Below are 99758 nucleotides of genomic sequence, written 5' to 3'. Positions count from 1 at the left end.
CTAGAGAAGTTTTTATTATGTACTTTTATTTAAATGTTAAATTTATTTTATTTAAATATATTTCCATACTAAGCAAAAAGCAAATGAATTTTAAGTGCTCTTAGAGGGGCACTTATAAGCACGACCCACCTTACTAACACTGACTTCTACAGTTTGTATAGAATATCGGATAAAATGGATCTGGCCTTTTATAACTGCTAACGATATAAATTATTTCCGCATCTCAGAGCTATAAAAAATTAATGGTGAGCAGTAGTACTCACCATTTTTATTTTTACGTCCTTCTAACCTCTAAGAAGTTAAAGGAGCTAAAGGTTAGGCACGGGCATAAGCACGACTTGGCTTTTCTGCTTTGCGTTTTTTCTTCTCTTGCTCCTGCTTAAATTTAATATAGTTAGCCTGTTGCTCGCGTTCTGCGATAAATTGGTATATCGCTTCAGTAACTAATCTAAGATTCTCTTCCTCTTGAGTTTTACGACTTAGCCTCTCCTGAAGGGCCCTTAGGTCCTCAAGGGCCTCTTTCCACTTGTCGACATATTCATAGAGGTACGCAGGATCATTAGTATCATCATTCTTCCTTAGCTCCTCTAAGACCCACCGCACTAACTGGCATCCTTTACGGATATTCTCTGAATCACCTTTTGTAATGCTCCCATATAAGAAATCAGTTGCTAGTTCAAGAGGAGATAGTTTCTTACCCCTCCAATCCTTTGCGATAGAAGCGATGGAGTATCTCTGTGCTACTAAATATTGTGCACATTCAAGGTGGCCATTCATAACGGCAAAGTGTAAGCTATTGGCAGAACTGTCATTTTTCCCCTCTACCCAGCCAGAGGGAGCCTCCTTTTGACTCAAAATGTATTGGAGTGCTTTAAGTTGGCCGTTTTGAGCGGCAAGAGTCAGACAATTGTGATTCCAATTGCCGACCATATTACTATCTTGTTTATTTTTAAGCTGAGAATAGTAATCGACGAAGCTCTCATAATCTTTAGCTTCCAAGGCAGCGAAAGTATTCTTCAGTATAGTTTTTTGAAGTGCCCTTTCTAATAAATCATGAAATAATGACATTTGACTCCTGACGCTCATTTTAGAAATATAGCCAGCGAATGATAGAGAATCCTTGCTTTCAAACGCATCACGAGCTGCCCCCATCATAAAAGAGTAACCTTTGTCTGCCTTCTCAGCATCTCTTAGTCGTTGCTGCTCAATAGCGTATTTTTGCAACTGAAAGAGGAGATAATAGATAGGCTGCAGGCGTGACACATAAGCATCCATTTTTTGCTGACCGAGGCCTGTATCTAAAACGCTCTTATATGCTTGGCTGGCTTGGCGAAGAATCTGTTCTTGCTCCTCGCTTATGTGAGGGGGCAACTTATCAACTTCTTGATCGATTTTATTCTCTAAGTCTCTCATTAAATAATATTGATGAATAGGGCTAAGCACTTCAAACTTCTTTGCAACCTCAAAATAAGCACGATTATCAAACATCTGCAGTGCTTTTTCTCTTTCCTGCATCTGTGCTCGGTTTTCCTCCAAGGTAAGGCTAAAATCAGAATACTGTAGCTTTGCATTGGCTCCTTTAGCAGGAGTTTTTCCGATAGTTGGCTGACTTTTTTCAGCATTTTGAGGACCTGAGGCAAGGTTTGGTCTTGCCTGCTCGCCCGAAGAAGGCGTTGAGCCTGTATTTTGATTTGATTGTGGCCTATTTTGGTTAGGCAGCGACCAGAGCGGAGAAATCTTCGCTTGTGCCTCTTTTATATTAACGGATGGGCTTAAGCTAGGACTTTGAGAAGCCGGCAGCGGTGGTAAGGGCCTTTCTGGTTGCACATTTTGGTTAAACTTCGATACGAGAGAAGCCACCCGAGGTTGGATCTGTTCCTTATTAAGGGGTGAGCTTATCCCAGGACCTTGAGGAGCTGGCACCGGTGGCAAGGGCCTTTCTGGCTGCTCCTTTTGATTAAATCTCGGTAAGGCAGGAGCAATCCGCGGTTGAGTCTGTTCTCGATTAAAGGATGAACTTGAGCCATCACTTTGAGCAGTCGGCAGCGGCGGTAAGGGCCTTTCTGGCTGCTCCTTTTGGTTAAATCTTGATAGGACAGGCGCCACTCGCGCTTGGACCTGTTCCCTATTAACACATGGCCGAGGAGACTGACTTTGCTGGCGGCTTCGATTTTACCGGGGGAGGCGGATTGTTGTTATGCAGCTTGGTTCAACATTTTTATTCTATCCTGAACCGTAAGATTGGTAGCACTCTGATCTGGGGCTTGCATTGATTGGCTAGGGACTATTAGGAAAAGAGAGCAACTTAACAAAAGATATACTTTCATCTTTCAGACTCCTCAAGTTCTGTAGTGATATTTATCCCTTATTTATGGAGCTAAACATAACTTATTAGGAGTTACTAGTTAATTAAGATGATTTAAGAATTATTCAGAAATATGAAGATTTAATAAGTCTGCGCTAATAAAAAACCCGGCGTGAGTGCCGGGCTTTCCTATTCATTACACTGATAAAATTAATGCTTGTTCCATTTTTCGCCAACAAAATGTTCGCGCATAGGAGCTGTCGTCTTTTTACCAACATACTCATAATTTTCTTTAATCCATTTATCGGCAGCTAAGCGGCCCTTTTCAAATAAATGCATAAAGAATTCCCATTCTGTGTTTAGCTTACTAGACCAACCTAGCTCTGCAAAAACTTCTTCGTCTTCGATGACATGCATATGAACGCGTTTATGCTTTTTAGCATCAAGTTCGCCTTGATCAATTAAATCGGAGATCAAAGAAATAGCTCTCATTTCACGGACAACCGACGCATTATTGGTCACTTCATTCAACCGGTCAGCAATTTCACGCGCTGTTGTCGGTAGTTTGTCTCTGACCGTTGGATTCAGCTGAATTAAGATGATATCCGCTGTCTCGCAATCATAAATTAAGGGGAAGAAAACTGGGTTACCAATAAAACCGCCATCCCAGTAGTATTCACCGTCCACTTTTACGGCACTGTGAATGGTTGGCAAACATGCCGTTGCTTGTAAAGCTTCAACACTCATTTCTTGAGTATCAAAAATACGAAGCTTTCCTGTACGGACATGAGTCGCGCAGAGATAAAGCTTAACCAACTTACTTTTACGAATTGATTCAAAGTCAAAACTCTTAACGATTACATCCTTTAAAGGATCGATCTGAAGAGGATTTAACTCATAAGGCGAAAACATACGGCTTAGATAATCAAAAATAACAAATCCTGGAGAATGATACATTGTATACTTACCCAAGGCTTTGTCAATCGGTCCGCGTTGATTAAGAGGACTGTTTTTGCCAGACTCAGAAATTTTTTGCCAGAATGCTTTTAATTCTTCACGGGCTCCTTGATTGCCCCCTTTAATTAGTCCCTGGGCTACAGCGACGGCGTTCATACCACCCGCACTGGTGCCTGTTAAGCCTTCGATTTCAAAACGCCCATCTTCCAGCAGACGATCTAACACTCCCCAGGAAAAGGCGCCATGTGATCCGCCGCCTTGTAAAGCGATTGAAACTCTCTTCTTACCGTTTCCTTTTGCAGGATCGTTATGTCCAACCTTAGAGCTTTTCTTATCCATACCTTACTCCTCAATTAAAACTCATACTTAATGGTAGCTTTATTTTCTTAAAAAATCGTTAATTTATTAACTATTAACGCTGTTCTAGAGAAGAAAAGAAGGAAGAGGATAAGCTCAGCTCCTAAAAATCATCCAGGAAAGCTATCCTATTTAAAAGTTTTTGGGCAATATAATATATAGAAAGAAAGGGGTGAGGGATTAAACCCTCAACAAGCAAAGCATTCTTATTTAAGTCTCACTCAACGGCCGAATTCAATCTAGGGTTATAAATGCTGCTCTGACGTTTTAGGGTTCTCTGCCACTATTGACTATCGTCTACATAAGCAGACAGCCTCCCCCTTCCCGCTTCGTAGCTACGGCTCCTGTTTGGCTATTAAGAGGGATCCCTACTCCGCGAATCGCAATTGCTGGCTCCCTATTACTATTGATACTCTTATCGTCACCCCTAACTCTAAATTGAATGATATCCATTCTTTTACGAGGCGATGATTGCGGACCAGAATCATAGTGGAAAACAGTAAAGTTTGAATAGCTACCATTTAAATTCATAAAGAGCTTATCAAGAAAAGGAAAAACAAATGTTTCATAAAATGAATTACTTCTACTTTTATTAAATTGTGTTCCTAATAGGCAGGTTGTTGAAATTAATTCAGTTAAATCTCCCCATCCTAGAATCAGATAATAAATACGAATATAAGCGGCTAGATCTCTATGGTATGCTGTTTTAAGGATAGCCTTAATAAATTCTTCTTTTACAAGCTGTCTATAAACTTTGTTGCATTCTCGATTAAAAACTTCTCGATTTTTATGCTTATGAAAATCTATTTCACACTTAGCTATTCCAAGCATAATAGAGTCTAATTGTTCCCGATGAGTGTGATATATGTCTGCTAAATAGGCTAAAGGCGAAATAATTCTCTTTTTTTCATATTTCTGCAATTTTGCAAGCTTAGGAAGGTCTAAGTATTTCATGTAATCTTGGGTATTTAGAAGCTCTTTACAAACTCTCTCCTCGCAAACTTTAGTTATTGTTATATTTAAATCCTTAACAAAGTCCGCAACTAATGATTTTTCTGAATTTGATGTAGAAGAATCGACAAAAAATTCTTTAGTGAAAATCAAAAAAGGTCTTACATCGGCTGCTACAAAAAAAGAAACGTTAGCAGTAGGTGAATAAAGAAGAAGAGAGAGATCTTCCTCACCTTGCGACCGTTTGTATGACGGTTCCAAAGCGTTAAGTCCTCTGTGTGATAGAAGAAGATGCGTTTCATGATTTGAAAGTTCAAGCTTTTCACCAAATCTTTCATTTCTTAGAATTATTACTTTGTAGTTACTGTTCACTTCTTCGGTTAAAAGCTCAGCACGATCTTTTCCAATGATAGGCTGTGCGGATGATGATTCCTCAGTAAGAGAAGGAAAGGAAATAAACTCTTCCTCTTGCTCAGCTTCTGGATCTACATATTTATCTTTTTCTACTGTAGCTGCCTGTGCCTTACTGTCTTGCGATAAATCTGAATTAAAGTGGAGCTCCTCAGAAGCAGCAACTTCTGAGGAGTATCCTATTAAGAAAAAATATAGAGATAAAATAAAAGTTTTCATAATGTCCCAATTAAAGGTTATGTTTGTTTTGTTCTTGGCCAGACTTTATCTAAAAAGCCTTCAGGCTTGCCCTGACGAAGAAGACGATGCTTAATTGTCTGTTGCAGAAACTTCATCATTATCCTCTTCACTTACTACATTTACTAGGTCTTGGTTTCTATGCATTTGATGGTTACGGACTTGCGCACTAAACCCTGCAGGGATAAGTGATACTATATCTACATCATCTACATCTAAGATACTATCTTCTTGATTAGCGTCTAAGGAGCTAGCCCGCTCATCCGCAGTGTTTAAATCACTAGCTTGCAAGTTTGATTCTGGCTCACCTGATTCTGTCGAAGTGTTAGGCATATTTTTTCTAGGCTTCTTCTTGGAACCTTGCTTGGTAGACTGGGCTTCTTGGTTACTCTTCTGCTTCTCTGCTTCACTTTTTGAAGCTCGCTCTGCAGCCTGTTGTTTCTTTTGACGCTTCTCTATTTTCCGGGCTTTTCTTCTAGCTTTTATCTCCTCTTTATTCACAGATACATTTTCTCTCGTCTGTAGCTTTGAGGAGGATACCTCTTTTACGTCAGGGACTTGATTTTCTTTTACTTCTTGAGAATCTCCCTCTTCTTTTTCTTTGCCTTTGTCCGCGCTAGACGAAGTCTCTTCATGGGTTGGCCGTGTAGGGATAACACTGGAAGAAGCTGATACGGCATCTTGTTCAGTTGGACGCGGAGACCCTATATCTTCACCAGTGTGTTCCGTCGCTTTCTGACGTGCTTGTTCCTGCTGCTGATGGCGAGCTTTAGTTTGGCGTTGCTGAGCAGGGTCCTTAGGTGTTTTACCTTTTTTACCTTTGCGCACTGGAGAGGTTGGTTTTACCTCTGCCAGCTCAACAGGGGCTGCAGTTTCAGAAGTAGGAGGAGTTGTAGAGGTAGCTGTAGCAACTTCACTGGACGGAGTTTCTACTTCTTGAGCGTCTGTAGGAGCTGGAGTAACAGTGGGCTCGACTGTAACAATTTGTGGGGTAACTATAGTAACTGGCGCCGTTGGTGCTGCGGCTGGCTGTTCAGCGTTGATTGGAGCACCTTGCGCTTCAGCTGGCTCTTGAGGAGCTGCTACAACGGGTGCCTCTACCACAGCTTGCACTTCAGCTGGCTCTTGAGGAGCTACTACAACTGGGGCCTCTACCACAGCTTGCGCTTCAGCCCGCTCTTGAGGAGTTTCTATAGCGGGTACCTCTACCACAGCTTGCGCTTCAGCCCGCTCTTGAGGAGCTGCTACAACGGGTGCCTCTACCACAGCTTGCACTTCAGCTGGCTCTTGAGGAGCTACTACCACTGGTGCCTCTACCACCGCTTGCACTTCAGCGTGTTCTTGGCGGACTGCAACAACGGGTGCTTCTACTACAGCTTGTCTTTCAGCTGGCTCTTGAGGGGCGACTGCACCAGCTGCTTCTACCACAGCTTGTCTTTCAGCTGGCTCTTGAGGAGCTACTACAACTGGGGCCTCTACCACCGCTTGCACTTCAGCGTGTTCTTGGCGGACTGCAACAACGGGTGCTTCTACCACAGCTTGTCTTTCAGCTGGCTCTTGAGGAGCGACTGCACCAGCTGCTTCTACCACAGCTTGTCTTTCAGCTGGCTCTTGAGGAGCTACTACAACTGGGGCCTCTACCACAGCTTGTCTTTCAGCTGGCTCTTGAGGAGCTACTACAACTGGGGCCTCTACCATAGCTTGCGCTTCAGCGTGTTCTTGGCGGACTGCAACAACGGGTGCTTCTACTACAGCTTGTCTTTCAGCTGGCTCTTGAGGAGCTACTACAGCGGCTACCTCTACCACAGCTGGGCGGGCTGCCTCATCTCGAGCATTTACAGCCTCTCGTCGGTGTCTACGCCGTTCAAGAGGTTGATTATCTTCACCTCCGTGATCCTCATTCGCTTGCTCGTCTACGAGTGGAGGAAGATTAGCTGGAGCTCCTTGAGCTGCTGCATCAGGATTAGCTTCAAGAAGCTGTTGAATTTCACCCAACCCAGCTCGAGGTTGAACATTTACATCAAGCTGCATTCCAGGAATAAGTTGTTCTCCATCAAGTCTGGCAACGTTATTTGGAAGTTGCCGTACTACTGTTGCTATTATTTTTTCTTCTACAATCGGTGCATAGTTGGTTACGATGTCTACGTCACGTTGTGGTAATTCAACCATTCTTTCTTCTAGGCTGGTTAATTGCCGTGAGGGCTGGCTGCTACCGCCTAAAGGAATACGGAATTGGAACCCAGCAAAGACATTTCCTTTTCGAGCATTATCACGGCTTCCTTCCAAGAGGAGAGAGAAATTATCGGTAACTTTAAAATTACCTCTTAATCGGAAACCATTAATTGATTTTGCGCCTGCCGCCCCTTGGAAACGATAATAGGCTCCATATATTCTTAATCTTTTAAAGTTAGGAATAGCTGTACCAATTTCTAAATCCAAACCTTTTAATGGCACCTCTTTAATTCTGGTCACTTTTTCATGGGTATCGATATATAAGTAAGCGTTGTTAGCTGGGTAGTCACGGCGTTCCTGATTCCATCTTTCTTTGCTTTTTTCTCGTTGCTTGACTGTGCGTTGAGGATAATAGAAGTTAACTCGGTAATCCCAGTTATCACTCATCGCTTCCAAACCAACCGTTGCTTGACTGACTATGTTATGGAACTGAGTACGCCGGCGATCATAAAATCCGTAAACACCCAAAATAAATTGGTTATCACTCGTAATCCATCTTTTTCCAATTCCAAAGTTTCCTTCTCTCGATCTCTTAGTATCGCCGGTGAAGCGGAAATCAAGATAAAGCAATTCGTCTTCACTTTGTACTAAAGGCGTAAATAATGAAACCTGACCTAGATGTCTATGATTACCGAATTTTCCACCAAAATTCATTGTAGGTAGCCATTTTTTTACGTTTGGCTCAGATACAGGTTTTGGGGCTCTTCCTGCTGCCCTTTCTCCTTCATAAGGGCTTGCATGTGAAAATTGATGGCTACCTATCAGCAGCGATGCTGTAAGGAAGCAGATCTTCTTAAAATTTCTAAAAAACTGGGTCCTGGATTTTGTTTGGTTAGTTTTCACGGTCATGTCCTAATCATACTGTCTATTAAAGTAGTTATTAATTAGGACAATGTCACAGATCCTCTGATTATTGCTCAGTAATAAATAGGGAAATTTAACGTTTCTTGTATAAAACGATCTTCATATCTTGGTAATTTTGCGGAAAATCTTTAGGTTATTTAGAAATTTTTCACCTGTAGGTTAGTTTAATTTTATAACGTTATTGCTGGTTGTTTTTCTTTCCATATTATATCTAATTTAGCTGTCAATTTTTACCTATCTGGCATTTAAAAATTTTGTAGAAAGAGTTCTAGGAATTAAAAAAAATCTTGGTGCCCAATTCGCCACAGTGTTAGTGGCAATAAATCCCTGCTAAGTGGGCTCTGATCAAGACTCTCTTAGTAGTAGTTTGTAATTAGAGATATATATTTATCTATAAAAAGACAAAAGAGATTAGGAGAGCAATGTTAGCCAGTGATTTGTGGCAGCTTTTCCACTTTGCTTTTTTTATATTATATCCAGGCAGAGTAGTTTAAATTAAGGACGCCATTAAATTACATGCAAACTTTTAAAAAGGGTTCACCCTTCTCATGCTCATCCCTCCTTCCATTAAGGCTTGAGCAAGCACTTGCATAGCTTATGCAACAATTTTATCCCTAAAGTATCTTTAGAGAGAATATGTAAGCAACTCTTTTAAAGATGCATAGAGATATCCGCAAAGATAATGGAAAACACGGATGAAGGAGAATGAAATTTCACAGATACTGTGTGCTATTTAGCACTATTTTCTTTTTGGATTACCTTATCGATTAGGTTGTCAATATGCTGAGCCTGATCAAAAGCATCATCACTGTAAAATTTCAAAGCAGGAACATACTTGGTCGTCAGCTTCTTAGCGAGGGCAAAGCGTATTTCCCCTGCCATTTCATTGAGATTCGTCAAAGTTGAACTCACTTCACTTCCTCCTCCCAATGGCATTACATAGATCTTTGCATTACGTAGATCGGGCGAGACGTGAACATGAGTCAAAGTAACAGGCATAAGAGTGAGATCCCGCCGCGAGAAATCGCCTCGCAGCAAAATCTCTGCTAGGATATAGCGGATCTCTTCGGCAACCCGTTGTTGCCGCTGAGATGGAGCTTTAGCGGAAGGCTTTGTTCTCATTTTTACAACTGCCGCGCAATGGATTCAATTTCAAAGCATTCAATAATGTCACCTGCACGGATATCATTATAGTTCTCAAAGGCCATACCGCATTCATAAGATTCTTTAACTTCACGGACTTCTTCCTTAAAGCGCTTCAGCGTCTTAAGAGTGCCTTCATGGATAACCACATTATCTCGTAACAAGCGAACTTTGCCACCCCTCTTAACGATTCCATCCGTAACATAACAGCCCGCAACTTTACCAACTTTGGTAATATTGAAGACCTCTCGGATTTCAGCATTACCCAGATATTTTTCACGCAGGGTCGGCGCTAACAAGCCAGATAATATTGCTTTAGCATCATCAATTACATCATAAATAATTGAATAATAGCGGATGTCTACACCGTCTCTGCGAGCTAATTCTCGGGCTTGCGGATTAGCACGAACATTGAAGCCTACCACCAAAGCATTAGAAGCACGCGCTAAGGTAATATCGCTCTCATTAATTCCGCCCACACCTCCATGCAGCATTCGTACAGCAACCTCGTCTGTTGAAAGCTTTGCTAAGCTTTGGGCAATGGCTTCAAGGGAACCGTGAACATCAGTCTTTACCACTACTTGCAGCTCTTTAACATTGCCAGCAGCAATTTGCGACATCATCTGTTCCATGGTTGACTTTGCTGATGCTGCAGCTTTGGCTTCTTTCTCTTTATGTTCACGATACTCGGCTATTTCACGAGCTTTAGCTTCATCTTGAACTACAATAAACTCATCACCTGCTGTCGGCACACCATTAAAGCCTTGAATCTCTACTGGCATTGCCGGACCGGCTGACTCTAGCCTGCGCCCTAAATCGTTTAGTAAGGCGCGCACCCGTCCCCATTCGGTACCAGCAACAAAGATATCACCCACTTTAAGGGTGCCCTTCTGGATTAATACTGTTGCCAACGTTCCCCGTCCGCGATCAACCCGAGCCTCGATGACAACACCACCCGCATCACGGTTAGGATTTGACTTCAATTCCAGAACTTCAGCCTGCAGCAAAATAATCTCTTCGAGCTTATCAAGATTTATGCCCTGCTTTGCTGAAACTTCCACAGACATAATATCCCCACCAAATTCCTCACAAACAAGACCATGGTTTAACAATTCTCCACGGACACGCTCTGGGTTAGCTTCAGGCTTGTCAATCTTATTGATTGCTACAATGATAGGAACATTTGCTGCTTTAGCATGATTAATTGCTTCTATGGTTTGTTCCATAATTCCATCGTCCGCAGCTACGACCAAAACAACAATATCGGTAACATTGGCGCCGCGTGAACGCATTTCTGTAAATGCTGCGTGGCCAGGGGTATCAATAAAGGTGATCTTTTTAGAGGAAGGAAGAGTGACCTGATAAGCGCCGATATGCTGGGTAATTCCCCCTGCTTCACCTGCTGCCACGTCTGTCTTACGTAAAGCATCCAAAAGTGATGTCTTACCATGATCCACATGGCCCATAATGGTTACAACTGGCGCACGATAAACTAGATCTTCCGCTCTATCTTCTATTCCACGGATGCCCACTTCGACGTCGCTATCGGAAACCCGTTTTGGGGTGTGACCAAACTCGGTACAAATTAATTCCGCCGTATCCGCGTCTATTGATTGGTTGATTGTTACCATCATCCCCAATTTCATCAGAGACTTAATAACATCAGCACCGCGCACTGCCATCCTATTCGCCAGTTCGCCTACAGTAATGAATTCAGGAATAATCACCTCTCGAACAATTTTAGATTGATCTTGGCTTGAATTATTTCCCTTCTGTTTCTGACGGGCTCGTTTTAAGGATGCCATGGAACGACCACGGTTTATCTCTTCACCGTCAAGCGCCCGTGATAAAATATTGCGGTTTAGCTTACGTGGGCCCTCATTCACTTCTTTACGATTTACAGGGACAGCACGCTTTGGGACCTCGACCCCCCGCACTGAACGCCGTGCATTTGACTCTTCCTCTTCGTCATCAACTGGACGGACTTTAGGTCCGACTTTAACTACAGGGCGAGCTTCTTCAAAGGTTGGTTCAGCTATAACTACGGGTTGCTCCGGAGCAGGACGAGCTTCCTCTTGGCTTTCTGCTTTTTCAGCAACCTGTTTTATCCGTTCAGCTTCTTCACGCTCACGCTTTTCACCACCCAGGCGCCGCAACGCTTCTTTATCATCTAAGAGCTTCTGGTCTTCTTGACGACGCTTTAGCTCAATCTCATCACGCTTGGCTCTTTCTTCAGCCTCTTGAGTCTGATTTTTAATTGCTTCTTGCAAAGCACGCATCCGAGCCTCAAACTCTCCTTCTGTCAACTTTCCTGATGCGACAGCTTTAAGAGTATTCTGGGCTTGACGTGTGTCACTAGCCGAGGTTGTCCGTTTCTTTTTTACTTCAACAGCAACTGCTTTTGTGCGGCCGTGAGAGAAACTTTGACGCACTTGATCTGAATCTCCAGACTTTTTAGCGTCTGGCTTCAAATTAAGAGTCAGCGTTTTCTTTTCACCTTGCTTTTGATCCGTCATTATTCTTTTCCAATCGTAATTTATGCTTTTGGTTCTTCATCAAACCAATGGGCACGCGCTGCCATAATCATGGCATTTGCCTGTTCTAATGTTAATTGATCTTCCTGGGCTATTTCAAGGAATTCATCACCAGAAAGATCTGCAAAATCATCTAAGGACTTAATATTGTGCTCTGCTAACTTCAATAACATTTCTGCTGTCATGCCGTCAATCTCAAGGATTTCTTCACTGACGCCTAAATCTTTGGCTTTTTCAAGGGAAGCTTTAGCTCTTTGTTCCACAAAACTCAAAGCTCGTGATTGAATTTCTTGGGCAATTGCTTCATCAAATCCTTCTATTGCTGTCAGTTCTTCAAGCGGTGCAAAGGATAACTCTTCAACAGTGGTAAAGCCATCGGCAGCTAAAAGCTGAGCTATAACTTCGTCTACATCCAAAGCATTCATAAACAGTTGAGTGCGCGTATTATATTCTTCTGTACGCAATTTTGCTTCTTGCTCTTCTGTCATAATATCAATGTTCCAGCCTGTTAGCTGGCTTGCTAAACGTACATTCTGACCACGTCGACCAATGGCCAAGCTTAGTTGATCTTCGGCCACGACCATATCGACACGATGAGCCTCTTCATCAAGGACCACTTTAATGACTTCAGCCGGTGCTAAAGCATTTACTACAAAGGTAGCCGGATTTGATGACCAAGGCACAATATCAATTTTCTCCCCTTGCAGTTCAGTGACGACTGCTTGGACGCGAACCCCTCTTAATCCTACGCATGAACCCACCGGGTCGATGGAAGGATCAGCTGTATATACGGCTATTTTAGCACGGCTACCTGGATCACGGGCCACAGATTTAATTTCAATGACCCCATCGTAAATTTCCGGCACCTCAGATTCGAACAAACGCGCCATAAATTGCGGATGTGTACGAGATAAAGATACCATAGGCCCGCGAGCATCAGGACGAACATCAGATACATAAGCCCGCACTCGATCACCACTGCGAAAAACTTCACGTTGGATCAGATCTTCCCGACGTAAGATACCTTCTGCGCGACCTAAATCAACGATAACATTTCCAAACTCAACCCTTTTAACTACGCCGCTGATAATTTGATTAGCACGGTCTTTAAACTCAGCATATTGGTGAGCGCGTTCAGCATCCCGCACTTTTTGAATAATAACTTGCCTTGCACTTTGGGCGGCTACTCGGCCAAACTCAATCGGCGGCAAAGGCTCAACAAGTTCATCTCCTACATTGTAGGATTTATCAATTTGATGGGCATCTGTAAGTGAAATTTGCACCAATGGGTCTTCAACTTCTTCGACAACAGTCAACACTTTCCAAATATTGACATCACCTGTATGCTTATCCACTTTAGCTCGGACATCTTTTTCAAACCCGTACTTTGCCCGCGCTGCTTTTTGGATTGCTTGCTCCATGGCATAGAGAACTTCGTCCCGCTCAATTCCTTTTTCCCGAGCAACAGCTTCAGCAACGGCTAAAATTTCGTGACGGGGCTGGCTAATAGAATGGTCAACTGGGTTAATTCGTCGTGTTGTCACAGTCTTAAGTCCTCTGATCCAAAGGGTTAATTAAAAGCTACATGTAGTTTGGCCGACTTGATATCTGAGAAAGGAATGGTCACTTGCTCCGATTCGTTTGCGCTATTCTTTATTGTCAAGACTACTTCAGATTCACTAGCAAACTCAAGTTTACCATGAAAAGTTTTCCGATTACCAATCAACACATGGCTTTTTAAAACAATATCATGTCCTAAGAAACGTTGATAATCCTTTTGCTTGACAAGAGGGCGATCCAATCCGGGCGAGGAGACTTCCAACATATAAGCGCCACTGATAGGATCATGTTGATCCAAAAGAACTGATGCATACCGGCTAACTTGCTCACAGTCCTCGAGTTTAATTCCCGTTCCATCCAAACGATCAATCATAATCTGTAAGGTCTTTCTCTTAAGGCCCGACATTTGAACACGGACAATCTCATAGCCCATATGGCTTAATGAGGGCTCAAGAATTTCTTCAACTTTTTTAAGTATATCCACGGTTTAAATCCTGAAATATGCTCAGTGGCTCGAGTACGCAAGTAATAAAATATCTATATGCTTTGTTGCCAAAGCACAGATTGAATTTATGCTCTGTTTAAACAAAATTCAAGGAATTTATTTAATTCCGGCCAGTTTAGGGGTCACACGTCATATAAACCCTTAATCCTCCTCGGTGAATAAAAGAATTAAAATACTTGCCATTTAAATGTAAATCTAATAAAAAAGTCTTGTAAGGGAGTACCATATTTTAAAATAGTTTAAAAATGAATAATAAAGGCATAATTTTTAAAAAAATAATTTTTCTCTACTTGATAACTGCCAAGTTTGGTAGCTTTGCAGTGGAGAGGCAAGAGGCTGAAGTTTCTTCTCAGGAGCACTTATCTAAGGCGTTCCTTTATCAACTTGATATAGAACCCAGCACCTCTCAGCCTCGCCCTCCAGTTTATTTATTGGGTACTCATCATGATTTACCTCATACCTTTATCAGGAAGGAAATTAAAGATAAGCTTGAAAAGTCACCGATCTTAGTTCGGGAAAAAGGTCCCAATTCTAAATCTTTTGATTGTGACGAATTATTAGAATTTGATGGCATTTCTCTTAAAACCTTAAGAGAAGAAGGACTCGTGATGCCAGCTAACCAAGATTGGCTGGCTTTACACCTAACTTCTGAACAAAGACGGCTATTATCAGAAAAATTTAAAGCTGACGTCCAGCGCCGATGGAATTTATCTTTAGCTGAGGTAGCACCAGCCGTTTATTATTACTGTTTACAGAGAGTTATTAGTCAATGGAGCCCCACTCAGGCTACTACTTCAGCCCAAGAGAGAAGTGATAAACCTGCCTCAACAGCTTCCGATAATGCAGTTGCCCGTCCTACCGGCGGAGCATGCACTGTTGAAGATTACTTTATAAGTAACCATGATTCTTCCAGCTCAACCACATCTGAAGACCATTCTATTGGATTAGAGGATAACGTCATTCGATTAAAATGCATTTATAAGATGAATGAATTGGTGGAGCAAGGGGTTAAAGTCAGCGTTGAAAAACTTAAGCGATGCTTGGATTTTATACTTCTGGTTAACACTGCAGATAAGGCTGTCATTGAAGCCGCTTATGAAAAATTATGGCAAGATCATGTCCTCATCTTTTATAACACCCTGGCCAAACCTTTTGAATTTACGCCGGCTTCGTTGAAAGAGTTTTCTAAAAACGTGGAAACATTTAAAAAGAACTCATTTAAGGCATTTGTTGAGGAAAATATTCAAGAATTTTCCCTTGGCGCCAGTGAATCTGTAGTAAAACGCAACCGAGTATGGGTCCCCCGAATAAAGCAAATCCTAAAGGAGAATCCTGATAACTCCATCTTAATTATTGTTGGCGCAACCCACTTAGCAGGCCAAAATAGCCTTACTAGGTTATTACAAGCTGAAGGCTATAATTTTTCTCCTGTCGAAGAGAAAGTATTTAACATAGAACCATCCAATATAGAAATATTACGAGATGTGCTAAGCATCAAATCTCAATAAAGTTGAATCATTGGTATCGCGACGGAAAGCAGGTATCTCTGCTTTCCGCTAAGCATATCAGCTCACAACTCTTTAAAGAGGAGAAAATAGCCTAAAAATGAGTTAAAATTATCTACGTTAAGAGTTAAGCCATTGGTCGACATTGTCAACCAATGGCTAGCTTTAATATCACAAAATAGGGCCCTTAATAAGGTTTAATTAGATCCGGATCATTATTGACCACTAAGTTAAGGCGGGGGCTTACAGGATAATACTGAAACTCTTCTATGGATGAATGTTCTAGCAGTCTAAAAGAGGGGTCTTTAAGCCACGCTTCATAAGCTTCAGGTTTAAGAATGACGGGCATCCGATCATGAATCTCGCTGACACTGGATGAAGCAGGCCGAGTAATAATAGCAAAGCTATAAAAATCCTGACCATCCGTATCCTGTTTTTTATCCCATAACCCTGCAAAAGCAAATAAAGCCGTACCGGGAGTGGTAAAATAGTAAGGTTGTTTGGGTTTAATACGGCCATCCCATTCATAAAAACCGGTCGCGGGAACCAAGCACCGTCTTTGGTCAAACAGCCTTTTAAACATCGGCTTAAACGTTAGTGTTTCCAACCGCGCATTAATGGGCCGCACGGGGGGAACACCTGCCTCCCACCTTGGCAACAGCCCCCAACTCATGGGCGTTAAAGATAAGTTTCCGTCTTGCAGATGGATGATAGGGACCGATTGGCTGGGGGCAATATTATAACGCTTAAGACTAAAATCGAGTGTCGTTGAGATGGGAAACTGCTTTTTAAAAAGTGAAGTATCAGCTGCCAGTGTAAAGCGTCCACACATTATTATACCTCCTTATTATTATAACTTAGTTTGTCGTAGTTTAGCTTTATAGCCTTTCCTTTAAAGCTTGATAAATCGCTCAGAGTTTATGTTGCTTCTTAAAAATATTGATGATCGTCACATCTCTAAGGAGTTCTGAGGCTCTTAGAGCATTAAGTTTTTATTTTCATTTAGGCACACTAGCCTCCTAGAAGAGAGCAGCAATTGTTTGCAAGTATTTAAAAAATGAAATTCAGCTCCCTTTAACTGATCACTGCGCCAGCTTCCTCATTACTGCTGCGAGGCAGATTTACCTGACAATTTAGGCTGCGACAGGACGACATTAATACGCCAGGTTAAGTTATGCCAAAATATTACTCTAACTCTCATCGCATTCAGTCCTTTTTTTTAGAAGATAGTTGGCATAAACTAAAAAACAAGATTATGAAGAAGGTATATGAGCATGAGTTCGGAATCAAAACCATATATTATTGTACTAGGTAATGAAAAAGGTGGCACAGGTAAGTCAACGGTGACCATGCACGTTATTACGGCTTTACTTTGGAAAGGCTATCAGGTTGGTTCTATTGATGTGGATGCCCGTCAAGGAACCTTATCCCGCTATGTAGAAAATCGTCACCATAGAGTTAAGGAATCTAATCTTTCGATTCCGCTCCCGCAACATACAGCAATTTATAAGAGCACCCTTGACAATGTCACGGAAGCTGAACAGGAAGAAGAGGCAAATTTCACTCAGGCATTAACCCAGCATCAGAACTGTGACTTTATTGTCATTGATACACCCGGAAGCGACACTCACCTCTCTCGCTTAGCTCATTCTTATGCAGATACGCTTATCACGCCTTTAAACGACAGTTTTATTGATCTCGATATGCTGGTTCGTGTGGACCCGGATTCGCTTAATATCTTGCGGCCCAGTACCTACTCTGAAATGGTTTGGGATCAAAAAAAACACCGAGCGATGCGTGATGGGGGTAAAATTGACTGGATTGTTCTGCGCAATCGCTTAGCAAGCATCCATTCACGCAACCGTGAAGAAATGGAGCGTGTTTTAAGCGCTTTAGCTAAGAGAATTGGTTTCCGCCTTATGCCAGGGTTTGGTGAACGTGTTATTTTCCGTGAACTGTTTTTAACAGGTTTAACCTTATTAGATATGCGAGAAACAGGTACACCGATGACATTATCTCACCTCGCAGCCAAGCAAGAGTTAACAGCTTTATTGGAGGGCCTAAACTTGCCAAAAAGCTTGGATCGCAGTCAGGCAGCATAATAGCGAGCACCGCTTATGCCTAAACTTGCCAAGGTGAGGAATAATAAGATTTAGTCCTCGTTGCAGAAGGCGTGCATAGCTCACTTTTTTAGATAAGAGCAAATTTAATTTTGCTCTCTTGTCTCCGCGTAAACCCACCTCTTTTTTTTAAATGTTCACCTCCTATCAGATAGTGTTCTTTTAACTTATAGCATTTCCGAGTTAATCAAAGATGCGCTCTTCTAGAAATAACGCGAGAAGAGAGAAGTTAACAGGAAGGCGAATTGATGCTTAAGGTGCAAAAGAGTTTTCTCAGGGTAGTGTTAGCATTTTATAAGATAAGGATTCTTTATTTGCCCTACACCATAAAATGCCTCCGGCTTCTTTTAACGCGGATTAGTTTATTTATTGCAATATTTCGAATACCATAATAAAAACAGTAATAAACCTACTCCTAGTATCTCCGCCTAAAGGATAAAAAGAAAGAATGTCTATTAATGTTGACCGCCCCTTTCTTGGCTATGCCGAGACTCGGGAAGAAGCTATTCAAATTATCCAGGACACTGGCATACTATGCATTACTATAGGTATCGCCTATTTAATAGCGTTCTTATCGCTTACATTTCAGAGAAAATCCTTTCCCGCCAAAAGCTTAAATCATATCTTTACTATCTTAATATGGACGACAATAGGCGCCTATATGCTTATAGGTCCTAGCTATGATTTTTTCTCCTTTAAAGCTGTAACTTGGTTGGCAGGAGGCATGTTTGGTTTAAGCTTCAGTAATCTATGGATCTTGTGTAGGGTTAAACTGCCTCAATGTGATAATATTTTTATTCAGCACCTGCAGAAACCACCTACCTCTTCGCCTCCTGAGAATCAAAGATCACCTAAAATAACATTTCAAAATATTCTCGACGTTTCTTTTATTAATGAACGGATCTTATGGCTGCTGATATTATTCCGTATGACAGTGACCTTAAGAACCATAGCAATAATGAATGCATGGCATAGCCTCCCCTAGCCTTATTATTTAAATTCTTCCTGCAGGAGAGTTATATCTTAGTTGTCGGGAGAGTCAATAAACCCACCCATATCCTCATCTTCCACCACTTGGAAACTATTATTGGTCTGAGATTGTTGGGCAGCTGCCTGAGCCTGAAGCTTGTTAACATCGATCCCAGCTACGGCGGGCGGATTTAAGGTGGTAGAGGGCCCAGCTAAAGGAAGGTTTGCAGTCGCCCCTCCTGCAGGAGCAGGCTGACTCACAGATCTATTAAGGGCAGCTTGGGCCTGGGATTGTGAAGGGGGCATCATCAGGGATGCAATTGTCGGAGCCGGCTGTTGAATCTGCGTATTAACTCTAACTCCGGGAATTTGAGCCACATCCACCTTTTTGGGTAAAATAAACTCAGGGCTAATACCGACACAGCGATAGGTATCACAGAAATTGGTAGCTGTAGTTTTCTTGTCAAAGATATAGAGTCCTTGACGCGCCGGTGCCATTTCGAAACGTTCTTTTTGATCTAAGTACAGCAAGATAGCGGCCACACTTGTAAGTATGGCAAAAGCAAACACGAAAGAAGCTCTAACACTGGACATGCTTTCCCCCTTACCGGCCCGATGGGTGGCTACATACGGATTATAATAGTAGTCATCATGATCGTTCTTCATACCTTAAGGTAAGAGGATTCAAGTTAAATTTCGGTAAAATTAAGGAATTTTTTTAAAACATTTTAAGTTGCACTGGGTTTCCAGTAAGCGACTTAATGGGCTCAAAGGATTTACGATGATGAGGTGTAATTCCCTGGGTTTGAATTGCCTTAAGATGAAAGGCCGTTCCATAACCTGAATTTTCTCGCCAGCCATAAGCCGGATAATCGCTATCCAAGTCCTGCATAATCTGATCCCGCGTCACTTTTGCAATAATTGAAGCCGCCGCAATTGAATAGGAGGTCGCATCTCCTTTAACAACAGTCATCACCGGGCATGCAAAATTAGGTTTACGAATCCCATCGACTAAGGCAAAGTTAGGCGCCATACCTAAATTTTTCACGGCTCGTTCCATAGCTAAGCGTGTGGCCCGTCCAATATTGAGCTGATCAATCTCACTGACAGAAGCGCAGCCTACTCCAAAAGTTAGAAGATTTCCTGATTCTTCTGACAGGATTTTAAATGCTTGCGTACGTTTTTTTCCGTAAGTTTCTTGGAGTCATTAATAAGGGTAGTAAGGTGATCGGGCAATTTCCTAGATAAGAAAATGACGGCTGCTGCGACAACTGGACCGGCTAGGGGACCACATCCTGCCTCATCGACGCCGGCAATATAATGATAATTATCAGAAATAGAGTTTTCTAATTCGAAAGTAGGGCTAGCCGTCTTCATCGTCGACGATCACTTCCTTCAGCATAGATTTTTTACGCTGAATTCGACGCTGCACCCAACTAAACTCAGGGCCAAAGGCCATAGCCAGTATTTTTGTAAAGCTTAAAGCCCGTGAATCCACATGCGCCTTTAAACGCCGAGCAGAAGCCAACCATAACGGACTAAAGGCAAGCGACAAGACAGTTAAGGCGACAATAAGCTTTTGGCCATGATCATCAATAATGCCTGATTGATAGCCTACCGTTGCCAATAAGAAGGCAAACTCGCCTAGCTGAGACAAAATAACGCCAACGAGAAAGGATTGAGCGCGGGGCAACCTTAAAATGTGGAGAATGCCGATATTAATCGCCGTCTTACCAACAGTGATGACAAATAGAAGTACCGTTACCATTATCCAGTGTTCAGCAATAAAGCTTAAATCAAGTAACAGACCAATGGACAAAAAGAAAACCATCAGCAAGGTACTTTGGATCGGCTTTGTCGTTTCCAAGAGCACAATACGCTCATGCGTGTTTCCCAGCACGAGTCCCGCTAAAAATGCCCCATAAGCTGCCGATAAGCCAATCAACCCTGAAACAGCAGCGGCAGCAAAACAAAATCCTAAGCTGGCAAGAGGAGTTAAATCCTTTTCACCTGAAATGATCTGAGTTAAAGGGATACGCACCCGTTGTTTTTGCGAAAGATAAGAGATTAAAGCGACAATAATTGCAACAGACAGCGCCAGTTTAATGATTAAACCAGGATCAAAGATCGAGCCATTATTTAAATTGCGCAGAATTAAAATCATCGGAACAATTGCCAAGTCTTGAGCAATTAAAATACCAATAGCTAACTGTCCGGATTCACTGCGTACTTCACCAATGCGTTCGAGCAAGTTGACCACTACGGCGGTGGAAGATAATGCTAGAACGAATCCCAACAGTAAAGACATCCCCAAAGACCATCCGAAAAAAGGGGCTAGGCCTAGCGAAACGACCAAACTGATAAAAATCTGCAAAACTGTACATAAGGTAGTCTGCAACCAAGCATTTTTGAAAGTGCGAAGATTTAACTCCATCCCCACCACAAATAAAAGCAAGAGCACCCCTAACTCGGCCATTGTTTCCACAATGTCACGGCTTTCTACATAAGCAAAGCCAGAAGGACCTAAAATGATGCCTGCTAAAATGTAACCCAAAATGGGTGGTTGTTTAAGGCGCACAAATCCTAAGCCGCCAGCAAGTGCTGCGACCACAACGAGAGTAATTTCAATCAGTCGCATATCATGGTGCATGGATTTAGCCTAGCATACACAGACTAAAAAAGGCAAATATTACATGCATTTGCTCAGCCTGAGATATTTATCTCTTCTAACAAATAATATTAATATTTTAAATACTTTAGTTATTTATATCCCAAAATTTTTACAATTATGAATTACCTACGTTTACTATTCGCAACACTGCCAGCGCTGAAGACCGATTTAATCCATTTAATTCCTTCTAAATTTCCTCCCTTGAAATTTTTTACCAGAAGAAAATTAAATGTAATTAACGGCTTAGACCCTAAATCTCCTCTTTTTGAAGGAAAATTCTAGAGCCTCATCGCCTCAAAAAACTCATGACAATAAAATTAAGCATTTTTTAACGTGGAAAGGGACTCCCAAGAATAAAAGGAAATCCTTCCCTACTCTTTGTTTTTTATTGCTGTGAACAAATAAGGCTTAATCCTCAGCAAAATGCCTCTAAATTATGCCTGGCTGAGGATCACCTTATTGCTCTCTAAACCTTTAGGTTAAATTTTATTAACATTTTTACAAAATAGACAAGATTGATAGAAATTGAATACACTATAGGTATCTAACCTAATAATACGGGTGTATGTAATGTCAGCATTAAGTTTAGCATTCCAGCAGTTCTTATCAGAATTTCATACGCTACAAGCTCGACTCTTGAGCATGCCAGAAAATGAGGCTCTTTCCGAAACTTTTACCCAAGAGCAAGAAAAACTTTCTGGGTTACTAACTCAGTTGAGCCAGTTCACTACAGAAGAACAGGAATCAGCACGGCGAGAAATGCGCTTATTTGCCGACAAGTTATCTGATAAACTAACTGTTTTAAAGCAGCGCATGGAAGAGCTGTCAACAGATATGAGTATTATTGAGAATCGTAATCGAGGAATTCGCGCCTATAATCAAGGAAAAATCTTTTAAATGGATGCGCCCTCTATTTTTTACGCGACCTTATCCTTTATCGGCGTTCTCTTTTTTATGATTGGCTCCTTATATGGACTACGCTGGATATTAAATAAAGCAAACATAAAGCTTTATCCTATCCAGGCGACAGATTTTCACATTATTGATCGGCTACCCTTAGATAATAAGCATCAAATAATCCGCTTATGCGATAAAAACTTTATTTATGTCATCCTAATGGGAGAAACCAGTTTACTTTTAGATAAAAGTGACCGCTTAGACGGGAGTTGCCAGTGAAGTTTATTAAAAGGGATCACCGTAAATTCTACATTAGCCTTTTAACTATTCTGATCCTAACTTTAAGCCAGGCAGTTGCAGAAAGCTTAACACTTGATCTCGGGAATGCGGAAGGCTCATTTAGTGCTCGTCTAATTCAGCTATTTCTGGCAATCACGGTCCTCAGTGTGGCTCCTTCTCTGGTGATTATGGTCACATCCTTCACCCGTATGGTTGTCGTTTTATCTTTTTTGAGGACCTCCCTCGGTCTACAGCAATCACCGCCGAATATGGTGATGGTGAGCCTAGCAATGTTTCTAACTCTATTTGTAATGGCTCCGACTTTTGAGAAGGCTTATAATGATGGAATCGCCCCTTTAATTGCAGAGAAAATCTCTGAAGAACAAGCCCTTTATAAAGCTGCCGAGCCTTTTAAAGAGTTTATGCTGAAAAATGTCCGTGAGAAAGACCTCGGCCTTTTTCTAGATTTATCCCGGACCGGCACTTTAGAAAAACCATCAGATACGCCTTTAAAGGTTCTGGTGCCTGCCTTCATGATTAGTGAGCTGAAAAGATCTTTTGAAATTGGGTTTCTGATATTTATTCCGTTCCTTATTATAGACTTAGTGGTCGCAGCCATCTTAATGTCCATGGGAATGATGATGCTACCGCCGGTAATGATTTCTTTGCCTTTTAAGATTATCTTCTTTGTTCTTATTGATGGATGGCATTTGCTCTCAGGTAGCTTAGTAAATAGTTTTAGTTAAATACCGAAAAATTAAATGTAAAAACCTAGCTTTAAAAAAATTTAAATAGTTTCCAAAAAAAGCTTGAAAATATTTTTATCGTTGTTATTTATGTTTTAGGCGTCGGAAGAACAACAATAAAAACCGGCGCCATCTCACTATTTTACTAAGGCAATCCATAGGGTGTCATTTTTTCATTTCAAGGGCAGGATTCCCCCTTTTCCTACCATTTACTCAATAAATCTAGCCTATAACCTCACACCTCTATTAATTGGCATGCGTAACCCAAGGGTTAAGATTTCTATATCTTTCTTCAACGGAGTTATAACTGCCCACCAATTATTACATCTCAAAATAAAGGAAAAACTATGAAGAAACTAGCTTATCTTACTATTGCTATAATACTGCAAAAGTTTACTATCGAGAGTAGCTTTGCTAGCGATTGGGCTGTGACAACCGGAACGGTGCCTGCCAAGCAAGAAGGCGAAGAGCTTCTTCCCCCTAGCCGTCAAGAATTAACCATGACGGTTCAACGTTTCGAAGACTTAGAGAAAGGCCTTCAGAGGTTAAGTGAAGATGTCGCTAGCCTGAAAGCTATTGCTTCTAAGGATCAGAGAAAAGCCTATAATTTCTTACTTAAAGATATGCTAAATCTAACAATTGCCGGGGGTTTTCTTGTGACCTCGTATGCCCTATTAACATTCGACGGCTATTATAAATTTGACAAAAATAGTCCTTATATTCATGAAGTCAAAGCTATACGCCAAGAAAAAGCTGCGTTCATTAAAGAACAACTTACTTGGAATGACAAACTGAACCGATTTCCTTCTTCTCTCGCAGTACCGTCCGCAGCAATCGGTCTTTATTATTTGAGCAACATTTCAGCTGTAAATCACTTCTGCATCAAGCCGACCCAGCGGGCGTTTAACTGGCTCCGTCACGGGATCAGCCATACATGTGATCGGACATCCATGTGGTGGTATCAGTCATTTAGTGATCAACATTCTAAAGACAAAACAGACTAAAACTATCTTTTAGGAGGCACTCGTGCCTCCGTGCGTTAAGCATCTACTTAGAGGTTCTGCCTCTTTATTCGTTATATTTTCCCTTACTTTATAATAAGATATTTTGACATCTCCTCTGATTACTATAAAATTTGGGAGGGTCTCATTTGACCTCTGAAGGATATTCATTATCCTTTTTATAGATACCTACCCTTTATTACAGAGGACACAATGATACAGCAAGACGCTTTGAAGCAATTATTTCTTGATGCACGTACCCATAATGCTTGGCAGGATAAATCTATCCCCCAAGAAACCTTGCAGAAGATTTATGATCTAGCAAAAATGGCGCCGACCAGTGCCAACTGCTCACCTATGCGTATTGTCTTTGTCCAGTCGAAAGAAGCGAAGGAAAAATTACGCCCCTGTCTAGCGCCGGGTAATATTGACAAAACGTTATCAGCCCCAGTCACCGCAATAATAGGACATGATATGGAATTTTATGAGCAGCTTCCCAAATTATTTCCGCATGTTGACGCCCGCTCTTGGTTTGTTGGCAATCAGTCATTAATTGAACGCACTGCAGTGTTGAATGGATCCCTGCAAGCGGCTTATTTTATCTTGGCAGCCCGAGCTTGCGGTGTTGACTGTGGCCCAATGTCAGGGTTTGATAACAGTAAAGTTGATGAACTTTTCTTTAAAGGAACTTCCACAAAATCTAACATTTTGTGCAATTTGGGCTTTGGCGATGCTTCAGTTCTTCACCCACGCAGTCCACGATTCGACTTTTCTGAGGCTTGTCGTATTGATTAATCCTTGAAATACCATCACTTCCCCAGGTAAATTAGGGATAAGAGTTTCAAAGAAAAGAAGAAAAATGACAATTCGTGTTCGCTTTGCCCCGAGTCCCACTGGATTGCTGCATATTGGTAATGCCAGAGCAGCGTTAATTAATTGGCTTTTCATGCGTCAGCATCAACTTAATGGCCAAGAGGCGCACTTTCTACTGCGTCAAGATGACACCGATCTTGAACGGTCAAAAGAAGAGTTTGCCAGCGCTATTAAGCAAGATCTGGCTTGGTTAGGAGTGACTCACGATAGCTTTATAAAGCAATCGGATCGCTTTGCGCGCTATGATGAAATGAAACTAACGCTTATTGAAGAAGGTCGCTTGTATCCCTGTTATGAGACACCTGAAGAATTAGACTTTAAGCGCAAGCGCCAAATGGGCCGAGGAGAGCCTCCTATCTATGATCGGGGCGCCCTTAAGTTAACAGAGGCGGAAAAAGCGGCCTTTGAAGCAGAGGGCCGCCGTCCCCATTGGCGCTTCAAGCTCTTGCCCGAAGAAATCACCTGGCAAGATTTGATCCGGGGCGACACTACTTTTCACGGCGCTCACCTAAGTGATCCCGTATTAATAAGGGCAGATGGAGCTTATCTTTACACTTTAACCTCTGTTGTGGACGATATTGATACCCAGATTACTCATATTCTCCGCGGCGAAGATCATGTAACCAATACCGCAGTGCAGATCCAATTATTTGAAGCTTTAGGTCGGAGGGCAGAGACTATTCATTTTGGTCACACTTCACTGCTTTTGGATGTTGATGGCAGCCCGCTTTCAAAACGTTTGGGATCCTTAAGCTTACAGAGCTTACGTGCCCAAGGCATTGAACCCATGGCAATTAATTGCTTATTAGCTCGGTTGGGCACCTCTCAGCCTATTGAGCCACATTACAACTTAGATGACTTAGCGCGCGGCTTTGATTTGGGAACGTTTAGCCGCACCCCGCCTCGGTTTGACATGCAGGACTTAGAAGCCCTCAACCATAAAATCTATCAGGTTTGGCCATACGAAGCTTTAGTCTCCAGACTCAAAGATTTGGAAGCGGCGGACATTACGGAAACGATATGGCACCAGATCCGTGGCAACATTAAAAACCTAACAGAGCTGGCCCATTGGCAACAGGTATTCTTTAGTGAGATTGCTCCCCTAGCCAATGAGGCGCCTTACTTAGCGACCGCCTTAAAGCTACTTCCGCCCCTGCCTTGGACCACAGAAACCTGGAGCGAGTGGACCACAGCAATTAAAGCTGAAACAGGGCGGAAAGGCCGTGAACTTTTTATGCCACTGCGTCTAGCGCTTACGGGATATCCGCATGGGCCGGAGATGAAAGATCTCCTCCCTTTGATTGGCTACGAGCGGGTCGTTAAGCGCCTATCAGTCGAAGGATAGAGAAATACGATGCACTTAAAAGTTTACAATACCTACTCTCGTCAAAAAGAGGATTTTGTTCCCTTAGACCCCACCCATATAAAGATGTATGTGTGTGGACCCACCGTGTATGATTTTGCCCATATTGGCAATGCACGTCCTGTGGTGGTGTTTGACATTCTAAGCCGGCTTTTACGCCAACTTTATCCTAAGGTTACCTACGTTCGTAATATCACTGATGTAGATGACAAGATTAACGCGGCTGCGAAAGCGTCAGGCCAAACCATTCGCACTATTACCGAAAGAACCATCCAAGCTTATAATGAGGATATGGCAGCTCTAGCAGCCTTTGCTCCTGATGTTACGCCGCGAGCCACCGATCATATACCTGAGATGATTCACATGATTGAGGACTTGATTGCCAACGGTCATGCGTATGCGGCGGAGGGTCATGTTCTTTTTGCTGTCAAGACGTTTGGCGCTTATGGCAAACTTTCGCGCCGCAACCACGATGAATTGCTCGCAGGGGCCCGCGTTGAAATAGCCCCCTATAAAAGAGACCCAGGCGACTTTGTTTTGTGGAAGCCTTCGGATGCGGAAACACCTGGGTGGGATAGCCCCTGGGGTCGCGGTCGTCCCGGATGGCACATTGAATGTTCGGCCATGAGCGAGAAGTATTTAGGGAAAACCTTTGACATCCATGGCGGCGGCATTGATTTATCTTTTCCTCATCATGAGAATGAGTTAGCTCAGAGTTGCTGCGCTAATAAAACAGATTACTTTGCTAAATACTGGATGCATAATGGCCATTTGACCGTTAATGGGGAAAAAATGTCTAAATCCTTAGGCAATTTCTACACGGTACGTGAGCTATTAAGCGAGTTTACGGGGGAATCGCTCCGCTATATGCTGATGAGCGCTCATTATCGCCAGCCTTTAGATCTTTCCAAAGAGCTTATCCACCAATGCCAAGCGAGTCTAGATCGTCTCTACGGAGCCTTACGCGGCATTAAGGTTTATGAGGGGGGCATTGACGACCAGATGATGAGCGCGCTCCTCGATGATCTAAATGTCCCCTTAGCCCTAGCCCGTTTACATGAGCTAGCAACCGCTACTAACAAAGCAGAGGATCCTCAACAAAAATCACAGTTAGCGTCGACACTAAAAGCTTCAGGCTATCTCTTAGGTATTCTTCAACAAGACCCTGAGGCTTGGTTCAAAGGGGCAACACTTGCCAATGCGGACGAAGTGGAGGCTTTAATTGCGCAACGCAATCAAGCGCGGTCGGCGCGAGATTTTGCTAAAGCAGATAGCTTAAGACAGCAGTTAACTGATATGGGAATTGTTCTAGAAGATTCGCCCGCTGGCACCACCTGGCGCCGTCTATAAAGCAATGACGGCTTCGCCCATTTTTCTTTTACAAGCCCCCCAGCTCCCTGAGAACCTCGGAGCCGTGGCTCGAGCCATGGGAAATTTTGGCTTGAAGGAACTGCGAGTAATTGCGCCTCAGTGTGATGTTCTCGATCCTAAAGCCTTGGCCACGTCCGCGGGGGCGGAATTTATCCTGGAAACTGCCAAAATTTATGAAACCCTTGAGCAAGCGACCCACGACATCCATTGGCTTTATGGCACGTGCGCAGTGCAACGTCACCTCATTAAAGAATATGTTCCCATTCGCGCAGCAGCCAATCTTATCGCTGCGCAAACGCAAAGTGGACAGGTTGGTATTCTTTTTGGCCCTGAACGCACAGGACTTATTAACGAACACCTGGCCCGCTGTCACAGTATTATTCAAGTTCCTGTAAACCCAGAATTTTCCTCCATGAATTTAGCGCAGGCGAGTGTAATTATAGCCTACGAGCTTTCATCTTATGTCAGTACTGCCACTCCCACCATGGTCTATGGGGAAACTTGCCCGGCCCCACAAGCCCAGCTACAAGCCTTCCTTAACTTTCTTGAAGCCAAGCTCGATGCGATCAATTATTGGCGTGTTCCTGGCAAAAAACCGTTAATGAAGCAAAATCTGGAGAATGTCTTCACGCGTTTGCAACCGACCGAACAAGATTTAAGATCATTATGGGGCATGATTAACTTGCTCTCAAAATCACCGCGATCTTAAAGTAGGCTTCTGACGAGGGCCGATCCTAAGTATGGAATTCTTTTAAAAGCGAAGAATTCACTTCTACTTAAAACTAATTAAAAGCAATTGGCAGTAAACACCATCCATTTCCTCATAAATGTTTAGAGTGCCCCTGAAAAGCTCTTAACAAGACTCTGTTTGCCAGAGCTGAGCTGTTGACCAAGCAAAGGTATGAGCTTAAGATATTACTGCTTTGTAAGGAGAAGCTTATGAAAACTTATCTATACGTCCTATCAATCATAAATTTTATGTGGTCAGGTGATTTACTCGCTTCAGGACGAGATGAACACTCATTCTTAATTGTGGCCAATGGGCCGTTTGATTTAGAAGTCGTGGAGAAATATACGGAAATTTGTGAGACTGTCGCTTTGGACGGAGCCGCTAACAAGCTTCTTCAGCATGGTTTAACACCTCAGATTATTTTGGGAGATATGGATTCCATAAGTGAGGAAGCTTGTTCTGCCTTCAAGCAGGTGGAGTTTATTCCAGCATTAAATCAAGATTATACTGATCTAGAAAAGGGTATCGAATTCTGCAAGGATAGAGGAGCAAGGAGCATTATTATAACCTGTGCCCTTGGCGGCGATAGAATAGATCATACACTAGCAAACTTTTCAATTCTTAAGCGACAATATCAGCGTGGTATTTCAATAACTCTCCAAACTTCAAATAAAATTACTCAGTTTCTACAGGATGAAGAAGTAACTTTCGAAGCTCCGATAGGAGGGAAATTTGGACTATTTGGTTTTCCTGCAGCGGTTGGGAGTTCACGGGGAAAAGCAGGCGCAAAAGGACTAGAGTGGGAACTTAATAACTATTCTCTCAGATTGGGGGAACAGGAAAGTGCCTGCAATATTATCAAATCGTCACCTGTCACTATTTCAGTCAGTGGAGAAGCCCTTATGGTGCGACCAATTAAGTTATGAGACATAAGAGTATGTACCATAGACACAATAAAGAATAGCCACCATAAACACTTCTTCACTTTTAAAGATTGGCTTGTCTCTCCTTTAATTGTCCTCAGAGAATGAGTTAGCCCTTAAGACTGCCTGCTTTGTCCTTAAAGATATTGAGTGTGAAGACTTTTAGTTTTTTAGCCCAGACCTTTTATGAGATATTGTTTAAATTAAATATTCCTATTACTTTTTGAAATTATTTACTCAGGCTATACATCAAAGCCTCCATTTGCTTTAAAGCTGCGGCAATGTGCCCTATGAAAAATAATATGGTTAACTGTTATATATTTTATATAAACAATTTAAATAAATTTAAGAAAATGAAAGTTACCTTATTAAAAGTTACATTATTAATTGCAGGTTTTCTATCTGCTGCTGGGGCGATGGAAAGTGAGACCCCCTTTTCCAATAAAAATCATTTTTATACTTATTCGGAAGTTACCAAAGCATTTGAAGGAATTGTTCTCCCTGAGGTTAAAGAAGAATTTGAAGACTTCATAGCCCTGCTATTTAATCATACTTCATCCTCTAGTGATAAAACTAAGCCCTTTCCTCCCTCTGTCCATAAGGGGCCAGCCCTTGCTCAATGCTGGGAGTGCATTTTTGAGGGAATGAATCAAGCTCAACACGAGAAAGATCCGGTGCAAACCCAGCGGAATGTCTTTGGTATGTTCATAACTCACCATGTAAAAAGCCTTCGCAGACGCTTTCCTGAGAAGCATGAAGCCCTAGAACCTTATATAATAAAAGAGTTGATTTGTTCAGATTCTGATGCTGAAACTGAAAAAGCACTTACCTCCCCTCGTAGTAATCGTCCACTTCGCAATTCTGGGTCTGACGGTAAGAGCCGTAAGCAATGAAATTTAATATTAACAAATTCTGATATAGACTAATTTTATAACCGTCACAGTTATAAAAGGTGTCTATATGGAATGGTTCAAAAGCTTAGTGTATGGTACACAAGTTATCGCTTCAACTGCAATCGTTGAGGAAGTCTCCCCCACCAGCATCCTTCAGCCCCTCGCACTTCCCACTAAAGCCATAACCATTGATGGCGGCGGTATGCGAGGGCTTTATACTATAGAACTGATGAAAGCGGTAGAAGGCCGCCTCAATGGTAAAATTTCAGAGCATGCGCAAATTATTGCAGGTACCTCGACCGGTTCTATTCTTGGCTTTGGCCTGGCCATCGACAGACCCTTAGAGACTCTAGCAAACTTATATATAAACCACGGCCAAGATATCTTCTATCAGACCGATTGGGAATACTTTGAAAATGGTGATGGCTTAACAGGGCCCAAGTATGATCCCTCAAAATTTGAAAGCATTTTAAACGAAAATTTCGAGCAAATGAAATTAAGCGACCTAAAATGCCATCATGTTATGGCCTTTGCCACCAATATCACTCAACAACGCTTGCAAGTCTTCGATACCAAGGTAGCGAGAAACAGCCCTGAGGATGATGCGCCGATTTGGTTTACCATCCGTTCGTCCACGGCAGCCCCCACCTATTTTGCTCCCACACTGTGGAAGGGGGATGCTTTATGTGATGGTGGCTTATTAGTCAATAACCCCAGTACCGTCACCCTGACTCAGTTAATAGAAGTTTATGGCTGGGGGGTGCTGCCCACTTTGAAAATGGTATCTTTTGGCACGGGTACCTTTAACACCGGCATCAGCTATGAATATGCCTCAACCATGGGAACGTTAAAATGGGCCGCCCCTATTAGTGATATGATGATAAAGTCGGCTAGCACCATGTATTGCCAGCTCTCTGCCAAGCTCTTATCTGCAGATCAACTGGTGCGTTTAAATGGAAGTCTATCGCGCGACTTAACCTTAGACAATTATTGCCCCACTAATCTGAGAGCTATTCAAGAGGCAGCGCTAAGTTACATTAAAGACAATCCGGAATTAATCGACCGAGCCGCAAAAATGCTGCAGAATTAAAAAAGCCAAAACAAGACTCACCAGTCTTGCAAGGCTTGATCCCACTGGGGCTTAATCAACTGATGGTTGCGCTCTTTAACATGCCCATAGCCGCGAATCTTTTGCGGCAGCTCCATTAACGCGCAAGCCTGAGCCAGCGTCTCGGGCGTTACTTTTTCCAAGACTCGCTCAAGGGCAGCCTGGTAATCAGAAATCCATTGACGCTCTAGGCGACGCTCTGCGGTATAGCCAAAAACATCCAAGGCTGTGCCGCGTAAGAATCTAAGCTTAGCTAATATTTTGAAAGCTGTCATCATCCACGAGCCAAACGTCATTTTCTGCAGTTCTCCTTGAGCATTTCGTCGTGCCAATAACGGCGGGGCTAAATGGAATACCAATTTAGCTTTATCGTCAAACTGCTGCCTAAGCCGGCGGAGAAAATCGCCATTCGAATAAAGGCGCGCCACTTCATATTCATCCTTATAAGCCATTAACCGATATAAAGACTGAGCAATAATACGTGTTAATTGATCTGTCCCCAGTCTGGCTTCGCTTTGTTTGACACGCTCAAGAGTCCGCCTATAACGTGCGGCATAGGCCTTGTCTTGATAGTCCTCAAGAAAGCGTTCACGCCGGCTAATTATCTCGTCCGTGGTCTCGCTTAACTGATGATCGGTGTCTATAGGATGGTCGCGGTGAGCAAACTCTTGCACTTTCTTAGGGTCAACGGCCGCTAACCGTCCCCAGTTTAAGGCCCGCTTATTATCCTCCACCGCCACCCCATTCAAAGCAATCGCTTCCTCAATAGCATCCGGCGAGAGCGGCAAAAGTCCTTTCTGCAAGGCATAACCGACCATAAACAGGTTAGTCATGATAGAATCGCCCATCAAATTTGTGGCAATCTCTTGAGCATTAATAAAACTGACATAGTCTTGGCCAGCTCTTTGAAGAATATCGCTCTCCATGGAAGATTGCGGAAAAACATAATCCGGGTTTTTGGTAAAATGGCCCGTAATGGATTGATACGTATTAACAATAAGGTGGGTATGGCTCGCATTAATCTTCTGAATCCCTTCCGGACTGGCAGTAACTACCAAATCAAACCCGAGAATAAGATCGGCATGATTGTTTGCCACTCGGGTGGCATGGATGTCCTCAGGACGTGTCGCGATTCGTAAATGGCTAACAACTGCCCCACCTTTTTGCGCTAAACCGGCCATATCAACCACTGAACATCCTTTACCTTCCAGGTGGGCTGCCATTCCTAGTAAAGCACCAATGGTGGTCACGCCTGTGCCGCCTACCCCGGTAATAAAAATACTATAAGGTTGGTCCCTTAAGCTTACTTCTGGAGGTAGCGGAAGTTGAGCAAATAATTCTTCGGGAGCTTTGGCGGCGTCTGGCCGACGCACTTTACCATCAATCACCGAGACAAAGCTAGGACAGAAGCCATTAACACAGGAGAAATCCTTATTACAGCTTGATTGGTCGATTGCTCGTTTACGGCCCCACTCAGTTTCTAAAGGAACCACGGACAAGCAGTTTGATTTCTTGCTACAATCGCCACAACCTTCACAAACAGCTTCATTGATGAAGATCCGGCGATTAGGATCAACTAGAAGCCCTCTTTTACGACGACGGCGCTTTTCTGCAGCACAAGTTTGATCATAGATTAAGGCAGTAGTGCCCGGGGTGCTCTTTAATTCTTCTTGGACTTGAGGTAAATCGCGGCGATGGTGAATGGTGACACCGGGCGCAAATTGCGCCGTGCGCGGATATTTTTCTGGCTCATCCGTGACAATGGCAATCCGACGCACGCGCTCCGCATGCAACTGATAAGTAATATCACCAACGGTTAACGGGCCATCGACCGGCTGTCCGCCCGTCATGGCCACTGCATCATTATAAAGAATTTTATAAGTGATATTAACATTAGCCGCGACCGCGGCACGGATCGCCAATAGACCGGAATGGAAATAAGTGCCATCGCCCAAATTAGCAAAGATATGCTTTTCCTGGGTAAAGGGAGCGATGCCGATCCATGGCACTCCCTCACCACCCATCTGAGTAAAGGTAGTTGTCCGATGATCAATCCATGTCGCCATATAATGACAGCCAATACCGGCTAAAGCCCGGCTTCCTTCCGGGAGCTGAGTAGTTGAGGTGTTGTGAGGACAGCCCGAACAATAATAGGGAAGCCGTAATAACTTTGCCTCGGCGGCTGTTTTTTGCGTCTCTTCCTCAATAACCTGCTTAAAGATTGAACGCAGTGCTTCAAAACCATGCACATTTTGCCATAGCCGTGCTAAGGCCGCTGCAATCTTTTGGCTTGTTAACTCATAGGTTGAGGGTAGAAGCGGCTGCTGGTCCTGATCAAACTTACCTAGAATGGTTGGCCGCTGCTCAGGGGCCAGGCTATAAAGAATCTCTTTGAGCTGATTTTCTATCAGAGGACGCTTTTCTTCGACAACAATGACCTGCTCTAGCCCTCGACAAAATTCTCGAATCCCTTCACTTTCTAAAGGCCAAGAGACAACCACTTTATATAAATTGATTCCCAATGCTGTAGCTTTATTTTCATCGATTCCTAAATCCGCCAAAGCCTGCCTTAATTCAATATAGCCTTTGCCGACCGCAATTAGACCAATACGCGCGGGCTTAGATTTCCAGATGGGGCGGTCGAGGGCATTGGCCCTGACAAAAGCGCTTATAGCCTTCATTTTATAATCATGCATACGCCGTTCTAATTCTAAAGGCGCATCGGGCCAACGTAAATTGAGCCCCCCCACAGGCATCTCAAAATCTTCTGGCAGTTTAATCTGGAAACGATCTAGATCTACAGCTACAGACGCGGCTGTATCAACGGTATCGGATAACATCTTAAAGCCGACCCACACCCCGGCATAACGCGACAAAGCCCAACCATACAAACCTAAATCGAGCACATCTTGCACAGTTGCAGGATGGATAACCGGAATAAAGGCATCCATAAAAGCATACTCGCTTTGGTGGGGTAAGGTGGAAGATTTACAGGCATGGTCATCGCCTGCTAAAGCTAAGACACCACCAAATTTAGAAGAGCCCGCAAAGTTAGCATGCTTTAAAACATCGCCGGTACGATCGACCCCTGGACCTTTACCATACCACATGGCAAAAACACCTTCCACAGTTGCTTGGGGAGATAAATGCACTTGTTGGCTGCCCCATACGGCGGTGGCACCTAAGTCCTCATTAATACCCGGCTGGAAGCGAATATCATGATCAGATAAATATTGACGCGCTTTCCATAAAGCTTGGTCAAATCCCCCTAAAGGAGAGCCGCGGTAACCCGAGATAAACCCTGCCGTCTTCAAACCATTTTTCTTATCAAGACGGCTCTGCATTAAAGGCAATCGCACAAGAGCTTGCGTTCCGGTAATAAAAACGTGACCTGAATCAAGCTTGTACTTATCCTCTAGATCAACGTGACGAACGATCTGTGACATAAAGCTCCCCCACCTTAAGCATTTTTATCTTATTTTAATTAAATGTTATCAATACTGCTACCAGTTTTTATGGATAATTACCCCGCCTTGGGAGCTTTTAAATTTTTACTGCCTGATTCGGGACTAAATACGGTGCCGTGAAAACAATGACTAATTTATGGAAAGTTAATAAAATGTTGCTAAGCTAGCGTTCAAAACCTTAACGCAATGTTATCCCATCACGGCTTTTAAAATTCTTGCAACCTATAGGAAAACAACTAAAATAAAAAGATTAGTTCGATCTTTATAAAGACAAATATAAAATGAAAATACTCTCAGCATTTATTAAACTATTTCTAATTATCTTTGAGACTAGCGCCATGGGGGCAGAGAAAGTCCCGGCTCAAATAGCATGGGCCTCCTTAAATTCTTATCTTGACGCCATGACGCACCAAAATAAGAAAGCCATTTTAATCATTGGTTGTAGCCATGAAGACTCTGCAACCGCCACGGAAGATCATCGTCATTTAGATGCGTGGTGCGTCAATATCAAAGACCCTGAGCCTTATATCCCTCATTATTATAAACTCGGTACGACTTATACGCCGCTGGATAAACAGCAACAACAACAAAGGTGGGACTTCCTGAAAGCAAATGATGAGTTAGATATTACTCATAGTCACCTATATCCTCTTAGCAGCTATCGAGGTAAATTTGATATCGTGCTTCTGGAACGGAACTGGGAGACAACTTTAAGTAATGTCTGGACCTTATTTAATGCTGCTAGTTTTTTAAAGCCTGGCGGAGAGCTAGTAATTGATATCCATTCTTCCTACCGATTCAGCGCTTATGAGAATTATGATAACTCTTATCGTGCTGCTCTTGGCAAGCCGTATAATCTCCATTTAACAAGTGGACATAGTTATGCTGCGCGAAGAAAAGAAATCCCCCAAGAATTAGATAATCAGATCGCTCTTAATCGGGATTTTTTATTTAACTTTTATGGGAAGTCTTATCAAGAGTTCCGGGGCGAAGCTGATCAAATTCCCAGTGAGTGGGATCCCCAGCTCCTGCATGACTCAATTATTGAAAAATATAAGCAGTATAATAAAACTTATACTGCTTCAAACAATTCTAGGAGTATTGCCCCAGCGGTTCCTCAATTAAAGGGAGTGGCCGATTATCTTATTTGCTGGTTTTTTAAGGATCCTATCCTTATCAAAGGCGGTATTTTGAGTTATAATAGCCGGCAAACTGATTATTTAATTATAATAAAAACTCAAGCCACTCAAGATCATGAACGAGCATGGAAGAGTGAGATACAACGCTATCTTAAGGAGAATAAATCCTCTAAAGGTAATTAATAATAACTCTTAATTTTAAACTTTTCTAAATAAGCCTTTTCCTCTCGATAAACCCTCTTCAGGGCAGACAAAAACTGCCCTAATTATATTCTTCCCCAAAAAATCTTATAAGTTTCTTAAAGATCTCTTTGTCAGCAAACACGACTAAAACGTCAATAATGGGAGGGACTTCCGCGAATCGGCGGAATTTAGAGACGGTCCCCCCTTCAAGGGAGAAGGTATGACGCGACGCCAGCAGCTTAAAGCTTTATTAACCCAAGAGTTAAAACGGCGGTATCAAGAAAAGCAGCGCTATAATTGGCAACTTAATGCACGAGATAATCAAAAACCGCCCTCAGGGGAATGGCGAACCTGGCTAATTTTAGCGGGCCGCGGCTTTGGTAAAACGCGCACCGGCGCCGAAACTTTGCGTCAGTGGGTGCGCGAGGGAAAATGTCAACGGATTGCGCTCATTGGCGGCAGTTTGCATGAGGTTCGCAGCGTTATGGTTGAAGGCGAAAGTGGTCTTTTAAATGTGCATCCCCTGCACGAACGCCCCCTTTATATCCCCACCCAACGGATTATTAAGTGGCCGAATGGCGCTATTGCTCAGCTATTTGGGGCCGAAGCTTACGAGCAGCTGCGGGGACCACAATTTGATTGTGCTTGGGTCGACGAGCTCGCCAAATTCCGCAAAGCTGAAGATATTTGGCAACAGCTGCAATTATGTTTGAGGTTAGGCGAGAATCCGCGCTGCCTTGTCACCACCACCCCTCGCCCCAGTAAATTAATGAAAGACTTAATTGCCTCTCCCGAGGTGGTCCTCACGAAAGGCTCGACCTTTGATAATATTCGCAATCTTGCCCCCGCCTATATTGAACAGATCCGCAAACAATTTCTCAATACACGCCTCGGGGCCCAGGAACTATATGCCGAAATGTTGACGGAAACAGCCGGTGCTTTGTGGCAACGCAGCATGATTTCTTACCAGCAGCCCTTATATGATGCAGCCCATCGCCCAGAGTTAGAGCGGATTGTGATTGCCATTGATCCCGCCACCACCACCCATGATCATAGCGATGAGACCGGCATTATTGTTGCCGGCATTGATACCCACAAGCAGGCCTATGTACTTGAAGATCACAGTGGTAAATTTTCACCTCATGACTGGGGACGGCGTGTTGTTGACTGTTTTTATCGTTTGCGCGCAGATCGTATCATTGTTGAAATTAACAAAGGCGGCGATTTAGTAGAAAATGTCCTCAAAGCCTTTGATTCCACCATTCCTTTGAAATCAGTTAGAGCCACGCGCGGTAAGTATACCCGCGCCGAGCCCATTGCCGCTTTGTATGAGCAGAAAAGGGTTTTCCATGCTCAGCCTCTCTCTATTTTAGAGCAACAAATGTGTGATTACATCCCGGGCCTTACCCATAAATCCCCTGATCGCATGGATGCGCTTGTCTGGGCTTTGACTGAACTTCTTCTTGAGAGTGAAAAACAACCAAAACTAAAAATTTGGGGATAAAGAAGCGAGGGTATAAAAATATCTGAGATCCGCAATGCTTTAAACCTTCGTCATCCTAGCAAGGTGTTAATGATTCGATAGCAGGAACGCGAAAATCAGCCGAAAACTGTTTTTGCTCTTAGGCGATTGTTTGAAAGTCTTGGTGTATTTGTTTAATTCAATTTAACACATTCTTATTCGGACTGCTCCATCCTTAACGTCTAAATTCTTCAGAAGGCAAAATTGCAGCAAGCGAAGAGACTTTATCCATTGCCAGTATCATTAAACCTTTTGGTACTTTGTTCAGTTTCCTGCTGTTCGCTGTGTCGCTTACCAGTTCCACGTTTTCCTGAGTTGAGCTCCATACTGCTCACCGCAGTTATACCGGCTAACACAGCCCTTCTTATTTTAGTTGTTATTCTCATCTTGAATCCTTTTATTTTACTAACTTATCATTAAACTTGAGGGCTATTTAATTTTAGCTGCTCGTGCTAAACATTTAAGATATAAGAATTAGCATTTTATGTTTTAAGAAGAAACGCCCCTATTTATACCTTAAGTTAGCTAAGTTGAATACCAGGTCACAGGGAAAGTAATAAGCTTATTTTCCTAACCGATATATCAATTCATGCAAAATAAACTTGACGTTTAAGTGATTTAGCCTCAAATAGATAAGTGTACCAATTTAACTAGGATTTTTAATGTCAAAAGAAGATTTAATTGAATTCAACGGCACCGTTATTGAATTGCTTCCCAATGCGATGTTTCGGGTTAAGCTAGAAAACGAGCATATTGTCTTAGCACATACCTCAGGACGTATGCGTAAAAATCGTATTCGTGTGCTCGCTGGTGATAAAGTCGTCGTTGAGATGACCCCCTATGATCTAACAAAGGGCCGCATCATCTTCCGGCAGAAATAATGCCTCTCATCGGGATCCTTAGCCGCCATGAATCTGTTATTCGGGCGGCAATTTTGCGTGATTGTACGTTACTCCACCTTGATGCGGACACTCTTAATCGCCAACCTTTGTATACGCAAACTTATCAAGGAGTGGTGCGTCATAAAGAAGGACGCCATTATTGGGTTGAGTGCTCTTTTGGATCGGGCTTATTGCCCCAAGAAAAACACTTTCCCCCGTTAAATGTCGGCCAGAGTGTAACGGTGCAAATTAGTCGCGAGTCCTTTTTTGATACCGCAGAGAAAGGCTTTAAGTCCCCGATTTTGACCCGAAGGATAATTCAAGAGCTCTCGCTGTGGGAGCAACTTCTTCCCCTCTTCAACAACTTAGAGTTATTACTGGTTGATAATGCGGAAGTTATGATTAGTTTAAGGGCTTATTGCAAAACAGCACACCCAACCTTAGCCTTAAAGCTCGTTTCCCATAATTTATTTGAAGAATATGGGCTTGAAGACAGTTGGGCCCTCTTAGAATGTCCCATCGTTGATTTTCCCGGCGGGAATTTAATAATTGAGACTACCGCTGCGGCAACCATTATAGATATTAACGGGATCGGTAAAACTGAGTCGCTGAATTTACAAGCTGCAGAAATTTTAGGACAACAAATCACCTGGCGCACCCTATCAGGGAGTATTCTAATAGAATTTATTGATCATGGCCAAGGCCACCGTCCGCAACTTATTGAGAAATTAACTCAAGGCTTAACGTATTTTAATGATGGCATTACGATTCATGGCTTTTCAAAGTTAGGTTTCCTTGAACTAAGTCGCGTCAAACGTCGTAGCCCCTTGCATCACAGAAAGGTTTTTAATTTATGACTTGTCCTATCTGCCACCAGCCTACTAACACAGAATTTACTCCCTTTTGCTCGCGGCATTGTAAAAATATTGATTTACTCAAATGGCTTAATGAAGACTATCGCGTGCCTGTTAATAATCCCGAAGATGAAGAAAAAACTGAAATTCCTTTAAAAATTGTCTCTGACACTTGATTTTATATCTAAATTCATTAATATATCATCTAGTGTCGATCAATCGGATGGTCGCGGAAAAGTGTTTCCGAGGAAAGTCCGGGCTCCACAGGGCAAGATGGCGGATAACGTCCGCCGGGGTTGGCGTCAAGGCCAGCTTTAGGGAAAGTGCCACAGAAATTATACCGCCCGGCGTTATGCCAGGTAAGGGTGAAATGGTGCGGTAAGAGCGCACCGCGCTTCAGGTAACTGAAGTGGCAGGGTAAACCCCATCCGGAGCAAGACCAAATAGGAGTGAACTTCATCAGATGATGAACCATGCGCCCTGCATGTCACTCGGGTAGGTTGCTTGAGATGCTTGGTAACAAGTAATCCAGATGAATGACCATCCAGTAGCGACTGCTATGGACAGAACCCGGCTTATAGATTGGTCGACAATATTTAAATTCTCTTCAGATAGGCGTGAAGTATTTGCTAGCTTTCGAAGAAAGCTCAAATTGCCATTATTCTCCAGTAAATTTGCAGTTTTTGCAGCCAAATAGAAATAATTTTGCAAAAATAGTATCTCTAAAGATGTTTACTTACGTGTTGATAAGGCGCAGAAACGTTTCAACTCTTATAAGCGCCCTGTCAAGATTGACAAAAGCATAAGGTACGTAGCAAAGGCCGTTCCTCAGACCAGCTTCTCTACACTTACGGCTCTAAATCTGTAACTCTTTATATAATAAGCCTAAAAGTCTCATCATCTAGGCTTCGCCCAAAATTAACCTTCTCTTAATATTATTTAAAGTTTTAATGAAATCGTTTGTTTTTGGTCAGTTTTATGATTAGCATTAAATTGTGTATGAATTTTCCCTTAGGAGAAGATGGGTATGAAAAAATCTATGAAATTTGCACTTGTTGCTGCAGTTCTGGTCGCAGGCATCAGTGGGACTTTTGCTGGCAATGAACAGACAGCAGATGAAGCACGTGATCGGATGGATATGTTAAGCGAGCTATTCAAAGATAAAGGTTTAAATTCCTTCAACTTTTTGAATGGACATGACGGTGCTGGTTCCGGTAAAAACCGTGAAAACCAAGCTGGTCTACGTTGGGCTGAGCTCACAAAATCAGATGATCGCAGAGGTCAAATTATTTGTGTTGAGAATGGGCGTTATGCTGTTAACCAACTTGACCCTCGTAAAGTTGGTCGGGATACAATGTCAGGTGCCGATACATGGCGCGATGGCCAAGGCATGCCAATGACAGAAAAAATCCTTGCTGCTCTACGCAATTCAAGCAACGGTAAAGCAGTTGTTAACTATGTTGAAACAACTCCTGGCGTCGACAATGAGCGCCAAGGTAAAGCCAGCGAAGAAAAGTTTGAACTACTAGCTTACAGCTCTTCTGCAATTCTTGGCAAGAAGAATGACACCGGTTCAAAATTCTTCTGCGCTGTGCGTTATCAACAGTTTGAGCCAACTGATGAGTCAGAAGCTAACCGTTTAGCTAATCCAGACTATAAGCCTGGCGAGAAAAAGCACCACAAAAAAGCTAAAAAGCATGTAAAGAAAGCTGAGCCTAAGGCAGAAGCAAAAGAAGATGCAAAAGCTGCCTAACTTGTCAGCAAGCTTTATAAAAGATAAACCCCTGCTTTGCGCAGGGGTTTTTTCTTGCCATATCGGATTAGCTTTTTTAGGATATAAACAGCTCAATTTCTAACCTTAGATGGCTAATGCGCACTGAATTATATCCGGATATCACGCCCAACCACACCGGCTTTATTAAGCTTGATGAGCTTCATAACATGTACTGGGAAGAATGTGGCAACCCTCATGGAGTTCCGATCGTTTTTATTCACGGTGGCCCGGGCGCGGGCGCAGGAGCAGCAGCCCGGCGCTTCTTTGACCCTGAGTTTTATCGGATTATCGTTTATGACCAACGCGGTTCAGGCCGCTCAACGCCCCTGGGAGAAACGCGTCATAACACCACTCCGCATCTCATTAATGATCTCGAGGTCTTACGCGCTCATCTTAATATTGAAAGCTGGCTTGTTTTTGGCGGCTCTTGGGGATCCACGCTTGCGATTGCGTATGCAGAACACCATCCTCAACGCTGCCGCGGCTTAATCTTAAGAGGCTTATTCTTATGCCGCCAACAAGAAATTGATTGGTTTTTATATGGGATGAACACCATATTCCCCGAGCAGTGGCAAGAATTCGCTAGCCATATTCCGATGGCAGAGCGCCATGATTTGCTGACGGCTTATCATCAACGCCTCCTAGATCCCAACCCCGAGATCCACATGCCAGCAGCCTTAGCCTGGAGTAAGTACGAGGGAGCTTGTGCGACCTTAATGCCCTGTGAAAATACAGTCCAATCCTTCTTAGATCCTGTTTTGGCCCTGGGCCTGGCACGCATGGAAGCCCACTATTTTAGCAACAATATATTCTTGCCAGAGAATTTCTTATTAGAAAATCTGGATAAGATTCGCCATATCCCAACAATTATGGTTCAAGGTCGCTATGATATTGTTTGCCCTATTGTCACCGCCGATGAAATTGCAAAGAACTTACCCGAAGCAGAGTATATTGTGGTGCCCGATGCTGGCCATTCAGCCTTTGATCCGCCTTTGCGTCGGGAGCTCATGAAAGCGTGTGAGAAAATGAAAAGTGTTATGTCATGAACCCTACTACCATCGCTGAGATTTTTCGTCGATTTCAGGAACGCGAGCCCAGCCCGCAAACAGAGTTAGACTACACCAATCCCTATACGTTGCTGGTGGCGGTAACTCTGTCCGCCCAGGCCACGGATGTGGGGGTTAACAAAGCCACCAAGTCGCTTTTTAAAGTGGCCGATACCCCGCAAAAATTACTCGACCTGGGGGAAGAAAGCTTAAAGTCTTATATAAAAACCATAGGCCTTTTTAATTCAAAAGCAAAAAACCTTATTGCTGCCGCCAAGATGTTAGTGGAAGAGTTTAATGGTCAAGTCCCGCGCAATCGTGAAGAATTAGAACGTTTACCGGGGGTGGGGCGAAAAACTGCTAATGTTGTCCTGAATGTGGCTTTTGGTGACCCCCTGATTGCGGTGGATACCCATATTTTCCGCGTCAGCAATCGTATCGGGTTAACCCAGGGTAAGACGCCGCTAGACGTGGAACTGCAGCTCGAGAACGGTATCCCTGGAGATTATCGCCTTCATGCCCATCACTGGCTTATCTTACATGGACGTTATACCTGCAAAGCTCGTAAGCCTGAGTGTGCAAAATGCTTAATTGCTGACCTATGCGAATTTCCCAATAAGCAGTGGGATTAGAGGCTTAAAGGTGAAGAATGGTTATCTTTACAGAGGCTCCAGTCTCTATATTTTAACCAGCTTCGCTAATTATTATTCCTTCTAGAACAAGTGAAAGATTTTTATCTTTACTTATCTAGACAAATAGACTTTGATATAAAAAAATCTGAAAACTATAACAAATAAAATAAATTTAATATTACCTAAAAACTTAGAGAAAAATTATGCTCTCCAGCAACCCCTCTATAAAATTTCTGTTAAAAATAAACGCTTACTTTTTTATTCTGCTGCTTTTATCAGTAAGTGCAACTGAAGAGGAACTATCCCTTAAGGAAAGCACTCTTTTCCAACGAAAGGAGAAAGACACGACGGTAGCACCCTCCGCTCCACAGGATCAATATCATGAGGGAACCACTGACACAAGCAAGAGAAAAAGACCTCCAGAGGAGGAGATAAAAGCTGAAATCTTGGCTGACTTTTCCACCCAAGCAAGAGTGTTTACGCCACTCCCCGTCAATCCTCTTGGGGACATGTTTAAACGGATAAAAACAGAACCGAGAGACGATGAAACTGAGGACGTTCCTGGGTCTCCCCCTGTGAGTACAAGCAGCCATCAATTACTTGAAAGTGTAGAGACTTCTTTTAAAGACATTTTAGTGGAGGCAGGCAAATTAATCTTAGAAAACAATTCTTCTGCACAAGCTTTTGAACTGATGCTAAAAGCTAGCCAAGATTGCAGCCTAAGTATTCAGGAAAGAAGAGTCTATAAGTTCTCCATAGCATTGATGGCTTACCACCAGCCTAATCAATTTATGAGTGATGAAGAAGCTTTTGATCTTTTCCATCAAATTAGTCAAGAAGCACAAATTAGTAAGGCAGAGCAAAATCTGTGTAACCTTTATAAGGGATTGATGCGAGTTTTCAGGCGCACTCAAGAAATTGATGACGAGCAAGCTTTTCATCTGCTTGATCATGCAAGCGAGCCTAATATATTAGACCATAAATTTTGCATTATGGCGACCTATTATAAAGCTTTTATGCTTTATAAAAAACGTACTCAGAAAACTGATGATGTCCAAGCTTTTGCTCTTTTTAAGCTAGTTTCACAAACTGACTTACCTGATAGTGAATATTCTTCGTTAGCACTTTATCATAAGGCATGCATGCGTTATGGAAATCGCACTTTGCATCTCACAGATGAGCAAGCATTTCAAATCTTTAATCAATTAAGTGACAATCCGCAATTATCCCATCAGGATCATATTATATGTATTTATTATAAAGCTTTTATGGTTTACCAAAAACGCACCCAAGCTATTAGCGATTCGCAAGCTTTTTTTCTCTTTGATTTGATCAGCAGGGACTTGGAAGCTCCTGTTCAATATAGAGCTATCGCAAATCTTTGCCAAGCAGTCATGCATTGCGAGAACCGCATTTCAGAACTCTGTGATGCTGATGCGATTGAAATTTTGGAGCAAACAGTTCAGAATCCTTCTTTACCAATTAAATACTACGATTTAGCAGATTTCTTTAAAGCAGAGATGCGCTTCTTGAATCGTACGGCATGTATAAATGATGAAGAAGCTTTTGATATCTTTACACGGATTTATGCTAATCACTTTATAAGTTCCCCCTATCTAGCGAAGGTTAAATACTATCAAGCTCTAATGCGTTTTAATAATCGTAGTCTCAAGATAAGCGATGACCAATGTTTCAGATTATTTGATGAAGCAAGCAAAGATCCGTATCTAACTGCAAAGGACCATGCCATGTGCGATTATTATAAAGCCTTAATGCGGTATCATAAGCGTACAGCTAGCATCCTTGATGCTCAGGCTATTGCAATATTTATTAACATTAACCAGGATTTGCAGTTAGAGCATGAACTTCGAACAACTGCATTTTATTATATAGTCTTAATGCAATATGAAAATCGTGCTCAGTCTTGTGAAAATGTAGATCCTATTCCAGTACTTTCTGCTGTGTTGCCTGATCCTCAGTTAAGCAAGGAATTAAGAATTAATATTGGAGAGCTTATTTTAAAGTTCTTAAGACGTTAGCCCCATAGCTTTAGTGGTTGCACGATTAAGGAGAGAGGTGATTAAGGGTGCCTCCCTCATTGCTCTTTGAAAACTACTGCTAAAAGGCTGGTTCTTTCCAGCCTTAGCAAATATTTTTATGGAATGGAAATCCCCCTGCTCTCACTTTTTATCTTGATAGTGAGCTTGGAATTGTTCGAAAGCAGCTAAGGCATCAGCGGCATACATCAGGGAGGGTCCGCCGCCCATATAGACTGTCATCCCCAACATTTCTTCCACTTCTGCTTTGGTCGCTCCTAATTTCACTAAAGCTTCAGCATGAAACCCCAAACATCCATCACAACGAGCCGCAACCCCCAAAGCAAGGGCAATTAGCTCTTTAGTTTTCTTATCTAAAACACCATCTTTAGTTGCCGCTTGCGCCAGCGCTGAAAATCCCTGCAAGGTATCGGTAATGTCTTGACGTAAAGTTTTTAGATTATGGGAAATTCCTTGGGTGATGGCCAAATAATCTTTCTGCATAAAAAGCGCCCTTCTAATAAAATTTTGAGATCCTAATTTTACTGTAGTATAGCCAGGGGGGCAATACAACACTGTCCTCCTCGCTTACAGTTTACGTTGTTAAACTTATGAGGGATGCCCCACAGTCATCCGATAAGGGGTCTATTAAAACAGGCGGCATGGAAGAGGAAACCTAACCCGCCTCCTAAGAGAGCACAGTTATTTAAAGTCTATTGCCGACCTAGAATACTTTTGTATATTCTTAATAAAAGAATTGTAAACCCTAAAAGATACTCAACTTCCTTCCTTAGAGGCGTACACTTAATTATGAAAAATTTAACGTTAATTCTGGGATTGGCCATCGGCCTCTGCCAAGCTAAAGAAGTAGATTATTCTACCCTTTCCGTCCAAACGGCTATTGGCTTACAGAAAGAAATTGAAGCGGATGATCACTCTATCAGATATTGTGTACTCGGCAATCATGCTCTTAATAATCTGCGCTTAGATCATAAAAGCCAAAGCTTTTGCCTTAACTTTACCTTAGACGAACTTACTCTTTCTTCTCACAGCCCTTTGTATGAGCAGTTGTGTTCCTTTGCTCGTAAATATAATCTATCTTGCCTTTTTGGTAGCATAAAAATTCCTAGGAAGGCGCTTGCTGAGACATGTGTCCACGAAGCCTTGCTTATTATTGGCCGGCATATTCCCCTGTCCCCGTCAACCATTGAGGAGATTTGCCATTTTATGGGAGTCCCTCATCCTGAATCCTATAGAAGGAGATAGTGACAGGGGATAAAAGGGATTTCAGCGAATTTGATCACCCTATTATAGTTGTCGCGATATTTTAGCTCTCGAATAGGGTCCAGTGCTCATAAACTAGGTTAACCTTAAATAAGGATCAGCTTGCAAGAATACAAGAACCCCGCCGGAAGCTCTAAGTCTAGTTATATACTTGCTTGGTAAAGATGCATTAGTTTAATATATTCTGCATATTTTAACTTGTTGAGTTTTCGCACAATACCTATATACTCAAGGGTAAGTGCGGCGACCTTCCAGGGTCGCCCTTAAAACAATTTATGATTTTAGAGATTTTTTATGACTTCGATTCGAAATATTGCAATTATTGCTCACGTTGACCACGGAAAAACCACCCTCGTGGACAGTATGCTCAAGCAAAGTGGCACGTTCCGCCAAAACCAACAAGTAGCCGAGCGGATGATGGACTCTAATGACCTGGAACGGGAACGCGGCATTACTATTTTAGCTAAGTGTACTTCTTTAGAATGGAAAGGCGATCGTATTAATATCGTCGACACCCCAGGCCACGCTGACTTTGGCGGTGAGGTCGAACGTATTCTCAGCATGGTTGATGGAGTGGTTGTTCTCGTTGACGCCGCCGAGGGCCCGATGCCCCAAACGAAGTTCGTACTCAGTAAAGCTTTAAAGCTTGGTCTGCGCCCTATTGTTCTCATTAATAAAATTGATCGCCAAGATGCGCGCGCTGATGAAGTTCTTGATGAAGTATTTGACCTTTTCTTAGCGTTGGAAGCTACAGAAGAGCAACTTGACTTTCCTATTATGTACGCCTCAGGACGTAGCGGTTGGGCCGTTAAAGAATTGACGGATGAGCGCAAAGATATTTCACCTCTATTTGATTTGATTATTGACCATGTCCCCGAGGCCGAAGGCGATAAAGATGCCCCCTTCTCGATGTTGGTCACTACCCGCGAATATGATAATTTCTTAGGGCGCGTGTTAACCGGACGAGTTAAGAGCGGACGGGTTAAATTAAATACGGCAGTACGCGTTTTGAACCGCGAAGGTGAGGTCGTGGAAACTGGTCGTATCAATAAGCTGTTGTCATTTCGTGGCCTTGAACGTTTGCCGATTGAAGAAGCCGAAGCAGGCGATATTATTGCCATCGCTGGTTTAGAAAAAGCAACCGTTGCTGACACCGTTGCCGTTCCTGAAGTGAGTGATCCGATTGCAGCGCAACCGATTGACCCCCCAACCTTGGCAATGACATTCTCTGTTAATGATTCGCCTCTAGCAGGGCGTGAAGGCACCAAGCTAACCTCCCGGGTGATTCGCGATCGCTTGATGCGTGAAGCAGAAGGCAATGTGGCCATTCGTATTACAGAAACAGCAGAGAAAGATGCTTTTGAAGTCGCTGGCCGCGGCGAATTACAGCTGGGTGTTTTGATTGAAACCATGCGCCGTGAAGGGTTTGAATTATCGATCAGCCGCCCACGCGTTCTTTATAAGACGGATGAGGCAACAGGTGACCGATTAGAGCCCATTGAGGAAGTCCAAATCGATGTGGATGAAGAATATAGCGGTGCTGTCGTTGATGCCATGAATCAGCGCAAGTCAGAGATGGTTGATATGCGTCCCTCTGGCGGTGGTAAAGTGCGTATTACCTTCCATGCCCCGTCCCGTGGTCTGATTGGCTATCACGGCCAATTCTTAACCGACACACGCGGCACCGGAATCATGAGCCGGGTTTTCCACAGTTATGGTCCCTATCGCGGCCCTATTGAAGGCCGCCACACTGGAGTCTTGATCTCTAATGGAAATGGTGAAGCTGTATCCTATGCTCTCAATGCTCTGGAAGAAAGAGGTGTTATGTTTGTTGCGCCGGGAACCCAGGTTTATGAAGGCATGATCATTGGCGAAAACAGCCGCGATAATGATCTAGAAGTAAATCCTTTAAAAGCTAAACAATTAACCAACTTCCGGGCCTCGGGTAAAGATGATGCGATCCGCTTGACGCCGCCTAAAATCTTTACCTTGGAACAAGCGATCTCTTATATTCAAGATGATGAGCGGGTCGAAGTTACACCTAAAAATATTCGCCTGCGTAAAGCCCTTTTGGATCCTAATGATCGCAAGCGAGCGGAGCGTAAACGCGAGGTTTAAGTGGCTAAGAGATGTTGGATCATTTCTGATGGTAGTGCCGGCATGATCAATCAAGCTTGGGGTTTAGCAGAAACCCTGGGCTATGAGGTGGAAGTAAAAAAGATCAGCTTGCGCCAACCCTGGGAGAGTCTAAGTCCTTATTTACGCTTGGGATTAAGCTTTTGCCTGCGCGCAGATAGTGATCCCCTTTTACCTCCTTATCCTGATCTCATCTTAGCCTCAGGGCGTCGGGCAGTTTTACCGGCGCTGTACCTAAAACACTTGGCGGCGGGTCACAGTAAAGTGGTTTATGTGCAAGATCCACGTATCAATCCGACTCATTTTGATGCGGTTGTCTGTCCGGCGCATGATCGCCTCAGCGGTCCTAATGTCATCCAGACGATTGGCGCGACCCATCGCATTACCACTGAAAAGCTGCAGGAAGCCCGAGCTAAGTTTCACCCTTTGAACCCAAACAATCAGCCGGTTCTCTCTGTCATTATTGGCGGCTCGACTAAGAAATTTGAAATGGATGCAAGCCTGGCAGATCAATTAATCCCTGATCTAGTAAGACTTGATCAGCAAGGATGGCGCATCCTCGTGACGCTGTCGCGCCGAACGCCTTCTACTATTGTGCGCAGATTTAAAGAAGTTCCCGCTTCGATATACGTATGGGATGGCCGGGGAGAAAATCCTTACTTTGGGCTTTTAGGGCTGGCCGATGCAATTCTGGTGACCTGCGATAGTGTGAGCATGATCTCGGAAGCATGCGCCACGAAAGCTCCTGTCTATCTCTACAAACTGTCGCAGGTTTCTAAAAAACATACCCGCTTTCATCAATCACTTCTCCAGATTCAGCGTGTTCAGTGGTGGGACGGCAAGCCAAAAGCTGACCCGGTCACGCCCCTGAGGGTCAATGAAAAGGCGGCAGCTGAATTAAGATCACTTTTAAAGTTATGAGTAAAAACGCTGAACTAACCTGAAGGTTAGAATTAATAACGCCTATAAAGGTGAAAAGCCAGCCGTAAAAACGGATAATTTTTTAGCCACGGGTGCTATAATAGCCTTATGCGGGAGCCTATGATGAGTATAGAAATGCTACGCTTTTTATGGATAGTTATCCTAGTCATAACAGGCACCTGTTACGGCACCTCCTCCCCTCTTAAAAAGCTACCCACGTTTCAAGAGCCCTATTGCCCAGCCAATCTAAATAAGACCGAGCAAAGCAACCAACACTATCAATTAGCTATTAAAGTTTATAAAGCCTCCCAAGCAGATCCTTTTAGTCCCAACAGCTTATGGAACCATGGCTATTTAGAAAGTCATCCTAAAGTTAAGCGAGCTCTTACTGAGTTCCTTGAAGGCAAGCGGGGGCAAGCCTTAAAAGCTATTAACCTTACGAATAAGACCCCGCACTCGCTTCACCAAGACTTGATCGCTGCTGGTTTTACCTGGAAAGAAGTTGCGCTGTCAGCAGGACGAGCTAAATTCTGGCAATTGGATGGCAGCAAAACAAGCGATCCAAACAGCCCGACAGGCGTAAAAATGCAGATCTACATCCATAAGGACGGCAGCATGGTTCGCATAAAATCACGAGGAATCCCTGACGACAGCGGTCATTATCCGCAGCGGGCCCCTCAAGTCATTCAAGCGGTCCTAATTGAATTTGATCCTGATCAATGCACCCAGGACCATTGTCCTTATAATACGGATTATTTCAATGAGGCCTTTAAAGTTACCGCTGAAGGCAGTGCCGTTCCTAAATCGCCGTCCCCGCGTTTTGGCTTTAAGCCGCCGGTGGAAACTCTCCCCTCTTCCCGTCTTCAAAAGTTCGCCGGTGATGTATTAATGAGCCTAGTGCACACTGAGTTAAAGACAGACTGCCGTTAAAGTGGAGAGTATTAAATTCATAGCTATCTTAAAAGTCTATAAGAGAACTTTGCCTTTTAAAAAAACTAGGAAGATATCTTTGTTGCCAACAGAAATAAATTTTTCCTAGGTATCAAGACTAAAATAAGTATCCAACCTTAATAGACCTCTTAGCGTTACTAATACTCTTATAATCAGTTATCTATTAATGCTAATATGGGAAAAGAATTATATTAGAAGCAAATGGTAACGTATAATGCAGCTCTGTAAATTATTACCCCTTACATTACTCTTTCCTGCTTGTGCCATGGACCAAGAAAAAACACAGCTCTTTAGTAAAGCTGACGATAACAAAATAGAACTCGGTCTAATTTCATATAGTGCTGATAATATAAAAGGCGCTCCTATAAAAATAACCTCGCAAGAAGATGGAGAAACTTTCTATATTTTAGGAAATGTCTATTGGCAAGGCCACAGCTATGAAAAAGCCATTAAGTACTATTTTAAGAGTGCCAAACACGGACATGCTGCTGCACAATATGCATTAGGCTACGCCTATTGGAGGGGCATAGGTATTGAGCAGAATTATAAAGAAGCTGTTCAGTGGTGTTACAAATCTGCCCTGCAAGGGTATGCTAAAGCACAAAACTTTCTAGGAGATGCTTACTGTATAGGTGCAGGTGTTGAGAAGAGCTATGAAGAATCTGTAAAATGGTATCAACAAGCTGCTCTCCAGAACAATGCTGCTGCACAACATTCTCTAGGATATTGCTATCAGGAAGGGCAAGGAATTGAGCAGAATTTTGAAAAGGCGATGGAATGGTACAAACGAGCTGCGACCCAGGGATGTCCTATTGCACAATTTGAACTAGTTAAAGCATACTCTATTCCCCCAGAAGGTTCAAATCAAGATCCTATGCAAGCTTTTAACTGGTTGGTAATAGCGCTTACCAATAAGAGTATAGACTACTCATCAAGCAAGTTAATAACAAGAACTTTATTATCCAATTATTGTTCAACAAAAACTTCTGAATACGTAGAAACAGATTACTCTTTAAGTGAGGCGACTTCTCTTAAAGAGCAACTTTCAGAAAAATTAAATTCTTTACTAATTGAAACCCATCATTTAGAAGTATGGGCTAAAGGACAATTCGGTGACACAATTAGAAATAAGCCTCTTCAAAAAAAGGTTAGCTCGATTGCTCAAACATTCCAAAATTACGAGAAAATTATTGTCCAGCTGACCCAACCTTTCTGCTGGATCAATTGCTTAAAATTAGAACAAGTAATTGCTCCCTTGGCAGTTAAATTAAATGACAGAGTTTACACTGTCATCGAACCTACCCAAGTTTTCCAGCAGGATAATTGTATTGAGGAGCTAAAACAGGTTCAAGCGGCAGTATCTAAGCTTAATTCCTTAGTCATCGCTCTTGTAAAAGCAGGCACCCGCGAGACAATGCTCCAGGTCTTGCGTCATGAACAGCTCCACTCTTCAGAAATTCTCAGAGACTCCCTTAGCTTTTTAGAAGATATTGTTACTCAATCTGAGAATGAAGCCACTGTTCTATTACTGCTTAATCAGCAACAAAAAGCTATCCAAAACAAGATTAAGCTTTTAGAAGAGATGATGGAACCAGCTCTGTCTCTGAAAGCAGAGATTATTAAGGTTATCGAAGCCACGGTAGACGTCCGCAATCAATTGACGCTAGAAATAATAAGGACAGATTGCTCTTAATAGTGAAGATCTTCTTGCTCTTTGGTTCAGAGCTTAAGGGAGTTTAGCTCCCTAAAAGTGCTATCTTTTAAACCTTACGGACTCTTTGGTGGAGCTTAATATAATTAAGAGTCTCATAAAACTTCCTCACGGATAAAACCTTAAAAGTGATAAGTTTACGGCGGTGGGAAGGCTTTGATTAAATTTGGCAGAGGCTTTCTGTCCCGCATGAACGATCAATGCTTGAGCTATAGACAGGGAAATCATCACTATAATAAAGAAAAAACGGCTTCGAATAAAATCGCTCATATGCATCCTCCTGTTATAGGTTTAGGATGACGGATATATCGTAAACAAGCTGTTAATTTCGGCGTTAAGGAACTCTTAAGAAGTAAAGTCTTAGTCCCCTCGAAACGCCCAGCAGATTTTACGACTCTTGTTGGCGGTTAATTGCCCCATCACCAGCAACATTTGTGCTGGATAGCTGGTGTCAAGCTGCTCGATATGCATATCCCCACAGTTGCTAACAAATACCCAACGTTGAGCGTTGGGCATGTCAACGTAGATCTTTTTGCCATGATGGGTAACTCGCATTTCAGGATGAAAAACAAAACGTAGCGCAAACATTGCCGGAAGATGAGAGGACACCACTTCTTCCCCCCGAAAATCCAGTTCTTTATTATTTAAATATAAAGTTCTTGTCTGGGTAAAATTCCAGTTCGGATGGTGGCTTTGGTACTCGCCCTCAATTAATGCCCCCTCAATATGGGCCTTATTATGGACTTGCAAGTGGCCATGGGCAGACTTCAAAGCCTGAGCATAAAGACCGCGCTCAGATTGCAATATGAGATCCGCATAAGTGATGATGCGATGTTTGGAAGAACTCCATTCAAAATTGAAAATCCCGGTCCCTTCCTCAATATTATTACAAGGTGAGCGTAACAAAGTTGGCGTTTTATTGAAAAGAATTAAGCCGGACTTTGCTGTGGCCCGTTCATAGCCCATTTCGTTGGCTTGCTGAGGGGGTCTACCGCGAACATCGGATAAGGTTAAAACCATGTCCACGAGATTAGGGCTGATTTTTTGATAGGGGCCAAAACAGGCCATTCCACCATCCGTATGGCGGAATAAACGAACTAAAGGGGCCATCGTTTGAATGGCTTTGGGGATAGACGGCGGCAATGATAGCCCAGCTTGGCGCAAGAGAGCCTTTAAATCAATTAAGAGTCTTAATACCATCAGCTGTAATATGGGAGAGCGGCTACAATGTCCACCATCGGGTAAAATCTGATGGGTTACCAATTTATCGAGATGCTTCAGCAAACCCGGCAAACGGTGCTGCTCGTGATTTAAACAGATAATAGCATAGATAAGTCCATGTAAAGCATAAAGCTTTTGCGCAGGCGAGGGTGCATCCATCCAGCAACGACTTAAATGACGCGCTTGTCTATGTAAACTTTTGAAAAATTGATATCGGAAAGTATCATCGGCACTAGCACAAAAGAAATCATACAGGCCAATCCAATTACTGAGCCGATTGCCAACAATATCAGGGCGCCAAGCAAGAGTTTGCCAGCTTTGATTACGATCAATCCAATTTAGAATTAGCTGTCGAGCACTACGCCTGGCAATATTTTCTCCATGAGCGCGCAAGTTACGTAACCATTCAAAGCTATGAAGTTCTGCTAAAGCAGAGTTAGACAGATGCTTAGGATACCATAAATGCTGAATCAAAGTTGACTCACTGCCTAAAACAAACTTTCCTTCAATTATTTGTCGTCCTTCACTTATACTACCCGGCCAAGAATCAGAAGGAATGAGCTTTAAATTCTGTGTTCCTTTTCCTCTTAAACTTAAAGAGTATAACGGGTTTTTCTGCCACACCAAGCGAATTTTACGGTTCACACTCTGAAATACAGAGGATCTTTCCCTTTCAACCGGCCATTGCTGCAAATGTAAATATGCGCTCATTCTCATTTCCCTCGCAGTGCAGTGATTTTGGACTGGTAATCTTTATCCGCAGCCCCATAAATGGCGGCCCCCGCGACCAGAGCAGTTGCGCCAGCAGCGATCGCTGATGGGGCGGTCTCGAGGTTTATGCCACCGTCAACCTCTAATTCGATCTCTCGACCGCTATGGTTAATAAGGTGGCGAACCTGGCGAATTTTATTAGTCATTTCAGGAATATAAGCTTGGCCGCCAAAGCCAGGATTTACTGTCATAACCAAGATCAGGTCAATAAATGGCACCAAAGTCTCAATGGCTGTGATGGGCACACCGGGGTTAAGCGCAATCCCAGCCTTAATGCCATAACTTTTGATTTCACAAAGAACGCGGTGGATATGAGTATCAGCATCAGGATGAACTGTAATCAAGTTTGCCCCTGCTTCCGCGAAGGCTTTAATATGCGGTTGTGCTGGGGAAATCATCAGATGCACATCCAAGGGTAAATCTGTAAAGCGTCGTAAAGCTGCTACTAAATGGGGGCCATAGGTAATATTGGGGACATATCGCCCATCCATGACATCTACGTGAATCCAGTCAGCTCCCGCCGCCGCCACAGCCTGTACTTCTGCTCCCAAATTCAAAATGTCTGCAGATAGAATGGAAGGTGATATTTTGATATGAGATGTCATCCCCAAGGCCCCTTATGGCGAGTAATAGTGGTGCTGCCTAAATGTTCGGCAATTTGCTGCAAGCGGCGGACCCGGTTCGATGTACTGGGATGGGTGGCAAACAGATTATCGATCCCACCGTGCATCAACGGATTAATGATGAACATATGAGCCGTAGCTGGATTCTCCTCTGCCACCGGGTTATCAACTCCTTGGGCTAAGACTTCTATGCGTTGTAAAGCACTCGCTAAGGCTAAAGGATCACCACAAATTATAGCCCCGAGTTCATCGGCTGAGTATTCACGCGTGCGAGAAATGGCCAATTGGACTAACATTGCTGCTAACGGCGCCAACACCATGACAATTAAGTGGATAACTGTATTATGGGATCGTTGTTCTCCCTCACGGTTGCTATGGAATAAAAAGGGAAGGTGTGCCAGATGACCGATTGCTCCCGCCAGGGTGGCTGTCACTGTCATAGTTAAAGTATCACGATTGGCGATATGTGCTAGCTCATGGGCCATAACCCCAGCAAGCTGACGTAAATCTAGAGCCTTAAGGAGGCCGGTGGTTGCCGCCACCGCGGCGTTTTCAGGATTGCGTCCTGTGGCAAAGGCATTGGGCTGGTCAGAGCTGATAATATACACCCGCGGCATCGGCAGTTTTACTTTAGCGGCTAAATCTTGAACCAGACAATAGAAATCAGGTGCATTATGGGCAGTTACTTCATGGGCGTCATACATACGCAAAACAATTTTATCGGAATTCCAATAAGCATAAAAATTCATAGCGCCAGCAATAAAAAAGGCCATCATCGCGCCGCGAGGACCGCCTATTAAATGACCGACTGTGACGAATAACGCTACTATGATGGCAATCAGAATAAACGTTCGATTATGATTATGCATTTTGCGCCTGGATGTCTTCCACTGTTAAGGTTATACTTTAATTTGATAGTACCAAATATTTGCCAGAAAGTTAAGGATTCCATGACTAATCCTAAAGTTAATTCCCCGGAAAAAGAAACGCAGATATCAGAGTCGGATGAAACAGCTGTCCCCGCTGAAGTGGACAATTCTTCGCCGACCCGCTTTGGTGATTGGGAAAAAAATGGTCGTTGCATTGACTTCTAATTTGAATTCCTATTTAACAGCAGATAAACTTTATATTTTAAGGGATAATCAGCCCATCATTAAGAATTTTTCTATAGCCCTGGCCGCCGGTGAATGGCTTGTTATCCGGGGCGCAAATGGCTGCGGAAAGTCCACACTTTTAAAGACAATTGTCGGACTTTTATCTCCCTACAGTGGTTCGCTCTGGCGCACTGATTTTTGCTATCTTGGTCACGACAATGGTTTTCGCCCCCATACGACGGTTGCCGGTCATCTCGACTTTATTGCGCGCTACTTTAATGTCCCCCGACCAGCGACTCCAGTCGACCATCTCCGCCCTCTTCCCCTCAACCATCTCTCAGCGGGCCTAAAACGACAAGTTGCTTTATGTCAATTCTTGTTATCGCCCCACAAATTATGGATAATGGACGAACCATTTGAGCATTTGGATGCGCAAGCAAAAACACACTTTCTTGATCTTATACGGGCTCATATTGCCGAAGGCGGGGCAATTGTCCAAACTTCCCATGAATCTCTCAATTTTTCCCCAGTTAAGGAGATCTGGCTCAGCTGAGGAGCAGATCTTTGCCCTCTCCCCTTAAACCTCTTCTTGCTTTATTATTGCGCTAGAATTCAAGCAGCCTTACTTAATTTATAGTCGGCATAAACTCTCTGAAGAGCGGTGAGCAGCTGATCAATGTGGTCGCGCGTATGGGCAGGTGTAATGGTTATACGTAAACGTTCTTGGCCCACCGGCACAGTGGGATAATTAATCGGTTGAATGTAGATCTTATCTTCATACAACAAACGATCACAAATCTCTTTGCATAACGCAGCGTCCCCCACCACCACCGGCACAATATGGCCTTGACTTTCTCGATAAGGCAGGTCAGTTTTTGCAATCTGCTGCTTAAAATAGTTGACCTGTTGCCAAAATTGGGCCCGCAATTTCTGGCCGTTCTCAATTAACTCCATGGATTTTAAAATAGCCACCGCCGTTGCCGGGGGCATGGAAGTCGTAAAAATAAACCCTGATGCGGCACTGCGAACAAAATCGACTAAGTTCTTATTACCAGTTATATAGCCACCAATTACCCCAAATCCCTTGGCAAAGTTTCCTTGAATAATATCGACCTGATCTTGAATACCTAGCAATTCTGAAAGTCCGGCACCGCTAGCACCATACATGCCGACCGCATGAACTTCATCGATAAATGTCAAGGCATTATATTGTTTGGCCAGAGCACAAATCTCTGCCGCTGGGGCCCGATCCCCATCCATGGAATAAACAGCTGTAAATACGATTAACTTGGGCTGCGTTTGAGGCAGCTGTTTCAGCTTAGCTTCTAGATCGGCTAGATCATTGTGACGAAAAATATACTTTTCTGCGCGACTATTGCGAATGCCTTGAATCATGGAAGCATGATTTTTTTCATCACTTAAAACGATACAGCCTGGTAAATTACTTGCTAAGGTACTGATTGCAGCCTCATTGGCCACATAGCCAGAAGAGAATAATAAGCCTGCTTCTTTACGATGAAAGTTTGCTATAGCTTGTTCAAGCTTGACATGCGGATGCGAGGTTCCTGAAATATTACGGGTTCCCCCAGACCCAGAACCATAAGTCTGCGCTGCTGCAACCATAGCCTCAACGACTTCTGGATTTTGGCTGAGGGCCAGATAATCATTGCTGCACCAGACCACCACTTCCTCAACGATTTGGTCATGATGCCATAATGCTAGTGGAGCTTTTCCCACCATTCTTTCTAGGTTAACAAACACACGGTATCTACCCTCTGATTTCAGATGCTGAAGGTAGGTTGCGAAAAAATTATCGTAATGCATTTTTTTCTTGGGTAGCGGCCTATATACTGACACTATAAACCATAAATTTTAAAAAACATAACGCCAAGGTGACGCGGGTGACAGAAAACTTAACAAATTCTTTAAATCAGCCCCCTCTCATGCCTATCCTGAGTGTTAGTGATCTCTCATTAGCGCTGAAACGCTCGGTAGAGGACCAATTTAATTTTATCAGAATTAAAGGTGAAATTTCTGGCCTAAAACGCCATTCCTCAGGCCATATTTATTATGCTCTAAAAGATGAGAATGCGGTGATTGATGCCGTATCCTGGCGCGGCTCCTATTCGAGAAATCCTATTCAGTTGGAAGAAGGCTTAGAAATTATTGCCACAGGACGCATCACCACTTATCCAGCCCGCTCTAAATATCAGATGATTGTTGAAAGCTACGAGGCTTCAGGCCAAGGCGCCTTGTTAAAACTTTTAGAAGATCGTAAGCGAGCCTTAGCTGCTGAGGGCCTGTTTGCTGCAGAGCATAAGAAAAAAATCCCGCCCTTTCCTCAAACCATTGGGGTGATTACTTCCCCCACCGGAGCAGTAATAAGAGACATCTTGCATCGTATTCAGGACCGTTTCCCCTGTCATGTGATCGTGTGGCCCGTGCTGGTTCAAGGACCCGGCGCTGCCGAGCAAGTTGCCGCCGCTATCCAAGGATTTAATGCTGTCTCGCAGCGCCCTGATGTTTTAATTGTGGCTCGCGGCGGCGGTAGTCTTGAAGATTTGTGGGCATTTAACGAGGAAATTGTTGTTAGGGCGGCAGCTGCCAGCCAGATCCCCCTCATTTCTGCCATTGGTCATGAAACTGATACGACCTTAATCGATTATGCGGCTGACCTCCGTGCTCCCACCCCGACCGGGGCCGCTGAACTTGCTGTACCCGTGTTGATTGATCTCATTAACTATCTTCAAGACCGAGCCCGACGCCAACAAGATGTCATGCGCCAGATTATTGACAATCGTCAACTGCGACTAGCAGCTCTAAGCCGAGGCCTGGTTCACCCGCAGCGGCTTTTAGAAGAAAGAATGCAACGTGTCGATGATTGGTCAGAAAGGCTAGGTCGCTGTTTACCTCAGTTTTTTCAAAACTTAGAAGATCGCTTAAAGATGACTTTTAGCCGCTTGCGTCTGCCGACAAGTACGCTTGAAATCAGCGAGGAACGGTTAAAACAGCTAACGACGCGCTTGGAACAAGCTAGCTTCGAGAAAGTATTAGAAAGAGGTTTCCTTATGGCAACCACCGCTCAAGGTGAGCCTGTGACCTCAGCAAAAGATTTTCCGGAGGCCCCCGTCCAATTAACCTTTGCCGACGGCAAAGTATTAGTCACCAAAAGCCGACCCGGTGCACCTGCTTCGCGGTCCCGCTCTCCCAAACCTAACCCTGAGCAACCGCGTTTATTTTGACGCAGGTGTTATTGGAGTCAACGGTTTTAAGCTGGTTACACAGAACTTTACTTTGTGAGCCGGACAATTAAGCCGGCAGGCATGGCCTAGACCGGGATCAATCCGACAGCGGATAGGCAGGCAAGAATCTTTACAAATTTTACTCAGTAAAATATGAACGCTTCTCTTTTCTTCGTCCGATACTTCACTTGATTTCAGATCTTTAAAGCTCCGCACCTGATTGCCTAAACGGTATAATTCATTGATCAGCGGCAAGTTTTTCGGTTTCTTAGCATGGGCCAGAACCTGCTCGTAGCTATAAATCTCTAAAGCTTTATTGGTTTGATATTTATGATAAAGCAATGATACTGACAACGCTGTTACAATTAAAACTGCTAAGAGCAGAAAACATCGAGCTTTATTCATTAAGAGGACCTTTCGTGTCGATATAATCTATGATAATTTAATAAAAGGTAAATTTTTGTTGCACTCGCCGCTTAGTTTACCCACATTAAGTAAGAACAGCAATGTCACTTTTTGAGATTAGGAGATCACATATGGGAATGGAACTCAATTTTGCAATTAGTGCTGCCGCTACGCTTGCTGTTTATTTAATTATGGTGGCTGCTAATATGGAGCAAATGTAGAGACATTTTTATCACATCCCTATTCAAATTGCAGCATAATTTATTCTCTACACAGTACTTTATAAATTTATCTCTCTAGACCGCAATATTGCCGTCTTCTTGCTCCGATTAATTGTTATGCTTTTAAAACTTTCAGCCGATCAGTCTTTATATTTGAATAATTTCTCGTCTAGATTGATACCTATATTGACTTCTTCTAAATGAACTCGGGTGAGCAAGCCCTGAGGATCCATAACCGCCCAACCATTCAATTTAAAAATGGGAACGGTCGCAAATTTTAAGATTAAGGCGGCCCCCGACTCGTCACCCGCTCGGATAATCTTGAGGCCGATTTCATTGCCGTCGGTGGCTTTCTCAACAACTTTTAAATCATGGCGCAGATCAATTTTACGGCGAAGCAAGAAGGCGGCCGGTGTGGAGTCAATATCATACGTATTTTTTTCCTTTGCTTGGGCATCGTAAAAAATAAAGTCGCGGCCATCGACGACCATCAAATCTTTAACCGGCGCATCGTACTCAATTCGCATCTTACCGAACTGGCTTTTGCCACCACGCTCCATATAAAACCAACCTTTTTGCATACTACCGTTGGCATTGGTCTGCAGGATTCGTGCGCGATAGGTTTTAATCCCATTCAAATAATCTTCAACTTTTTTAACTAACGATGCCTCGACAGGATGGATAGAGACACCCGTCTTAGGGGCTGCTTGCGTAACAGCAACCATCACAGCCGTACCAATAATTGTTTTAAATAAACGCCTCATATTCCACCTATCTTGTTGAGTGTTTCTACTTTCTCGTTACTCTTGAAAGCCCTAGCTAGTCTAAAAGAGCCAGCAAGAAATCTACTATCCGATAACTTCGCGTTTGCCCACATGATTTGCCGGCGTAATTAGACCTTCTTTCTCCATTTGCTCAATCATCCGGGCAGCACGGTTGTAACCAATCTGCAAATGGCGCTGAACAAAGCTGGTCGACGCTTTACCTTCACGACGGACAAGGTCAACAGCTTGCTGATAGAGCGCATCGCCCCCTTCGGTTTCAGTGCCAGCCGCCCCTAATGCCTCGCCATCGTCTTCGGTAACACTATCAATATAAGTGGGTTCGCCTTGAGTTTTAAGGAACTGCACAATTCGTTCAACTTCGGTATCTTTGACAAAGGGACCATGCACCCGTAACAGACGCCCACCGCCGGCCATATACAGCATGTCACCTTGACCAAGCAATTGCTCAGCCCCTTGTTCTCCTAAAATTGTGCGGCTGTCAATCTTGCTGGTAACCATAAAGCTAATTCGTGTTGGAAAGTTAGCCTTAATCGTACCCGTGATCACATCAACTGAAGGCCGTTGGGTCGCCATAATAAGATGGATGCCCGCCGCACGCGCCATCTGGGCCAGACGTTGGACAGCGGTTTCAATTTCTTTACCGGCCACTAGCATCAAGTCAGCCATTTCATCGACCACCACCACAATGTAGGGCAAAGGATCAACATCTAATGATTGATTCTCAAAAATGGGCTTACCCGTATCAGGATCGAACCCTGTTTGAACGCGCCGCATTAAAACTTCACCGCTTTGGCGGGCCTCTTGAATGCGGGTATTATAGCCATCAATATTACGCACCCCTAACTTTGACATGGCGCGATAACGACTTTCCATTTCCCGTACTGCCCATTTTAAAGCTACCACTGCCTTCTTTGAATCCGTCACCACCGGGGTCAGGAGATGCGGGATACCATCATAAACCGATAGCTCTAACATCTTGGGGTCAATCATAATGAATTTACACTCATTAGGGGCCATACGGTACAGCAAGGACAGGATCATCGTGTTGACTGCCACTGATTTACCCGACCCTGTCGTACCGGCAACGAGTAAGTGGGGCATACGAGCCAGGTCAGCTATAATTGGATTACCGCCAATATCTTTGCCGAGGATCATTGCTAAACTTGCTGAATGCTTTTGATAGTCCTCTGACAACAGCAACTCTCGCAAATAAACTGTTTCTCGGACTGGATTAGGCAATTCAATACCAATAACGTTGCGGCCCGGAATAACAGCGATACGGGCTGAATGGGCACTCATTGAGCGGGCAATATCGTCGGCCAGACCAATAACGCGAGACGTTTTGATACCAGCTGCGGGCTTCAGTTCGTATAGGGTCACCACAGGGCCGGGACAAACCCCGACAATATCCCCGCGCACGCCAAATTCAGCAAGAACTTGCTCTAATTGGGCTGCATAGTCTTGCAGCTGCTCATCCGGGATAATCTTTGCATTCTTTTTAAGGCTGGCATCCAATAGTTCGATGGAGGGAAGCTGATAGTCATCAATTGTATAAGAGGTGCTTAATGTTGCCGCATCACCCAAAGATTTTCGCCGAGATTCCATACCCCCTTCATAGGTTTCTTCATAAGCATCGATGGCGGCATCAGAGTAATTATTTTCCTCATAAATGGAACTTTTAATAGGGACATAGTTAGCGACAGTTTCTGGGGCGACCTCTCGTTTAAGAGAAACTCGGTCCTCGAGATGAGCCCGCAGCATTGGTTTATCGCTAACAGATGGTACGGGAGAAAGCTTTTCTTCAGCAACGCTCTTCCTAAAAAACACGCCTTGCAAGCAATAGTTTAAGGCCGTATATATCTTGTAAACAGGATTATAGCTTGCTTTAAAACTCGCTAGGATCGCACCCCACTGATGCACATTTAAGCCCAAAGCCGCCACATACAGAACACCACAGCCTGCCGCACTCACCATTTGAATGCTATTTATAAACCGAAGTGGAACCAGAGCTGCTATCAATTTTAAAAGCAGCAAACCAAAAATCCCGCCCATCTGCGGCAGATCAAAGAACCAATGGGCTCGCGGTACGGCAGTTAATGCAATTGAGGCTAATGCCAGAGCGATCAACAGGAGCACCATCTTGGCCACAGGACGATTAAGCCTACCTTCTATAACTAAGGTTCCGCCCCAGATCAAGGCAGCAAAAGCAACCATAAAGCTGGCCAGTCCAAAAAACTGTAACAGGAGATCCGCCACTATTGCCCCCGGCAATTTAAGCCAATTTACGTAAGGGCCTGCACTTGCTGTATTAAGAGAAGCATCCATTGCACTGTATGTTAAGATACTAATCAGCGCAAAGGTACCTGCACTGGCAATTGTCACCCCTATTAATTGCTGTATTTTTCGACGGATCAAATTCCAAACTTCAGGAGGAAGCAGTTGGACAGATCTTGAGGATAATTTATTGCGTGCCATTTATAACTGTTTCTTCGTTATATCTTTGGCTCTATTATCACAGAAATTAGCTTGAGGGAAAAGGATTTAATGGTGCCGCTGGAGAGAATCGAACTCTCGACCCCACCCTTACCAAGGGTGTGCTCTACCTCTGAGCCACAGCGGCAAAGGATTAACGTTAGCAGCATCTCATACATTCAAGTCAAAATGCAAGATTTTTTCTTGCATGTGTTCAGTAAAAATTTTATATATTATACATGAGCCAAAAGATATCCCCCCAAGAGCGAGCACAACGGCTCGCCGAAGCGTTACGAGAAAACTTGCGTCGCCGCAAACAGCAGCAACGGGATCGCGACCAGTCTCATCCTCAACAAAAAGCAATAGACACTGAGCGCTAAATCCTGGTACCTTCAAGAATAAAACACTTGAAAATGTGGGATTTGTTATGACTAATGCGACAGCAAAACAAGCTTTAGAACAAATTCAAGTTAATGGCGGTATCTTGCCAGACACTTGGATTCGCGAACAATCGTTAAGACACGGAATGATTGAACCGTTTGTGGAGAAACAAGTCCGCGAAGGCGTGATCTCTTATGGAGTCTCTTCGTATGGCTATGACGCTCGAGTTGCCCCTGAATTCAAGATTTTCACTAATGTTAACAATGCCATCGTTGACCCAAAAAGCTTCTCAGAGACTAGCTTTGTTGAGAAAGAAACAGACATCTGTATTATTCCCCCCAATAGCTTTGTTTTGGCCAGAACGGTTGAATACTTCCGCATCCCCCGCGATGTCCTGGTTATTTGCTTAGGAAAGTCAACTTATGCTCGCTGTGGCATTATTGTCAACGTCACCCCGTTAGAACCTGAATGGGAAGGACATGTAACTTTAGAGTTTTCTAATACCACTCCTTTACCGGCTAAGATCTATGCCAATGAGGGTGTTTGCCAATTTCTATTCCTGAAAGGTACTAGCGACTGTGAAGTTTCTTATGCAGACCGGCAAGGTAAGTACATGGGTCAAAGAGGTGTGACACTTCCAAAACTATGATAGCAATTAGGCAGTTTTTTATATCTTCTTCTTTTTGGGTGTCTTGTAGTTGGGCCCAGGTCGATAGTATTGAAATTATAAAACATCGCCATGAGCTTAACACCATCAAAGATGACAAGGTTATTAAAACCTACAGGATTGCTTTAGGCCGTCAGCCCAAAGGCAAGAAAATGGAAAGGTCAGATAAACGCACTCCTGTGGGCCATTATCATATTCGTCGTAAGCTAGCCGCGAGTGATTACTATAAGAGTTTGATTCTTAATTATCCCACCGCTGAAGAAAAAGTGGATGCTGAAGCTCGCGGAGTAGACATTGGGGATCACCTCTGCCTTCATGGCATGCGCGATTACCTTTATTATTTACCGTCTTTCTTGCAACGGATGCATCGGTGGGTTGATTGGACAGCCGGATGCATCGCTTTAACAAATGATGAAATGGATGAATTATTTGAAGAAGTTGAAGAAGGAACACCGGTTGTGATATACGAATAAAGTAGACTCGATTCGTACTTTTGGCCTTTTTAATCTGGCTTACGAAAGTTGTCTAGATTATTATTTCATAAGTTACGTATAAGGCAACAGGGGCCAAAATGGATCAAATTCGCATCGTCGGTGGAACGCCACTTAAGGGAACAATAACAATTAGTGGCGCTAAAAATGCTGCTCTTCCTTTGTTAACAGCTGCTATTTTAAGCGATGAAGTTTTAGAGCTGACAAATATTCCGGAACTCGCTGATATCAAGTGTATGCTAGAACTTCTCGAACAGCATGGCATTCAAGCGACCCGGAATCTGGAGCAGAAAAAGGTCCTCTTACACGCCCAATCTATAGCCAATACCACTGCTCCTTATGATATTGTTCGCAAGATGCGCGCCTCTATTCTCGTTCTGGGCCCACTTTTAGCTCGCTGCGGAGAGGCCCGAGTTTCTTTGCCAGGTGGGTGCTCCATTGGCACGCGCCCGGTCGATATCCACCTTCAGGGGCTAGAAGAGATGGGAGCCGAGATCGAACTTAAAGAGGGCTATATCCATGCTAAAGCTCCCAAAGGATTAAAAGGGGCTACCATTACCATGCGCGTGGTATCCGTTACCGCCACTGAAAACTTAATGATGGCCGCAACCTTAGCAGACGGCACTACTAAGCTCGTCAATGCCGCCAGAGAACCAGAGATCGTCGATCTTGCCAATTGTTTAAGGGCCATGGGAGCCTCCATAGAAGGCGACGGCACGGACACGATTACGATCCACGGAGTCACCAAACTTCACCATGCCCAACACCGAGTCGTCGCTGACCGTATTGAGACCGGTACCTTTGCGATCGCTGCGGCAATTACTGGCGGAGAGCTTTATCTTAAAGATACCAGTATTGAGCTGCTCCCCAGCTTTATTAGCGTGCTTCAGAAAACCGGCGTCATTGTCGAGCCAACCAGTGACGGTTTTTGGGTGAAAGCCTCAGGCCATCCCATCACGGGCGTGGATGTAATGACCGAACCTTATCCAGGATTTGCCACCGATTTGCAAGCCCAAATGATGGCGTTAATGACAGTGTGCCAAGGGGCGTCCCTGATTACAGAGACTATCTTTGAGAACCGATTTATGCATGTGCCGGAACTGTGCCGCATGGGCGCCAATATCACAGTACACGGCTCCTCGGCTCTGGTTCGCGGCGTCAGTCAACTTCGAGGGGCTCCGGTAATGGCTACGGATTTAAGGGCGTCTGTTTCCTTGGTTTTAGCTGGGCTGGCTGCTGAAGGTGAGACCTGGGTCAATCGCGTTTATCACCTCGACCGCGGTTACGAACATATTGAGGATAAACTCCGGCACTGTGGCGCTCACATTGAACGGGTGAAAGAAGCCATTGCGGCTTAAAATCTCTAAACTTAGAAAGAGAATTCTATTTCTGGTGAAGCCTCCCCTTCACCAGAAGGAATGAGCTCAATCCTCATCAGTATCAATCTCAGTATATTGAATCTGAGGTGTTTTAAGATTGAATTGCGGAATTTTTAGCCGTATGTCTGCTTCATCTGTAAGACGATTAGGAAATCCAAGAAAAAACAAATCGATGGCAATTTTTTGAGAACCGTAACCAGCCAAGAAATTCTGCACGGTAAACTTTTGGCAGTTAGAATAGCGCCCTTTCCAGCCCTCGATATTAAAGGAATAAATAACAGTAAGGGGAAATACATCAAAGTTTTTAATTTCCAACGGGTAGCAGTGATTTTTAGGAGGTAAGATATTTCTCTCCAATTCGTCCAGCTGATCCGGCACCGATTCCAGATTTATCTGGTGCTTTACAGGACTTTCACCAGCCCGAGGCAAAGCGATAGCTGGAATATCCGCAGCATAAAGGTTTAAAAACTCTGTTAGTCTTTTCCTTTTATCTGCGCCCTCAAACCTACCTTTAACCAGCCGCACGCGTATATTGGAAGCCTCTTTATTACCAAAGACCCGTAACGACGAAGAACAGCAGTTAATGAGACTGACCTTAATCACTTGGCCTGAAGGCTGCAAACTTTCTTTGCAGGCTCCATCATAACACCCCGAACTATGTATGGGAGCGCTATCCAGCTCCATGGCAGCCAGCGGCATTACACTAATAAATCCCACGCTTAAAGACCACAATATTCTGCTTAACATAAAATTCCCCTAAAATTGACCTGCTTTATTAAAATTCTAAATTAGATTATCTTAACCAAGCAATATAACAAAAATGCCTAAAATTTTATACTTATAAAGAATTATCTACCCCCTTACCTTAGAGAATTAATGCTAAGGTAACTTCAAAATGTTATTCCTTTAAAGGTTCCTATTGTTGATCGTCTGGTCTTAAATGAAGAAAATTTACTCAGTTCAAGGATCGGCCTGAGCTAAAGCTCTAGTTAGGGCTTTATAAAGGATTAGCTTAGCACTGGCAAGAGGCCTTGAAAATTTGAAAATAATTATTACATCTCAAGTAGATGTAATGGAGACTGTTCTTGAATCTTTCAATTTTATCTAAAAAATCTTTAGTAGCGGCTTATATGCTATCTTTATCCCTTTCTAGCTACAGCTATGCTATGGAAATGAATGAAGCTACTATTAACAATGATCAAGCTGGCCCTTCTCAACGGTGGCGGGCTGACTTTACAACCTTGGAAAGAGCCAAAGACTTACCCTGGTTTCCATTTAATGTCGTCATTGAAGAAGGTAGCCGTATTCAAGGACTTGACCGCCATGCATCAGTAAGAAAGGCAGCAAAGCATTTATTGCGGTATGCGTCCACAACTCATACTCCAGAAAAAGAGGCTGGGTTTATTCTGGGATACTTTAAGATTACGGCAAAGCACACAGATATCTTATTAAGCCGACGTCTTTATGCCACCGCAGTTTGTCCATCTCTCGAGCTATACAGTCATATTGAGACCTTGTTTGCGCAGATCCTATCAGCAGATATTCAACAGAAATTTAAAAGTCATGCTGCCATATGGTTTGCTCGGATAATTATGAAAATCTCTTCTCACCTAGACGATCAAGATTTAACTCAAACCTATCTGCAATCCGCCCAACAATTATTAAAAGAAGCGCACGATCACAATGCTACTGATACAGCCTTATTGTGGATTGCCGAACTTTATCTACGCTATAACCTACGGTTAGACAATGATATCACAATAAGTGAAACCCAAGCCCTTGAACTTGCAGCTAATGCCTTAGATCGAGTCGGGATACGTGGACAGGAGAGTCAACGCCTACGCAGCCGTTTGAACAGACAACGGCGGACCTTACAACATGCACTAGAACCGCTTCCTGTTGTCTCCGATGAACCAGAGCCATTAGTAAGTAAGGCTCCTTACATGAGTAGGAAAGAGCAGCAGCAACTCTATGTGGATTTACTAGAGGATCTCTCAGATCAACGCGATCGTCTTCATGCTACACAAATAAGAGACTCCCAGACCATGAATGTTGTTCCTCCTTCTTCAAACACGGACGAGCGTGCTTTGCCAAAAGAAGCGAATACTTTCATGGGCGAGGTATCTATTTTCTCTGAACCTTCTCTAATTAATGAGCAAGAGGGGGAGGAAGGTTCTGAGGCAGAGAACGAAGAAGAACAGCCAGCGTTTACTATTATTCCGATAAGGGGTCCTAATACCCTATTTTCGCGCATCAATTATACTCTGAAACCTGTTAGTGCTTATCCAGGTCTTGAAGAAATTACTCACAATTTCAATGATGAAATTAGCACCATTAATCTAGGTGAGCCTATGGACATCTACAGTGATTTTCCAGGCTTAATCGCTCAAACCTTAGATCTTACGGCAATCAAATTAACTCTATTTACAGGAAATAACCACTACAGCTTTAATCATGTTTACGCGTTTCCCTATGACATGGCAGCAACCTCAGAATTCAGATTACATCACTTTAAAAATACTCAAGGGGGAGGTGAATGGTGGGTTGTAATTCCTCCTCATCCTGAAGAAGCAGAGATGCCGGAGCAAAGCGCCGAGGGACAGAAGCACCTTTCAAGAAAGCGACCGCATGCAGAGTTGGAAGACCTTGACAGTTCTATGGATGAAGCAGATCAATCTGCCTCAAAGCGTCTCTATTCTCGTTTTCTCACGGATGAAGATAAGGAACAAATTAAGCGGAATCTTGAAAGGCACATTCAGAAGCATCCCATTCGCACAGACCTTTCTATAAATCAATTATCGTCCTTCATTACCAAAGAAGTTAAGCGTCAAGCTGATAGATACTCAAGAACAACGATTAAGAAATATACACAAAAATTCTTAAAGGAGCTCACTGATCAAGCGCCTGCTCCCCAAAGGAGAAAGAGAATCGATCAGAGCACTAAAGAAAAGATTCTTAATGATTTTCTAAACTTCAAAGAAACCTCTGAGAACCAAATTAACTCTAAGAAGCTCTTCTCAGCGTTTTATAAAACTTATGGCGAGAATTATGGTGTTTCTAATGGAAGCGTTAGGGCCATTCTTAAAAAAGCGGGACATCTTACTTCCGAAGGAGCAAAGCCGACGCGCGATCATTCTGACTTAAGAAAAGAAGTAAATAAAGCAATACGTAAATGGTTTGACACTAAAGTAGGTCAAGATAAGCCTACAACAAATGAACTCCGCGAGTGGTTAAAAGAGAATTTTCCTCAGCTAAGCTCTTCACAAATCAACAATTTAGTGTCCCTGCGGATTAAGAGCGGTTCTTTGGTGGTCCCTAAAGAAAGGGTTAGAAGCAACCATTTATCTCTTGAAGTAAAATTAAACATTATTCGTGATTATAAAAATTTTATCACTAAAACTCTTAAGGGAGGAAACACTTTTAGCCTTGGGCAAAAAGCTCTACGTAAAAAGCATCTTGAGCATTTAGCTAAAAAATACAATTGTTCAGCAGAAATTGTAAAACGCTGGGTCTTAAGAATCGGGTCCTACGAGCAGCCAGAGCCCAGCCATGAGCGGAAACAATTATTTAGCGCTCTGATGGCAGCTAAGAAAGAATTATTAGCTCGTTATAAAGGAGAAGATGTGGCCAAAGAAAGAATGGCAAAGGATTTAGAGAGTTTCCCCAACTTACAGGAGTTTTGTCGAAATAATAAGGATATTAAGGGACGTCTAGGCTATCTTAATGCTGTAGAAGTTTATTTTAGCTGCGTTAAAAATGGGATTTTTTCTGAATAAATCCTGAGAACTTATAAATTATTAGCCTTAGCAGCGGCTAAGGTGCCAAGCGCACGAGGGTTTTTACCCTCAACTTTTTCTTTAAAATAGACCTTATAAAATAAGGAGGCCACATAACAAGAACTATCCTAAAACACTTACCCGCTTGACCTTATTCCCCTCTCTTATAAAGAGGGTTAGGATGGTTGCCCTGGCTGGAGCAACCCTACTGTTATCAGAAGTCAGCGATTCGGCATTGATGCATTCCTCTTTTTCTTGGACTAAGAATACGGCTAGGAACACTTGCCTCCAGTTCATTGGTATTTGCTCGATCCTCTGCTAACTGTGGCCAATTATTAACTATAATCCTCCCTTTGCCATTTATCCGTTGGACTGGGAAATTGATGACGTTATTGATCGCTATACTGCCTGTGTCTGTAATCGATAAACTTGCATTTGTTGCCTTACCATTAAAAGTAATTTCTCCAGCATCACAGATACGAGCACTTAAAATATGCTCAATGTCGCCGCGATGGATCACCATTTTACTCTCTTGATTAACGCTAAGATTTACCACTTGGGCGTCGATATTTTGGGCACACATCCGGGAGGCGCCAAGCATATGTACCAATAGGGTTTCACCAATAAGGGCGTTTACCGAGAGCTGGCTTTGCTCTGCTAACCTAATCGTCCCCCCTCCATAAAGGGTGTTAACTTTGAAGCGTGCACCTTTATTAAGAGAGAAATGCACTGGCTGATAACTATGAGTAATGGTCCATGCTCCCCCCCTAGCCCCTAAGACGCTCAACATACAATTCCTAGGCACGGTAATGGTTAAGTGGGGAAGCGCAGTCATAGGGACGGACAGATGAGAGGAATTAACTGTGTCTCCATTCCCGCTTATTTCTTCACCTTGAATCCCCTTTGTCCGCTGACGCCCCTTCTGGCTGATTGAGATGACAAAAGTAGTGTTGCGAATTTGCAAATCTACTTGATCAAGGACGCTTTCGCTCCCTTGAAGCTTAACTGTCGTTAGAGCGTCCTCCTCATTAAGAGTGGTAATTTCCACATCAGCTGCCAGATCTTGAATCTCTAAAGCGGAGATGCCTTCGACATCGACTTCTCGAGTTAGCGGCGGCTCGCTAGCGCTTGACAGTGTTGCTGTCAGCACCATCCCTAACATTAGTTTATGCATGCTTATTCCCTTTATTTAAAAATACATGCCAATATGATCGGGATCAGCAGCAAAGTCAAGGTGGTGGCAGTCAGTTGAATATACTTTCCGCTTGTTTCGCTTACGGTTGTGTGTCTTTAAAATCAGGAGCATATACAGAGTCATCGTCGCTTCTTCTAAGCCATGTTTGGACTGCGTTTCGAGGCCGCCTTGCTCATAAGCTTCCCAGGCTCCTTGGCAAGTGGTGATAATGTCATACAGCTTCATGGCTCCCACTACAACGGGCCACAAAACCATGAAGAAATTATTGTCAACCGCATTTCTGGCAGCCACCCGAGCTGCCTCATCATCAGCACCAAAGGCTTTGGCTGTTATAGTGGCGGCGAGCTCACCATAAGCACGGATCTTATTTAACTCTTGCTCTTTAAGAATGCTCCCAAGCTGGACTTTTTCAAGATCCTATTTACCTTCTCTCTATTTAGTAAATCGTTTGAGATTAATTTATCCCCACATACTCTAACGCTTTAGAATAAAGCAGAGATGATTAATCAATATATTTTGACTATTTTGTCTTAAACTAGTTAATTCAGCACCTGCCCACTCGGCAGTCATAAGATGCTCATGGCCGCCAAACTTTTTTAGCCTATTTAAGATGTCTATAAGCTTATCGAGACCTTCATCGTCCATATACACTTCTACTTCAGCTTTATCTAAACTATCATAATCTTTTAATTCTACAGTTAGTGTCATCCATTACATCCTATTTATAACCAATACTTCTTCTTTGGCAGTACCCCCTTATAATCCCTCAACCTATTAACATCTATATGAGGAGGTTCATTAAATCTATTATTGACATCAATATGATAAGAGCGATCTGTTTCTGGATTAACATATCCCCCTTTGCCATTCAATGGATCTGGCCCTCTCTTTTCAAACCCCTTGCTTTTAAACATCTTGTCTATCTCCTCAGGAGTTTTACCTTTAAACGGATTACCTAGACCTTTTTTCTTCTCTTCTTCAGGATCTTCATCCTGTGGAGAATTGCTATCACCCCCACTAGAGGAGGAAGGACTTGCTGCCTTTCCCTCCCCTTCTTCCTTATCTGAGATATTATTTGCAACCGTTGTCGCAATGTTAAGGGCTGCTTGCGCGGCCCTATATGCCCGGTAAGCCCGATAGAGATGCGCGCATCCGCTGATAACTTGAGGTGCATAAACGAGGCATACCCAGTTATTGTCAACCGCATTTCTTGCCGCTACTCGAGCTGCCTCATCATCGGCACCAAAAGCTTTGGCCGTTATAGTGGCGGCAAGCTCACCATAAGCCCGAACGCGAGCCTGCTCTTGTTCTTTGATAACATTCCATAAAGCCACTTTCTCAGCATTACTTTTTCCCTCGCTCTCATGCAGGTACCGTTCAGCATGCCGGTTCTGAACTTGCTCTCTTAAGCCTTCTCCGACAATTTCAGCGACCATGCCGCCAATGGCGCCCCCCAAAGCAGCGTCTTTGACCTCACCGCTATTGCCGCCCATCAGTTTTGTGGCCGTCCCACGGCTTGCCGCCCCCAGAATTCCATGCAGCAATTTATGGGTCACATAGTCACTGATTAAGCCGTTGTCGATATTAAGCTTGCGCCAGTCGCCAATCTGATTGGCCAAGGTTCCTGACGCCACATCAATGATATAGTTGGCACCAATGGATTTGATGACATTTTCTGGCTTCTCGCCAAAGGCAACCCGTGTCGCTGCCTGAGCGACCGCTTTAATGGCGTGACCTTGAAGTTGCTGTGTTATACCATTCAAGTTAGACGTTGAGATACCCGTTGCTTTGCTGATGCCCCCGGTCAAACCGGCGGCTAATCCAGCTGCCCCAATATTTTTCAAGGTTGACTTGGAAGTCATATCCCGCGCTACATTGCGCATATTAAGGCGATTATCAATCATAGAGAACATGAAGACATTGCTCGCCGCTGCCAGTCCTCCTTGCAAAGCGGCACTGGCAAAAGTTGACATGACATTAGCCATTGTCACTTGACTGACGGCCGCTGCCCCTACAGTTGCCCCACCGGCTGCGGCCCCACCTGTGACGCCTAAACCGGCTAAGCCGCCGCCGCCAGTCATTATCGTCAGGATCAACGATAAGACAATCTTTGCCGCAGCTGTCATGCCTTGGCTGGCAAAGCGGCCGGAGTCGTGGCGCTCAGTGACGTAGATGCGGACCACATCATCGCGGGCATCGAGGAGTTTCATCCATTCATAGCCTGGTTGAGTGCTGTAATCTTTAAAGCGTTGCCATTCGCGTGGCTTGCCTTTGTTCTTATTGCCGTCAGCGCGCGAGTGGACCTCATTGACGAACTCAACAACCAGGCCTTCCGGGGTAATGAACTCAATGCCGTCCTCGTCATTATAGAAGAACTGGCACGGACGCCGGCGCTCATTATAATCAAAGGTCTGAGACTGAGCTTGCCAGATCGCATCTTTGGAGCGCTTTTTGGTCTCAACACAGTCGATATCGAGAGCTGTGAGGAGCTTGATCACACCTTCCGCCGTTTCCAAGCGAATCTTACGGGCGCGGATCTCACTGGCCTGTAGAAGGATCCCGTCTTGGGCATAATAATTGACGTCGCCCTTTTGAGTACTGGTCTGGCAAGCTTGGCTGGTGGTACGAGAGATTTTGGTCTCAACGCGCTTGGTGCGGCCGGTCCAACGTTTCTTACGGCGAATATGTTGCTCACGGTACCAATCTTGCACCACCGTTTCCGTCAAGGTCCCGCCCGAACGCTTGGTGACGCCGTTCAAGGCTTGGGTGACAACGCCTTCATCCCAGGCGTCACCGCCTGAAGAAATGTGGATACCGCCCTCTGGGGCTTGACGCTGCATAAAGGACAAGAAGTCTTGCTGCTCGTCTTTAGGCAATAATAAGTTAAAGTGGTTCAGACGGGTTGCCCTAGTCGCTGCCTCAGCCGCAAAGCCACCCTGGGTGCCATAAACTGTGTGCAATACTGTTGTCGGTTCGCCATCAAAATCATCTTCATGCAGCAATTTAAATCGACCATCACGATCCTTAACCATGACCCGCAGCTGCATTCCTAACAGGCGCGCCAGCAGATCAAAGGCCGAGCTGGTGCGTTTCCAGATCCCGCGTACTGCATCATATTGATCGGTTTGATATTGCATCATCTTAACAGTATTAACATAGCTGTACAGGTAACGTTCATACACTTCAGGCTGCTGGGCGAAAGCGTCTAATTCAGCATCAAAACGGAGATAGCGCTGGGCTTCAGCCACAAACTCTGGATATTGTCTGTGCAGATTTTGCCGTTGAATATGATCATAGGCATCCTTCCAACTGTGGCCTGACCGTAAGTCAAAGCGTTGACGAAGTTGATTATCCATTATGGTGGTCAACCGTTGATGGCGCGCTTGTTGGTCTTGCAAGGCTTGGTACGCAGGCATCGCGGCAAATCCAGGCAGCTGTGCCAACTCCCCTGAGGTAAAGGCCAATTTGATTTCTGGAGCAACCACTCTGCGGGCCTCTGCATCGTCCTTTTTCGATAAGAGTAAGGCTATCGCTTCATCCCGAGAAATGCCGAGACAGTTGAAAGCACAATCATTGTCCGCGCCTGAGACTTGATTCTCATAAAAGGCCGTGAGCATGGTGCCGTTGCGGGACGGGCACATCAATGCCGTGCCTAGAGGTTGAGCCGAGGTTCTCGCTTGAGCCGGCGCTGGTGGAGTTGACGCGGCTGCGGGGGGTATAGCCCTGCGGGGCCCCGGTGGCGTCGGTAACGGCCGTGCGTCAGGACGAGGCCTGAGAGTACTGGTGCGGCCTTCAGCTTGAGGGGAGGTAGCAGCCGCTTGCCGCTCTGGCAAGGGACGCAGACGCAATGTCGGCGTTGCGCCAATGGTCGCTGTCCCGGTGGTCCTGTTAAGTTGCGCCCCTGGTTTAGCGGGAGACGCAGTGCGCGAAGCAGCTGGACTTGCTTGGGTCGGCGGCGGTGGGGGCGCTGGAACGGATGACGCTGTTGGTGGTGGGGTTGGATTGATGACCAAGCGGGTACGGTGATGGGTACAGGAGTCCTGAATCACTGTACTTTTCTTGCTATGAAACTCAAAGTGGGCATATTTCGGCACTGCCCCAAAATAACGCTGCCCGCCAGTGACGAAGTCAATGGAGGTGCCGTGGAATAAGGCCCCCATGGCTTTAGCATCTCCTTGCACTTGGACTGATAGGAAGGACTTATCACTGCCGAGGGTAGCGTCTGCCATGGCCCGTTGATAAAAGCCATAAGTCGTATAAATAGTCTCAATCAGAGTTTCCATTTCTAAGGTCCCGGCCCGCACCTGCGTTGGACCAGTGCCGCTGGTGATGCTGCTGGATTTAAGGGTCAAGTTTTCCCCGACCTTCACCTGGGTACTTTGGCCGGCACGTGCGGTAGTGTGCGTCATAGCCACATTGCCGCCAGCCTTAAAGTAGATATTGCCTTGCGGCGCCGACATATCGAGACCATCTAAGGTGGAACTTTGGTGCAGCGTTTTGTGAATGTCACCATGCTCATTAATCTCTTGGGCGCGCACAGTCCGACCGTTTGCCATTGTTGCGGCTCGAACGTTTTGGCGGCCAATATTCAGATTAAGGGTCGCGTCCCTTCCGGCCACGCCTTTGGTGCCGCCAATATTGGTTTCGGTCTTAGCCGTCACTCCCATCTGGCGCCCCTGCATTGCCCCTGACCGGTTCGTTTGGTCCGCTTCGGTGGTTTGCGGAATATGGGCGGTGGCCACGAGGAAGTCTTGGCCATTGATCTTTTGCAAGCGGTAAAATAACAAGCAGGTGCGGTTATCTTTCAGGGTTTGCTCGGTGATGGGTGCTCCTTGGCTCGCTAAAGCTTGCGCGCGACGCGTCGATTCCCGCAGCAGCTGCTCACCGCTGTGGCCGTTATCATCATAAATCCGACCGGTATTGACACGCATTTGTTCGGTAAAGGTGATCCGTTCCAATTCATTGTCGAGATAGAACGGTACATCGGCGGGATAAGTAGAGGTGAAGCGTTGGGCGGCCTCATCCCAAAACGGTGCGGTTTTTGTTTCACTGAGATTAGCTTCCAGCAACTCTTCTTGCGCTGTGAGAGGAGTTTGAGCTTCCGTTCCTCGCCTAATTGCTAGCTTTAAAGTTAGGCCACCTTTTACTGTTGGCCGAATAATTGGATTACTATTAGCCAGACATTCGGCTAGTTTATTAAGACAAACAGTCGTCAGAACTATCCGTGGTACTGCACTGTGCAAGGCTTCTAAATGGAGATTGTTAAGATGGGCATTGATTAATTGTGCAGAAATACCACCACCGACACAGATCAGATTATCATTCGTTAAAGAAAGCTGCTGGCCTATAGTTACGTATCCTCCTGAAGTGCCTCGAGGATAATGAGGCTCAGAATGATAGGCATATTCAGTAATGGAATATTGTCTGCTAAATGAAGGTGGGAAGCCTAACTCACTCTTATGCTCATAACTTTTAATAACAAGAGAGGTTTCTTCAGCTGCATTGGTTATGGTTATTGGCTTTCGATTAAAAAGAAAGTTATGAGAGATAAGAATATTATTGCCTAGAACATTGAAAGAGTCTGCCTCTACGCTTAAATTGCCAAACACAAACATGGAACATACTCTAGACGTCTGGCTAAGTGATCTATTACATGCAGGTCCTACTAAGCAGCCCATAATATTGAGATATATATATTCATTGGGGGTCCGGCTATAAGACAACGTTTTTGCCTTGAACATTGAACTGTTTAACGAGATCATATTTACATTCAGAAGGGATATACTAATAGCGCGGCTCTCTATTCCTCCGCCAGCAAATATACTTCCGAATTTACCTTTAATATCTTTATCAGCTTCAAGAATAATTTTTCCGTTCTTACATACGAGGGCCGCATCATTAGATAGAAAAAATTGGCAATAGTTTCCAGTAATTGGCGTGGGGTCGTAAAAAAAGTAATAAGTTAGTCGTCCCATTAGTTGTAATGGATCACTGGGTACTCTTTGCGCTACTTCATGAGGAGGTACCACTACCCGCTCACCAAAATGTATACTGCCTCGCTCAGCTTTAAGGTGGAGCTTCTCCTGGGCACGGACCTTAGCAAATCTCAGATCAATATCACCACCATTGGTGTGCAGAGTAATCTCACCTTGACGGGCTTGGAGCTCACCCATGTGGTCGTTATCTTGACCCACTAGGATGGTACTCACATTGGTCATCTTAATGTTGCCCTCTGTGGCCCGCAATTGCTTGTCAATGATAACCTCGGTGGGCTCGGTGGCACTGCCCTGAATCTCGAGACCACATACATTCATCTCTTCTTGAAAGCGGATCTTGCGGCCGGTAAGGGATAAAATGTCGGCAAAGTGCCAGTTATAACTTTGAGAGAAAGTCAGGCTACGACCGCTGCCGTCAATGTGCAAGCGACGAATATCATACAGCTTGCTTAAGAGGGGATAGGTGCGATCGAGCTGGCTGGCATCAAGCCAAAAGGTCCCTAAGACCTCAACCCGGCCTGGCAGAAGCGCCAACGTTAAGGTATTGCCCCTTTTCAGAGCTTCGGGGGCATAATCGCCACGGATAATCACTTGGCCGCTATTGCTGAGATTCTTACTCAGCAGGGTAGAGACAGAACGATGATCAGAGCTATCTTTTTTAGGTAAGGTCACGGCCCAGGTGCCACGGTTATCGATCTGCACCTCACCGGTCATGTCGACCACCTCTCCTTCCAGCTGATTATGGTTTTGCACAGTACCACTGGTCAGGGTCAGCTTTCCTAAATTGCTGGGCGTTTGGTTGACGAGACGCCCCTGCTGATCTAATAGGGTCGCACCAACGGAGGTCTGCGTACCGTCTAGGACCAGCAATCCGCCACTTTGGCTTAAGGTTTGGCACGACAAGCTGCCTTGATGAAGCACGCGCCGCCCTCTAATCGACACCTGGGTGCATTGCAGCGTACCGCGTAAGGTCAGCATCTCGGTGCCCGACTCTGGGGGCACAATATAAAGCTCTGTTACCAGCAGCTGGCTCTGATCGGTCATAAGTAGCTGCTTTAAATTTTTGCCCAGGATTAGCTGGCGGCCGGTAACTTTGCTCCCTTCTTGGTCTTGGTTGCGCATTTCAAAATGAGCAATGTCAATCTTCGTAACGCCCGTATTCTGCGCCGTTAACAGCTTGCCTTGGTTAATAAAACTGCCATTGCCGGCCAGACCACTGATCCAGAAATGCCCCTGATTGATCAGTTCACCTTGAATGGTCAGCATTAAATTGGTCAGATTCATTTGCCCAGAGTTGTGACCGGAGCACACGGTAAGATTACCATTACCCATCATGATCCCAGAATTGATCAGCGATGAGACGATAGAGGTTTCAACAATCGTTCCCAATTTTAAAGAATTGAGGGTGGTCAGATGCACATCTCGTAGTAGGCTGCGCTGAAATTCGACGTACTCTTGATTGACCAGTTGCAGGCTCTTAAGCTCCGCTTGAGCTGATTTAAGTAAGCCCGTATTGGTTAAGGTGCCTTGGGATATGCTCGAGGTGATCCGGGCCACGCCATCGCTGATAACTTTACCACTGTTAATGAATTTGCTGCCAAAGTGATAAATGCCCTCTTGGCGGGTGTGGATTTGCCCTTGGTTGATAATATTGTCGCGGGCTTGGATGTGCAGGTGCGCTAAGTCCATCATGCCCGAGTTAAGATAATGTTGGGTGATAATACTTAGCTGAACCCCTTGGATTTGCCCTAAGTTTGAGACCAAACCTGCTTGCTGAATGGTTTGCCCCCCGCCTTCTAGGATGAGTTTGCCTTGGTTGAGAAAAGCATTGCCCCGCAGATCCCAGGTTCCGCCCGCTTGCAGGGTTAAGGTAGAAGTATTATGAAAGCGGCCATGTTTCAGGATTAAATTCTGTAATTGTTCTTGGCGGTCTTTAAAAGCTGTTAAACCAAAGGCATGATTAGCCTTAAGATTAATGATGCGATTGTTACCTTCCAATAAGGCGGCATGGCTGCTGAGATGCAAATTGTGAACAGCACAATTGCGCAGAATAATAAGGTGGGAAGTCTTGATTTTTAGAATGGTGGTCCGTGATTGCTGCGTAACCCCCTGCAGGACCATATTACCATTTAAATCAACTTGAACGGTGCCAAGGTTAGGAATTTGCCATTCAAACCATTGGCTACCATTACTCTCGACCACCTTTATATTCGCTGTATGCTCGCTTTTCTGGAGATCAACATAAGCTTGAGAAAGCAAACTTTGCTTTTTCTTTCCCCCATTGCGATCTTGACGGATCAAGCGTAAACGCATGGCTTGGATATGGCCTTGAGGGCTCAGCGTTGGTTCCATCGACAGCTTGAAAGCTTGGTTGGCGCGGTGAAACTCGGCCTCCATGGCAAAGGAGGAAACCAGCACCATTTTAACATAGGCCACTAGCACGAAGATGTTAATAATTTTACGAAAACTGAACATAAACCGCCCTCATAATAAAGCCCCTATGATATGAAATCACAGAGGCCGGCAACCAAGCACATAACTAACTGAGAGAGGTTTTAACCATTTATTAATATTTTTTCAAGTACTTAAAATACCTTTTTAGTGTTTTTAGCAGTAAAAGCAAAAATAATATAATAAATTTCTTTGGTAAATATTTTACGTTAAGTATTTAATTATGAAGTTTATTTCAAATTTTAGTAAGCTTTAAATCAACTAAACTGTATAATAAGATTTCTGGTCTGTAAAGAGAAGAATAAAGAGAGAGGCATGAAGAAGCATCTTTGTGAGTTTATGCTCACAACCTGGGGTGCTGAAGGGGAAAGTGAAAAATATTGCTCTAAAAGATATACTTTAGTGATTCTAATCCTGGGCTTCTCAGTTAATATTATAAATCCATAATATTCTCCTTACTCTTTTTAAGAAATACAATATTAATTAAATACTATTAATACATAATTATATTTATTTTATACAAACAAATAAAAATACTTGAAATACTTTATACCGATTATTACTTCACAGGTATAAGTGATGGTGGTTCCTTCAAGCTTCCATTAAAAATTGACCCACAAAGGATTTTAGTTATGTTTTTAAAAAGCTTGTTAACTGGTACTGTCTTCTTATCTGCTGCCGCCACAGCCATGGACGCACCAAGCACTCACAGAGATAGAGGCGTCCTCGCTCCGCATATGCAGTCTAGCTCGCAGCTCGGCGAAGTCGCAATGGCTATGCTTAAAGAAAACGATATGGCAGAGTTCAAACACATAATGTGCCAAGCTAAAACAGATAAAGATTTAAATTATCGTGATGAGAATGGATATAGCCTCCTTCATGTGATAGCAGAGCTCAATTTAACTAGCGCCATTAGAAGCTTAGAGTGCTACCAACGCTCCTGGCTAATAAAAAATATTAATGCAACCACTCCTAATGGCATAACACCACTGCATCTTGCCGCCGGTCAAGGTAAACAAGATATGATAAGCGATCTATGTACATATGGTGCAGATATTTTTGCCTTAACTTCTTCAGGAGTATTTGTATTAGAACTAGCTTTGAACTATGTGGAAGGACAACTTCATGAGGATAATCAGGCAGGCATTTGCAATGGATTTGAATTAATGGAGTCTATCATATCCTTAGTAACAAAACGTGCCAGCGCTCCAGATCAATTGACCCGCCCAGCTCTTTCGTGTCTTGCTCTCGCTATCGGGAGGTATCTAGAGCAATTGCAGGTTCAGTCGAATTACGGACACTGGAAAGATTTTAGTACCAGATTGGATGGGCTTTTTACCTATCTGCATGACTTAGAATTTAGAGTAATCATTAAGGAAAAGGAAAACATGAATCGGCTTTCAAAAGCAGCGCAACAAGTACGTCAGCAAGAACAGCAGGAGTACATGGATGCTTATTTAAAGATGGTAAAAGGAGACTAACTTCAGCTTTTTTAAGGGAAAAAAGTTCTAGCGCAAGCTAGCAGATTAGTAAATCAGTCCCTCAATTCCTAATAGGCATCTTTTAGATCCTATTAGGACTTATCCTAAAAAAGAGAAAAAACCCCTCAGCTGCCCCCTTAGCAAATATTTCTTGCGGAGATTTAATACCTCTACTGCTTGGCAAGGCGATCAGCCAGCTCAATAGGCATATAGTTTTCGTCATGTTTTGCCAGTAGCTTTTCAGCTTGGAACACATGACCATCCCACCTTCCATCCGCGACAACCCCTTGGCCTTCTTTAAATAAGTCAGGGGCTAAACCGGTAAAACTCGCTGCTACGGTTGACTTAAAGTCTGTCACGCGAAAATGGATCGTCATGGTGGCAGGATCCTTTATAATTGAGCCTTTTTCAACCATTCCCCCTAAACGCACTGGTCGACTTGGATTCTCCGTTAAGATCTCAGTCGGTGCCATAAAATACATCATCGACTGCCGCAAAGCCGAGAAGATAAAGAGACTACCACCCATCAGGATAACAGTAATTAAGCTAATCCATTTAACACGCTGGCGTTGGTGTGAGGTCATGACTCAAGCTGATCCAATTGCTTCTCTAACCGCTGCATTTTTCGCAGTTGTTTGATGCCGAGAGCCATAAAAACGGTTATAGCGCAGCCATAAGCAAGGTAAACATAACTTAATTGGGTCATGGGTGAGTCTTTCTCAATAACAAAGCCAGAAATTTCTGCTGAAGCAAGTTTCCTCTTAAGGTTATCAGGAAAAAGCAGAAGCATAAAGCGGCCATGCCAAAAGCCATGGTCAACAACGGTACCAACATTTGCCAATGAATAGCCGGCTTAGCTAAGCGCAAAATACTCGCGGGTTGATGCAAGGTATGCCACCAATTGACTGACCATTTAATGATCGGCAGATTGATTGAGCCAATAATTGCAAGAATTGCGGCTACTTTTAAGGCGTGTTGTTCTGGTTTGACAAAGGCACAAACCAAGATATAGCCGGCGTAGAGAAACCCAAGAATGAGCATGGACGTGAGCCGAGCATCCCATACCCACCAAGCTCCCCACGTGGGCTTACCCCAAATTGCTCCCGTCAGCAAACTAATCATACATAAACATAAGCCAATAGGCGCCATGGAGCGCGTAAGAATATGAGCGGTCGGGTTCTGTTTAAGAAAAGCATACAGTGATAGGACAGCCATAGCAAAATAGGTCATCATTGCGCCCCAAGAAGCCGGAACATGAACATACATTATTCGTACAGTTTCGCCCTGAATATAATCTGCTGGCGACCAGATCAGGCTTAGCCAAAATCCAAGCAGCAATAAAACTCCTGCAACCCATGCGGAGGGGCGCAGCCAACTCTGGCTAATCCTTAATAAAAAAACAGGCGAAATAATCTGCCTCATAATATGTCCTACCACTCAAGATTACGGATGACCAGCGATGCTAAGCCCCCACACAAACCTAAGCTTACCAGCATTAGCCCCCCTTGCATGCCTATATAATAGACCGGGTCGCCGTGAACAGCAATCGTTGAAATTATCGCCTCAGCAATAAGAAGATTAGGAATAGCTAAAGGCGCCACCGCCATGGTGATGAAGGACTGACTTTGCTTTCCTTGGGATAGAGAGAGGATGATTCCCCAGCCAAGCATAGTCAGGCAAGTGAGGAAGAAAGAGAGAATGAGAAAGCCTAGAGATAAAGTTGAATAGACAAATAAATGGATCCCTGAAAAAGCCAGAGTCAGCGGTAAAACCAGCTGCCTTAGGCCTTGGCCCATTTGCTGCAAGAAGTAAGCTGACGGTAACGTGCCATGGCTCAACAGCCACGCCAAGTGCCCCTCTAAAAGATCAGGTTGAATGACGTCACTGATATGACTCAACAAGACAACAATCGCCAACCCATATAAGAGAAGCGTGATAATCTGAGAGAATTCCCCCTGTGTTAATGGCATTAAGACCACCAAACTTGCGCATAAATATGTAGCTAAAGGCGGAATCCATAAACTGGGAGAGGTCATTTGGTCTCTAATTTTTTTGCTCGTAAAATAATAATACTCAGTTTTGAAGAAAAGATAAACCATCCCCTTCAGGATCGTTTAGTGCATAGGATAATTTGTAATCCTTGATTATCCGCACCGAAACAGGGTATACCAATGTCAAGTTGCCTCCTGCAAAGGATTTCGGCAACAGTTTTTTTAAATTTTTTTCGATATTTTAAAAAGAATTATAAAGATGGTTGCCAAGATTCATACTGTTTCGTTTGCGGGCATTGACGTGCTTCCGGTCGATGTCCAGGTTCAATTTACTCATGGATTGCCCGGCATCACAATTGTCGGCCTTCCCGATAAAACGGTTGCCGAATCGAAGGAGCGTATTCGGTCTAGTTTCCAGTCTATCGGCTTGGATCTACCAGCTAAACGGGTTGTCGTCAATTTGGCCCCGGCTGACATCCAAAAAGAAGGATCCCATTATGATCTTCCGATCGCCATTGGCATGGTGACGCAAATGGGGATCCTGGATGGAATCGAGATGGCAGAATATGTCATCTTGGGGGAGCTAGGCCTGGACGGTAGTATTGCGCGGGTCGCAGGTTCACTTCCGGCTGCGATCCATGCCGCCTCCCAAGATTTAGGGTTAATTTGTCCTGCTTTATGTGGTTCAGAAGCGGCGTGGGCGGGTGATCTTAAAATTCTTGCCGCTCCCAATTTGATTAGCTTGGTTAACCACTTTAAGGGCATCCAAACTCTATCTCAGCCAGAAATTCCGGAGCTTTCCGCGACTCCGATTAAGCAGCCTAATTTAAAAGATGTTAAAGGACAAATGCTCGCCAAGCGCGCTCTTGAAGTTGCCGCCGCCGGGGGGCATAACCTATTAATGGTGGGGCCACCCGGTTCAGGTAAATCAATGTTATCCGTGCGGCTTCCCGGCATCTTGCCGCCGTTAACCCCGCAAGAAGCGCTCGAGATTACGATGATCCATAGCCTTAATGGCGAGTTGCCCGAAGAAGGCTTACTGCGGCAACGCCCTTATCGTGAACCGCATCATTCTGCCTCTCTGGCGGCTTTGGTTGGTGGTGGCATTCGCTGTAAACCCGGCGAAGTTTCCTTAGCTCATAAAGGCGTCTTATTTCTCGATGAACTCCCTGAATTTAATCGCAATGCACTCGAGGCGTTGCGTCAGCCTTTGGAAACCGGAAAGATCACGGTTGCCCGGGCCAACTCCCATATTACCTATCCGGCTCAAGTCCAGTTGGTGGCAGCCATGAACCCCTGTCGGTGCGGCTTTTTTGGCGATAAAGAGCGAGAATGTGCTCGGGCCCCTCGCTGTGCCGGCGATTATCAATCGCGAATTTCAGGCCCTTTAATGGATCGCTTTGACATCGTCATTGATGTGCCCGAAGTTAAAGCCACCGATTTACTGCGTGCCCCAGATGGTGAAGATTCCAGTGTGGTGGTGCAACGGGTCGCTGCAGCGCGGATCTATCAATATGCGCGCCTTGAAGCACTGGGTAAGCGTGAGGTCCAGTCCAACGCCACCGTAGATAGTGAAACGTTGGAAGAAATTATTGACCTTAGCCAAGCCTCAATTAACTTACTAAGTAAAGTCATGGAGAAATTTAAGCTCAGCGGCCGTGGCTATCATCGTATTTTACGGGTCGCGCGTACCATCGCTGATTTGGAACAATCAGCCACCATTGAAACGCAGCATCTTTCCGAAGCCGTCGGCTATCGACGTATTTCAGTATATGGTGAAGGAAGTAATAAAGCAGGTTAGGAAATAAAAGGACCTATTTTAGAGGAGGGACTTCCTCTATGGCTTTCTGCCTTAAAGAATAGGGAACAAAGAGAATTGAGTGTAATCTTTATGCCCTGATCAGATAACTCTTAATGTTTAATATGGCACCAGTTTGCGAACTATTAACGGCCAAGGGGGCTGCCCTAAAAATATTCCTTTATTACCCTCTTTTAATTCAAATGAGGAAATTGTCAAACAATCTCATCTTATCGCTTTATACGCTTTACTCCGTAATCAAAAAAATTGAATTGAAGAAAGATCATTGCCTCCTTCTTGTAATGGTATCTATTCCCCAACTATTTAAGACGTTCTGAAAAAGATGTTTAGCTTGTTTAGACAAGACTATTTTAAATTTAAAAATTAGTTTTAATTAAAATAATTAGTTATTATTCACTATTAAATATATTTTATTTATGGTATTTCTTCTTGTTTTCTCATTGCAAGTTGTATTTTTTTATGTTTAAACCATAGAGGATGTTTTCTACCTTAGAAATTCAAGTTAAGCATTATCATTAAGTGTTTTAATCTAAAATAACAAATAATAGGAAAAACAATGAAATTTACGAAATTAGCTAGTTTATTGCTTCTGGCAAATACTTTTGTAGCTAATAGTTACGGCGCTGAGCCTGCCCGCCCCCAAGAGCTAACTGAGTCGCGCTTAGCCGATGGGCGCGTTACATTGGAGGAACTTCAAAGAGCTAACCCCATGACCCAATATGTTGTTCTGCTGAAGAATGCGAAGGAGCAGGACATCATAAACATGTGTGAACACCAAATTAATGATTATGTTGAAGCGTGCTTAAATGCTAAAAAACGCCTTGAAACCGTTACATTGGGCGTCGTTAGAGAGTATGCCGCTACCATACGCAGCGGTTTTGATGCAAAAATTGCATTCTCAGATCCCCGGAACCTGTTCTTAACTAGATCTGGGTTTTCAAGAGGGCTCATTGGTATTGATGTCCCTAATCCAGACAGAGATAACAGGCGCCAAGAAGAGGCTGAGCAATACTCAGCAGCGGTCAACAGAGACTGGGCTGCTATAGTCAATGCGGATAATATGGCATTAAAAACAGCACGGGAGAACATTGTCCCAGGTTCAGAGGCAGAACATATTCTAGACTGGATCGAGGATGAATGGTCGGGACTTACTGCTGAGAAGAAATTACAAGTGATAAGGCTTATTAAACTTACCTACTTTAACAGCTATAATCTTTATAACCAATTTATTCTCAGACATCTGCCAGGCCGCACTCTTCTCAATAGACTGAATCTAGCGCGCTCCTAACTCGTCAGATAGGTAAGATAAATTGTGCGCGTAAGTCTTGCTGTAAATATCCTAAACTGAGAAGGTAGCTAATTATAGCTACCTTTTTTAATAACTTTAAACTTGAGCATCTTGATGGCTGCTGGCCATTTCTATAAATGATCACATTAGTTAGAAGAATAGCGACAACATTCAAAAGTCTCACTTTAACTCTCAAAGTTAACTGATACTCTTATCTTTTAAGAGCAAGAAACTCGAAAGGATTTCTGCATACAGGGCTTGCAAAAGATTTAAGTCGCTGACAGCGGCTTGTTCATTGTCTTGATGAGCCATAGCATTTAATAATCCCAGCTCCACCACCGGGGCAATATCCTTTATAAAGCGTGCATCTGACGTCCCGCCGCTGGTGGAAAGCACTGGCGGCTTGCCCGTTATCCGTTCAATACAATTAACAATTTGTTCAGTAAGATGAGGATTTGAGCAATAAAAGGCTTCGCCACTGGTGCGCGTAGTCAAGGTGATGCGCGAAGAGACCTGCGCTGCAACCTTCCTAAGGTAGGCCTGCAAAGATTCACCGTTATGTAAGTTATTAAAGCGGATATTGAAACGGGCTTCTGCTTTGGGGACGACCACATTGGTGGTGGGATTACCCACATCAATGGAAGTAATCTCTAAGTTTGAAGGCTGAAACAACTCATTTCCCTGATCCAAGGGGTGGCGCTTCAATTCATTCAGGTAATCCATGAGGATTGTTATGGGATTGATAAAGTTCTCAGGATACGCCACATGGCCTGCTTGACCTTGCACAGTAACCTGAACATTTAAGCTGCCGCGCCGGCCAATCTTGACCATATCTCCTACTTGCTTAACACTAGTTGGCTCACCCACAAGACACAAATCGACAACCTCGCCGCGATCTTTCAGCCATTGCACCACCTGCCGAGTGCCATCGACGGCGACACCTTCTTCATCACTTGTCAGCAAAAAGCTAATTGATCCGGTGGGTTGGGATCGGATCACGTCTTGAGCTGCCATCAAGAAAGCTGCAATTGCCCCTTTCATGTCCACGGCACCCCGCCCGTAAACTGTTTGCGGATCTTTCAAATCAGCAGAAAAAGGATTATGTTGCCAAGCTACCGGGTTCGCCACGGGAACCACGTCAATATGGCCAGCAAAGCATAAATGAGGACTATGCTTGCCCCAGCGGGCATAAAGATTATCCACAGCTCCAAACGGCAAACGCCAGCACTCAAAGTGTAACTCTTCTAGAAAAGATTGAATAAAATCTAAACACCCGGCTTGTTGGGGGGTCACACTGGCAAAGGAGATTAGCTTCTGAGCAAGGTCAGCGACTGACATCGCCTCAAGCCCTCAATAGCTCATTAATTCCCACCTTTGATCGGGTCTTAGCATCCACTTGCTTGACAATAACAGCACATGCTAACGCCGGCGCATCAGCAGTAGCCCCTGGTAAAGTACCAGGTACGACCACCGAATAGGCGGGTACACGCCCATAGGTAATTTCGCCGGTTTGGCGATTGACAATTTTAGTGGACGCTCCTAAGAAAACTCCCATGGAAATAACGGCACCTTCTTCGACAATAACGCCTTCCGCAATTTCACTGCGTGCCCCAATAAAGCAATTGTCCTCAATTATTACCGGATTGGCCTGAAGCGGCTCTAATACGCCACCGATGCCCACTCCGCCTGAAATATGACAATTCGCCCCAATTTGGGCACAGGAACCAATTGTTGACCACGTGTCGACCATGGTGCCAGCCCCCACCCGAGCGCCAACATTAATAAAGCTCGGCATCAATACCACATCTTTCTCAATAAAGGCTGATCTGCGGACAATTGTGCCCGGAACAGCTCTAAAGCCAGCGGCAGTAAAATCTGACGTCGTCCAACCTGTCATTTTCAAGGGGACCTTATCGTAATAAGGTGTATTACCTAGCCCCGCCATTAACTGATTAGGATTCAGCCTAAAAGACAACAAGATAGCCTTTTTAATCCATTGGTGCACCACCCACTCTTGTCCTAGCTTTTCTGCCACGCGCACCTGGCCAGAATCGAGCCGCGTCAAAACATGGTCGACAGCATTAACGACGTCTTTATTCTCTGAAGTCAGAGATTGACGGCTTTCCCAGGCGGCTTCAATGATATCTTGATAGGACATGTGTGGTTACCTTAGATTTTTGTATGCATTCTACCGTGATCTCAGGAAAGTTGCAATCGATTGAGCTTTAACAACCAAACTGGGCCATCTCAGCGCGCAGCTCTTCGATACCGGACCCCTTAGCAGAGCTGGTCGGCATTACCGTGGGATGGGCTGCGGGGTGGTTTTGAAGAAGGTCTTCAAGCTTCGAGATAATCTTTTTCAACTGAAGCGGGCCAACTTTATCACATTTAGTAAGAACAACCTGATAAGAAACAGCTGCTTTATCCAACTGCTCCATTATTTCGAGATCATGCTTCTTGATTTCAACCCGCGCGTCCAGTAACACATAAACACGCTGCAGTGTCGGCCGACCGCGCAAATAAAAATCGATAAGTTTACGCCATTCAGCGACTACGGATTTGGGGACTTCAGCATAACCATAGCCAGGCATATCCACCAGATAAAGCCGCCCTCCCAGATCAAAGAAATTCAACTGCTGGGTTCGCCCTGGCGTATTAGAGGTCCGTGCTAAGGTTTTGCGCCCTGTTAAAGCATTAATTAAGCTAGATTTGCCAACATTGGAGCGGCCGGCAAAGGCAATTTCTGGAACCTCAAAGTCGACTAAATCCGTTAGCTTTTGAACGCCGCGAATAAATTCACAGGACTGAGTAAACAACAAACGACCATACTCGAGGGCGCCAGTTGTATAAGTTCCATCCGGATTTTTGAGGGAAAAGTCCATGATCATGCTGATTTCGCTTGATTATTTTCCTCAAGACGCATAATCCACCATTGCTGAGCAATTGATAAGACGTTGTTCCAGGCCCAGTAAATAACCAGTCCCGCTGGAAAATTAGCTAAGAGCACCGTCATCATCACCGGCATAATCATCATTGCCTTTGCTTGCGCGGGATCGGCTGGCTGAGGGCTGAGCCTTTGCTGCAGAAGCATGGTTACCCCCATGATCAACGGCCAAGCGCCAATCATTAAAAAGCTAGGCGGTGTAAACGGTAATAAGCCAAATAGATTAAAAACGCTTGTAGGATCAGGCGCTGATAAGTCATGAATCCAGCCATAAAAAGGCGCATGACGCATCTCTAAAGTCACAAACAAGACTTTATACAAGCAGAAGAAAACAGGGGCTTGGATTAATATTGGCAAGCACCCAGCCATAGGATTAATTTTCTCCTTCTTATATAGCTCCATTAGCTCTTGGTTTAACTTCATTTTATCAGCACCATACCGCTGTTTAAGAACTTCCATTTTCGGCTGCAGTGCTTTCATGCGCGACATGGAGCGGTATGATTTATTGGCCAAGGGGAACATAGCGACCTTAAAGATGACTGTCAGCAATAAAATTGCCAAACCAATATTCCCCAATATTTTATTAAGATATTCGAGCACATAGAACAAAGGCTTAGTTAAGAAATAGAACCAGCCAAAATCAACCGCTAAATCAAATTTGTCGATCCCCACTTTCTGTTCATAGGCATCCAACATTCTAAGATTTTTTGCACCCGCAAAAAGATGTTGCGAAACTTCAACAGATTGCCCTGGCGCCACTTCATATTCAGGGGAAATCGTTTCCGTTAAATAACGGTCAACCCCTTGCACAGTTTGTGTCTTAAACTTGCTTTGATAAGCAACCTTTTGATCCGGAATTAAGCTGACTAGCCAGTACTTATCAGTTATACCGAGCCAACCCCCAGCACTATTAAATTCTTCTGAACCCTTATCTTTTAGTTTATCGTAATCAAGCTCAACCAGCTTGCCATTCAAAACCCCAATTGGACCCTCATGTAAAATGAAATAGCCCCCTGTTTGAGGCTTACCCACGCGGGTAATCTGGCCATAAGCATTCAGCTTGAGCGATGTTGCTGTTTTATTTTCAACCTTGTCAGTGACTGTGAACATATACTGATCATCAATCATAATTGTCCGAGTAAAGCGTAGCCCTTGTCCATTATCCCACGACAACACCAACGACTTATTTGTGGTTAACTCATTGCTTGAGGCCGACCAAACTGTTTCAGGGGTCGGTAGAGCCTGCGAAGAGGCACTTATCCATCCAAAATCGACAAAATACGCCTGCGTCGTTTTTTTAGGCGATAATAAGACGATTTCTGCACTTTGAAGATCTGGGGTTTCATGATAATCAGCTAAAGTTATATCGTCAAAGCGAGAGCCAACTAGATTAATTGATCCATGAATTTTGGCAGCATTAATAGGGATCCGTTGCCCCACGAGCGCTTGCTCCCGGCTCAAGAGTTCTTGAGAAGGAAGAGCTTCTGTAGGCACAGTAGCACTATTTTTGGCAGCGACCTCTGTCTGCTGTTTGACCTTAGGAGTGTCAACAAAGTAGTTGTAGCCAACCAAGACAAGCAGACTGAGAAGAAACGCAACGATTAAATTTTTTTGCTCATTCATGAACGCTCTCCGAAAGTTGAAGATTGAGGATGAGGTACCGGATCATAGCCATAGCTTCCCCCCAAAGATTTAAAAGGATGACAGCGCATCAAACGGCGCATTATAAAATAAAGTCCACGCTTTAATCCATGATGCTGCAAAGCATGCACCGCATAAGCAGAACAAGTGGGTTGAAAGCGACAACGCGGCTGTAAATAAGGTGAGATTAACCAGCGATAACTATGGACGAAAAAAATCAAAACTTTAACGATCATTTGGACGACACTTCTTTTAGGCATTTCCCAATCGCATACCTTAAATCTCTTAGCAGATGATCAAATGCAGAATCCACTGTTGCTACTTTTGCAATAACAACAATGTCACATGGTGGCAATTCTAAAGTAGGTAAGATACTGCGTATTGCTTCCCGTAAGCGTCTTTTGGCTCTGTTACGACGCACAGCACTTCCCACACGTCGGGTTGCCGTGTAACCGACACCAATGGTATTATCCCCTGAGACTGGATCGACAGGAATTAATTGGACGATAAGAGTCGAGGCCGGGCAGTAAACCCCCTGCTGGGCGACCCTTAAAAACTCGCGACGTTTCTTCAAACGTCGTTCCATTTGACTGAGGCTCTCTTAAGCAGAAAGACGCTTACGACCTCTTGCGCGGCGTGCCGCAATTACTTTACGACCTCCAACAGTTGCCATTCTCGCCCGAAATCCATGGCGACGCTTGCGAACCAGTTTACTTGGTTGATATGTTCTTTTCACGATCTTAATCCTTATTTTTGACGAACGCAATAATGCGAGCGTTTAAACACAGTTGTTTGTTTATAACCAATTTTCACCTCAAAAATCAAGATTCTTTATTCATAAAAATTTCTGTAATATTAATTAACCAATCCTATTTGCAGGTCTACTATGGTTAGTACAACAAAGATCAATTCATCTCTTCCTGTTAATAGCTTGAAGACAGCTTCCACAAAAGTTAAAAAAAACACTGATAAATTCAATGCTAAGCAATCTGGTCAAACTGCTCCGACGGGCGAGACTTATCAGACATTTTCCGTAAGCGGCTTATCAGCTTTATTCTTGGATGATGCTCCCAAACAGAACCACCATCAAGCCATAACCTATGGTAATGAGCTCTTAGATCAACTTGATAAAATTCATGCTGATTTAGTGCGTGGCACGCTTTCTAAAGAGGATCTTATCGAGTTAATGAAGTTGCTGCAAGATCGCCCTGCCCTTACGGTCGATCCAGAGCTGGAAAATCTTATTCGTGAGATTGAGACACGGGCAGCTGTGGAATTGGCAAAGCTGGGCGCCTAGTCTGCTCTTCCTTTTTAAAAGGTTGACGCTTTTTGAGTAGATCGATTTTAGCTTCACACTTTTGTTCTTCGTGGACACATGAGCTGGTCTTCGTCTGCTGGTTTGTTGATCGGTTAGCATCCTCTGCTACCCCTAAATTAAGAAAACAAATGCTTAATAAAATTTTATGCATAACCCAATCCTCTCAGGCTTATATCCTATCTCTAAAGCTTTTAAGGAAAACTTAATAAGGCAAAATATTCTTTCTATCCACGTTAAAGGGAAGGCCACGCTAAAGGAAGGCCGAGAGAATTCTTATACTAATTCCTATAAGTTCTATATAAGCTGTCAAGATAACCGAGATTACTCTTAGCGTTTTTATCTAGCACGAACCCTTTAGGAGGAGCACCAGTAAATAACACAGGACTAGACGCGAAAAGTGCTTGAGATGCGAGTGGAGAATGTTTACCTTATTAATCGAGCCGTAGAGTCTTCACAGCCTCCTTATTTAGTTCAGTTTTAAAGCATGCGTATTAGTTTTATTATTTCTTCTTTAGCAACTGGCGGGGCGGAAAGGGTATTATCCAATCTGGCTAACTATTGCTCTCAACAAGGCCATGATGTGACTATCATCACCTTCAGTACTCCAGAAAGCTTACCCTTCTATAGACTAGAACCAGACATCAGATTAATCCCGCTGGGAGAGAGTAATTTGACAGCATCTCCTCTTCAGCGGCTACGCAGTATTTTTAGACGCTTTAACAAATTAAATAAATCTCTTAACCTCATTAAGCCTGATATAGTGTTATCCTTTATAACTGTTAGTAATATTATGGCCATACTAGCGGCAGCAAGACACAACATTCCACTAATTGTCTCTGAGCGCACTCACCCTTTTTATCATTTTACGCCCAAATTCCATGTTTTATTACGCCGACTTCTTTACCCTCAGGCCGCCAAAGTTATCGTTCAAACCCAAAGCATAGCTGATTACTTTAACTATCTGAACAATGTAGCAATTATCCCGAATGCCCTGCAAGTGCCGCCCCTCTCTAAAACAGCCCTCGTCTCCACCTCACCGCGCCATCTCGTTTCTGTGGGAAGGCTGATTAAATCTAAAGGGTTTGAGACGCTCATCCAAGCCTTTAAGGAGGTTGCTGAGGCGAATCCTGACCTTATACTTACCATTTATGGTGAAGGGGAAGAACGGCCACGCTTAGAAGAACTAATTAGAAGCCTCAATTTAAAGGAGCGAGTTCTTCTTCCTGGCACAGTGCCGGATGTCTTGACCAGGCTTTCGCAAGCAGACATATTTGTTTTTCCTTCTCACTATGAAGGTTTTCCTAATGCCTTAGGCGAGGCAATGGCTGTCGGTTTGCCGGTCATTGCGTCCAACTGTACTGGTAATATTGACCTTATTAAAGATGGCATTAACGGTCGGTTGTTTCCCGTGGGAGATGCTGCTTCGTTAGCCAGCTTAATGCTTGAGCTTTTGAAGGACACTGAGCAACGCCAACGCTTATCGTTTCATGCTCAGCAAACCACTCAGCTCCTTGACGCCGATAAGATACATAGCCAGTGGCAAGATCTCATCCTTAGCCTGGTCAAACCTAAATGATTTAACTTAGAAAGAGTGTCCAGCCAGGGTCAAGACTCTATTTCTAGGGACGTAAGTTCTGAATAATTAAGCTCACGCTGCGCATAACCACTATGAATCCCAACAAACTGCAAAAGATTGTACTGATCACATAAATAATGGAAGCTGTAATATGTTCTTTTTCAACCAGAACCCCAAAATCAAAAGCAAAAGCAGAAAAGGTAGTGAATCCGCCTAAGAACCCCGTTACCCAGAAGTAACGATTTAAATCTGATATAGGTATTATGGAGAACATGAATCCGGCCACCAACCCCATTAAACTGCATCCTATAATATTAATAACGAGAATGGGCAACGGTATTCCCCCTAGCGTCGCGGGGAGCATGTCAGCAAGAAAGGCACGGAGTATAGCACCGCAGGCGCCCCCGATGCCGACTAGAAAATATTGTTGCAGCATTTATCGCCCTCCTGCCTCTTGAAATTACTACTTAAGCAAGCTGTTTATACACCCGGCTCAATTTGATTTTAAAAGGATTAACTATATAAATTCTTAAGATTTCTTATGCTCACTCCCGCTTGAAGCTAGAAATCGGTGAAAGCCCCCTAACAAGAGGAGGAAAATGCCCCTCCTTCTTAAAATGTCATAAGCGGATATAGCCACGGATAGTGGGATTTCTTGGTCGAATAAAGATGCCAGACCGATTATGGTAATTCCCTTCTGAAGTCAGGATATGATCACCTTTATCTTGCAGAACAATACCAATATGATCTAATTCCACTTGATCAATAAGCTGATCAAACAGAACCAGGTCTCCCGGCTCGGCTTGTTGGGAAGCGGGCAAGAAAATATTTTCTTGCCGGGCCCACAAATACCAGGTTCTTACGGCACCCAGCATCCAATCCGAATGAGTAAGCGGTTGGATTGCTAGCTTAACATCGATCAATTGGAGAAGATAATGAACATAGGCGCAACACCAATCATATCCTACCATAGCATCTAAATACTTAGGATCTTTGCGTCCTAAAGCTTGCCGGAAAACCTTTAGATACTTTTCAATATCTGGACCGGCTTTACAGGCATTACCTGTAAGGCAGAGCCTTCCCTCCTGATAAGCGAGCGCCGCAAAGCGTAATTTAAGAGAGGCAGGCTGAATAATCATAATTACTTAAGAATCGTATTGCTTGCTTATCATCTTCAAAATTTTTAATACTTTTCTATTAATTGGCAAAGAATAAAAATGAAATATGTTTTCCCTATCAACCTAAGTGCTTGTTCGTTAGTGTATCTAATTAGATGTACGTTAATAGTGGAGAGAAATTATGGGCAACCTCCTGCGTTTATTCTGTCTATCTTTTTACGTTCTCCTGCTTTGGCCAAATTACCTCTTAAGCTCCCATAGCGCTGATCAAAGTCTAGCCGAGTCTGAAAGTGAACGGCCGCTAATTGCTAACATTCATTCAATTGCGGCTACCTTAACCCCATTCATTGACGCCTCTCCTGCCGCTAGCGCTTCTCTGGAGGACTGGAATGCATTCTTGCAACAAGAGTTTTTACGACCGCCAACTTGTGACCATCCAGAGCTTTATAATTCCTCTCCTTATACAAATTATCCCCCGTTAATACCTTTCTTTACAGAGATAGGTTTAACTCGGAGCACTTATCCTGCCAAACAGGACTATAGCGCTATTGTGATCTTTGGAGGGGCCCCCTAGGATACTAAAGAGCGGTTTTCCTACCTCAAGAAGCTGATCCAAGCCAATAAAATAAAACCGTCGCATTTTATCTACATTAACGGACATCGCCCTTTAAAGGAGATAGAAAAACACTGGCTTTTAGAATACCACTACCAGGAGAAGAATTATCAGCATGAAGCCGCGGCAGAGATCTGGAAGAAATCCTTTTCCTCTAAATTAGCATCCAAAGACCTTGAAATCATGACCATATCTGCGCTCCCGACTCGGCGCGCCAATACGCTAGACACAGTGCAAGCCTACTTTAAAACCTATGACTTTGAGAGCACCCTTTTCATTACTAACGGTCCCTATGGACCCTTTCAAGAGGAAATCGTAAAAAGAGTGAGTTCTTTCCGTACCTGCGAGGTTATCCAATCTCCCATACGCGATACTGCAGCGATGAGCAGCCTGTTAGATACGATAGCTAGACGAGGGTATGTGATGCTGGAGAATAAGGCGTCCTCAGAGGCTGCTAAAGGGTGAGCAGCCTATCCAGTTAGAATCTTGATAAGCGTGCTTGTCAACCATAAATCTAATGACACGCTATTATTGTGTTTTTAGCTCATTAAGCAAGCTCTCTCCTTGCTTTAGCTTACTTACATGCACCCGACCTCTCAACGTTCCAATAGTATCTTTCTCGAATTCATAATTTTCAGCTAAAGTTTTAAGCTCATTGACGGCCCCCATTGCCCGCTCTCTTATCAAGGAAGGGTCAATTTTAACGGCTACATAAGCAAAGTTATATAAGAAAGCCATTCTTGCTTGCAGATGTATAGATTCTCTTTCTTCCTCATACGCTGAATAGCTAAGGTTTAACATGTCATAACAGCCGTTAAGATCTGTGCCTTTATAATAATAGTGAGAGGTTTTCAACATTTGCTCACCTATAAATTCCTGAAATTCACCTGGCAGCACCCACAGATCTGAGGCACTGCTTTCCTGGGTGTCACAATATCTTTTTTCTAAACCGATGCCATGGCGGCTCATTTTCGCCGCTTCAGCGTATTCCCCCTGTTCCGCGAGCAGCTCGGCTGCTTGATAAAATTTAGAAGCGGCGTCAACTAAATAGGATGGATTTTGGAGGTGCGAATCTATTTCCGCCGATAACACAAGCAATTTACACTTTCTCTGCTTATTGGTGGTCAATGAAGCGGCTTTCCAATAAGCTTCTGATGCGCTGATTTTAGAATATTGAGGATGGTTATCAGTGGAGAGTTCGGCTTGCTTTTTAAGAAGGGAGGCTTTCTTTTCAAAAAGTTCGCTCTTTCTTTCAGACGATCGACTCATTTCTATAATTTCGTTTAAATTTGCTTGCGCTAATAGGTAATACCCTGCTGCATCCCCCATTACTGTTTTGGATACAGTAAGCCGGCTAATAACATCCCCCATCTTTTCATATAGAGAACTTTTTTTCATAGGATTAGCATTATCTGCCTGAGCATGCAAATAAAATTCTAGAGCTTTGTGGAGAGAATCTTCCTCATCATTAAGCTGAAGATAGAGATCACCAATTTTTTCGTTTAAGACGCTTTTCCTGAAAGGCTCATCTGCTAGTCTCTCAGCTTCTACCAGAGCTCGGAGGGCAGCAGCATGATTCTTTTGCAATATATATTGCTGGGCCATTTCTTCAGCTCGCAGACTGCCAATAATATTAGAGATCTCACTGATAGGCATCATTGCTGGAGATAGGGGTGCTTCTTCCTCACCTTTTACTTTTTTAACTTCAGTTTTTAAAGGGTCTATTTCTAAAGAGTCAATTAAATCATCACTATTATCTGCTACTCTTTTGTACGGCTCATGGAGGAATGGTAGCATAGGGGTGGCCTCCGTATTAATTGCAGATAAAATAGACCAATTATTTTTCTCCTCTTTCTCTTCTTCCTCTAACTCCATCGCATAAATAGGAGTACTGCCCAAAAACAGACTTAATATCCCCACACACTTTATTATTTTAAAAGAATTATTTTTCATTATTAACCTTTCACTGAATATTTTTACTTGATTATCCCTAATCTATTACTGTTAGGCTTATTAAATGTTCCCTTTTAGATATAAGATTAAAGAGCGCTTTAAAGCTAGCCTTAATTATTCTGACCTTTTTCACCTTCATCTCTTTGAGGGTATTATACAAGCTTATTTTGCCTTTTCTTTCTTATTAGACCTCCAAGAATCTTCTTGCCATACCATTCACGTAGGAGCACGGCAAACAGTGTTGCCAGTGCGGTAATTATCGGACTGAAGCAAAAAACTCTTGTCCTTAAGCAGAAAAAAAGGTATCTTCGGACTATCCCTGTGGAGAGGTGGCCGAGTGGTCGAAGGCGCACGATTGGAAATCGTGTATACGTTAATCGCGTATCGAGGGTTCGAATCCCTCTCTCTCCGCCATTAAGACTCCCCCATAAACAAGCATCAATCTAATAGTAGAGCCGCAGGTGATTCTGCCGCGACTGCAAACTTCTTCTAGCTATACGAGGCTACAAGTTATAAGCATCAATGTAGTTCTTCTTCTCAATCTTGAGCATCTTTCAATTTAATTAAAATTATTGCTGACAAATTAAAGGACATCATGAACTCAATAAGCTTATTCTGTCTCTTCTTCTCTTGTTCCTCTTTTAAAATATTTTTTGCTCTACCCGTCTTCTTAAACGCTCAAATAGTTATTATGGTAAAAGTATAAGTTAACATTTACCTTTTTACCGGGAGTTAAGCACCGTCCTCTTACGAGTGATTATTTAAGCGCGATAAGATTAAAGCTTTCATATATTTCCCTTATTTGTCAGCAAATTAAGAGGAATATTTCTTATTCTGAGACGGTGAAAGGGTAACCATTATCTTTAATGCTTTAAAATAAAAACACTTTAGTAAAACTAGGGGAAATTGGCATCATAAAATGGAGCTTTCATCTTATAGAACACGGAAGTTTATATCATGGATATATTAATTAGGACTATCTACCATAAAAGTTAAGTCCTTATACTTGCTTTCCTTAATGCTCAATTCTTGCTCTGCAATCGCCGTAGATATACCCTCTATCCCCCCTACTTTTGAGATCTTTACCCAAGCCAGAACCCAACAAGACCTGACAGTGGGCCAAACCACATTTTTAAAGCCTGTCGGAAATGATTACTATCAATTATTTTCCAAAATTATTACACACTCTACTATAAAAACTCTTTTCGAAAACGGACAAATCTTGACCATCTCTTCCGCGGATACACCCTTTACTCCCCAAGTTGTGCAAGAATGTATTGAGGAAGCAACACAGCAGACATGTGAACTTTTCTCAATAAGCTATTCATCCATATCTGAAAAAATAGAACTCACCCCTATAGAGACAAGCTTACGGCATCTATTTATTATGGACCAGCTCTCTCTCAGAGCCACAGGTCTTACAAAGCCACCTAGCAACAAAGCGTATTTATACAACTTGCTGGTGACGAAAGTGAAAAAATCCCCTCTATTGAATAGAGAAATGCTCAATCACCTTCTGATCTCAGCCTCAGCTCAAGCCGAATTTAGGATCAACAAACGGGTACGAGATCTTCAATCTTGTATCAGGGAGCAAGGAGGGCACGATAAACTCTTTAATAAGATAGAGCAGATTAATAATACCTATGCACGAACTCTATGTTATCGATCCATCACTAATGAACTCATAAAGTTATCATTGTTATCCAAGTACGCTACTAATTCTGTCCTTCCACCTGCTCATACGACAGCGCCTCCCTCTTCTTATGCTTCGGTCCTTCCAGTTTCTCCAATTGCCTTGAGTGGCTCTCCAACTGCCGCAGAGTTCTCTCAGCCGTCCCCTTTTATAGAGTCATTATTTAGTGATCCTGTTTGGCCTTATACTCCCTCCGATAGTTTCTCTACTTTAGACGAACTCGATACGTCCTTTACTTTTATAGAGTCATTGTTTAATGATATTATTTCTCCCAATTTTTACGCCTCAGTAGATAATTCTTCGCCTTTATCAGAATCTTTTACTCCTGCACCTAATGGATTCCTCGGCCCGCTGAGCCAATTACCTCTGTCCCCTATCCACAGCACGACTCATTCATTGCCTAGTACTCAGGACTTCAAGAAAGAGACTAGCCCGCTAACTCTGTCTCATTATTCTTCGCCAATGAGGGGGCATCCTCCCCTGTAGTGATTACACCTGGGAAGAGGCAACGGGAAGAGGATGAGGAGAATGCTTCCCCCAGCGACCATCTTTATAAGGCTCGAAAAATTGACATCTCCCACCTTGAGATTTCGCAAGATTGTAAAGACGAAATTCTTAATTGTTTAGAAGAAGCCTTAAGCCGCTCCCAAGGAAGAGAAGCAGTGAGGAAGAAACTTAGATCCCTTCAAGATTATCTTCACTCTTCCGCAGGCACAGAAGATATGAAGACAATTTATCACTATTATGCTCTGGCAAAAACCTGGGGCTTAAGCAATGACTTTTTCTATTTTGTTGTCGATAACTTAGGGAATAATCAAGAAGATCCTGAAGAAGCAGAGCCAGCGCAATTAAGTGATAACTTTATTCAGTATTTACAGCTTCGGCAGCAACGCGAGAAACTACTAAAAAATCAAGACAAGCAGGCCAAATACTTTGCAAGCTTCGAGAAGCTTATTAGCCAAACTGAACAATCTGAATTTAATTCTCAGCCGTTAGTACAAATTCTAGAATCTTACAGGCAAGAGGCAAGCGATCAACTTGAAAAGGTTAACCGAAAATTAGTAACCTTAAGCCGTAAAAACGGATATCCGCGCATATTTTAGGAGAACTT

87 protein-coding genes, 2 tRNA genes, 1 other RNA gene and 1 pseudogene are annotated in these 99758 nt (G+C 43.6%); 48 read left to right on the top strand and 43 right to left on the bottom strand.

Annotated elements, in window-relative coordinates; translation table 11 throughout:
- Nucleotides 1-315: 315 nt before the first annotated feature.
- The 8 genes from HMO_RS0107250 to HMO_RS0107205 form a co-directional block, all read right to left on the bottom strand.
- Nucleotides 316-2106: an ankyrin repeat domain-containing protein gene (locus tag HMO_RS0107250; protein ID WP_010300654.1), complete on the bottom strand. Its 1791-nt coding sequence runs from the start codon at nt 2104-2106 to the stop codon at nt 316-318.
- 409 nt (nt 2107-2515) lie between these two features.
- Complete coding sequence (locus tag HMO_RS0107240) at nt 2516-3601, bottom strand: patatin-like phospholipase family protein (RefSeq protein WP_010300648.1); 1086 nt, start codon at nt 3599-3601, stop codon at nt 2516-2518.
- A gap of 315 nt (nt 3602-3916) precedes the next feature.
- Nucleotides 3917-5200: a hypothetical protein gene (locus tag HMO_RS0107235; RefSeq protein WP_010300646.1), complete on the bottom strand. Its 1284-nt coding sequence runs from the start codon at nt 5198-5200 to the stop codon at nt 3917-3919.
- Nucleotides 5201-5290: 90 nt separating this feature from the next.
- Nucleotides 5291-8299, bottom strand: a complete 3009-nt coding sequence (locus tag HMO_RS15565) for an inverse autotransporter beta domain-containing protein (protein WP_083821265.1) — start codon at nt 8297-8299, stop codon at nt 5291-5293.
- A 744-nt stretch (nt 8300-9043) separates the two neighbouring features.
- Nucleotides 9044-9436: a 30S ribosome-binding factor RbfA gene (gene rbfA / locus HMO_RS14185; RefSeq protein ID WP_010300639.1), complete on the bottom strand. Its 393-nt coding sequence runs from the start codon at nt 9434-9436 to the stop codon at nt 9044-9046.
- A 2-nt stretch (nt 9437-9438) separates the two neighbouring features.
- Nucleotides 9439-11973, bottom strand: coding sequence for a translation initiation factor IF-2 (gene infB, locus HMO_RS0107215; RefSeq protein ID WP_010300635.1), 2535 nt, complete (start codon nt 11971-11973; stop codon nt 9439-9441).
- Between the two features lie 20 nt (nt 11974-11993).
- Entirely contained in the window at nt 11994-13535 is a 1542-nt protein-coding gene (nusA, locus tag HMO_RS0107210; protein WP_010300633.1) for a transcription termination factor NusA, read from the bottom strand.
- A 26-nt stretch (nt 13536-13561) separates the two neighbouring features.
- On the bottom strand, nt 13562-14035 hold the full coding sequence (locus HMO_RS0107205; protein ID WP_010300630.1) for a ribosome maturation factor RimP: 474 nt from the start codon (nt 14033-14035) through the stop codon (nt 13562-13564).
- A 266-nt stretch (nt 14036-14301) separates the two neighbouring features.
- On the opposite strand from HMO_RS0107205, the gene HMO_RS0107200 reads away from it, so the two are divergent.
- On the top strand, nt 14302-15564 hold the full coding sequence (locus HMO_RS0107200) for a TraB/GumN family protein (RefSeq protein WP_010300627.1): 1263 nt from the start codon (nt 14302-14304) through the stop codon (nt 15562-15564).
- A gap of 184 nt (nt 15565-15748) precedes the next feature.
- Here the strand turns inward: HMO_RS0107200 and HMO_RS0107195 are convergent, their stop codons facing one another.
- On the bottom strand, nt 15749-16393 hold the full coding sequence (locus HMO_RS0107195; protein WP_010300623.1) for an SOS response-associated peptidase: 645 nt from the start codon (nt 16391-16393) through the stop codon (nt 15749-15751).
- A gap of 442 nt (nt 16394-16835) precedes the next feature.
- Between HMO_RS0107195 and HMO_RS0107190 the strand changes: the two genes are divergently transcribed.
- Nucleotides 16836-17663, top strand: a complete 828-nt coding sequence (locus tag HMO_RS0107190; protein WP_010300620.1) for a division plane positioning ATPase MipZ — start codon at nt 16836-16838, stop codon at nt 17661-17663.
- Nucleotides 17664-18129: 466 nt separating this feature from the next.
- Nucleotides 18130-18666 carry a hypothetical protein gene (locus HMO_RS0107185; protein ID WP_010300617.1) on the top strand — a complete coding sequence of 179 codons (537 nt, stop codon included), beginning with the start codon at nt 18130-18132 and terminating at the stop codon, nt 18664-18666.
- Between the two features lie 38 nt (nt 18667-18704).
- Here the strand turns inward: HMO_RS0107185 and HMO_RS0107180 are convergent, their stop codons facing one another.
- The 3 genes and pseudogenes from HMO_RS0107180 to HMO_RS14175 form a co-directional block, all read right to left on the bottom strand.
- Nucleotides 18705-19316, bottom strand: a complete 612-nt coding sequence (locus tag HMO_RS0107180; protein WP_139016847.1) for a hypothetical protein — start codon at nt 19314-19316, stop codon at nt 18705-18707.
- A 52-nt stretch (nt 19317-19368) separates the two neighbouring features.
- Nucleotides 19369-20027: pseudogene (locus HMO_RS17655) on the bottom strand (ribonuclease HII).
- Nucleotides 20014-21300 carry a cation:proton antiporter gene (locus HMO_RS14175; protein ID WP_010300606.1) on the bottom strand — a complete coding sequence of 429 codons (1287 nt, stop codon included), beginning with the start codon at nt 21298-21300 and terminating at the stop codon, nt 20014-20016. Before HMO_RS14175 ends, HMO_RS17655 begins: the two are co-directional and overlap by 14 nt.
- A gap of 591 nt (nt 21301-21891) precedes the next feature.
- On the opposite strand from HMO_RS14175, the gene HMO_RS0107165 reads away from it, so the two are divergent.
- From HMO_RS0107165 to HMO_RS0107115, 11 genes are all read left to right on the top strand, one after another.
- Entirely contained in the window at nt 21892-22218 is a 327-nt protein-coding gene (locus tag HMO_RS0107165; RefSeq protein WP_010300604.1) for a hypothetical protein, read from the top strand.
- Nucleotides 22219-22497, top strand: a complete 279-nt coding sequence (locus HMO_RS0107160; RefSeq protein WP_010300601.1) for a hypothetical protein — start codon at nt 22219-22221, stop codon at nt 22495-22497.
- Nucleotides 22494-23243, top strand: coding sequence for a flagellar type III secretion system pore protein FliP (gene fliP / locus HMO_RS0107155; RefSeq protein WP_010300599.1), 750 nt, complete (start codon nt 22494-22496; stop codon nt 23241-23243). The genes HMO_RS0107160 and fliP overlap by 4 nt, the downstream gene beginning before the upstream one ends.
- A 347-nt stretch (nt 23244-23590) precedes the next feature.
- On the top strand, nt 23591-24247 hold the full coding sequence (locus tag HMO_RS0107150) for a hypothetical protein (protein WP_010300595.1): 657 nt from the start codon (nt 23591-23593) through the stop codon (nt 24245-24247).
- Between the two features lie 210 nt (nt 24248-24457).
- Nucleotides 24458-25039 carry a malonic semialdehyde reductase gene (locus tag HMO_RS0107145; RefSeq protein ID WP_010300592.1) on the top strand — a complete coding sequence of 194 codons (582 nt, stop codon included), beginning with the start codon at nt 24458-24460 and terminating at the stop codon, nt 25037-25039.
- 64 nt (nt 25040-25103) lie between these two features.
- On the top strand, nt 25104-26462 hold the full coding sequence (gltX, locus tag HMO_RS0107140) for a glutamate--tRNA ligase (RefSeq protein WP_010300589.1): 1359 nt from the start codon (nt 25104-25106) through the stop codon (nt 26460-26462).
- Nucleotides 26463-26471: 9 nt separating this feature from the next.
- Nucleotides 26472-27830, top strand: a complete 1359-nt coding sequence (gene cysS, locus HMO_RS0107135) for a cysteine--tRNA ligase (protein WP_010300586.1) — start codon at nt 26472-26474, stop codon at nt 27828-27830.
- Between the two features lie 4 nt (nt 27831-27834).
- Complete coding sequence (locus HMO_RS0107130) at nt 27835-28560, top strand: RNA methyltransferase (RefSeq protein ID WP_010300583.1); 726 nt, start codon at nt 27835-27837, stop codon at nt 28558-28560.
- Nucleotides 28561-28790: 230 nt separating this feature from the next.
- Complete coding sequence (locus tag HMO_RS15560) at nt 28791-29507, top strand: thiamine diphosphokinase (RefSeq protein ID WP_010300581.1); 717 nt, start codon at nt 28791-28793, stop codon at nt 29505-29507.
- Between the two features lie 350 nt (nt 29508-29857).
- On the top strand, nt 29858-30397 hold the full coding sequence (locus tag HMO_RS0107120; protein WP_139016846.1) for a hypothetical protein: 540 nt from the start codon (nt 29858-29860) through the stop codon (nt 30395-30397).
- A gap of 67 nt (nt 30398-30464) precedes the next feature.
- Complete coding sequence (locus tag HMO_RS0107115) at nt 30465-31487, top strand: patatin-like phospholipase family protein (RefSeq protein ID WP_010300578.1); 1023 nt, start codon at nt 30465-30467, stop codon at nt 31485-31487.
- Nucleotides 31488-31504: 17 nt separating this feature from the next.
- Here the strand turns inward: HMO_RS0107115 and HMO_RS0107110 are convergent, their stop codons facing one another.
- Nucleotides 31505-34951 carry an indolepyruvate ferredoxin oxidoreductase family protein gene (locus HMO_RS0107110; RefSeq protein ID WP_010300575.1) on the bottom strand — a complete coding sequence of 1149 codons (3447 nt, stop codon included), beginning with the start codon at nt 34949-34951 and terminating at the stop codon, nt 31505-31507.
- Between the two features lie 302 nt (nt 34952-35253).
- On the opposite strand from HMO_RS0107110, the gene HMO_RS0107105 reads away from it, so the two are divergent.
- Together HMO_RS0107105 and HMO_RS0107100 are read left to right on the top strand one after the other, a co-directional pair.
- Nucleotides 35254-36294 (top strand): hypothetical protein, encoded by a 1041-nt coding sequence (locus tag HMO_RS0107105; RefSeq protein WP_010300573.1) that lies wholly within the window; start codon nt 35254-35256, stop codon nt 36292-36294.
- Nucleotides 36295-36514: 220 nt separating this feature from the next.
- A complete protein-coding gene (locus HMO_RS0107100) occupies nt 36515-37798 on the top strand; it encodes a DNA-packaging protein (protein WP_010300571.1) in 1284 nt (427 codons plus the stop codon).
- 242 nt (nt 37799-38040) lie between these two features.
- Here the strand turns inward: HMO_RS0107100 and HMO_RS17030 are convergent, their stop codons facing one another.
- Nucleotides 38041-38202, bottom strand: coding sequence for a hypothetical protein (locus HMO_RS17030; RefSeq protein ID WP_010300569.1), 162 nt, complete (start codon nt 38200-38202; stop codon nt 38041-38043).
- A gap of 276 nt (nt 38203-38478) precedes the next feature.
- Between HMO_RS17030 and infA the strand changes: the two genes are divergently transcribed.
- From infA to HMO_RS0107055, 8 genes are all read left to right on the top strand, one after another.
- On the top strand, nt 38479-38697 hold the full coding sequence (infA, locus tag HMO_RS0107090; protein WP_010300566.1) for a translation initiation factor IF-1: 219 nt from the start codon (nt 38479-38481) through the stop codon (nt 38695-38697).
- A complete protein-coding gene (locus HMO_RS0107085; RefSeq protein WP_010300563.1) occupies nt 38697-39554 on the top strand; it encodes a ribonuclease E/G in 858 nt (285 codons plus the stop codon). The genes infA and HMO_RS0107085 overlap by 1 nt, the downstream gene beginning before the upstream one ends.
- On the top strand, nt 39551-39727 hold the full coding sequence (locus HMO_RS14165; RefSeq protein ID WP_010300558.1) for a DNA gyrase inhibitor YacG: 177 nt from the start codon (nt 39551-39553) through the stop codon (nt 39725-39727). The genes HMO_RS0107085 and HMO_RS14165 overlap by 4 nt, the downstream gene beginning before the upstream one ends.
- A 35-nt stretch (nt 39728-39762) precedes the next feature.
- Nucleotides 39763-40145: RNase P RNA component class A (gene rnpB / locus HMO_RS15570), an RNA gene on the top strand.
- 433 nt (nt 40146-40578) lie between these two features.
- Entirely contained in the window at nt 40579-41304 is a 726-nt protein-coding gene (locus HMO_RS0107075) for a hypothetical protein (RefSeq protein ID WP_010300547.1), read from the top strand.
- A gap of 116 nt (nt 41305-41420) precedes the next feature.
- Nucleotides 41421-42371: a prolyl aminopeptidase gene (pip, locus tag HMO_RS0107065; protein ID WP_010300542.1), complete on the top strand. Its 951-nt coding sequence runs from the start codon at nt 41421-41423 to the stop codon at nt 42369-42371.
- Nucleotides 42368-43003 (top strand): endonuclease III, encoded by a 636-nt coding sequence (gene nth, locus HMO_RS0107060; RefSeq protein WP_010300538.1) that lies wholly within the window; start codon nt 42368-42370, stop codon nt 43001-43003. The genes pip and nth overlap by 4 nt, the downstream gene beginning before the upstream one ends.
- Before the next feature lie 203 nt (nt 43004-43206).
- Nucleotides 43207-45042: a hypothetical protein gene (locus HMO_RS0107055; protein ID WP_010300535.1), complete on the top strand. Its 1836-nt coding sequence runs from the start codon at nt 43207-43209 to the stop codon at nt 45040-45042.
- Nucleotides 45043-45183: 141 nt separating this feature from the next.
- Here the strand turns inward: HMO_RS0107055 and HMO_RS0107050 are convergent, their stop codons facing one another.
- On the bottom strand, nt 45184-45543 hold the full coding sequence (locus tag HMO_RS0107050; protein WP_029448596.1) for a carboxymuconolactone decarboxylase family protein: 360 nt from the start codon (nt 45541-45543) through the stop codon (nt 45184-45186).
- Nucleotides 45544-45849: 306 nt separating this feature from the next.
- Here HMO_RS0107050 and HMO_RS0107045 point away from each other — a divergent pair, with 306 nt between their 5' ends.
- From HMO_RS0107045 to HMO_RS15555, 5 genes are all read left to right on the top strand, one after another.
- On the top strand, nt 45850-46305 hold the full coding sequence (locus HMO_RS0107045) for a hypothetical protein (RefSeq protein ID WP_010300530.1): 456 nt from the start codon (nt 45850-45852) through the stop codon (nt 46303-46305).
- Nucleotides 46306-46617: 312 nt separating this feature from the next.
- A complete protein-coding gene (gene typA / locus HMO_RS0107040) occupies nt 46618-48441 on the top strand; it encodes a translational GTPase TypA (protein WP_010300528.1) in 1824 nt (607 codons plus the stop codon).
- Entirely contained in the window at nt 48442-49380 is a 939-nt protein-coding gene (locus HMO_RS0107035; RefSeq protein ID WP_010300525.1) for a mitochondrial fission ELM1 family protein, read from the top strand. It abuts the gene before it with no gap.
- 135 nt (nt 49381-49515) lie between these two features.
- Nucleotides 49516-50310, top strand: a complete 795-nt coding sequence (locus HMO_RS0107030) for a hypothetical protein (RefSeq protein WP_033444555.1) — start codon at nt 49516-49518, stop codon at nt 50308-50310.
- 235 nt (nt 50311-50545) lie between these two features.
- Nucleotides 50546-52024, top strand: coding sequence for a tetratricopeptide repeat protein (locus HMO_RS15555; protein ID WP_010300519.1), 1479 nt, complete (start codon nt 50546-50548; stop codon nt 52022-52024).
- A gap of 126 nt (nt 52025-52150) precedes the next feature.
- Here HMO_RS15555 and HMO_RS17025 read toward each other — a convergent pair whose 3' ends face one another.
- The 4 genes from HMO_RS17025 to htpX form a co-directional block, all read right to left on the bottom strand.
- Nucleotides 52151-52312: a hypothetical protein gene (locus HMO_RS17025; RefSeq protein ID WP_010300515.1), complete on the bottom strand. Its 162-nt coding sequence runs from the start codon at nt 52310-52312 to the stop codon at nt 52151-52153.
- Nucleotides 52313-52402: 90 nt separating this feature from the next.
- Complete coding sequence (locus HMO_RS0107015; protein ID WP_010300512.1) at nt 52403-53974, bottom strand: heparinase II/III family protein; 1572 nt, start codon at nt 53972-53974, stop codon at nt 52403-52405.
- 2 nt (nt 53975-53976) lie between these two features.
- Nucleotides 53977-54639 carry a ribulose-phosphate 3-epimerase gene (gene rpe, locus HMO_RS0107010; protein WP_010300508.1) on the bottom strand — a complete coding sequence of 221 codons (663 nt, stop codon included), beginning with the start codon at nt 54637-54639 and terminating at the stop codon, nt 53977-53979.
- Entirely contained in the window at nt 54636-55526 is an 891-nt protein-coding gene (htpX, locus tag HMO_RS0107005; protein ID WP_010300505.1) for a zinc metalloprotease HtpX, read from the bottom strand. The genes rpe and htpX overlap by 4 nt, the downstream gene beginning before the upstream one ends.
- Before the next feature lie 81 nt (nt 55527-55607).
- Between htpX and HMO_RS16125 the strand changes: the two genes are divergently transcribed.
- On the top strand, nt 55608-55751 hold the full coding sequence (locus HMO_RS16125) for a DUF1674 domain-containing protein (protein ID WP_010300502.1): 144 nt from the start codon (nt 55608-55610) through the stop codon (nt 55749-55751).
- Nucleotides 55729-56304 (top strand): heme ABC exporter ATP-binding protein CcmA, encoded by a 576-nt coding sequence (gene ccmA / locus HMO_RS0106995; protein ID WP_029448590.1) that lies wholly within the window; start codon nt 55729-55731, stop codon nt 56302-56304. The genes HMO_RS16125 and ccmA overlap by 23 nt, the downstream gene beginning before the upstream one ends.
- A 59-nt stretch (nt 56305-56363) precedes the next feature.
- Here the strand turns inward: ccmA and hemA are convergent, their stop codons facing one another.
- A complete protein-coding gene (hemA, locus tag HMO_RS0106990; RefSeq protein ID WP_010300496.1) occupies nt 56364-57575 on the bottom strand; it encodes a 5-aminolevulinate synthase in 1212 nt (403 codons plus the stop codon).
- Nucleotides 57576-57652: 77 nt separating this feature from the next.
- Here hemA and xseA point away from each other — a divergent pair, with 77 nt between their 5' ends.
- Nucleotides 57653-58993, top strand: a complete 1341-nt coding sequence (gene xseA, locus HMO_RS0106985) for an exodeoxyribonuclease VII large subunit (RefSeq protein ID WP_010300493.1) — start codon at nt 57653-57655, stop codon at nt 58991-58993.
- Here xseA and HMO_RS0106980 read toward each other — a convergent pair.
- The 4 genes from HMO_RS0106980 to HMO_RS0106960 all read right to left on the bottom strand — a co-directional run bounded on the left by HMO_RS0106980 (nt 58985) and on the right by HMO_RS0106960 (nt 63024).
- Nucleotides 58985-59398: a hypothetical protein gene (locus HMO_RS0106980; protein ID WP_010300490.1), complete on the bottom strand. Its 414-nt coding sequence runs from the start codon at nt 59396-59398 to the stop codon at nt 58985-58987. The two genes, xseA and HMO_RS0106980, sit on opposite strands and share 9 nt — an antisense overlap.
- 361 nt (nt 59399-59759) lie before the next feature.
- On the bottom strand, nt 59760-60383 hold the full coding sequence (locus HMO_RS0106970; RefSeq protein WP_010300486.1) for a LolA family protein: 624 nt from the start codon (nt 60381-60383) through the stop codon (nt 59760-59762).
- 84 nt (nt 60384-60467) lie between these two features.
- A complete protein-coding gene (locus tag HMO_RS0106965; protein ID WP_010300483.1) occupies nt 60468-62879 on the bottom strand; it encodes an FtsK/SpoIIIE family DNA translocase in 2412 nt (803 codons plus the stop codon).
- Nucleotides 62880-62949: 70 nt separating this feature from the next.
- Nucleotides 62950-63024: transfer RNA gene (locus HMO_RS0106960), tRNA-Thr, on the bottom strand.
- 91 nt (nt 63025-63115) lie between these two features.
- Here HMO_RS0106960 and HMO_RS17020 point away from each other — a divergent pair.
- The 4 genes from HMO_RS17020 (at nt 63116) to murA (ending at nt 65773) form a co-directional block, all read left to right on the top strand.
- Nucleotides 63116-63256: a hypothetical protein gene (locus HMO_RS17020; RefSeq protein WP_010300480.1), complete on the top strand. Its 141-nt coding sequence runs from the start codon at nt 63116-63118 to the stop codon at nt 63254-63256.
- 47 nt (nt 63257-63303) lie between these two features.
- A complete protein-coding gene (dcd, locus tag HMO_RS0106955; RefSeq protein WP_010300477.1) occupies nt 63304-63906 on the top strand; it encodes a dCTP deaminase in 603 nt (200 codons plus the stop codon).
- A complete protein-coding gene (locus tag HMO_RS0106950; RefSeq protein WP_010300475.1) occupies nt 63903-64397 on the top strand; it encodes a L,D-transpeptidase family protein in 495 nt (164 codons plus the stop codon). The genes dcd and HMO_RS0106950 overlap by 4 nt, the downstream gene beginning before the upstream one ends.
- A 98-nt stretch (nt 64398-64495) precedes the next feature.
- Entirely contained in the window at nt 64496-65773 is a 1278-nt protein-coding gene (murA, locus tag HMO_RS0106945) for a UDP-N-acetylglucosamine 1-carboxyvinyltransferase (RefSeq protein ID WP_010300473.1), read from the top strand.
- A 66-nt stretch (nt 65774-65839) separates the two neighbouring features.
- Here murA and HMO_RS0106940 read toward each other — a convergent pair whose 3' ends face one another.
- Nucleotides 65840-66541: a hypothetical protein gene (locus HMO_RS0106940; protein ID WP_010300471.1), complete on the bottom strand. Its 702-nt coding sequence runs from the start codon at nt 66539-66541 to the stop codon at nt 65840-65842.
- A gap of 338 nt (nt 66542-66879) precedes the next feature.
- Between HMO_RS0106940 and HMO_RS0106935 the strand changes: the two genes are divergently transcribed.
- The gene (locus HMO_RS0106935; protein ID WP_010300469.1) at nt 66880-69570 is read left to right on the top strand and encodes a hypothetical protein; all 2691 of its coding nucleotides are present in this window, start codon (nt 66880-66882) and stop codon (nt 69568-69570) included.
- 214 nt (nt 69571-69784) lie between these two features.
- Here HMO_RS0106935 and HMO_RS0106925 read toward each other — a convergent pair whose 3' ends face one another.
- The 4 genes from HMO_RS0106925 to HMO_RS0106910 form a co-directional block, all read right to left on the bottom strand.
- On the bottom strand, nt 69785-70744 hold the full coding sequence (locus HMO_RS0106925; protein ID WP_010300464.1) for a hypothetical protein: 960 nt from the start codon (nt 70742-70744) through the stop codon (nt 69785-69787).
- A gap of 15 nt (nt 70745-70759) precedes the next feature.
- Nucleotides 70760-71155: a VENN motif pre-toxin domain-containing protein gene (locus HMO_RS0106920; protein WP_139016849.1), complete on the bottom strand. Its 396-nt coding sequence runs from the start codon at nt 71153-71155 to the stop codon at nt 70760-70762.
- 84 nt (nt 71156-71239) lie between these two features.
- On the bottom strand, nt 71240-71473 hold the full coding sequence (locus tag HMO_RS0106915; protein ID WP_010300459.1) for an Imm32 family immunity protein: 234 nt from the start codon (nt 71471-71473) through the stop codon (nt 71240-71242).
- Between the two features lie 14 nt (nt 71474-71487).
- Nucleotides 71488-79236, bottom strand: a complete 7749-nt coding sequence (locus HMO_RS0106910; RefSeq protein WP_010300455.1) for a VENN motif pre-toxin domain-containing protein — start codon at nt 79234-79236, stop codon at nt 71488-71490.
- A 291-nt stretch (nt 79237-79527) separates the two neighbouring features.
- Between HMO_RS0106910 and HMO_RS17530 the strand changes: the two genes are divergently transcribed.
- A complete protein-coding gene (locus HMO_RS17530; protein ID WP_010300451.1) occupies nt 79528-79659 on the top strand; it encodes a hypothetical protein in 132 nt (43 codons plus the stop codon).
- A gap of 185 nt (nt 79660-79844) precedes the next feature.
- On the top strand, nt 79845-80693 hold the full coding sequence (locus HMO_RS0106900) for an ankyrin repeat domain-containing protein (RefSeq protein ID WP_010300448.1): 849 nt from the start codon (nt 79845-79847) through the stop codon (nt 80691-80693).
- 170 nt (nt 80694-80863) lie between these two features.
- On the opposite strand, the gene ccmE is transcribed toward HMO_RS0106900, so the two are convergent.
- From ccmE to HMO_RS0106880, 4 genes are read right to left on the bottom strand one after another with little or no spacing between them, the layout of a single operon-like run.
- Nucleotides 80864-81277, bottom strand: coding sequence for a cytochrome c maturation protein CcmE (gene ccmE, locus HMO_RS0106895; protein WP_010300445.1), 414 nt, complete (start codon nt 81275-81277; stop codon nt 80864-80866).
- Nucleotides 81274-81399, bottom strand: coding sequence for a heme exporter protein CcmD (locus HMO_RS16120; protein ID WP_010300442.1), 126 nt, complete (start codon nt 81397-81399; stop codon nt 81274-81276). The genes ccmE and HMO_RS16120 overlap by 4 nt, the downstream gene beginning before the upstream one ends.
- Nucleotides 81396-82115, bottom strand: coding sequence for a heme ABC transporter permease CcmC (ccmC, locus tag HMO_RS0106885; protein ID WP_010300438.1), 720 nt, complete (start codon nt 82113-82115; stop codon nt 81396-81398). Before ccmC ends, HMO_RS16120 begins: the two co-directional genes overlap by 4 nt.
- 8 nt (nt 82116-82123) lie before the next feature.
- Entirely contained in the window at nt 82124-82663 is a 540-nt protein-coding gene (locus HMO_RS0106880; RefSeq protein WP_139016844.1) for a hypothetical protein, read from the bottom strand.
- Nucleotides 82664-82943: 280 nt separating this feature from the next.
- Here HMO_RS0106880 and HMO_RS0106875 point away from each other — a divergent pair, with 280 nt between their 5' ends.
- Nucleotides 82944-84485 (top strand): YifB family Mg chelatase-like AAA ATPase, encoded by a 1542-nt coding sequence (locus HMO_RS0106875; RefSeq protein ID WP_010300432.1) that lies wholly within the window; start codon nt 82944-82946, stop codon nt 84483-84485.
- Between the two features lie 574 nt (nt 84486-85059).
- A complete protein-coding gene (locus tag HMO_RS0106865; RefSeq protein WP_010300429.1) occupies nt 85060-85791 on the top strand; it encodes a hypothetical protein in 732 nt (243 codons plus the stop codon).
- A gap of 198 nt (nt 85792-85989) precedes the next feature.
- Here the strand turns inward: HMO_RS0106865 and dapE are convergent, their stop codons facing one another.
- From dapE to rpmH, 7 genes are all read right to left on the bottom strand, one after another.
- Nucleotides 85990-87129: a succinyl-diaminopimelate desuccinylase gene (dapE, locus tag HMO_RS14155; protein ID WP_010300425.1), complete on the bottom strand. Its 1140-nt coding sequence runs from the start codon at nt 87127-87129 to the stop codon at nt 85990-85992.
- Between the two features lie 4 nt (nt 87130-87133).
- On the bottom strand, nt 87134-87949 hold the full coding sequence (gene dapD / locus HMO_RS0106855; protein WP_010300422.1) for a 2,3,4,5-tetrahydropyridine-2,6-dicarboxylate N-succinyltransferase: 816 nt from the start codon (nt 87947-87949) through the stop codon (nt 87134-87136).
- A 67-nt stretch (nt 87950-88016) separates the two neighbouring features.
- A complete protein-coding gene (gene yihA / locus HMO_RS0106850) occupies nt 88017-88679 on the bottom strand; it encodes a ribosome biogenesis GTP-binding protein YihA/YsxC (RefSeq protein WP_010300417.1) in 663 nt (220 codons plus the stop codon).
- Nucleotides 88676-90358 carry a membrane protein insertase YidC gene (gene yidC / locus HMO_RS0106845; RefSeq protein WP_010300414.1) on the bottom strand — a complete coding sequence of 561 codons (1683 nt, stop codon included), beginning with the start codon at nt 90356-90358 and terminating at the stop codon, nt 88676-88678. The genes yihA and yidC overlap by 4 nt, the downstream gene beginning before the upstream one ends.
- Nucleotides 90355-90612, bottom strand: a complete 258-nt coding sequence (gene yidD, locus HMO_RS0106840; RefSeq protein WP_010300411.1) for a membrane protein insertion efficiency factor YidD — start codon at nt 90610-90612, stop codon at nt 90355-90357. The genes yidC and yidD overlap by 4 nt, the downstream gene beginning before the upstream one ends.
- Entirely contained in the window at nt 90609-90962 is a 354-nt protein-coding gene (gene rnpA / locus HMO_RS0106835) for a ribonuclease P protein component (protein ID WP_010300408.1), read from the bottom strand. Before rnpA ends, yidD begins: the two co-directional genes overlap by 4 nt.
- 15 nt (nt 90963-90977) lie before the next feature.
- On the bottom strand, nt 90978-91112 hold the full coding sequence (gene rpmH, locus HMO_RS16115) for a 50S ribosomal protein L34 (RefSeq protein ID WP_010300405.1): 135 nt from the start codon (nt 91110-91112) through the stop codon (nt 90978-90980).
- 150 nt (nt 91113-91262) lie between these two features.
- Between rpmH and HMO_RS15550 the strand changes: the two genes are divergently transcribed.
- Nucleotides 91263-91673 (top strand): flagellar assembly protein FliX, encoded by a 411-nt coding sequence (locus HMO_RS15550; protein ID WP_010300390.1) that lies wholly within the window; start codon nt 91263-91265, stop codon nt 91671-91673.
- A gap of 505 nt (nt 91674-92178) precedes the next feature.
- Nucleotides 92179-93270 carry a glycosyltransferase family 4 protein gene (locus tag HMO_RS14145; protein WP_010300381.1) on the top strand — a complete coding sequence of 364 codons (1092 nt, stop codon included), beginning with the start codon at nt 92179-92181 and terminating at the stop codon, nt 93268-93270.
- Nucleotides 93271-93313: 43 nt separating this feature from the next.
- Here HMO_RS14145 and HMO_RS14140 read toward each other — a convergent pair whose 3' ends face one another.
- Nucleotides 93314-93706, bottom strand: a complete 393-nt coding sequence (locus tag HMO_RS14140; RefSeq protein ID WP_010300378.1) for a fluoride efflux transporter FluC — start codon at nt 93704-93706, stop codon at nt 93314-93316.
- A gap of 184 nt (nt 93707-93890) precedes the next feature.
- Nucleotides 93891-94409 (bottom strand): CHAP domain-containing protein, encoded by a 519-nt coding sequence (locus HMO_RS0106810; RefSeq protein ID WP_010300375.1) that lies wholly within the window; start codon nt 94407-94409, stop codon nt 93891-93893.
- A 160-nt stretch (nt 94410-94569) separates the two neighbouring features.
- Here HMO_RS0106810 and HMO_RS0106805 point away from each other — a divergent pair, with 160 nt between their 5' ends.
- Nucleotides 94570-94962 (top strand): hypothetical protein, encoded by a 393-nt coding sequence (locus tag HMO_RS0106805; RefSeq protein WP_010300371.1) that lies wholly within the window; start codon nt 94570-94572, stop codon nt 94960-94962.
- A 222-nt stretch (nt 94963-95184) separates the two neighbouring features.
- Nucleotides 95185-95466 (top strand): hypothetical protein, encoded by a 282-nt coding sequence (locus HMO_RS0106800; RefSeq protein ID WP_010300368.1) that lies wholly within the window; start codon nt 95185-95187, stop codon nt 95464-95466.
- 63 nt (nt 95467-95529) lie between these two features.
- Here HMO_RS0106800 and HMO_RS0106795 read toward each other — a convergent pair whose 3' ends face one another.
- A complete protein-coding gene (locus HMO_RS0106795; RefSeq protein ID WP_010300364.1) occupies nt 95530-96954 on the bottom strand; it encodes a hypothetical protein in 1425 nt (474 codons plus the stop codon).
- Nucleotides 96955-97277: 323 nt separating this feature from the next.
- Here HMO_RS0106795 and HMO_RS0106785 point away from each other — a divergent pair.
- The 3 genes from HMO_RS0106785 (at nt 97278) to HMO_RS0106775 (ending at nt 99750) form a co-directional block, all read left to right on the top strand.
- Nucleotides 97278-97368, top strand: a tRNA-Ser gene (locus HMO_RS0106785).
- Nucleotides 97369-97960: 592 nt separating this feature from the next.
- A complete protein-coding gene (locus HMO_RS0106780) occupies nt 97961-99133 on the top strand; it encodes a hypothetical protein (RefSeq protein ID WP_010300358.1) in 1173 nt (390 codons plus the stop codon).
- Complete coding sequence (locus tag HMO_RS0106775) at nt 99133-99750, top strand: hypothetical protein (protein WP_010300354.1); 618 nt, start codon at nt 99133-99135, stop codon at nt 99748-99750. The genes HMO_RS0106780 and HMO_RS0106775 overlap by 1 nt, the downstream gene beginning before the upstream one ends.
- Nucleotides 99751-99758: the final 8 nt, after the last annotated feature.

This window comes from Candidatus Odyssella thessalonicensis L13, assembly GCF_000190415.1.
GTDB classification, from domain to species: domain Bacteria; phylum Pseudomonadota; class Alphaproteobacteria; order Paracaedibacterales; family Paracaedibacteraceae; genus Paracaedibacter; species Paracaedibacter thessalonicensis.
Note: the sequence above shows the minus strand (reverse complement) of the source record. Positions and strands in the feature narration are given on the sequence as shown.

Coding starts and splice junctions, on each gene's coding strand:
- HMO_RS0107240 (WP_010300648.1), bottom strand. CDS start 3,601: ATGGATAAGAAAAGCTCTAAGGTTGGACATAACGATCCTGCAAAAGGA.
- rbfA (WP_010300639.1), bottom strand. CDS start 9,436: ATGAGAACAAAGCCTTCCGCTAAAGCTCCATCTCAGCGGCAACAACGG.
- HMO_RS0107015 (WP_010300512.1), bottom strand. CDS start 53,974: ATGAGCGCATATTTACATTTGCAGCAATGGCCGGTTGAAAGGGAAAGA.
- rpe (WP_010300508.1), bottom strand. CDS start 54,639: ATGACATCTCATATCAAAATATCACCTTCCATTCTATCTGCAGACATT.
- rnpA (WP_010300408.1), bottom strand. CDS start 90,962: ATGGAACGACGTTTGAAGAAACGTCGCGAGTTTTTAAGGGTCGCCCAG.
- HMO_RS17020 (WP_010300480.1), top strand. CDS start 63,116: ATGAGCCAAAAGATATCCCCCCAAGAGCGAGCACAACGGCTCGCCGAA.
- yidC (WP_010300414.1), bottom strand. CDS start 90,358: ATGAATGAGCAAAAAAATTTAATCGTTGCGTTTCTTCTCAGTCTGCTT.
- HMO_RS0106950 (WP_010300475.1), top strand. CDS start 63,903: ATGATAGCAATTAGGCAGTTTTTTATATCTTCTTCTTTTTGGGTGTCT.
- ccmE (WP_010300445.1), bottom strand. CDS start 81,277: ATGACCTCACACCAACGCCAGCGTGTTAAATGGATTAGCTTAATTACT.
- HMO_RS14175 (WP_010300606.1), bottom strand. CDS start 21,300: ATGCACCATGATATGCGACTGATTGAAATTACTCTCGTTGTGGTCGCA.
- HMO_RS0107045 (WP_010300530.1), top strand. CDS start 45,850: ATGAAAAATTTAACGTTAATTCTGGGATTGGCCATCGGCCTCTGCCAA.
- HMO_RS0106970 (WP_010300486.1), bottom strand. CDS start 60,383: ATGAGGCGTTTATTTAAAACAATTATTGGTACGGCTGTGATGGTTGCT.
- HMO_RS0106915 (WP_010300459.1), bottom strand. CDS start 71,473: ATGACACTAACTGTAGAATTAAAAGATTATGATAGTTTAGATAAAGCT.
- HMO_RS0107130 (WP_010300583.1), top strand. CDS start 27,835: ATGACGGCTTCGCCCATTTTTCTTTTACAAGCCCCCCAGCTCCCTGAG.
- HMO_RS0107165 (WP_010300604.1), top strand. CDS start 21,892: ATGTCAGCATTAAGTTTAGCATTCCAGCAGTTCTTATCAGAATTTCAT.
- HMO_RS0106940 (WP_010300471.1), bottom strand. CDS start 66,541: ATGTTAAGCAGAATATTGTGGTCTTTAAGCGTGGGATTTATTAGTGTA.
- dapD (WP_010300422.1), bottom strand. CDS start 87,949: ATGTCCTATCAAGATATCATTGAAGCCGCCTGGGAAAGCCGTCAATCT.
- HMO_RS0107180 (WP_139016847.1), bottom strand. CDS start 19,316: ATGAAGAACGATCATGATGACTACTATTATAATCCGTATGTAGCCACC.
- HMO_RS0107145 (WP_010300592.1), top strand. CDS start 24,458: ATGATACAGCAAGACGCTTTGAAGCAATTATTTCTTGATGCACGTACC.
- htpX (WP_010300505.1), bottom strand. CDS start 55,526: ATGCATAATCATAATCGAACGTTTATTCTGATTGCCATCATAGTAGCG.
- HMO_RS0107100 (WP_010300571.1), top strand. CDS start 36,515: ATGACGCGACGCCAGCAGCTTAAAGCTTTATTAACCCAAGAGTTAAAA.
- HMO_RS15565 (WP_083821265.1), bottom strand. CDS start 8,299: ATGACCGTGAAAACTAACCAAACAAAATCCAGGACCCAGTTTTTTAGA.
- HMO_RS15555 (WP_010300519.1), top strand. CDS start 50,546: ATGCAGCTCTGTAAATTATTACCCCTTACATTACTCTTTCCTGCTTGT.
- typA (WP_010300528.1), top strand. CDS start 46,618: ATGACTTCGATTCGAAATATTGCAATTATTGCTCACGTTGACCACGGA.
- dcd (WP_010300477.1), top strand. CDS start 63,304: ATGACTAATGCGACAGCAAAACAAGCTTTAGAACAAATTCAAGTTAAT.
- HMO_RS14145 (WP_010300381.1), top strand. CDS start 92,179: ATGCGTATTAGTTTTATTATTTCTTCTTTAGCAACTGGCGGGGCGGAA.
- HMO_RS17030 (WP_010300569.1), bottom strand. CDS start 38,202: ATGAGAATAACAACTAAAATAAGAAGGGCTGTGTTAGCCGGTATAACT.
- HMO_RS0106910 (WP_010300455.1), bottom strand. CDS start 79,236: ATGTTCAGTTTTCGTAAAATTATTAACATCTTCGTGCTAGTGGCCTAT.
- HMO_RS0106900 (WP_010300448.1), top strand. CDS start 79,845: ATGTTTTTAAAAAGCTTGTTAACTGGTACTGTCTTCTTATCTGCTGCC.
- cysS (WP_010300586.1), top strand. CDS start 26,472: ATGCACTTAAAAGTTTACAATACCTACTCTCGTCAAAAAGAGGATTTT.
- HMO_RS0107050 (WP_029448596.1), bottom strand. CDS start 45,543: ATGCAGAAAGATTATTTGGCCATCACCCAAGGAATTTCCCATAATCTA.
- HMO_RS14165 (WP_010300558.1), top strand. CDS start 39,551: ATGACTTGTCCTATCTGCCACCAGCCTACTAACACAGAATTTACTCCC.
- hemA (WP_010300496.1), bottom strand. CDS start 57,575: ATGCATTACGATAATTTTTTCGCAACCTACCTTCAGCATCTGAAATCA.
- HMO_RS0106880 (WP_139016844.1), bottom strand. CDS start 82,663: ATGCCATTAACACAGGGGGAATTCTCTCAGATTATCACGCTTCTCTTA.
- HMO_RS0107185 (WP_010300617.1), top strand. CDS start 18,130: ATGTCTATTAATGTTGACCGCCCCTTTCTTGGCTATGCCGAGACTCGG.
- dapE (WP_010300425.1), bottom strand. CDS start 87,129: ATGTCAGTCGCTGACCTTGCTCAGAAGCTAATCTCCTTTGCCAGTGTG.
- HMO_RS0107105 (WP_010300573.1), top strand. CDS start 35,254: ATGAAAATACTCTCAGCATTTATTAAACTATTTCTAATTATCTTTGAG.
- infA (WP_010300566.1), top strand. CDS start 38,479: ATGTCAAAAGAAGATTTAATTGAATTCAACGGCACCGTTATTGAATTG.
- HMO_RS0106865 (WP_010300429.1), top strand. CDS start 85,060: ATGAAATTTACGAAATTAGCTAGTTTATTGCTTCTGGCAAATACTTTT.
- HMO_RS0107110 (WP_010300575.1), bottom strand. CDS start 34,951: ATGTCACAGATCGTTCGTCACGTTGATCTAGAGGATAAGTACAAGCTT.
- HMO_RS0107235 (WP_010300646.1), bottom strand. CDS start 5,200: ATGAAAACTTTTATTTTATCTCTATATTTTTTCTTAATAGGATACTCC.
- HMO_RS0106980 (WP_010300490.1), bottom strand. CDS start 59,398: ATGAATAAAGCTCGATGTTTTCTGCTCTTAGCAGTTTTAATTGTAACA.
- HMO_RS0107190 (WP_010300620.1), top strand. CDS start 16,836: ATGAGTTCGGAATCAAAACCATATATTATTGTACTAGGTAATGAAAAA.
- ccmC (WP_010300438.1), bottom strand. CDS start 82,115: ATGAGGCAGATTATTTCGCCTGTTTTTTTATTAAGGATTAGCCAGAGT.
- pip (WP_010300542.1), top strand. CDS start 41,421: ATGCGCACTGAATTATATCCGGATATCACGCCCAACCACACCGGCTTT.
- HMO_RS0106925 (WP_010300464.1), bottom strand. CDS start 70,744: ATGCATAAACTAATGTTAGGGATGGTGCTGACAGCAACACTGTCAAGC.
- HMO_RS0106965 (WP_010300483.1), bottom strand. CDS start 62,879: ATGGCACGCAATAAATTATCCTCAAGATCTGTCCAACTGCTTCCTCCT.
- HMO_RS15550 (WP_010300390.1), top strand. CDS start 91,263: ATGGTTAGTACAACAAAGATCAATTCATCTCTTCCTGTTAATAGCTTG.
- gltX (WP_010300589.1), top strand. CDS start 25,104: ATGACAATTCGTGTTCGCTTTGCCCCGAGTCCCACTGGATTGCTGCAT.
- HMO_RS0106810 (WP_010300375.1), bottom strand. CDS start 94,409: ATGATTATTCAGCCTGCCTCTCTTAAATTACGCTTTGCGGCGCTCGCT.
- nth (WP_010300538.1), top strand. CDS start 42,368: ATGAACCCTACTACCATCGCTGAGATTTTTCGTCGATTTCAGGAACGC.
- HMO_RS0106875 (WP_010300432.1), top strand. CDS start 82,944: ATGGTTGCCAAGATTCATACTGTTTCGTTTGCGGGCATTGACGTGCTT.
- HMO_RS0107055 (WP_010300535.1), top strand. CDS start 43,207: ATGCTCTCCAGCAACCCCTCTATAAAATTTCTGTTAAAAATAAACGCT.
- HMO_RS0107085 (WP_010300563.1), top strand. CDS start 38,697: ATGCCTCTCATCGGGATCCTTAGCCGCCATGAATCTGTTATTCGGGCG.
- HMO_RS0106800 (WP_010300368.1), top strand. CDS start 95,185: ATGACCATATCTGCGCTCCCGACTCGGCGCGCCAATACGCTAGACACA.
- yihA (WP_010300417.1), bottom strand. CDS start 88,679: ATGATCATGGACTTTTCCCTCAAAAATCCGGATGGAACTTATACAACT.
- HMO_RS15560 (WP_010300581.1), top strand. CDS start 28,791: ATGAAAACTTATCTATACGTCCTATCAATCATAAATTTTATGTGGTCA.
- HMO_RS16120 (WP_010300442.1), bottom strand. CDS start 81,399: ATGACCCAATTAAGTTATGTTTACCTTGCTTATGGCTGCGCTATAACC.
- HMO_RS0106795 (WP_010300364.1), bottom strand. CDS start 96,954: ATGAAAAATAATTCTTTTAAAATAATAAAGTGTGTGGGGATATTAAGT.
- infB (WP_010300635.1), bottom strand. CDS start 11,973: ATGACGGATCAAAAGCAAGGTGAAAAGAAAACGCTGACTCTTAATTTG.
- HMO_RS17025 (WP_010300515.1), bottom strand. CDS start 52,312: ATGAGCGATTTTATTCGAAGCCGTTTTTTCTTTATTATAGTGATGATT.
- HMO_RS0107115 (WP_010300578.1), top strand. CDS start 30,465: ATGGAATGGTTCAAAAGCTTAGTGTATGGTACACAAGTTATCGCTTCA.
- HMO_RS14140 (WP_010300378.1), bottom strand. CDS start 93,706: ATGCTGCAACAATATTTTCTAGTCGGCATCGGGGGCGCCTGCGGTGCT.
- HMO_RS16125 (WP_010300502.1), top strand. CDS start 55,608: ATGACTAATCCTAAAGTTAATTCCCCGGAAAAAGAAACGCAGATATCA.
- HMO_RS0107075 (WP_010300547.1), top strand. CDS start 40,579: ATGAAAAAATCTATGAAATTTGCACTTGTTGCTGCAGTTCTGGTCGCA.
- ccmA (WP_029448590.1), top strand. CDS start 55,729: ATGGTCGTTGCATTGACTTCTAATTTGAATTCCTATTTAACAGCAGAT.
- HMO_RS0107150 (WP_010300595.1), top strand. CDS start 23,591: ATGAAGAAACTAGCTTATCTTACTATTGCTATAATACTGCAAAAGTTT.
- HMO_RS0107160 (WP_010300601.1), top strand. CDS start 22,219: ATGGATGCGCCCTCTATTTTTTACGCGACCTTATCCTTTATCGGCGTT.
- murA (WP_010300473.1), top strand. CDS start 64,496: ATGGATCAAATTCGCATCGTCGGTGGAACGCCACTTAAGGGAACAATA.
- HMO_RS0107030 (WP_033444555.1), top strand. CDS start 49,516: ATGCTACGCTTTTTATGGATAGTTATCCTAGTCATAACAGGCACCTGT.
- HMO_RS0106805 (WP_010300371.1), top strand. CDS start 94,570: ATGGGCAACCTCCTGCGTTTATTCTGTCTATCTTTTTACGTTCTCCTG.
- HMO_RS17530 (WP_010300451.1), top strand. CDS start 79,528: ATGAAGAAGCATCTTTGTGAGTTTATGCTCACAACCTGGGGTGCTGAA.
- HMO_RS0107195 (WP_010300623.1), bottom strand. CDS start 16,393: ATGTGTGGACGCTTTACACTGGCAGCTGATACTTCACTTTTTAAAAAG.
- yidD (WP_010300411.1), bottom strand. CDS start 90,612: ATGATCGTTAAAGTTTTGATTTTTTTCGTCCATAGTTATCGCTGGTTA.
- HMO_RS0107120 (WP_139016846.1), top strand. CDS start 29,858: ATGAAAGTTACCTTATTAAAAGTTACATTATTAATTGCAGGTTTTCTA.
- HMO_RS0107200 (WP_010300627.1), top strand. CDS start 14,302: ATGAATAATAAAGGCATAATTTTTAAAAAAATAATTTTTCTCTACTTG.